This window comes from Ruegeria sp. AM4 (genome assembly GCF_056540665.1).
Map to the genome: position 1 here is coordinate 1 of NZ_JBQFXD010000014.1, position 113,844 is coordinate 113,844.

Annotated in this window: 100 protein-coding genes and 2 pseudogenes; 44 read left to right on the forward strand and 58 right to left on the reverse strand. The window is 56.0% G+C overall.

What is annotated here, in order from left to right:
* Both ACR0JA_RS19645 and ACR0JA_RS19650 read left to right on the forward strand, forming a co-directional pair.
* Nucleotides 1-194: hypothetical protein (locus ACR0JA_RS19645; RefSeq protein ID WP_480578705.1), on the forward strand; the 194-nt coding region annotated here is incomplete at its 5' end.
* A gap of 155 nt (nucleotides 195-349) precedes the next feature.
* Entirely contained in the window at nucleotides 350-3,427 is a 3,078-nt protein-coding gene (locus tag ACR0JA_RS19650; protein WP_480578707.1) for a DEAD/DEAH box helicase, read from the forward strand.
* 613 nt (nucleotides 3,428-4,040) lie between these two features.
* Here ACR0JA_RS19650 and ACR0JA_RS19655 read toward each other — a convergent pair.
* The 5 genes from ACR0JA_RS19655 to ACR0JA_RS19675 all read right to left on the reverse strand — a co-directional run bounded on the left by ACR0JA_RS19655 (nucleotide 4,041) and on the right by ACR0JA_RS19675 (nucleotide 11,217).
* Nucleotides 4,041-4,286 carry a MoaD/ThiS family protein gene (locus ACR0JA_RS19655; RefSeq protein WP_480578709.1) on the reverse strand — a complete coding sequence of 82 codons (246 nt, stop codon included), beginning with the start codon at nucleotides 4,284-4,286 and terminating at the stop codon, nucleotides 4,041-4,043.
* The gene (locus ACR0JA_RS19660) at nucleotides 4,279-6,534 is read right to left on the reverse strand and encodes a xanthine dehydrogenase family protein molybdopterin-binding subunit (RefSeq protein ID WP_480578711.1); all 2,256 of its coding nucleotides are present in this window, start codon (nucleotides 6,532-6,534) and stop codon (nucleotides 4,279-4,281) included. Before ACR0JA_RS19660 ends, ACR0JA_RS19655 begins: the two co-directional genes overlap by 8 nt.
* On the reverse strand, nucleotides 6,534-7,013 hold the full coding sequence (locus ACR0JA_RS19665; RefSeq protein WP_480578713.1) for a (2Fe-2S)-binding protein: 480 nt from the start codon (nucleotides 7,011-7,013) through the stop codon (nucleotides 6,534-6,536). The genes ACR0JA_RS19660 and ACR0JA_RS19665 overlap by 1 nt, the downstream gene beginning before the upstream one ends.
* Nucleotides 7,010-7,876: an FAD binding domain-containing protein gene (locus ACR0JA_RS19670; protein WP_480578715.1), complete on the reverse strand. Its 867-nt coding sequence runs from the start codon at nucleotides 7,874-7,876 to the stop codon at nucleotides 7,010-7,012. The genes ACR0JA_RS19665 and ACR0JA_RS19670 overlap by 4 nt, the downstream gene beginning before the upstream one ends.
* A 128-nt stretch (nucleotides 7,877-8,004) precedes the next feature.
* On the reverse strand, nucleotides 8,005-11,217 hold the full coding sequence (locus ACR0JA_RS19675) for a reductive dehalogenase (RefSeq protein ID WP_480578717.1): 3,213 nt from the start codon (nucleotides 11,215-11,217) through the stop codon (nucleotides 8,005-8,007).
* Between the two features lie 75 nt (nucleotides 11,218-11,292).
* On the opposite strand from ACR0JA_RS19675, the gene ACR0JA_RS19680 reads away from it, so the two are divergent.
* Nucleotides 11,293-12,189, forward strand: a complete 897-nt coding sequence (locus tag ACR0JA_RS19680) for a LysR family transcriptional regulator (RefSeq protein WP_480578719.1) — start codon at nucleotides 11,293-11,295, stop codon at nucleotides 12,187-12,189.
* Here the strand turns inward: ACR0JA_RS19680 and ACR0JA_RS19685 are convergent.
* Complete coding sequence (locus ACR0JA_RS19685; RefSeq protein WP_480578721.1) at nucleotides 12,186-13,037, reverse strand: LysR substrate-binding domain-containing protein; 852 nt, start codon at nucleotides 13,035-13,037, stop codon at nucleotides 12,186-12,188. The genes ACR0JA_RS19680 and ACR0JA_RS19685 overlap by 4 nt on opposite strands.
* Nucleotides 13,038-13,139: 102 nt before the next feature.
* On the opposite strand from ACR0JA_RS19685, the gene ACR0JA_RS19690 reads away from it, so the two are divergent.
* Complete coding sequence (locus ACR0JA_RS19690) at nucleotides 13,140-13,841, forward strand: SDR family oxidoreductase (protein ID WP_480578723.1); 702 nt, start codon at nucleotides 13,140-13,142, stop codon at nucleotides 13,839-13,841.
* A 4-nt stretch (nucleotides 13,842-13,845) separates the two neighbouring features.
* On the opposite strand, the gene ACR0JA_RS19695 is transcribed toward ACR0JA_RS19690, so the two are convergent.
* From ACR0JA_RS19695 to ACR0JA_RS19705, 3 genes are read right to left on the reverse strand one after another with little or no spacing between them, the layout of a single operon-like run.
* A complete protein-coding gene (locus ACR0JA_RS19695; RefSeq protein ID WP_480578725.1) occupies nucleotides 13,846-15,117 on the reverse strand; it encodes an NAD(P)/FAD-dependent oxidoreductase in 1,272 nt (423 codons plus the stop codon).
* A gap of 40 nt (nucleotides 15,118-15,157) precedes the next feature.
* Complete coding sequence (locus ACR0JA_RS19700; protein ID WP_480578727.1) at nucleotides 15,158-16,192, reverse strand: ACP S-malonyltransferase; 1,035 nt, start codon at nucleotides 16,190-16,192, stop codon at nucleotides 15,158-15,160.
* On the reverse strand, nucleotides 16,189-18,381 hold the full coding sequence (locus tag ACR0JA_RS19705) for a dehydrogenase E1 component subunit alpha/beta (protein WP_480578729.1): 2,193 nt from the start codon (nucleotides 18,379-18,381) through the stop codon (nucleotides 16,189-16,191). The genes ACR0JA_RS19700 and ACR0JA_RS19705 overlap by 4 nt, the downstream gene beginning before the upstream one ends.
* Before the next feature lie 183 nt (nucleotides 18,382-18,564).
* On the opposite strand from ACR0JA_RS19705, the gene ACR0JA_RS19710 reads away from it, so the two are divergent.
* The 5 genes from ACR0JA_RS19710 to ACR0JA_RS19730 all read left to right on the forward strand — a co-directional run bounded on the left by ACR0JA_RS19710 (nucleotide 18,565) and on the right by ACR0JA_RS19730 (nucleotide 26,548).
* Nucleotides 18,565-19,452, forward strand: coding sequence for a LysR family transcriptional regulator (locus ACR0JA_RS19710; protein WP_480578731.1), 888 nt, complete (start codon nucleotides 18,565-18,567; stop codon nucleotides 19,450-19,452).
* Between the two features lie 188 nt (nucleotides 19,453-19,640).
* Entirely contained in the window at nucleotides 19,641-22,121 is a 2,481-nt protein-coding gene (locus ACR0JA_RS19715; protein ID WP_480578733.1) for a heavy metal translocating P-type ATPase, read from the forward strand.
* Nucleotides 22,118-22,507: a Cu(I)-responsive transcriptional regulator gene (gene cueR / locus ACR0JA_RS19720; protein ID WP_480578735.1), complete on the forward strand. Its 390-nt coding sequence runs from the start codon at nucleotides 22,118-22,120 to the stop codon at nucleotides 22,505-22,507. The genes ACR0JA_RS19715 and cueR overlap by 4 nt, the downstream gene beginning before the upstream one ends.
* A 99-nt stretch (nucleotides 22,508-22,606) precedes the next feature.
* Nucleotides 22,607-23,479 carry an NAD(P)-dependent oxidoreductase gene (locus ACR0JA_RS19725; RefSeq protein WP_480578737.1) on the forward strand — a complete coding sequence of 291 codons (873 nt, stop codon included), beginning with the start codon at nucleotides 22,607-22,609 and terminating at the stop codon, nucleotides 23,477-23,479.
* A gap of 3 nt (nucleotides 23,480-23,482) precedes the next feature.
* Nucleotides 23,483-26,548, forward strand: a complete 3,066-nt coding sequence (locus tag ACR0JA_RS19730; protein ID WP_480578739.1) for an aminotransferase class III-fold pyridoxal phosphate-dependent enzyme — start codon at nucleotides 23,483-23,485, stop codon at nucleotides 26,546-26,548.
* A 62-nt stretch (nucleotides 26,549-26,610) separates the two neighbouring features.
* Here ACR0JA_RS19730 and ACR0JA_RS19735 read toward each other — a convergent pair whose 3' ends face one another.
* The 15 genes from ACR0JA_RS19735 to ACR0JA_RS19805 all read right to left on the reverse strand — a co-directional run bounded on the left by ACR0JA_RS19735 (nucleotide 26,611) and on the right by ACR0JA_RS19805 (nucleotide 40,729).
* A complete protein-coding gene (locus ACR0JA_RS19735; protein ID WP_480578741.1) occupies nucleotides 26,611-27,087 on the reverse strand; it encodes a hypothetical protein in 477 nt (158 codons plus the stop codon).
* Nucleotides 27,084-27,251, reverse strand: a complete 168-nt coding sequence (gene hemP / locus ACR0JA_RS19740) for a hemin uptake protein HemP (RefSeq protein ID WP_480578743.1) — start codon at nucleotides 27,249-27,251, stop codon at nucleotides 27,084-27,086. The genes ACR0JA_RS19735 and hemP overlap by 4 nt, the downstream gene beginning before the upstream one ends.
* Before the next feature lie 784 nt (nucleotides 27,252-28,035).
* Nucleotides 28,036-28,812, reverse strand: a complete 777-nt coding sequence (locus ACR0JA_RS19745; protein WP_480578745.1) for a maleate cis-trans isomerase family protein — start codon at nucleotides 28,810-28,812, stop codon at nucleotides 28,036-28,038.
* Nucleotides 28,812-29,891 (reverse strand): pyridoxal phosphate-dependent aminotransferase, encoded by a 1,080-nt coding sequence (locus ACR0JA_RS19750; protein WP_480578747.1) that lies wholly within the window; start codon nucleotides 29,889-29,891, stop codon nucleotides 28,812-28,814. Before ACR0JA_RS19750 ends, ACR0JA_RS19745 begins: the two co-directional genes overlap by 1 nt.
* Nucleotides 29,888-31,537 carry a hydantoinase B/oxoprolinase family protein gene (locus ACR0JA_RS19755; RefSeq protein ID WP_480578749.1) on the reverse strand — a complete coding sequence of 550 codons (1,650 nt, stop codon included), beginning with the start codon at nucleotides 31,535-31,537 and terminating at the stop codon, nucleotides 29,888-29,890. The genes ACR0JA_RS19750 and ACR0JA_RS19755 overlap by 4 nt, the downstream gene beginning before the upstream one ends.
* Nucleotides 31,534-33,633, reverse strand: a complete 2,100-nt coding sequence (locus ACR0JA_RS19760) for a hydantoinase/oxoprolinase family protein (protein ID WP_480578751.1) — start codon at nucleotides 33,631-33,633, stop codon at nucleotides 31,534-31,536. Before ACR0JA_RS19760 ends, ACR0JA_RS19755 begins: the two co-directional genes overlap by 4 nt.
* 321 nt (nucleotides 33,634-33,954) lie before the next feature.
* A complete protein-coding gene (locus ACR0JA_RS19765) occupies nucleotides 33,955-34,524 on the reverse strand; it encodes a carboxymuconolactone decarboxylase family protein (RefSeq protein WP_480578753.1) in 570 nt (189 codons plus the stop codon).
* Between the two features lie 74 nt (nucleotides 34,525-34,598).
* Nucleotides 34,599-35,102 carry a YHS domain-containing (seleno)protein gene (locus ACR0JA_RS19770; RefSeq protein ID WP_480578755.1) on the reverse strand — a complete coding sequence of 168 codons (504 nt, stop codon included), beginning with the start codon at nucleotides 35,100-35,102 and terminating at the stop codon, nucleotides 34,599-34,601.
* A gap of 39 nt (nucleotides 35,103-35,141) precedes the next feature.
* On the reverse strand, nucleotides 35,142-36,005 hold the full coding sequence (locus ACR0JA_RS19775) for a cysteine hydrolase family protein (RefSeq protein ID WP_480578757.1): 864 nt from the start codon (nucleotides 36,003-36,005) through the stop codon (nucleotides 35,142-35,144).
* 179 nt (nucleotides 36,006-36,184) lie between these two features.
* A complete protein-coding gene (locus ACR0JA_RS19780) occupies nucleotides 36,185-36,649 on the reverse strand; it encodes a nuclear transport factor 2 family protein (RefSeq protein ID WP_480578759.1) in 465 nt (154 codons plus the stop codon).
* 63 nt (nucleotides 36,650-36,712) lie between these two features.
* Nucleotides 36,713-36,973 (reverse strand): hypothetical protein, encoded by a 261-nt coding sequence (locus ACR0JA_RS19785; RefSeq protein WP_480578761.1) that lies wholly within the window; start codon nucleotides 36,971-36,973, stop codon nucleotides 36,713-36,715.
* 175 nt (nucleotides 36,974-37,148) lie between these two features.
* Complete coding sequence (locus tag ACR0JA_RS19790) at nucleotides 37,149-38,153, reverse strand: AraC family transcriptional regulator (RefSeq protein ID WP_480578763.1); 1,005 nt, start codon at nucleotides 38,151-38,153, stop codon at nucleotides 37,149-37,151.
* Nucleotides 38,154-38,202: 49 nt separating this feature from the next.
* A complete protein-coding gene (locus ACR0JA_RS19795) occupies nucleotides 38,203-39,054 on the reverse strand; it encodes a PhzF family phenazine biosynthesis protein (protein ID WP_480578765.1) in 852 nt (283 codons plus the stop codon).
* 56 nt (nucleotides 39,055-39,110) lie between these two features.
* Entirely contained in the window at nucleotides 39,111-40,073 is a 963-nt protein-coding gene (locus ACR0JA_RS19800) for an alpha/beta fold hydrolase (protein ID WP_480578767.1), read from the reverse strand.
* 59 nt (nucleotides 40,074-40,132) lie between these two features.
* The gene (locus ACR0JA_RS19805) at nucleotides 40,133-40,729 is read right to left on the reverse strand and encodes a pyridoxamine 5'-phosphate oxidase family protein (protein ID WP_480578769.1); all 597 of its coding nucleotides are present in this window, start codon (nucleotides 40,727-40,729) and stop codon (nucleotides 40,133-40,135) included.
* Between the two features lie 280 nt (nucleotides 40,730-41,009).
* Between ACR0JA_RS19805 and ACR0JA_RS19810 the strand changes: the two genes are divergently transcribed.
* Nucleotides 41,010-41,564 (forward strand): TetR/AcrR family transcriptional regulator, encoded by a 555-nt coding sequence (locus ACR0JA_RS19810; RefSeq protein ID WP_480578771.1) that lies wholly within the window; start codon nucleotides 41,010-41,012, stop codon nucleotides 41,562-41,564.
* 331 nt (nucleotides 41,565-41,895) lie between these two features.
* Here ACR0JA_RS19810 and ACR0JA_RS19815 read toward each other — a convergent pair whose 3' ends face one another.
* The 4 genes from ACR0JA_RS19815 to ACR0JA_RS19830 form a co-directional block, all read right to left on the reverse strand.
* Complete coding sequence (locus ACR0JA_RS19815) at nucleotides 41,896-42,120, reverse strand: hypothetical protein (RefSeq protein WP_480578773.1); 225 nt, start codon at nucleotides 42,118-42,120, stop codon at nucleotides 41,896-41,898.
* A 278-nt stretch (nucleotides 42,121-42,398) separates the two neighbouring features.
* A complete protein-coding gene (locus tag ACR0JA_RS19820; RefSeq protein ID WP_480578775.1) occupies nucleotides 42,399-43,181 on the reverse strand; it encodes an ATP-binding cassette domain-containing protein in 783 nt (260 codons plus the stop codon).
* Nucleotides 43,181-44,251 (reverse strand): ABC transporter permease, encoded by a 1,071-nt coding sequence (locus tag ACR0JA_RS19825; RefSeq protein ID WP_480578777.1) that lies wholly within the window; start codon nucleotides 44,249-44,251, stop codon nucleotides 43,181-43,183. The genes ACR0JA_RS19820 and ACR0JA_RS19825 overlap by 1 nt, the downstream gene beginning before the upstream one ends.
* 117 nt (nucleotides 44,252-44,368) lie before the next feature.
* On the reverse strand, nucleotides 44,369-45,388 hold the full coding sequence (locus tag ACR0JA_RS19830) for a substrate-binding domain-containing protein (RefSeq protein WP_480578779.1): 1,020 nt from the start codon (nucleotides 45,386-45,388) through the stop codon (nucleotides 44,369-44,371).
* A 186-nt stretch (nucleotides 45,389-45,574) separates the two neighbouring features.
* Between ACR0JA_RS19830 and ACR0JA_RS19835 the strand changes: the two genes are divergently transcribed.
* Nucleotides 45,575-46,774 carry an ROK family transcriptional regulator gene (locus tag ACR0JA_RS19835; protein ID WP_480578916.1) on the forward strand — a complete coding sequence of 400 codons (1,200 nt, stop codon included), beginning with the start codon at nucleotides 45,575-45,577 and terminating at the stop codon, nucleotides 46,772-46,774.
* A 483-nt stretch (nucleotides 46,775-47,257) separates the two neighbouring features.
* On the opposite strand, the gene ACR0JA_RS19840 is transcribed toward ACR0JA_RS19835, so the two are convergent.
* Both ACR0JA_RS19840 and ACR0JA_RS19845 read right to left on the reverse strand, forming a co-directional pair.
* Nucleotides 47,258-47,641, reverse strand: coding sequence for an ectoine synthase (locus ACR0JA_RS19840; protein ID WP_480578781.1), 384 nt, complete (start codon nucleotides 47,639-47,641; stop codon nucleotides 47,258-47,260).
* 19 nt (nucleotides 47,642-47,660) lie between these two features.
* Complete coding sequence (locus ACR0JA_RS19845; RefSeq protein WP_480578783.1) at nucleotides 47,661-48,410, reverse strand: SDR family oxidoreductase; 750 nt, start codon at nucleotides 48,408-48,410, stop codon at nucleotides 47,661-47,663.
* Nucleotides 48,411-48,528: 118 nt separating this feature from the next.
* Here ACR0JA_RS19845 and ACR0JA_RS19850 point away from each other — a divergent pair, with 118 nt between their 5' ends.
* From ACR0JA_RS19850 to ACR0JA_RS19885, 8 genes and pseudogenes are all read left to right on the forward strand, one after another.
* Nucleotides 48,529-49,407, forward strand: a complete 879-nt coding sequence (locus ACR0JA_RS19850) for a LysR substrate-binding domain-containing protein (protein WP_480578785.1) — start codon at nucleotides 48,529-48,531, stop codon at nucleotides 49,405-49,407.
* 446 nt (nucleotides 49,408-49,853) lie between these two features.
* The gene (locus ACR0JA_RS19855) at nucleotides 49,854-50,975 is read left to right on the forward strand and encodes an aromatic ring-hydroxylating oxygenase subunit alpha (RefSeq protein ID WP_480578787.1); all 1,122 of its coding nucleotides are present in this window, start codon (nucleotides 49,854-49,856) and stop codon (nucleotides 50,973-50,975) included.
* Nucleotides 50,972-52,498: a choline-sulfatase gene (gene betC / locus ACR0JA_RS19860; protein ID WP_480578789.1), complete on the forward strand. Its 1,527-nt coding sequence runs from the start codon at nucleotides 50,972-50,974 to the stop codon at nucleotides 52,496-52,498. Before ACR0JA_RS19855 ends, betC begins: the two co-directional genes overlap by 4 nt.
* 5 nt (nucleotides 52,499-52,503) lie before the next feature.
* Entirely contained in the window at nucleotides 52,504-53,298 is a 795-nt protein-coding gene (locus ACR0JA_RS19865; RefSeq protein WP_480578791.1) for an SDR family NAD(P)-dependent oxidoreductase, read from the forward strand.
* A pseudogene (gene kce / locus ACR0JA_RS19870) lies at nucleotides 53,298-54,229 on the forward strand (3,5-dioxohexanoate:acetyl-CoA acetone transferase). Before ACR0JA_RS19865 ends, kce begins: the two are co-directional and overlap by 1 nt.
* Nucleotides 54,230-54,239: 10 nt before the next feature.
* Nucleotides 54,240-55,658, forward strand: a complete 1,419-nt coding sequence (locus ACR0JA_RS19875) for an aminobutyraldehyde dehydrogenase (protein ID WP_480578793.1) — start codon at nucleotides 54,240-54,242, stop codon at nucleotides 55,656-55,658.
* A gap of 26 nt (nucleotides 55,659-55,684) precedes the next feature.
* The gene (locus ACR0JA_RS19880) at nucleotides 55,685-56,398 is read left to right on the forward strand and encodes an SDR family NAD(P)-dependent oxidoreductase (RefSeq protein WP_480578795.1); all 714 of its coding nucleotides are present in this window, start codon (nucleotides 55,685-55,687) and stop codon (nucleotides 56,396-56,398) included.
* A complete protein-coding gene (locus tag ACR0JA_RS19885) occupies nucleotides 56,398-57,330 on the forward strand; it encodes a 3-hydroxyacyl-CoA dehydrogenase NAD-binding domain-containing protein (protein ID WP_480578797.1) in 933 nt (310 codons plus the stop codon). The genes ACR0JA_RS19880 and ACR0JA_RS19885 overlap by 1 nt, the downstream gene beginning before the upstream one ends.
* Here the strand turns inward: ACR0JA_RS19885 and ACR0JA_RS19890 are convergent.
* The gene (locus ACR0JA_RS19890; protein ID WP_480578799.1) at nucleotides 57,308-58,468 is read right to left on the reverse strand and encodes a GlxA family transcriptional regulator; all 1,161 of its coding nucleotides are present in this window, start codon (nucleotides 58,466-58,468) and stop codon (nucleotides 57,308-57,310) included. The genes ACR0JA_RS19885 and ACR0JA_RS19890 overlap by 23 nt on opposite strands.
* A complete protein-coding gene (locus tag ACR0JA_RS19895; protein ID WP_480578801.1) occupies nucleotides 58,404-61,052 on the reverse strand; it encodes an AsmA family protein in 2,649 nt (882 codons plus the stop codon). The genes ACR0JA_RS19890 and ACR0JA_RS19895 overlap by 65 nt, the downstream gene beginning before the upstream one ends.
* A 422-nt stretch (nucleotides 61,053-61,474) precedes the next feature.
* On the opposite strand from ACR0JA_RS19895, the gene ACR0JA_RS19900 reads away from it, so the two are divergent.
* The 4 genes from ACR0JA_RS19900 (at nucleotide 61,475) to ACR0JA_RS19915 (ending at nucleotide 65,068) form a co-directional block, all read left to right on the forward strand.
* A complete protein-coding gene (locus tag ACR0JA_RS19900) occupies nucleotides 61,475-61,747 on the forward strand; it encodes a potassium channel family protein (protein WP_480578803.1) in 273 nt (90 codons plus the stop codon).
* A gap of 180 nt (nucleotides 61,748-61,927) precedes the next feature.
* Complete coding sequence (locus ACR0JA_RS19905) at nucleotides 61,928-63,007, forward strand: AI-2E family transporter (protein ID WP_480578805.1); 1,080 nt, start codon at nucleotides 61,928-61,930, stop codon at nucleotides 63,005-63,007.
* Nucleotides 63,004-64,068 carry an HlyD family secretion protein gene (locus ACR0JA_RS19910; RefSeq protein ID WP_480578807.1) on the forward strand — a complete coding sequence of 355 codons (1,065 nt, stop codon included), beginning with the start codon at nucleotides 63,004-63,006 and terminating at the stop codon, nucleotides 64,066-64,068. The genes ACR0JA_RS19905 and ACR0JA_RS19910 overlap by 4 nt, the downstream gene beginning before the upstream one ends.
* On the forward strand, nucleotides 64,058-65,068 hold the full coding sequence (locus ACR0JA_RS19915) for a DUF2955 domain-containing protein (RefSeq protein WP_480578809.1): 1,011 nt from the start codon (nucleotides 64,058-64,060) through the stop codon (nucleotides 65,066-65,068). Before ACR0JA_RS19910 ends, ACR0JA_RS19915 begins: the two co-directional genes overlap by 11 nt.
* A 274-nt stretch (nucleotides 65,069-65,342) precedes the next feature.
* Here the strand turns inward: ACR0JA_RS19915 and urtE are convergent, their stop codons facing one another.
* From urtE to urtA, 5 genes are read right to left on the reverse strand one after another with little or no spacing between them, the layout of a single operon-like run.
* Nucleotides 65,343-66,038: an urea ABC transporter ATP-binding subunit UrtE gene (urtE, locus tag ACR0JA_RS19920; RefSeq protein ID WP_480578811.1), complete on the reverse strand. Its 696-nt coding sequence runs from the start codon at nucleotides 66,036-66,038 to the stop codon at nucleotides 65,343-65,345.
* A gap of 3 nt (nucleotides 66,039-66,041) precedes the next feature.
* Nucleotides 66,042-66,782, reverse strand: coding sequence for an urea ABC transporter ATP-binding protein UrtD (gene urtD, locus ACR0JA_RS19925; protein ID WP_480578813.1), 741 nt, complete (start codon nucleotides 66,780-66,782; stop codon nucleotides 66,042-66,044).
* Complete coding sequence (gene urtC / locus ACR0JA_RS19930) at nucleotides 66,779-68,008, reverse strand: urea ABC transporter permease subunit UrtC (protein ID WP_480578815.1); 1,230 nt, start codon at nucleotides 68,006-68,008, stop codon at nucleotides 66,779-66,781. Before urtC ends, urtD begins: the two co-directional genes overlap by 4 nt.
* Nucleotides 68,009-68,011: 3 nt before the next feature.
* Nucleotides 68,012-69,964, reverse strand: coding sequence for an urea ABC transporter permease subunit UrtB (urtB, locus tag ACR0JA_RS19935; RefSeq protein ID WP_480578817.1), 1,953 nt, complete (start codon nucleotides 69,962-69,964; stop codon nucleotides 68,012-68,014).
* Between the two features lie 59 nt (nucleotides 69,965-70,023).
* Complete coding sequence (gene urtA / locus ACR0JA_RS19940) at nucleotides 70,024-71,304, reverse strand: urea ABC transporter substrate-binding protein (RefSeq protein ID WP_480578819.1); 1,281 nt, start codon at nucleotides 71,302-71,304, stop codon at nucleotides 70,024-70,026.
* Between the two features lie 476 nt (nucleotides 71,305-71,780).
* On the opposite strand from urtA, the gene ACR0JA_RS19945 reads away from it, so the two are divergent.
* The 9 genes from ACR0JA_RS19945 to ureG all read left to right on the forward strand — a co-directional run bounded on the left by ACR0JA_RS19945 (nucleotide 71,781) and on the right by ureG (nucleotide 77,154).
* Entirely contained in the window at nucleotides 71,781-72,518 is a 738-nt protein-coding gene (locus tag ACR0JA_RS19945; RefSeq protein WP_480578821.1) for an urease accessory protein UreD, read from the forward strand.
* 1 nt (nucleotide 72,519) lies between these two features.
* Nucleotides 72,520-72,822 (forward strand): urease subunit gamma, encoded by a 303-nt coding sequence (locus tag ACR0JA_RS19950; RefSeq protein ID WP_171095445.1) that lies wholly within the window; start codon nucleotides 72,520-72,522, stop codon nucleotides 72,820-72,822.
* 18 nt (nucleotides 72,823-72,840) lie between these two features.
* On the forward strand, nucleotides 72,841-73,002 hold the full coding sequence (locus ACR0JA_RS19955) for a hypothetical protein (protein WP_480578824.1): 162 nt from the start codon (nucleotides 72,841-72,843) through the stop codon (nucleotides 73,000-73,002).
* On the forward strand, nucleotides 72,999-73,331 hold the full coding sequence (locus tag ACR0JA_RS19960) for an urease subunit beta (protein WP_480578826.1): 333 nt from the start codon (nucleotides 72,999-73,001) through the stop codon (nucleotides 73,329-73,331). Before ACR0JA_RS19955 ends, ACR0JA_RS19960 begins: the two co-directional genes overlap by 4 nt.
* A complete protein-coding gene (gene ureC, locus ACR0JA_RS19965) occupies nucleotides 73,306-75,066 on the forward strand; it encodes an urease subunit alpha (RefSeq protein WP_480578828.1) in 1,761 nt (586 codons plus the stop codon). The genes ACR0JA_RS19960 and ureC overlap by 26 nt, the downstream gene beginning before the upstream one ends.
* A gap of 119 nt (nucleotides 75,067-75,185) precedes the next feature.
* A complete protein-coding gene (locus tag ACR0JA_RS19970; protein WP_480578830.1) occupies nucleotides 75,186-75,410 on the forward strand; it encodes a hypothetical protein in 225 nt (74 codons plus the stop codon).
* A gap of 28 nt (nucleotides 75,411-75,438) precedes the next feature.
* Nucleotides 75,439-75,891, forward strand: a complete 453-nt coding sequence (ureE, locus tag ACR0JA_RS19975) for an urease accessory protein UreE (RefSeq protein ID WP_480578832.1) — start codon at nucleotides 75,439-75,441, stop codon at nucleotides 75,889-75,891.
* Nucleotides 75,875-76,528, forward strand: a complete 654-nt coding sequence (locus tag ACR0JA_RS19980; RefSeq protein ID WP_480578834.1) for an urease accessory protein UreF — start codon at nucleotides 75,875-75,877, stop codon at nucleotides 76,526-76,528. Before ureE ends, ACR0JA_RS19980 begins: the two co-directional genes overlap by 17 nt.
* Complete coding sequence (gene ureG / locus ACR0JA_RS19985; RefSeq protein WP_480578836.1) at nucleotides 76,525-77,154, forward strand: urease accessory protein UreG; 630 nt, start codon at nucleotides 76,525-76,527, stop codon at nucleotides 77,152-77,154. The genes ACR0JA_RS19980 and ureG overlap by 4 nt, the downstream gene beginning before the upstream one ends.
* A 197-nt stretch (nucleotides 77,155-77,351) precedes the next feature.
* Here the strand turns inward: ureG and ACR0JA_RS19990 are convergent, their stop codons facing one another.
* Nucleotides 77,352-78,254, reverse strand: a complete 903-nt coding sequence (locus ACR0JA_RS19990) for a CobW family GTP-binding protein (RefSeq protein WP_480578838.1) — start codon at nucleotides 78,252-78,254, stop codon at nucleotides 77,352-77,354.
* Nucleotides 78,254-79,897: an amidohydrolase gene (locus ACR0JA_RS19995; RefSeq protein WP_480578840.1), complete on the reverse strand. Its 1,644-nt coding sequence runs from the start codon at nucleotides 79,895-79,897 to the stop codon at nucleotides 78,254-78,256. Before ACR0JA_RS19995 ends, ACR0JA_RS19990 begins: the two co-directional genes overlap by 1 nt.
* A gap of 108 nt (nucleotides 79,898-80,005) precedes the next feature.
* Here ACR0JA_RS19995 and ACR0JA_RS20000 point away from each other — a divergent pair, with 108 nt between their 5' ends.
* The 6 genes from ACR0JA_RS20000 to ACR0JA_RS20025 all read left to right on the forward strand — a co-directional run bounded on the left by ACR0JA_RS20000 (nucleotide 80,006) and on the right by ACR0JA_RS20025 (nucleotide 86,487).
* The gene (locus ACR0JA_RS20000) at nucleotides 80,006-80,935 is read left to right on the forward strand and encodes a LysR substrate-binding domain-containing protein (RefSeq protein ID WP_480578842.1); all 930 of its coding nucleotides are present in this window, start codon (nucleotides 80,006-80,008) and stop codon (nucleotides 80,933-80,935) included.
* A 106-nt stretch (nucleotides 80,936-81,041) separates the two neighbouring features.
* Nucleotides 81,042-82,619, forward strand: a complete 1,578-nt coding sequence (locus ACR0JA_RS20005; RefSeq protein ID WP_480578844.1) for an ABC transporter substrate-binding protein — start codon at nucleotides 81,042-81,044, stop codon at nucleotides 82,617-82,619.
* A 55-nt stretch (nucleotides 82,620-82,674) separates the two neighbouring features.
* The gene (locus tag ACR0JA_RS20010) at nucleotides 82,675-83,655 is read left to right on the forward strand and encodes an ABC transporter permease (RefSeq protein ID WP_480578846.1); all 981 of its coding nucleotides are present in this window, start codon (nucleotides 82,675-82,677) and stop codon (nucleotides 83,653-83,655) included.
* On the forward strand, nucleotides 83,652-84,527 hold the full coding sequence (locus ACR0JA_RS20015; RefSeq protein WP_480578848.1) for an ABC transporter permease: 876 nt from the start codon (nucleotides 83,652-83,654) through the stop codon (nucleotides 84,525-84,527). Before ACR0JA_RS20010 ends, ACR0JA_RS20015 begins: the two co-directional genes overlap by 4 nt.
* Complete coding sequence (locus ACR0JA_RS20020; protein ID WP_480578850.1) at nucleotides 84,527-85,513, forward strand: ABC transporter ATP-binding protein; 987 nt, start codon at nucleotides 84,527-84,529, stop codon at nucleotides 85,511-85,513. Before ACR0JA_RS20015 ends, ACR0JA_RS20020 begins: the two co-directional genes overlap by 1 nt.
* Nucleotides 85,513-86,487 (forward strand): ABC transporter ATP-binding protein, encoded by a 975-nt coding sequence (locus tag ACR0JA_RS20025; RefSeq protein ID WP_480578853.1) that lies wholly within the window; start codon nucleotides 85,513-85,515, stop codon nucleotides 86,485-86,487. The genes ACR0JA_RS20020 and ACR0JA_RS20025 overlap by 1 nt, the downstream gene beginning before the upstream one ends.
* Nucleotides 86,488-87,065: 578 nt before the next feature.
* On the opposite strand, the gene ACR0JA_RS20030 is transcribed toward ACR0JA_RS20025, so the two are convergent.
* The 6 genes from ACR0JA_RS20030 to ugpB form a co-directional block, all read right to left on the reverse strand.
* Nucleotides 87,066-87,980 carry an HAD-IIA family hydrolase gene (locus ACR0JA_RS20030; RefSeq protein ID WP_480578855.1) on the reverse strand — a complete coding sequence of 305 codons (915 nt, stop codon included), beginning with the start codon at nucleotides 87,978-87,980 and terminating at the stop codon, nucleotides 87,066-87,068.
* Nucleotides 87,981-88,013: 33 nt separating this feature from the next.
* Nucleotides 88,014-88,949 (reverse strand): glycerophosphodiester phosphodiesterase family protein, encoded by a 936-nt coding sequence (locus ACR0JA_RS20035; RefSeq protein WP_480578858.1) that lies wholly within the window; start codon nucleotides 88,947-88,949, stop codon nucleotides 88,014-88,016.
* Entirely contained in the window at nucleotides 88,946-90,001 is a 1,056-nt protein-coding gene (locus ACR0JA_RS20040; RefSeq protein WP_480578860.1) for a sn-glycerol-3-phosphate import ATP-binding protein UgpC, read from the reverse strand. The genes ACR0JA_RS20035 and ACR0JA_RS20040 overlap by 4 nt, the downstream gene beginning before the upstream one ends.
* A gap of 13 nt (nucleotides 90,002-90,014) precedes the next feature.
* Nucleotides 90,015-90,866: a sn-glycerol-3-phosphate ABC transporter permease UgpE gene (ugpE, locus tag ACR0JA_RS20045; protein WP_480578863.1), complete on the reverse strand. Its 852-nt coding sequence runs from the start codon at nucleotides 90,864-90,866 to the stop codon at nucleotides 90,015-90,017.
* On the reverse strand, nucleotides 90,866-91,747 hold the full coding sequence (gene ugpA, locus ACR0JA_RS20050; protein WP_480578866.1) for a sn-glycerol-3-phosphate ABC transporter permease UgpA: 882 nt from the start codon (nucleotides 91,745-91,747) through the stop codon (nucleotides 90,866-90,868). The genes ugpE and ugpA overlap by 1 nt, the downstream gene beginning before the upstream one ends.
* A gap of 76 nt (nucleotides 91,748-91,823) precedes the next feature.
* The gene (gene ugpB / locus ACR0JA_RS20055; protein WP_480578869.1) at nucleotides 91,824-93,128 is read right to left on the reverse strand and encodes a sn-glycerol-3-phosphate ABC transporter substrate-binding protein UgpB; all 1,305 of its coding nucleotides are present in this window, start codon (nucleotides 93,126-93,128) and stop codon (nucleotides 91,824-91,826) included.
* A gap of 157 nt (nucleotides 93,129-93,285) precedes the next feature.
* Between ugpB and ACR0JA_RS20060 the strand changes: the two genes are divergently transcribed.
* From ACR0JA_RS20060 to ACR0JA_RS20070, 3 genes and pseudogenes are all read left to right on the forward strand, one after another.
* Nucleotides 93,286-94,182 (forward strand): LysR substrate-binding domain-containing protein, encoded by an 897-nt coding sequence (locus ACR0JA_RS20060; protein WP_480578872.1) that lies wholly within the window; start codon nucleotides 93,286-93,288, stop codon nucleotides 94,180-94,182.
* A gap of 209 nt (nucleotides 94,183-94,391) precedes the next feature.
* Nucleotides 94,392-95,156, forward strand: a complete 765-nt coding sequence (locus ACR0JA_RS20065; protein WP_480578875.1) for an SDR family NAD(P)-dependent oxidoreductase — start codon at nucleotides 94,392-94,394, stop codon at nucleotides 95,154-95,156.
* Between the two features lie 158 nt (nucleotides 95,157-95,314).
* A pseudogene (locus tag ACR0JA_RS20070) lies at nucleotides 95,315-95,589 on the forward strand (transposase); the annotation flags it as partial.
* On the opposite strand, the gene ACR0JA_RS20075 reads toward ACR0JA_RS20070, so the two are convergent.
* From ACR0JA_RS20075 to ACR0JA_RS20125, 11 genes are all read right to left on the reverse strand, one after another.
* Nucleotides 95,589-96,116, reverse strand: coding sequence for an SDR family oxidoreductase (locus ACR0JA_RS20075; protein WP_480578919.1), 528 nt, complete (start codon nucleotides 96,114-96,116; stop codon nucleotides 95,589-95,591). The pseudogene ACR0JA_RS20070 and the gene ACR0JA_RS20075 overlap by 1 nt on opposite strands.
* Nucleotides 96,086-97,036, reverse strand: coding sequence for a phosphotransferase enzyme family protein (locus tag ACR0JA_RS20080; RefSeq protein ID WP_480578878.1), 951 nt, complete (start codon nucleotides 97,034-97,036; stop codon nucleotides 96,086-96,088). The genes ACR0JA_RS20075 and ACR0JA_RS20080 overlap by 31 nt, the downstream gene beginning before the upstream one ends.
* Nucleotides 97,033-98,328: an aspartate aminotransferase family protein gene (locus tag ACR0JA_RS20085; protein ID WP_480578881.1), complete on the reverse strand. Its 1,296-nt coding sequence runs from the start codon at nucleotides 98,326-98,328 to the stop codon at nucleotides 97,033-97,035. Before ACR0JA_RS20085 ends, ACR0JA_RS20080 begins: the two co-directional genes overlap by 4 nt.
* A gap of 93 nt (nucleotides 98,329-98,421) precedes the next feature.
* Nucleotides 98,422-99,948 (reverse strand): tripartite tricarboxylate transporter permease, encoded by a 1,527-nt coding sequence (locus ACR0JA_RS20090; RefSeq protein WP_480578883.1) that lies wholly within the window; start codon nucleotides 99,946-99,948, stop codon nucleotides 98,422-98,424.
* 7 nt (nucleotides 99,949-99,955) lie between these two features.
* The gene (locus ACR0JA_RS20095) at nucleotides 99,956-100,495 is read right to left on the reverse strand and encodes a tripartite tricarboxylate transporter TctB family protein (protein WP_480578886.1); all 540 of its coding nucleotides are present in this window, start codon (nucleotides 100,493-100,495) and stop codon (nucleotides 99,956-99,958) included.
* Nucleotides 100,496-100,574: 79 nt separating this feature from the next.
* A complete protein-coding gene (locus tag ACR0JA_RS20100; protein ID WP_480578889.1) occupies nucleotides 100,575-101,507 on the reverse strand; it encodes a tripartite tricarboxylate transporter substrate-binding protein in 933 nt (310 codons plus the stop codon).
* 40 nt (nucleotides 101,508-101,547) lie between these two features.
* Nucleotides 101,548-102,789: a Tm-1-like ATP-binding domain-containing protein gene (locus tag ACR0JA_RS20105; RefSeq protein ID WP_480578892.1), complete on the reverse strand. Its 1,242-nt coding sequence runs from the start codon at nucleotides 102,787-102,789 to the stop codon at nucleotides 101,548-101,550.
* A gap of 25 nt (nucleotides 102,790-102,814) precedes the next feature.
* Nucleotides 102,815-105,277, reverse strand: coding sequence for an FAD-dependent oxidoreductase (locus tag ACR0JA_RS20110; protein WP_480578894.1), 2,463 nt, complete (start codon nucleotides 105,275-105,277; stop codon nucleotides 102,815-102,817).
* 178 nt (nucleotides 105,278-105,455) lie between these two features.
* Nucleotides 105,456-106,211 (reverse strand): IclR family transcriptional regulator, encoded by a 756-nt coding sequence (locus tag ACR0JA_RS20115; RefSeq protein WP_480578921.1) that lies wholly within the window; start codon nucleotides 106,209-106,211, stop codon nucleotides 105,456-105,458.
* Between the two features lie 771 nt (nucleotides 106,212-106,982).
* The gene (locus ACR0JA_RS20120) at nucleotides 106,983-108,233 is read right to left on the reverse strand and encodes a transporter substrate-binding domain-containing protein (RefSeq protein ID WP_480578897.1); all 1,251 of its coding nucleotides are present in this window, start codon (nucleotides 108,231-108,233) and stop codon (nucleotides 106,983-106,985) included.
* Nucleotides 108,233-110,239, reverse strand: a complete 2,007-nt coding sequence (locus ACR0JA_RS20125; RefSeq protein WP_480578899.1) for a hypothetical protein — start codon at nucleotides 110,237-110,239, stop codon at nucleotides 108,233-108,235. The genes ACR0JA_RS20120 and ACR0JA_RS20125 overlap by 1 nt, the downstream gene beginning before the upstream one ends.
* A 343-nt stretch (nucleotides 110,240-110,582) precedes the next feature.
* On the opposite strand from ACR0JA_RS20125, the gene ACR0JA_RS20130 reads away from it, so the two are divergent.
* On the forward strand, nucleotides 110,583-110,993 hold the full coding sequence (locus ACR0JA_RS20130; protein WP_480578902.1) for a hypothetical protein: 411 nt from the start codon (nucleotides 110,583-110,585) through the stop codon (nucleotides 110,991-110,993).
* 656 nt (nucleotides 110,994-111,649) lie between these two features.
* Here ACR0JA_RS20130 and ACR0JA_RS20135 read toward each other — a convergent pair.
* Nucleotides 111,650-112,231: a TetR/AcrR family transcriptional regulator gene (locus ACR0JA_RS20135; RefSeq protein WP_480578905.1), complete on the reverse strand. Its 582-nt coding sequence runs from the start codon at nucleotides 112,229-112,231 to the stop codon at nucleotides 111,650-111,652.
* A 124-nt stretch (nucleotides 112,232-112,355) separates the two neighbouring features.
* On the opposite strand from ACR0JA_RS20135, the gene ACR0JA_RS20140 reads away from it, so the two are divergent.
* The gene (locus ACR0JA_RS20140) at nucleotides 112,356-112,946 is read left to right on the forward strand and encodes a YceI family protein (RefSeq protein ID WP_480578908.1); all 591 of its coding nucleotides are present in this window, start codon (nucleotides 112,356-112,358) and stop codon (nucleotides 112,944-112,946) included.
* A gap of 66 nt (nucleotides 112,947-113,012) precedes the next feature.
* Nucleotides 113,013-113,552, forward strand: a complete 540-nt coding sequence (locus ACR0JA_RS20145) for a luciferase domain-containing protein (RefSeq protein ID WP_480578911.1) — start codon at nucleotides 113,013-113,015, stop codon at nucleotides 113,550-113,552.
* 87 nt (nucleotides 113,553-113,639) lie between these two features.
* On the opposite strand, the gene ACR0JA_RS20150 is transcribed toward ACR0JA_RS20145, so the two are convergent.
* Nucleotides 113,640-113,844, reverse strand: a 205-nt coding sequence (locus ACR0JA_RS20150) for a hypothetical protein (RefSeq protein ID WP_480578913.1), incomplete at its 5' end; no start/stop codon positions are given.

Sequence of the window (113,844 nt, forward strand, 5' to 3'; positions counted from 1 at the left end):
ACGCGAAAAGTCTGATAAAAAGGCGCTCGCACTCTGTTCGGATGACCACTTTCTGCGTCAGCAAAACATTGTTTTTCAACGGAATCGGCGGGAAGCGGAAGTTCGCTGCGATTGCGACACAGGCTCTCGGCTATCCAAAAATCAGACATTACCTCTACGGTCTTGGTGTAAGCCATACTGCCAAGCTAGCATGAAGGTTAGCCCTCCGTGCTTGCCGAAATTTTTCCCAAAACACCTCTAGGTTGTTGCTTTCTAGTGTTTTAATGAAGGCTTGTGGAACCCAGTTCCATGAGATCGGCGACAGTGATAAGCGCGAGATTCATTTTTCAAATTTCTTGGGGAATACAAATTGGTTGGGAATGAGTTTTCAAGAGCGGCACTTGCGTTGTGGCCGCATCAGCATGCAGCGCTCGACACAGTCGACAACTATTTTGCTTCTGGCAGCGCCCGTGCTTGTCTTGTCAATATGCCCACAGGTACTGGAAAAACTGGAGTTATGGCGGCAATCTCATGCCAACGCGCCCACGAGCAAGCGGTACTCGTCGTCTGCCCCTCAGCGGCGTTGGTCGAGCAACTGTCATCGCAGCTCAAGGACCGCTTCTGGGACAAGATTGGTGCAGTCCCAGAATGGAAGCCTGACGAAGTTTGGACAATTTTACCAAGCAACATCGAGAAGCTCACGAAAGACCTAGACACCCATAACGGTAAACGGATCATTTTGGTCGGAACTGTTCAGGCCATCCAGCAGGTCTACGCCAACGGCCAGATAGGGCAACTACATGGCCGTGTCGGCACGATATTGTTTGACGAGGGGCATCGCGAACCAGCGCCTAGCTGGGCACGTGTCGTTCGCGGATTTTGTGTGCCGACGGTACTATTTAGTGCCACGCCTTTTCGAGGCGATCTGAAAATCTTCGATGTTGATGACGACCATATTCATTTTCTTAGCTTTTCCGACGCGGTTGATCAGGGTGTCATACGAGATGTCGAAATTGACGAACAGGAGTTGCCCGTTTCAATTGACGACTATGCTATTGAGCTAGTTGCAAGGGTCGATGCGCTTGTTGCCAATGGGCGCTTCTCAGCGGCGAACAAAGTAATAGTGCGATGTGATCGGGAGGAATCGGTTCGGGAAATGCATGAGGCACTAAATGTTGCGCTCGCAGGCCGCACCGACGGAGTCGTCGCGATCCACAACAACTTCCCCGATCGGCCTGATGATGGGATTCTCAAAAAAGTACCTCGGAATCTTTCAGAACAACCTGAACGCTTTCTTATTCACCAGTTTATGCTGATTGAAGGCATCGACGACCCACTTTGTACGGTCCTTGCGCTTTACGAGCCATTCACGAACACGCGCATGTTGGTCCAACAGATTGGAAGGCTAATCCGCCATCCAGGACCTATCGGCGGACCAATACCAAAGGCCTATGTTCTTGCGTCCAGCGGTCACAATGTGGCTGACGATTGGAATAGTTTTCTTTCTTTTGACAACGCTTCGAAAGAGAATGGAAATAAGCCATACGTGCGCAACGACGCAACGGTTTTGGAAAACCTGATTGCTGCCCTTCCTACTCTCGATTACGTGATGGGACGCTTCCGAGAAAGGCCTGACCTAGACGACCCGAATCTCCATGACGACCTGCGCTTCCCGAGCGCGGCAGTCGCATTTTCGATCGAACAAGACCTCAATTTGGATGACCTCCAAGCGGACATCCAAGCCGAATTGTCCAACAATGATCGATATCAGGTGTTAAACGGCCAAACCGCTGACGGTCTTTGCCGGTATCATGTCACGCTCCGACTAACTCCGTCACCTTTCTTGTCGGGAAGCCTTTTCCAATCACCCAGCCTTGAAGCGACGATCTATGCGAAAAAGAACGGCCGACTTTTCTTTTTCGACAGTGCCGGACTTTGGATAAATGAACTGGAAGGCATCGGCCCACGCATCAATGCAAAAGCCTTGCGCGCACTTTTGCCCGACGGTGAGTACAACAATATTTCGTTCATGAGCGTAAAAAATACAGATCTTGGGCCGCTGGCACTACGATCCCGCAGCCTGTCCGCACGCTCACTTGATCGATCGGGTGTGTTTATGGGAGAGCATCTCAATGTTGTGACACGTGCTAGCGGCTACATACACGCTGAAAACACCCAGGGCGGTATTCGTAGATCTGTTGGTTTTACCAGATCGCGTGTACGTGACGGCAAAGGAAATGACCTTACACCGCAGCAGTACTCGGATTGGTGTGATGTAGTTGCTTCGGAACTTGAAGCTGCCACACAAGCGGCTTCTATCTTCTCTCGGTTCGCGGCTCCCGACATGGTTCCCGCTGACCCGACGCCACTCAATATCCTTGTCGACATGGCTGAGCTAGACGATCAGTTCGTTGCAAAGGGACAGACCGCCGCTGTCACCATAGAGGATCTATGCGTTGAAGTTGAAGAAGACAAAGATCAAAAAGCGCCAGCGCCGTTCCGTTTCACCCTACGCATAGATGGAGAGGACCACTCTGTGTGGATAGGCTGGAACGCTAAAAAGGGAAAATACTGGCTCATTTCTCCAAGCCTCAGTCGAATCAAAACCAAAGACAACCCGAAGATCTCTCTAACCCGCCGCCTGAATCAGTTGCAGCCTTTTCGCATAATCACACGCGATTTAGTCCACACCTATGTTAGTGGCGACTTTTACAGAATTGATCTCGACCTACGTGACTCCAAAGGAGCGTCGAAGTTGGTGCTCGATCTAATCAAGACAATCCCTGGTCTTAACAAAGTGACTTCAGAAAAAGGCGAATTAACCAAAGGCCATGTCGATACTTGGAAAGAGGGCTCGCTATTCGAATTAATCGATAAGTCGCTTCGGCCCGATCGCGGACCTCATCTTTTCGGACGGAGTTTTCCGGACTTAGTGTGCGACGATCTGCAGGACGAAGTCGGCGATTTTCTTGGGTTGGACGAGATGTCCCCAATTCCTGCAGCGATTGTGGTCGCGGGGAAGTGGAAAAAGGGAAAACCAGGCGTGTCAGCTTCAGCCTTCTATGATGTTTGCGCCCAGGGCCTTAAGAATCTCGCATATATGAAAAGCGACGGGGCCGCACTTCCGGGGAGCGAGACGCGGTTTGACGGGCGTTGGAAACTGTCTAAGGCTAAATCAGACATTACCCAGACAGTCGATCGCAAGCGTCATGGTAGAGGATCGAAAGCCTTTCGTAAGGCATTCCAGCGGTTGCGTACGAGCCCAACCACGGACAGAGAGATTTGGCTGGTTTGTTCAGGCGGCATGCTTTCGCTCAAAAAGCTCGAAGAGGAGTTCAATAAGCCGCAACCTGAACCCCACGTGCTTCAATTCTATCACTTAGTTCTCTCTACATACTCCGCATGCCAGTCGGTTGGCGTCCGCCTCCGGATTTTTTGTGCTGAATAGCATCAGACTGCTTTGTGCAAATTTTCGTCAGCGTATTTGGAAAACGCATAGCGAACGGAATACCGTTTTGCCGCAAAGCCTCCAGCGGCAGCTTTTCTTGGCGCAACGCAGCATTCCAGGGATGTACCAATGACCTGTTTAGGCCGATTGTTTACGTTGAAGCCTGCGGCCCGTCTGTTTGGTTCGTCCGCAAAGCAGTTGTTCTAGGAACTGGAAGTTTGGGGCAGCTTTGATCTCCAACCGACGATTGGGTCAGCGGCTCTTAGGCGGCTGAAGCACAAACGGTTTAACCATACAGCTGGACGCATTCTCGAAAGAGATTGAAGCTTACTGGAAGACGTTTAACGGTTGGACTAGTCTACATTGAATAGGACAATAATGGACGCAAAAGGACGATTGGTGCGATTCCAAAACACGGAATCACATAGATAAATCAAATACTTGAAATGAAAAGAGAACTTCGTCGGGGGTAATAAAGGGCGTATTGAAGTAAGTGGGGTATGATTTTAGTGATTAAATTGAGATGCTTAACGTACTTTACCGATTCCGCCCCCGGCACCACTTTTTCAGAGCAACCATGTGGTCTTAGCCCGACGACAACCTCGGAAAGAACTCAACCACCTCGCAGGCGTTGCATCAGGTATACTTCGCTGCCTTCGGGGATCGGTTCGGTTAGGCCGGTGGCAATGACGCGGCCGTTTACTGCAATCGAAACGCCTGCATCAATTGGGGCTTTCAACCGGGGATGGGCACGCATCAGTTCGCTCAACAGCTCACCTGTTGTACGCGCCTGCACCTTGACCACGTCCTGACCCCCAGTCAGAGACCGGAGGCCGGACCAGAGGTGGACCTCAATCATTGTCCTTCAACGCAGCCAGAATGCGCGGCGGCGACATTGGCAACTGTCGCATCCGCACGCCCGCCGCATGCGAGACCGCGTTGGCGATGGCGGCCAAAGGCGGCACGATTCCGGTTTCGCCGACGCCGCGGACGCCAAACGGGTGACCTGGGTTGGGCACTTCGACGATCACCGTGTCGATCATCGGCAGATCGCTTGCAACCGGAACCCGGTAGTCGAGGAAAATCGAGTTCTGCAGGCGACCATCCTCGCCATAGATGTATTCCTCGTTCAGCGCCCAGCCAATCCCTTGCGCGGCCCCGCCCTGATACTGGCCTTCGACATAAGTCGGGTGAATCGCCTTTCCTGCGTCCTGGATAACCGTATAGCGGGTGATGCTGGTCTTACCGGTCTCGGGGTCGACCTCGGCATCGACGATATGGGTGCCAAAGGACACACCCGCGCCTTCCGGGGTGGCCTCGAAATGTCCCGAAATCGGACCACCGGTACGCCCCATGTCAGCTGTAATGTCAGCCAGCGGCAGTGGGTCAAAATCGCCCGCATTGGGGCCGGATGGAACGGCACAGCCGTTTTCCCATTTCACCGCATCCACGGGGATGCCCCACTTGGCCGCAGCGCGGTCACACAGACGTTCAACCGCGTGTTTGGCTGCTTTGATGGTTGCAAGCCCGCTGGCATAGGTCACGCGTGAGCCGTGGCTGACGTCGTTGTACCCCAGCGTTGCGGTGTCCGCGATGGTGACGCGAATGTTTTCGTAGGGAATACCCAGAATCTCGGCTGCCATCAGCGCCATTGATGCGCGCGAGCCCCCAATGTCGGGGGTTCCCACCATGACCTGCGCCGAGCCATCTTCGGACAAGGCCAGCGATACCGAGGTCTCGCCGCCATGGTTGAACCAGAACCCGCAGGAGATCCCACGCCCCTGCCCCGGTTTCAGTGGTGCCGAGTAATGCGGGTGTGCCTTGGCGGCCTCAAGCGTTTCTACAAGTCCGATACGGTCATATTTTGGGCCATAGCTGGCCTTCGTGCCCTCATGCGCGGCGTTCTTAAGACGCACCTCCACCGGATCGAGGCCCAGCTTCTTGCACAGCTCATCCAAAACGGATTCAACCGCAAAAGCCCCCATTGGCGCACCGGGCGCGCGGTAGGCCGCTTGTTTCGGACGGTTGGCCATGACGTCATAACCGATCTGCCGAACATTGGTCAGGTTATAGGGCGCAAAGGCGCACATGGCGGTCATGTCCCCAGGCGCACCCGGGAATGCCCCGCCTTGCAGGCGGAAGATCCCCTCTGCCGCAGTTATGGTCCCGTCCTTCTTCATCCCGATCTTGACATCCATCGAGGCCGAGGACGTAGGTCCTGTCGACCGGAACACCTCGGAACGGGACATGACGACCTTGACCGGGCGATTGGCCTTGCGGCTGAGCGCCAGAGCAACGGGTTCAATGAACACAGTGGTCTTGCCGCCGAAACCACCGCCGATCTCGGAAGCGGTCACGCGCAATTGCGAGGTCTCGATCCCCAGCAGCGCGGCACAGGTCTTTTGCGCGATCCAGTGGCCTTGCGTGGTGCACCACAGCTCACCCTTGCCATCATTGCCCAGCGTCGCCAGACAGGCATGCGGTTCGATATAGCCCTGATGCGTGGCTTCGGTCACAAAGCTGTCTTCGATGACCAGATCAGCCTCGGCAAAACCAGCCTCGACATCGCCGTGGCCGCTTTCGTGGTAGCGCACCACGTTGGGATGCATGCCTTCAGGCACGGAATAATCTGCCGCGCCCTCGCGGATAACCGGAGCGTCCGGCGCCATCGCTTTGTCCACATCGGTGACGTGGGGCAGTACCTCGTATTCAACCTCGATGAGCTTGAGCGCATCGCGCGCCGCCAGCGCCGAAGTTGCCGCCACCGCAGCCACCGCGTGACCGTCATAGAGGGCCTTGTCGCCCGCCATGACATTTTCGAGCACGTTCCAGAACTCGCCCTCAAGTCCGGGCGCGAACGGCACATCGGCAAAATCGGACCGGGTCACAACCGCTTTGACATCCTTGTGCGCCGCGGCCTTCGATGTGTCGATCCCGATGATCCGCGCATGGGCGTGAGGCGAGCGCAGAATTGCGCCATGCAACATCCCGGGCGCATAGGCATCTGCGCCGAATTTCGCCCGGCCCGTAACCTTGTCCAACCCGTCCGGACGATCAGGACGGGTGCCAACGAAAGTGAATTCGGATTTGCGATCGTCCAGAGCCATTATGACGCCTCCCGCATCTCTGCCGCCGTATCCATTACGGCGCGAATGATCTTGTCATAGCCGGTACAGCGGCACAGGTTACCTGCCAGCCAGTAACGGGTTTCTTCTTCGGTCGGGTTTGGGTTCTTTTCCAGCAGCGACTTGGCCGCCACAAGTATACCCGGGGTGCAGATGCCGCATTGCAGGGCGGCATATTCGATCATCTTTTTTTGCAGCGGATGCAGGACGTCCCCGTCCGCGATCCCTTCGACCGTTTCGATCTGCTTGCCCTCGGCCTCGACCCCCAGCATCAGGCAGGAACAGACCAGCCGACCGTCCACTGTCACTGAACAGGCACCGCAATCACCGGTGCCGCATCCCTCTTTCGCGCCGGTCAGGTTCAGCTTGTCACGCAGGCAGTCCAGCAGGGTCTCGCGCGGATCGCACAGGTACTCGACTGCGTCGCCGTTTATAGTGGTGGATACGTGGAGCTTGCTCATGAGGTTTCTCCCTTGGCACGGGCATAGGCGATTATCGCGGCGCGTTTGGCCAATACACCGGCAACTTCGGTGCGGAATGCGATGGTGCCGCGTTTGTCGTCGATCGGGTTGCATGCGGCCGAGGCCGCAGCGGCCAGCGCATCCAGCGCGGCGTCATCCAATGCGCTGCCAATGATCGCTTTAGCACAATCCTCGACCAGCAACACGGTCGGGGCCACCGCGCCCAGCGATACGCGAGCCTCGGTGATGGTTTCGCCGTCCAGACGCAGGCTGACCCCGACGCCAACCACGGCAATGTCCATCTCGGTCCGCGGAATAAAACGCAGGTAGGCGTCTCCACCGTTCTCCCCGCGCGCGGGGATGTTAACGGACGAGACCAATTCTCCCTTGCCCAGCGACGTCCGACCGGGGCCGGTTGGGATATCCTCGACGGCAACTTCGCGCGTACCGTTTGGGCCGGTTACGGTTACGGTCACGCCTGCGGCAACCATTGCCGGCACCGAATCCGCGGCCGGAGAGCCGTTGCACAGATTGCCCGTCAGCGTTGCCCGACCCTGCACCTGTGTCGATCCGATCAGGTCCATCGCCTCGACCACGCCGGGCCAATCGCGGCCAAGCTCGGGATGCTCGCTCATCTCTGCGCCGGTTGCCGCGACGCCCAGCGTCCAACTGCCATCGGCGTTTCGGGTAATGTCACGAACGCCGTCGATCTTCTTGATGTCGATCAGCGTATCCGGCGTCACGAGATCCGAGCGCAGCTGAACCAGAACGTCCGTCCCACCTGCCAGAAACCGTGTGACGCCCGTCGCATTTGCAGCCAGTCCCGACGCTTCGGAAAAACTGGTTGGGCTGTGATATTCCATGAATCTACCTCGCTCCTGTTGATCAGGATTCACTGGGGTTCGAAGGGGACGTTAGTGCAGCAACCCTCCGGCGTCCATGGCAGGAACGACCTAATTTAGAACACGCGCATGTCGGTTTTGGAACACGCTTAAAGATCGATCTCGATCACGCCTTCCTTTTCCGCAGCGCGGCTCTGGCATAGGATAATAGCGCTTTCGCGTTGTTTGTTCGACAAGACAAAGTCGCGGTGTTCGATATCGCCCGAAACAACGCCGCATTTGCAGACACCGCAGATACCGTCGGAGCATTTCACATCTACGTGAATCCCGGCCTCGTTCAACACCTGGGCCGCGTCCTTGTCAGCCGGAACCGGCAAGTCCCGACCCGACCGCGCCAGACGCAAGGTAAAAGGGTGATTTTCATAATCCGGCTGTTCGGGGACCGAGAAATATTCCAGATGCCGTGCCTCTTCCGGAAAGCCCTGACGCTCTGCCGCCTGTATCACGCCATCCATATATCGATCCGGCCCACAGGTATAAACGTGCCAGCCGTCCTGATACCCCGCCAGAATCACATCCAGTTCTGAGCGGCTGCCCTCATCTGAAAAGTGATAGTGCACGTGATCCGCCCAGGGCATCGCGGCCAGATCGTCCAGATACCCGGCCCCGGCCCGGGTGCTGGCTGAATAGTGCAGCGCAAACGGTTTGCCCAGATTGTACAACCGATGGGCAAAGGCGATCATCGGAGTGATCCCGATCCCGCCACCCATCAAAAAGGTTTTTGATGCCGTCTCGTCCAGTTCGAAATGGTTGATGGGTTTTGAGATGAAAACCTTGCGCCCTTCGTTGAAAATACGGTGCAGCAAGGCCGAGCCACCACGCCCTTCATCCTCGCGCAGTACGCCGATCTGATAGGCGCTGCGATCAGATGGATCACCGGACATGGAATACTGGCGCAGAAATTCCGGTGCGACCAGCACATCCAGATGCGCGCCGGCAGTCCATTCCGGCAAAGGTGCGCCATCGAGGGCCGAGAACTCATACTTGGTCACATCCGCCGTCATCTTGTCGGCCTTGGTCAATTCGACCCGCATAACCGGTGCGTCACCGGCAATGGTATAGCGGTGGGTCACCGAGTCATCGCCCGCGACCTTGCGCGCCTTGTAATCCTCGGCAGTGACCATGGCTTCATAAGCCGCAATCCCCGCCTCGCGATCCATCGCAAACGGATAGGGCCAGGGGTGCGGCGCAAGATAGGCGGGATATACCGCCAATGTCTGATCCTCGTATTTCAGGTCCAGGTCCGTTTGCAGATCACGCCGGTTCAAAGGATGCTTCGACGGATGATAGGACCCGTCGGCCTGCAACTCGATATCCCACCACCATTTCTTGACATCATTCAGACCGCCATTCCCGACGGCGTCGTCCAGCTTTGCCAGCGCGGGCGCCGCTTGTGGAATATTCATTGCCGCCCAGCGGAAGGGCCGTTCCTTGAAGATGCCCTCCAGATTCCACGGGCAGGTCTTCATGCACCGCCCACACATCGCCCCGCCGGGTGTGGTGATCCGGTAGGTGGCGCATTTCTGGCTGTCGGATTTCCAGATTTCATAGCCGTTGAACATCAGCTTTGGCCCGGCTGTGATCGCACCCGAGGGACACTCGCGCGCGCATTTGTTGCAGGATTCGCAAAATCGTTGCAGACCAAAGTCGATGGGCTTGTCATGGCTCATCGGCATATCTGTCGTGACAACCCCGGATTTCAGGCGCGGCCCCAAATAGGGGTTCAATATGACCTCACCGATCCGGCTGACCTCACCCAGCCCGGACAGCAGCAACAACGGAGGTTGCAAGACTTCACCATCCATCACCGTATGCGCCTTGGCCTTGTAGCCGAGACTGCGGATTTGCTGCGCAATGACGCCGCCGAGCAAGGAAAACCGCAGATAGGCCCGCATCGACTGGGCAACGCTGATCCAGTCATCGCCGCTGGCCCCTTCCATCGTCTCATAGCCCTGATCGATGATCATGCTGACGGCCTGATCATGAGGCGGAACGATTTCCTCGCCGGTCGCGTCGTGGGAATACCAGGCCCATTCCGGGCATCGGCTCAGGCCCACCGCATCAACCCCAAGGAAATAGCTGGCAGCTTTGAGATTGGCGGCGTTACGATCCGCATCCGTGGGTTTCGCGCCGTCGGCACTGTCCCCATCCTGTAAAAGCACAAAGGCCCCCAACGCTCGGCGTTGCGCGAAACTGGGCGCGGATTTGCGGACGTAATACCCGCCCTTGGCACTGTCTTGCAGGGTTTTGCCCATATCGCCAAACTGCGCACGGGCAAACATGTCGGCGCGCTTGGGCACACGTGCAACGTTTTCCTCGTCGATATAGGTTGTTGGCGTGTCCACACGCTTGAGGTTCTCGAACGGATGCGCGCCGTCCACATAGCGCCGCTTGGCATAGGAGTCCCGGTTCAGCGCATTCTTGGCGAACCCTGTTCCCAACCACCAGGCCGGGCCTTGCGTGCGAAACCACGGCTGCTGCGCCATCGGTTGCAGAGGTTGGTCATGGGCCAGTTCCATCTCGGTGGTGACAACCGCCAGCCCAAAGCCACGGCCCAGCCAAGGCGCGACCAATTCTCCATCCTCGACCGTGGCCAGGCCCGCCGCAACCGCAAGCTTGCCCAGATCAACATCAGTCGACATCGCGGTATGCGCCCGGGCGTCGAACCCGAGCAAGCGGATATAGTTCGCAATCACCACCGCATTTTCCGCCGCCAACAGGCAGGCGCGATGATCCTGCGCATCGATGATCCAGTCAGAGCCGGACTCAGCGGGGTCCGGGTCACGGTTATGCTCATAAAGGAAAACGATTGCATTACGGTGGCTGTCGATCGAGCCAGGCGTCGCTTCCATACTATCCTTCAGATCGGCCATGATCACGTCAATGCCCGAGGCCAGTGTCTTGGTCTGGCGCGTGCGCAGCGCGTGGGCCAGACGGTCAATGTCCGGGTTGCGCCGCGACTGGGCAAGCACCGCTTCGGACGGTAGCGGGCCGCATCCCATCATCGAAGCGTCATTGAAATAGCCAAACGCTTTTAAGTGGTTGGCACGCTCAACCGGGTCCGTGGGGATGTCAGATGGCACGCGGTTCACCAAACCATCGCGGATCGCATCCAGCATGGCCTGAAATTCTCCCATCGCGTTGACGATGCTTTCTGGCCGATCCGGTCGACGAAAACTAAGCGATTTCATCGGCGGGACAAGCGACAGATCGGGCATCTGCGCCTGCCGGGCCAGCCGCTCGAGCGGATAGGACCCCATATGTACGGGGCGACTCTTGTCCGAGAAAAGGCGGATACCCATCGCATGCCTCCTGTCTGCAAGGGTCAGGTAGCGGGTTATGGACAGTAAAACCATTCATGGATAATCATAAATGGTATGAGCAAAACTGATTTTACCGAACTGGACGGCAAGGTGCTGCGCGTCTTCCTGACCATCTTGCAGGAAAGTTCGGTCTCAAAAGCCGCCGACAGGCTTGGCGTGACGCAATCGGCCATCAGCCACACGCTGGCGAAGCTGCGACAGGTGCTCGGCGATCCCTTGTTCGTACGGTCCGGTCAGGGGCTGACACCGACCGAGCGGGCGCTTTCGTTGAAAGACCCGGTTCAGGCAGTGCTGGACGGCATGCGCGCCTTAACCCTGGACCGTCCGTTTGACCCCATGTCCGAGCGGATCGATATCCGGATCGCGGCCAATGACCTGCAGCGCGAGCTGATCTTTCCGGAACTGCTGCGCTCGACGCGCGCCGATGGCATCCGTCTGCGATTGGAATTTATCCCCTCCGGCGTGCCGGACCCCGACCTGCTGCGCAGCGACAGGTGTCAGTTGATGCTGACGCCGCTGCCGCCTGATGGGCCGGACATCATTCAAAAGAGCCTATTGAGCAGTCCGCTGATGGTGTTCTACGACGCCAGCCGACGCGAACCGCCTGACAGTTGGGACAGCTATTGCCAAAGCGAACATGTGGATGTGAGGTTTGCCGACGGACGCAGCGCGCGCTCGGTTATGCGCGGCGTGGATCAAAGCCAGATCAACCCTCCCACTGTGACCCTGCCCCATTTCAACGCGATACCGTCTTTTGTCAAAGACAGCGATCTGATCTCGACAGATACTGAACTGATGAAAACCGGTCCGCTGGCGGGGCTGGATTGCGCGCCACTACCGTTCGCGTGCGACCCGGTGACGATCTACATGGTCTGGCACCAAAGATCGGCCAATGATCCCGCCCATAAGTGGTTGCGCGCCCGGATCGAAGACTTCGCAGCGGCGCTTTAGATCTGAGACAACAGCCAGTCTCGCATCAATGCCACCAACTCGGGTTGGCGCGGGCGCACAGGTGCGACAATTGCAAAGCTCAGATCATCAACCAGAACGTCCGGCAAAGGTTGCACAAGCTGGCCCGAGTCTAGTTCGGCCGCCACCAAAGTCGCATGCGCCAGCGCAATCCCCTGACCGGTAACAGCCGCGTCGATTGCGAGGCTGGTCTGGCTGAAGCTCATCGTCTTGGGGCGGCCCTCGACCCCAACGCTTTCGAGGAACAAAGGCCAAAGACCGTGCGTATCGCTCAGCAGAACATGGTTCATCAGATCCGCAGGCGTCGACACCTTCGCGCCCAGCGCGGAGCTGCACACCACGACAAACGCACTCGAAAACAGCGGCGTAGCGGTCAACCCGGCGCCCGCCGGTGAGCGGCATTGACGTACCGCAAGATCAACACCGTCGGTTTGAAAATCTGCCAGACGTTCGCGCGCGTCCACCTGCACCGCAACGTCTGGGTGCCGCTCCATAAAGTCACTCAAACGCGGAACCAGCCACTTTGATGCGAAACTGGGCGTGACCGAGATGGTAACCTGCCGCTGCCCCGACAAGTCGTCCACCGCCTCTTCAATCAACCGAAACGCCCTCCGCAGCGGCGATTGAAAGCGGCGGCCTGCTTCGGTCAGGCGTAACCCGCGTGGCAATCGGTCAAAAAGCGATTGTCCCAGGCGCGCCTCAAGCCCGCGAACCTGCTGCGCAACCGCGCCTTGCGTGACACCAAGTTCTTCCGCCGCCAGTCGGAAGTTCAGGTGTCGCGCGGAAGCCTCAAAAGCTCTGAGCGCGTTGAGTGGAGGAAGGGCTGTCATCATTGTACTCAGTAGTTTTCCTACAGTATAATGTCAGAAGAACTGATTGGCGAAGCGTTTCTGCACGAGGCAAAATAGCCGTGAAACCAATTGGAGAAACAGATGACAAAAGTAGCTTTGGTATCGGCCGGGGGCAGCGGCATGGGGGCCGACGCAGCGCGGCGTCTGGCGGCGGACGGGTTCAAGGTGGGTATCCTGTCATCCTCGGGCAAGGGCGAGGCGCTTGCGGCAGAGCTGGGCGGCGTCGGCGTGACAGGATCGAACCAGTCCAATGACGACCTGCAAAAGCTGGTTGATGCAGCGATGGCCCATTGGGGACGTGTCGACGTCTTGGTCAATTCCGCGGGCCACGGTCCGCGCGCACCGGTTCTCGAATTGTCGGATGAGGACTGGCACACCGGGATGGACGTGTATTTCCTGAACGCCGTCCGGCCGACCCGGATCGTGACGCCGATCATGCAGGCGCAGGGTGGCGGTGCGATCATCAACATCTCAACCTTTGCCGCGTTCGAGCCGGACCCTGTCTTTCCAACGTCCGGCGTGTTCCGTGCGGGGCTTGCCGCATTTACAAAATTGTTTGCCGACAAATACGCGTCCGACAACATTCGCATGAACAATGTTCTTCCCGGCTTCATCGACAGCCTACAGGAAAAGGAAGAGTTCCGCGCCCGCATCCCGATGGGACGCTATGGTCGCAGTTATGACGAGGTCGCCTCGACCATCTCATTTCTGGCATCCGACGGCGGCGGCTATATCACCGGTCAGAATATTCGCGTGGATGGGGGGATCACGCGCTCGGTGTGATCGCTCAGAACCGCGCCTTGACCAGATGGGTAAGCGCCGCGCCGGTTTCGAAAAAGGCGCGGCGCGGTCCTGTCCAACTCTCGCGGTAATCCGGCAAAGCGGGAACCGGCAAGCGGTCCGGATCACCCGTCAGCAGGCTTTCGGCAATCAACCGGCCAAAAACGGTGCCTGGGCCTATGCCTCGGCCCGAAAATCCGTGAACGGACAACGCATTGGGCCCAAGCGAAACGATCTTGGGAAGATGGTCCGAGGTCATGGCGATCCGCCCATGCCAGCCTTCGGCCAAGGGCTGATCCGCAAGCTGCGGGTATAGCTCCGCCATCTTGCGCCGGACCCAACCGCGATGGGCGGACTGACCAAGGCCGCTGAGTTCGCCCATGCCCCCGATAATGAACCGACCCTGATGATCCATGCGAAAAGACGTCATGATCAACCCGGTATCCCAGCACCCTTCGCCTGCGGGCAGGATACTGGCGCGCAGGTTGTCGCTGAGCGGGGCGGTCGCATATTGAAAATAGAACACCGGCACATAGGCTGGCGCAGTTGTGGCCAGCGCTTGGTGATATGCATTTGTCGCCTGTATCACCGCTTTCGCGCGCACTGTTCCGGCAGCAGTGCGCAAAAGCCACTGGCCGTCGAGGGGTTCCAGCGATTGCACCGGGCTGTTTTCGCAGATCTGTGCGCCAGCCAGCTCCGCCGCGCGGGCAAGGCCGACGCAATAGGCCAGGGGCTGTATCGTCCCTGCGCGCGGGTCGAATAGCGCACCGTGAAATCCGGTGCTACCGGTTCTGGCCGCAGCTTCAGAAGCCGAAAGCAGCTGTACCGCAGCCCCCGCCTCGGTCAACTGCGCGTGGCGGGTCTTGAGGGTACGCAAACCTGCCTGCGAATGGGCGCAATGCAAAGTCCCGTTGTGGATCGGCGCGCAGTCGATGACGTGCTTTTCGATCCGATCGAAAACCTCAGCGGGTGCGGCCGACAGAAGCTGACTCAGCCGATCCCCGACCTCCTGTCCGAGATGGTCGCGGATCTGCTGCGGTGATAACCACAGGCCAGCATTCACCAGCCCAACATTGCGCCCGGACCCCCCATGCCCGATCTCATGCGCCTCGAGCAAACAGACAGAGGCACCGGCCTCTGCCGCCGTCAGGGCTGCGGAACAACCGGTATAGCCACCCCCGATTACGGCCAGGTCAACCGACGCATCGCCGGTCAAGGCCTTCGCCTCCAGCCGGTTCGGGCAAGTCTTTTGCCACAGTGAAGTTTCTACGGACGCCAATATTGTCTCTTTCTTTGGGCCAAGGAATGTTGGAAGAAACTTAGCCGGTTGCAAGCGCCCTCTGATCGTCGCGGCCCATAGCAAGCAATAGAGGCTGAGCCTTCTGCAACGCCTGAAATGCGGACTTATCCGTCATTCCGCGCCACTCGGCCAGGACCAGGGATTGTGCAACCGCACCGCCCAACGTCTCACCCGGTCCGGTCACAATGAACAAATCCGGCGCAAATTCGCGCGCGGCGGTCTGGACTGCGCGCGTAAAGTCATAAGGCTCGGTTACCTGATGACCTAGCGTGTAATCCCAAAGTGCATGCGTATCCGTTGCCCCCGGCCACCAGATCTTGCCGCGCCCATCGATGAGAGGTCGGTCAGGTTGATGGAACATGTCCGGGCCCAGACGCGCACGTCCCTGCCCTGCGACCGGAGCCTGCAAATGCGTGTGGAATGCGGCGTGGTTTGGCAACCGCATCGGAAACCGCCCGTCCACCACAGGTTGCGACGCTTCAAAAGCCGTCAGACCCGCTTCGTTTCCAGCCAGAACCAGCAGACCACCCAGATCGATGGACAGGGCAAGATCATGACCCGCCAGCGCGTCAATCCGCGTAACCTCGGCCAACAGGTCCGCTTTGCGCGCCGGATCGTCCGTCCAGTCTGGACCGCCGAAAGGATAAACCAGCTGACCACCGATCAGATGCTGCTGCATCAGCGTGCCCATGGTGTTGACCACATCAAAACCGTTCACCGGGCTCAACGCGCCTGCGACCGCCAGTGCAATGTACCATCCCATCGAGTTTCCGGTGACCGCGACAACCTCGATATCCGGTGCCAGACTTTGCGCGTCCGCCAACGACGCCGCATAGATCAGCGGAGAGGCCACGTCGCCGCGTGAATACCGCGCAACCGAGTATCGCGCTGCCCCGTCCAATTCCGTCACCGACTCCTGCCCCAGCCCCGTACGGATGGCATCGAACTGGCGGAACATATCCGTTCGGTTGCCATGATGGCGATGCAGATAGCCCAATTCCGGCTTGTTATAGGTCCCGCGCCCGGGGCAGATCACAACCGCAGTTCTGGTCATTTGGACGTCCCCGTCAAATTCAGTGCTGCCGCGACAATGTCATCGTCCGACGGCAATGGGGCCGCATAGGCAGGGCCGGTCGCAATGAAACTGTCCTCGGCGACAACGCGGGCGATTGGTGTCCTTGCCCTTTGTTCGCGGAAAAACGTCATGAGCCCTTCGGATTGGCTGCCGGTCCGGCGGCATTCGTCGACGATCAGCACGCGCTTGCAGCCCTCAGTTGCGCGCAGCAGCGCCTCGGTCGGCAACGGTGCCAGCCATCGCAGATCTATGATCCGCACACCGATCCCTGCCGCTTCGAGCTTGGGCATTGCCTGCCGCGACAGGTAATGCCCGTTTCCATAGGTCACAATGGCCAGATCCTTGCCGTCACCGTGTTGTCCGACTTCACCGATCGCAACCTTCTGGTCCGGCGCGGGATAGGTTGTGATCCATCCACCATCCTGCGGTTCGTGCAGGTCGCGCATCGGATACAGCGCGATGGGTTCCAGGAACACCACCACGCGCTGCTCTTCGCGGGCCAGCCGCACGCATTCTCGCAGCATCTTCGCTGCGTCAGCGCCTGTCGAGGGGCACGCGATGATCACGCCGGGAATGTCCCGCAGAACCGCCAGAGAATTGTCGTTGTGGAAATGCCCACCGAACCCTTTCTGATAGCCCAGACCCGCGATCCGCAGGACCATCGGGTTGGTGAACTGCCCGTTTGAGAAAAACGGCAGGGTTGCCGCCTCGCCGCGGATTTGATCCTCGGCATTGTGCAGATAGGCCAGAAACTGGATTTCAGGGATTGGTACAAATCCGTTATGACCCATGCCGATGGCCAGCCCCAAAATGGATTGTTCATCCAGTAAGGTATCGATCACCCGGTCGGCGCCAAATCTCTGCTGAAGCTTTTGCGTGACACCATAGACGCCCCCCTTGCGACCCACATCCTCGCCCATGCAGACGATCTCACCATGTTCCAGCATCAGATCGGTCAGCGCCCAGTTGATCATGCGGCTCATGGGTTGCGGCTCGGACATGGCACGCTGATCCCCGCCAAAGGCAGCGGTGCGGGCCTCGGTGGTCGGCCCGTTCGTGGGTCTGCACCTGCGCTTGGGCGGGATCAGACTGGCCATGACCTCTTGCGCGTTGGCCAGATGAGGACGCGTCGCCGCCTCTGCCGCAATCCGGTCGGTGCGGTCGCAGGTATTGGTGTAGATGTCCAACGCCGCCTCGGGCGTCAATGCACCGGCCTGATTAAGCAACCGGACGGAATGCAACAGCGGATCGTTGGCCTCATCGCCCTCAACCTCGGATTTGCTCAGATAGGTGGTCGGCACGTCCGCCCCGGCGTGGCCATAGAGGCGGACGGTTTTTAGGTGTAGGAACGCCGGTTTGCGGCGGGTGCGGACATAGTCGGCTGCCTCTTTTGCAACCGCAAACGTCTCGAATATGTCCAGGCCATTGGCCTGAAAATACTTGATCCCAGGACGATGCGCCATCGAGGTTTCGATCCAACCCGACGGCGTTTTGACCGAAATGCCGATGCCGTTGTCCTCGCAGATGAACAGCAACGGCAGTGGCGTTGATTGTACGCTGGTCCAACCAGCGGTGTTGATGGCCCCCTGCGCAGTGGAATGATTGGCCGAGGCGTCCCCAAAGGAACAGACCGCAATCCCGTCTTCGGGCAATTCCCGATGCTCGGGACCATGACGACGGGCCGCGCCAAGGGAATAGGCCGCGCCAACCGCCTTGGGCAAATGACTTGCAATGGTCGAGGTTTGCGGTGGGATCATCAAAGCCTTGGACCCCAGCACCTTGTGGCGCCCACCCGATGTCGGGTCCTCACGCGAACAGGCGAAGCTCAACAACATGTCCCAGGCGATCTGCTGACCCGGCACCTGCTCGGCCCGAGCGATCTGAAAGGCGGCGTCCCGATAATGCAGAAAGGCGATGTCTGTGGGGCGAAGCGCATGGGCGACGGCCGCCATGCCCTCGTGGCCGGACGATCCGATTGTATAGAACCCTCTGCCCTGTTGCTGCATGTCGCGGCTGGTCCGATCCAACGCGCGGCTCAGTACCTGTGACCGGAAGACCGAGACCGCCTCGGTTCTGGTCAGACCCGCGCAAGGCGCGCGGCCTTGCGGAAAGTCGCGACGCGCGACACGGTCCAGGAAATTGTCATGTACGATCCGGGCGCGATCCATGGCACTCCTCAATCTTGCAGGCGGCGGGGCCTTCTTTGAAAATGTTGTCGGTTTCGGTCGGGCTGTCCATGGGTTTCCCGAATTTCAGCCGCATTGCTTCGAACCGCGATACCCGATTGTGATGAGGCTGGCACCCGGCAAAATCCAGTGATATTGCGGTCGAAAGGTATGAGGATTTGTCATATGATCGCCCCCCGCCGATTTCTTCCGTCGATTTCATCACTTCTCGCACTTGAGGCGGTCGACCGTTTGGGCAGCGCGTCCGCTGCGGCCGAAGAGCTGTCCCTGACACAAAGCGCCATCAGCCGGCAATTGAAAACCGCCGAGGATCAGTTGGGAATCCGGTTGATCGAGCGCAGTCAGATGCGTCTGCACCTGACCCCGGCTGCGAAAGATTATGTGCAAACAGCAAGAGCGTCCCTGACTGATCTGGCGCAGGCTGCGCTCAGGCTCAAGGCGAACCCGGAAGGCGGGTCGCTGAACCTGTCGATCCTGCCTACCTTCGGCATGCACTGGCTTGCGCCGCGCCTCAATGACTTTGCCCGGCGTCACCCCGAAGTGACCGTCAACCTGGGCACGCGCCTGCGACGCTTCGATTTCGCAAATGAACAGTTCCACGCCGCGATACATTTCGGACAACGCGACTGGACAGGGGTCGATTACCAGAAAATCATGCGCGAAGAGATTGTGCCCGTATGCGCCCCGGATCTGGCACCAAAAGGCTTTGACACGCTGGAGGCGCTGCGCAACAGCCCGCTTCTGCATATAGAAACACGCCCGGATGCCTGGGAGCAGTGGTTTCACACGCAGGGCCACCCGGTCTCGGGTCTAAAGGGCATGTTGTTCGATCAGTTCTCGACCATGATACAGGCAACGATTCACGGGTTGGGCGTTGCCCTTCTGCCCGCATTTCTGATCGAAGACGATCTGCGCAACGGGCGACTGGTCGAGGCCTGGAATGCCCCACGTATCAGTCTTGGCAGCTATTACCTGGTCTGGCCGAACACCCGGGCAACATCAAATCCGCTGAAATCCTTTCAGAATTGGCTGGCCGACCAGCTGGGCGATTGATCCGAACGTCGAAACACTGCGCGGCCTTTGGCTTTGCGTCCTGCGGACGGCAGGCGGACTGAGCAATCGCGTACTCCGAACGGACCGACTGGTGCGCTTCGGCGCATAGAAAAAACACCCAAACCCCTTGACCTTCCCGTCACTGGAACCCCCAAATGAGGCCTGAGAACATTGTCGGGACGACTCGGATGACCCATCCAAACCAAACTCAATTCAAGATCGAAGGAATGAGCTGTGCCTCATGCGTTTCCCGGGTTGAATCCGCGCTTCAACATGCGCCTGGGGTCAGTGATGCCTCGGTCAATCTGGCGACCGAGACGGCACAAGTCAGCTATGACGGGACGTTCAACGACATCGCCGAAGCTCTTGCAAAAGCGGGTTACCCGGTTGCCGAACAGCAGATCAGCTTGACGGTCGACGGCATGAACTGCGCCTCATGTGTCGGGCGGATCGAAAGAGGCTTACGCGACAGCCCCGGCGTTCTGGACGCAAGCGTGAACCTGGCCACAGGGCAGGCGAATGTCACCTATGCCCAAGGCGCTGCTGACCCCGCAGGGTTGGCGCAAATCGTGACCGCGATTGGCTATCCCGCCCATCTGGCTGAAACGACCGCCACGGCAGCGCTTGTTACAACAAAGGCCGACGAGCTCCAGTCACTCAAGCGGGCAACTGTCATTGCTGCTGCTTTGGCTCTACCTGTGTTTATACTTGAGATGGGCGGGCATCTGATCCCGGCTTTTCATCACTGGGTTCAAGCCACGATCGGTACTCAGACCAGTCATCTGATTCAGTTTGCGCTGACCAGCTTACTAATGATCGGTCCGGGTCGGGTTTTCTATGCCAAGGGGGTGCCTTCGCTGCTGCGCGGTGCGCCGGATATGAACGCGCTGGTGGCGCTGGGAACCAGTGCCGCTTACGTCTTTTCGATCACCGCCACCTTTGCCCCGGGGCTGCTGCCTCAGGGAACGGCAAATGTCTATTTCGAGGCTGTGGCGGTCATCATAGTTCTGATCCTGTTGGGGCGGCTGCTGGAGGCGCGCGCCAAAGGCCGAACTGGCGCCGCCATTCGCAAACTAGTCGGTCTTCAGCCCAGTACTGCGCGAGTTCTGCGGGATGGATCTTGGCAGGACGTGGCGCTGGCCAGCGTCGTTGTCGATGACGAGGTGGCGATCCGCCCCGGTGAGCGCATCCCCGTGGATGGCGCGGTTCTGGACGGCATATCCTATGTTGACGAAAGCATGATCACGGGCGAGCCGATCCCGATCGGCAAATCCTCGGGCGATCAAGTCGTCGGCGGAACCGTAAACGGGACCGGAGCGTTGCGCATCCGTGCCACCCGCGTGGGCGCCGACACGGTACTGGCGCAAGTCATTCGGATGGTCGAGCAAGCACAGGGTGCAAAACTGCCAATTCAGGGGCTGGTCGACCGGGTAACGCACTACTTCGTACCGGTCGTGATTGCCATCGCGGTGCTGACCGTATTTGCATGGTTGATCTTTGGCCCCGCGCCCGCGCTGCCTCTGGCACTGGTTGCGGGTGTTTCGGTGCTGATCATTGCCTGCCCCTGCGCGATGGGCCTTGCGACACCAACCTCGATCATGGTCGGAACGGGACGCGCGGCGGAACTTGGTGTGCTGTTCCGAAAGGGCGATGCGCTGCAACTTTTGCAACAGGCGCAGGTCGTGGCTTTGGACAAGACCGGGACGCTGACACAGGGACGGCCTGAACTCACCGACGTGACCCTTGCAAGCGGCTTTGACCGCGCCCAGGTTCTGCGTCTAGCCGCTGCGGTCGAGGCGCAGTCGGAACACCCCATTGCCAGTGCAATCACCCGTGCCGGGCCTGCGGACCTTCCGAATGTGGCCAAGTTCAGGTCTCACACTGGTCAGGGCGTCAGCGCCGAGGTTGACGGACAATCCATTCTTGTCGGCTCTGCTCGATTTATGGCCGAACACGGCATCGCGCTATCCGGGCTTGCCGACGCCGCCGAGCGCCACGCACAAGCAGGCGCGACCCCCCTCTTTGTGGCGATCGACAATCGGGCCGCCGCTGCGCTGGCAGTATCGGACCCGATCAAGCCTGATACGCTTGCCGCTTTGGAATTGCTTCGCGCAGAGGGTGTGACGCTTGCGATGATCACAGGCGACAATGCGAAAACAGCCGCTGCATTGGCGGAACGGCTGACTATCGATCTGGTGACCGCCGAGGTTCTGCCCGACGGCAAACAGGCGGCCATCGCCGAGCTGCAAAACCGCTACGGCACCGTCGCGTTTGTGGGTGACGGCATCAATGACGCGCCCGCGCTGGCGGCAGCCGATGTCGGAATCGCGATTGGCACCGGGACGGACGTCGCGATTGAAACGGCGGATGTCGTGCTGATGTCGGGCGACCTGACCGGCGTTGCCCGGGCTCTGGAGATCAGCCACCGCACAATGCGGAACATTCGCCAGAACCTTGGCTGGGCATTTGGCTACAACATCCTGCTGATCCCGGTTGCCGCAGGGGTTCTGTACCCGTTTGGCGGCTATCTGCTGTCTCCGGCACTGGCTGCAGGGGCCATGGCCTTGTCCAGCGTCTTTGTCGTCACGAACGCGCTGCGTTTACGTCGGGTTCATGCATCGTCTCGGGACCATAAAGTTGAAACAACCACACGCGAGGTCGCGCCATGAACATCGGAGATGTCGCCCGCAGTACCGGTCTGCCCGCAAAAACGATCCGCTATTACGAAGATATCGGCCTGATCAAGCCGATGCGCGATGACAACGGCTATCGCCGGTTCCGCGATCAGGACGTTCACAAGTTGACCTTTCTGGGACGCGCCCGTGCGTTGGGCTTCACCATCGAAGATTGCCGCGCCCTTCTGGCGCTCTACGAAGATGAAAGCCGCGCCAGCGCCGACGTGAAACGCATTGCCAGACAACACCTGACCCAGATCGAGGCCAAAATCGCCGACCTGAACGCGATGCGCGGGACGCTGAGCCATCTGATCGAGGCCTGCGCCGGGGACGGTCGCCCGGATTGTCCGATCCTGAAGGACTTGGGTGGCAAACCCTGACGCGGGGTTGCCCTTTGGCCCGTCCTTTGCTTTGTCAGGTCCAAACACGCCGCGCGGTAGGTCTCGGACCCAGCGCCGGTTAACCAAAGGGATCAAACGATGGCAAAAATCGCGTTTTTGGGTCTTGGGGTCATGGGATTTCCCATGGCCGGACATCTTCAGGCAGCGGGTCACGACGTTACGGTCTATAACCGAACATCCGCCAAAGCAGACAAGTGGGTCGCGCAACACGGCGGCGCTGCGGCTGCAACCCCAAAGGAAGCGGCAGCGAGTGCCGACTTTGTCATGTCCTGCGTTGGAAATGACGACGATCTGCGCATGGTATGCACCGATGACGACGGTGCGTTTCAAGGGATGTCCGAAGGGGCAATCTTTGTAGATCACACGACCGTCTCGGCCAAAGTGACACGCGAGTTGAACGCAGCCGCCGCAGCCAAAGGGATCGCCTTTGTCGACGCCCCAATCTCGGGCGGTCAGGCCGGTGCCGAAAACGGAGCGCTGTCAATCATGTGCGGTGGGGATCAGGCCGCCTATGATGCGGCGGAACCGATCATGCAGGTCTATGCCAAAATCTGCCGGCGCATCGGTGATTGCGGTGCCGGTCAGATGACCAAGATGTGCAACCAGATCGCCATCGCCGGTCTGGTTCAGGGGCTGAGCGAGGCGTTGCACTTCGCGGAAAAAGCCGGGTTGGACGGACGCGCGGTCGTTGAGGTGATCAGCCAGGGCGCGGCAGGCAGCTGGCAGATGGCCAATCGCTATGAAACCATGCTGGACGATCATTTCGATCACGGCTTCGCCGTGGACTGGATGCGCAAGGATCTTGGCATCTGTCTGGATACCGCCAATGAGACGGGCGCGTCGCTGCCTGTGACGGCTCTGGTCGATCAGTTTTACAAGGACGTTCAGAAACTCGGCGGCGGGCGTTGGGATACATCGTCGCTGATCAAGCGGCTTCGGGCATTGGACTGACACATGACCAGCATGACGGAACACTGGACAACCGCCCTGCGCACTCATTGGGGTTTTGAAGCCCAACTATCCCGGCTGGACGGCGAATATGACCTGAACTTTCTGGTGCGGGCGACAAACGGGCAGGACTATGTCCTAAAGATCATGCGCCCGGGGTGCGAAGCAGCACTTGTCGAATTGCAGATCAAGGCGCTCGATCACATCGCCAGAACCGCGCCGGGCCTGCCGTTTCCCAAAGTCATCGCCGCGCTGGATGGTGCAGAACTGCCCGAGATCGCAGACGAAAGCGGTCAGCCGCGCCCAGCCTGGCTGCTCGAACGTTTGCCGGGTCGCTGCTATGCCGAGACCGCGCCGAAATCCGAGGACCTGATCCTGAAACTGGGCCGCGTTCTGGGTGCAACAGATCGCGCGCTGGAACAGTTTTCGCATCCCGGTCTGACCCGGAAGGGTTTCAAATGGGACCTGACCCAAGCAGGATGGGTCGCCGACCAATTGCACGCCATCACGGATCCGGAAAGGCGCGCCGTTCTGGCCGAGATCGTACAGCAATTCGACGCCGTATCGGGCCAACTTGCGACATTGCCGAAACAGGCAATCCACAATGACGCCAACGACTACAATATTCTGGTCGAGGGTGAATTGTCCGAGCGTCGCACCGTCTCGGGGCTGATTGATCTGGGTGACATGTGCGCTGCGCCCCGTGTCTGCAATCTGGCGATTGCAGGCGCCTATGTGGTTCTGGACCATCCCAAGCCGGAACGCGCGCTTGCCGCTCTGGTTCGGGGCTATCACGCCGCGAACCGTCTGCGCCCGGAAGAGGTCGATCTGATCTGGCCCTTGCTGCGTATGCGTCTTGCGGTTTCCGTCGTGAACTCGACCCTGATGGCAATCGAAAACCCCGACGATCCCTATGTCACGATCAGCCAGGCCCCTGCCTGGCGATCCCTGACGCGGAGCGATGTGAATGGCGGCCTGATGCCCGCCCGGCTGCGCGCGGCCTGTGGCTTGCCGGTTGTCGACGGGGCCGAACGAATTCACGCCTATCTGGCCGAACATCGCGGACAGTTCGCGCCGATGTTTGACACAGATCTGTCCGATGCGCCAATGGGGTCGCTTTCCGTCGAAAATTCCACCTGGCCGCAAAACCCGTTCCACATGCCGTTGGCCGAGGCCGCCCGCGTCGGCGAGGAATTCGGTCAGGGTATCTGGCTGGGCTATTACAACGAACCCCGTCTGATCTATGCCGAGCCGGGGTTCCGTAAAGGCCCGTGGAAAGCGTCGGATCGGCGCACCGTTCATCTGGCGGTCGATGTGTTCGCCCCTGACGAGACAGTCCTGCATGCGCCGATGAGCGGGCGCGTCGAGGCGGTCGAAAACCGGACCGCCCATCTCGATTACGGGGGCGTCGTGATCCTGCACCACGAAACGCCCGAGGGGGATCCGTTCTATACTCTGTATGGGCATCTTGATCCCGAAGTCTGTGAAAGGCTGAAGCCAGGCGATCCGGTCGCTCAGGGCGCGGCATTTGCGCGGCTGGGTGATGCCACTCAGAACGGTGGCTGGGCCCCGCATGTGCATTTCCAGCTGGCCCTGACCACGGACGGCATGCAGGCCGACTGGCCCGGCGTCGGCGACCCGGACGATATGGAAATCTGGAACGTCCTCTGCCCGAACCCGGCCGCCCTGCTGAACCTGCCAGACGAGAAAGTGTTCTATCGCCCGACCGACAAGCAGGCGATCCTTGGCGGTCGCCGCCAGCATTTCGGTGGCAACCTGTCGCTGACCTATGACGACCCGGTCATGCTGGTCCGCGGGTGGAAACATCACCTGTTCGATGAATGGGGCCGTCCCTATCTGGACGCCTACAACAACGTCCCTCACGTGGGTCACGCCCACCCACGCATTCAGGCTGTGGCTGCGGATCAGCTAAAGCGGATGAATTCGAACACGCGCTATCTGCACCCTGCCCAGACTGCCTTTGCCGACAAAATTCTGTCTAAACTGCCGGATCACTTTGAGGTCTGTTTTTTCGTCAATTCGGGCACCGAAGCGAATGAGTTGGCGCTGCGGTTGGCCCGTGCCCATACCGGTGCCAAGGGGATCGTCACGCCTGATCACGGCTATCACGGCAATACCAACGCGGCGGTGGCGATCTCGGCCTATAAGTTCAACAAACCCGGCGGCGTTGGTCAGGCGGATTGGGTCGAGCTGGTCGATGTCGCAGATGACTATCGCGGCGCGTACAAGCGCGACGACGCAGACCGCGCCCAGAAATATGCCGATCTGGTCGATCCGGCGATTGCGGCGTTGCAGGACAAAGGACACGGTGTGGCTGGTTTCATCGCCGAAACCTTCCCCTCAGTCGGTGGTCAGATCATCCCGCCCAAGGGCTATCTGACTGCGGTTTACGAAAAAATTCGCGCTGCGGGCGGTGTTTGCATCGCAGACGAAGTGCAAACGGGCCTTGGACGGCTGGGCGAGTACTACTTTGGCTTCGAACATCAGGGCGCGCTGCCGGATATCGTTGTGATGGGCAAACCCATCGGCAACGGCCACCCCCTGGGCGTTCTGGTCACCACCAAGGACATCGCGCAGAGCTTTGACAACGGGATCGAGTTCTTCTCGACCTTCGGCGGCTCGACCCTGTCATGTCGCATCGGCAAAGAGGTTCTGGACATCGTCGATGACGAAAGGTTGCAGGGCAATGCCCGCGAAATGGGCGCGAGGCTGATGGCAGGGCTGCGCCAGATCGAAGCTGACTTTGCCTGTATCGGGGACGTGCGCGGAATGGGCCTGTTTCTGGGGGTCGAATTGATCAATTCGGATGGGTCCGAAGGCACCGAGATTTGCAGCTATGTCAAAAACCGGATGCGCGACCACCGCATTCTGATCGGCAGCGAGGGGCCCAGGGACAATATCCTGAAAATCCGCCCGCCGCTGACCATCGAGGCCGAAGACGTCGACATGATCCTTTGGGCGCTGAGGGGAGTTTTGTCCGAGGTTGGCGACTATCAACCCGTCCCCGAATGCGGTCACGATCATCACCATTCCGGCTGCGGTTGCTGCTAGAGCGCGCGCGGCAGCGGGTACAACAAAACCCCGGCGAGGGTGCCGGGGTTTTGCTGGGCCGATCAGTGCAGCACAACAGGGGATGCGTGATGCCCGGTCTTCGGCACGGGGGTATGGGTGGTCATCCGGCGCAGGGCGATGCCAAGCTCTTCTGACAGGGACGCCAGAGCAGGGGCATAGTCCGGCCGGACAATCAGCGATGCCATCATCATGGCGTCTTCGCGATCGCCATCCGCTGCAGCTGCGATCATCTGGGCAAAGCAATTCTCGTCTGCACCCAGACAACTGCACCCCAACCCGTGCCGGACCAGCGGCCTGCGACCGTGATGGGCGCATAAGGAACACAAGCGATCCAGCGTCAGCATGACGGCCTTGCCCTGATCGGCGCCCAGCGCGATGTCAAAATCACTGGCGGCGTCTGCGCGGCCGCGCGGCCCATCGCCCCACAAGCGCATGTACATGACCGCGCCAGCCTCGATCGGGGTGAGGTCGGCCAAGCGTCCGACTGCGGCACCGCCACGCACGGAATTAGCGCTCATTTTGTCAGGATCAGTTTTCCTGCGCGAGTGATGCGCAGCGTGTAAAGCTGATCACCCAGCTCGATATGAGCCAGATTGCCGCCTTTCGTCAGGTCCTCGGCCTTGTGGGCCGGCAGCATCGAAACAGCATAGCTTTGGGTTGGGTTGGGGGTCTGCGCATTCATGGGTCACATCTCCAGAACTTGGGCGGTCCATTTGTTTTCCTGATCTGGCTGACCCTGGAACCGGGCTGGCTTTCTGTTCTTGTTCGATATTCTGATAAAAATGGTAAGGTATGTCAAGCGCCGGTTTTTCATCGCGAATACCGGGTCTCATCCTGCTCGCTTTCGCCACCCTATTCAGGCGCATTCGACGCAATCAGCACAGGCAGGAGCGTTCACGTTTGCGGTGGTATTAGTCGCTCTGAGAGGCTCGCTGGTTGGCGGCCGCGCCAATCTGGCCGCTACAGAGAATAGGATATTGGCAGATCAGGTGAGTGAACTGCCAACTCAGGCAACGGTTCGCGAATCGCGAGCAACGGGCGTCCCAAACCGGTATATCGGGTCATCGTACATGGTGGCCTGCCCGCCAGCCAATCGACCGACGTAACGTGGCGAACACAGGGCAGTCGCAAGTCCCCAATCATGGCGATACCACATGACGTTGCCTACAACGATAGCACGGATTTCTCTACGCCGGTTCGGCAGATCGCGGACGAGAAATGGACCCCCAAAAAGGGGTGAGGGGCCGGCCAAGGGGGTTAGAGCCAGCCCCTCATCGGGGGAATTTTAGTGAAAGTGGTAAGGCCGGTCTGGCCCGTGATTAATAAAAAGTTAACGCATCCCGCTGCGGCGCGAAATTGGGGGATTCCCGTAGTCCCCCCACTTTTTTCTGAATCGTCCAATTTTTATTGGGTTTTCACGCAGCGCAGAAGCATAGAAATCGTTCGGTTTTCGTCCACCGAATCGCTCACACAACCTGATCGGTTTGACCCGGCGCAGAGTACCCCTGTGGGTGGGTCAACATTTGGCCAAACCCCTGGATAGGCTCGGAAATGTTCAAAACCTGCAAGACCTGGAACAACATCGCCTGATTCGAACTGATCACAGGTTTTCCCAGTTCCCTCTCGAGTCTAGCCAGGATCTCGACGCTGCGCATGTCCGTACAGGACAGAACCACAGCCTCGGCGTCGGGGTGATCTGCGCCCAGGCCGAGATCGTACACACGTTCGGGTGGCAAAGCGCCCTGCCCTTCGTTATCGAGCGTTTCGGCCATTTCGGAACGCTTGACGGTTTCGAATCCCATCGCGCCCAGAAATCCGATCGCGCTGTCGTTGATCGCCGGCACGTAGGGTGAGGCAAAGCCGATCCGACACACACCCAAAACCTTAAGCGCGTTGGTAAGCGCACCCGCGGCCGTAACAGTCTCGGCCCCGCTTGTGGCCTTGATCCGGGCCGCCAATGCACGGTCGAACTCCGGACCGTGGGTCAGCGTGGCAGACGTGCAACCATACATAACCACGTCCGGTCGGACACCCATAAGCAACTCAAGCGGGTGATCCAGATCAGCGGCACCCAAGCCATGCATCTGCGCCTCGTCAGGTATCTCGTCGGCGTCATACCCGCCCATGCGCGCGAAATGCAGCGACACGCCCTTGGGACGCATCATCATCATGTCGGGCTCAAGATTGGTGTTGGTAAACGGCACCAGAATACCCAAACGTGCGCGGCCTCTTGAACCGGTCATCAGGGGTGCTCCTTCTTCCATTGGATCAGTGTTGAGATTGCAAAATTGTTGTCAGGTTCCGAACCTATGGTCATGCGCAACATCTGAGGCAGTCCCGCACCGACCTGTGGGCGCAGAAACACGCCTTTTGCCTGCAGCGCCAAATCCGCCTGTCGCGCAGCCTGCGGGTCGCCCATGTCGATCAAAAGGAAATTTGTAAAACTTGCTGCCACACTGAATCCTGCATCTTGCAATGATGCAGTCGCTTGACGACGCAAAGTGGCAGTGAGCTGACAGGTTTCGCGCATATAGTCGTGATCCAATACGGCGGCGACAGCCGCGGCCTGCGCAGGCGCGCTGATGTTATTCGGGTTCATAACCTTTCGCAGTTCAACAGCGATGGGCAGTGGGAACAAACCCCAGCCAACGCGAAATCCGGCCATTCCATAAGCCTTGGAAAAGGTACGTAGGACAACGGTATTGCCCTCTTGCACCATATCGAAACTGGCCTCGTTCAGGTGATCGGCAAATTCGCCATAGGCTTCATCAATCACCAACAGGATATCCGGACGTAGCTCAGCGCGCAGTTTTCGCAATTCCGCACCAGAGATTCGGGTACCGGTCGGGTTGCCGGGATTGGCGACAAAGACGATGCCGGTATCGGCCTTTACCGTGTCCAACAGAGCCTCAATGCTGACCGTAAGGTCGATCTCGGGCGCGGTGTCAAAACGCGCACCCGACATTTGCGCTGCCGATCGGAAGAACGGATAGGCATGCACCGGTGCGAGGACCGAGCGAAGCGGCCCGGAATAGACCCGCGCGATGCAACCGATCAAATCAAGAGAGCCGTTGCCGCACAGAATACCTTCGGCCTTTAGCCCGTGATGTTGGGCTAACACTTCGAGCAAAAGGGTCCAGTCCGGGTCGGGGTACAGCATGCCGTTCGCCAAAGCGGTTGTCGCCGCAGCAACGGCCGAGGGGCTTGGCGGGCGCAGGCTTTCGTTCTGGGACAGCGAGATCAACCGTCCATCTTCCGACGCGTCCAGTTTGACCATCGAATACGGAGCCATCTGCGCGACATGGGGCATGGGCAAAGTCATTTCTCGCCTCCGTAACTGGCACTGGCGGCATCGGCACTAACCAGACCAGCCTCGACATCTCGCGCCAAGGCATCCGGGCATCGCTCGGGCGGTGGCCCGTAGCCGCCACCGCCGGGGGTTTCAAACACCAGCGTCTCGCCAGCCTTGACCCGCAGTTCGCCTTTGCCCGGCAGGTCTGGTCCGTCTTCGCCAATCCGAATGCGCCCGGGTGCCCCGTCCTGACCGCCAAACCGCCCCTTGGCCGGGTTCTGAATGCGTTCGACTGACAGGAAAACCATGAAATCCCGATCCGCAGCCGCGCTGACCTCGATCCGTTGCCCAAGCCCGCCGCGATACTGACCTGCGCCGCCGGAATCTGTCCTGAGTTCTCGGCGATGAAACAGCACGGGCGCGGTGGCTTCGGTGGTCTCGACTTGGCTGCCCCAGACCCCGCTAGGGAATGCGGTTGCCGAAAGGCCATCCAGCGTCGGGCGCGCGCCGGTGCCGCCGTTGAACACCAGTTCCAGTGCAAATGGCTCTTCACCGCGATCAATCGCCTCGGGGACATGGCGCAGGGGCAGATCGTACATGCACGAGGCGCCCTCGGCCGGGACCAGATCGGGCAGTGCCTGAGATAGGCAACCATAGACAAGATCCGGTGTCATCTGCCCGAGCGCATGCCGCATGGCCACCGGAGCGGGCGGTTGCGCGTTGAGAATACATCCTTTCGGGCCGGTCACGCGAAACGGGTCCAAAGACCCTGCGTTGTTGGGTATGTCCGCGCCGATGATGCAGCGCAGCGCAAACACCGAATAGGCAGCGGCATAGTTCAGCGGAACGTTGATCCCCTTGTTTGCGCATCCCGCCGTTCCCGCAAAATCCAGCAGCAGATGGTCTGGCGCAATCGTCAGGGCGGCATGCAGGTCGATCTCGGCCCCATATCCATCAACTGTCAGCACGTGTTGCCAGGTGCCCTTGGGCAGTTCGGCGATGGCTTCCAACGTGCCCTTGCGAGAGGTTTCGATGATGTAATCCGACAGGTCGATCAGGTCCTGCAATCCGAACTCGGCCATCATCTGCGACAGCCGCGCGGCACCGCTCTCGCAACAGGCGATCAACGCATAGATGTCGCCCTCATTCGCAATCGGCTCACGAGAGTTGGCCTTGACGATGTCCAGCAGCAGAGCATTGACCTCACCCTGATCCACCAGCTTGCAGGGCGGGATCAGCAGGCCCTCGTCGTAGATATCCGCGCCTTCGGGACCCATGCCAAGACCGCCCAGATCAACCAGATGAGAGGTACAGGACGTGAATCCGACGACCTTGCCGTCGTAAAACACCGGCATCATCAGCAGAAAATCGTTCAAATGACCCGACGCGATCCAGGGATCGTTCGTCATGTAGATGTCACCGGGCTTCATCTGTTGCATCGGGAAATGACCGCGCAGCGTCTTGACCGCCTCAGCCATCGTGTTGATGTGTCCCGGCGTGCCGGTAACGGCCTGCGCGATCATCCGACCCTGAACGTCGAAGATCCCCGCCGAGATATCGCCGCATTCCCGCACAATCGGACTGAAGGCGGCGCGGACAAGGGCTTGCCCCTGTTCCTCGACCACGGCCAACAAACGGTTCCACATAACCTGTAAACGCGTGTTTGGGATCGTCATGTGTCAACCTCCTGCAATTTTGTCAGCCAAATGTTACCGGCCTCATCCGTCTGCGCGACAAAATCCGCGCTGACATAAGTGGTCGTTTGCGGCTCGACGATCAGCGCCGGGCCTTCGACAAGATCGCCTGCGCGTAGTGCCGACCGTTCGAACAGGCCCGCTTTGCGCCACTCGCCTGTAATGTCGCACAGGATGTCACGGGTTTCTTTCGCCGCGAGGGGGTAGCCATCGACCTGATTCACCTTTGTCGACGGCGCCAGAACAGGTGCCGAAACCGTCAGCCCCCAGTTCAGAATCTCGATGGTCATGCCCGGCACCGTGCGGTTGAATTGCCGCCTGTATTCGGCTTCGAAATCGCGGCGCAGTTTGGGAATGTCCTGCGTCGTCACCCCCCCGTCCGGCAGCTCAACCTCGATCTCATGACCTTGACCGTGATAACGCATGAACGCCACGCGGCGTGATTGAAACGGCCCGTCTGGCGCGCCAGCGCGAACGACGGTTTCAGCCTCTTCTGCCATATTGTAGAAAAACGCGTTCAACCCGTCGACGTCCAGCGTTTCCAAAGTGGCATAGCGGGATCGGATGACCTCGAACGACACCGGGGCGAACAGGAAACCCACGGCGGAACCAACACCGGGATCGCGCGGAATCAGAATGCGCCCCACCTGACAGCGCCGGGCGACGCGCGTAGCGTGCAGCGGGCCATTGCCGCCAAACGCAATCATCAGGCGCGCGCGCAGGTCTTTGCCCGATTCAACGGCATGCATACGGCCGGCGCTGGCCATGTTCTCATCGACGATTTCGCTGATTGCAAACGCCGCCTGACTGGACTCAAACGCGAGTTTCTGGCCGATGTGTTCTTTCAGCGCCTTCTCTGAGGCATCCCGATCAATCTGCAACCTGCCCTCGGCGAACCGGGAAGGGTCGATCAGGCCTTGTGCGATGTCCGCATCGGTCACTGTGGGTTCGGTTCCTCCCTTGGCGAACCCTGCCGGGCCGGGATCGGCACCCGCGCTATGGGGGCCGACACTGATCCGGCCAAGGCGATCAACGGATGCGATGGATCCACCGCCCGAGCCGATTTCGATCATTTCAATCACCGGAATACGCACGGGCATGCCCGAGCCTTTGATAAACCGCTCGGCGCGCGAGATTTCGAATTTGCGTGCTGTCTGCGGTCGGTAGTCATCGATAAGGCACAGTTTGGCGGTCGTGCCGCCCATATCGAAGGACAGTACCTCGGTTGCACCTGCTTCGCGCGCGATACGGGCGGCTAAGATAGCGCCGCCCGCCGGGCCGGACTCGACCAGACGCACCGGCAGCTTTGCGGCAGTCTGCACCGTCGTCATCCCGCCACCTGCGGTCATCATCAGTATAGGGCCGGCCATCCCCTCGGCCGCAAAACGCGATTGGAAATCCGAAAGGTAAGTGGCCATCAATGGCTGAATATAAGCGTTTGCGATGGTGGTGCAGAGCCGGTCAAACTCGCGCGCTTCAGGGCTGACCTCATGGCTGAGCGAGATGACCAGCCCCGGCAGCCGCTGCAACAGCAGATCGCGCAATCGCACCTCGTGTGCCGGGTTTGCGTAGGCGTGCATCAGGCAGATCGCAACGGCATCGCAGCCCAGCCTTTCGATATCCGCAACCAGCCCTGCAACCGCAGCTTCGTCCAGCGGCATACGCTCATGCCCCTGCATATCCATGCGCCCGCCGATTGTAAGTGCATGCGTGCGCGGCACCAGCAGGTCCGGTTTAACCAGATTGATCGCGTATTGGGCATAGCGCCGCTCGTATGCGATTTCTAGAATGTCGCGAAAACCCTCGGTCGTGATCGATGCGACGCGCGCGCCGCGGCGTTCGATCAGCGCATTGGTTGCCAGTGTCGTTCCGTGGATCATGCCGTCGACCTGCCCCCATTGGCGCCCAGCCTGAGCGAGCACGCGCCGGGCCCCCTCCAGCGCGCCCAATGCCGGTTGATTGGGGGTCGTGGCTGTCTTGTTTGTTGCCAAAATCTGCGACGCGCCTTCGACAAGCACCGTGTCGGTAAACGTGCCACCGATATCGATTGCCATACGCAATCCAAGTTCTTTCTGCATGGACAAAACTGTTGATTGAAGTGGTAAGGCGACCCGGAGGCCGATCGTCAGACGGGGGACAGCGATCCCCGCTTAAGCGACGAGATCCGCACCAGTCGAACGGCGCATCATCGGATTGGAAAGAACGATCGCCATGATCCATTTCCTTTGCCTTACTGCGGCAAGCATTGCACGAGACCAAGCGCGCGCGTCAACAGATTCGTGTTTGGGAACAGGCGTAGGTGCTACCCATACGTGCTCCATCCAGCTGTTGACGGATCAGTTACAGAACCGGCCATGGGCAGTTTGACACCCTGTGGCCGTCCAATCCCGCTGAACCGGTTATTCTGCAGCAGCTGAATTTGCGAGATCCCAAGCGTTTTCCTTGAACGCGTCATCGAGGTCTGTTTCGGCGACGTGATTGGTGTAGTTCGACAGAACCTTGAGCGCAGTGCCCACGATCACCTCCAACACGGTTTGCCGCGTATAGCCCGCCGCAATGAAAGCTTCCATCTGCGCGTCGCTGGGCCAACCCCGGCTTTCGTTGACAGCGATAGCGAATTGACGCAATGCCTCAAGCTTGGCGTCTTCGATTGTTGTGTTACTGCGTAGTGCCTCAATGATGTCAGCCTTTACACCGGCCATCTGAGAAAGCGTGGAATGGGCCGCAATGCAATACTCGCATCCGTTCAGCCGATTGTTGGTCATCAGGATGATCTGCCGTTCGGTCTCGGAAAGATCCGACTTTCCGAAGATCGCTGAAAGGCTCATGTACCCTTCCAGAATTGTTGGGGCTTCGGCCATCGCCGCATAGAGGTTCGGGACGAAACCGTACCCCTTCAGCGCAGATTGCAAGATCGGTTTGGCAGCGTTGGGTGCGGTTTCGATTGTGTGTGTTTCAAAGGTGATCATCAGAGGTTCCTTGAATGTGTGGTGTCGCGGCTGCGCCTTCATCGGCAAGCGCAGCCGCGTTGAGAGCAGCGAATTCAAAGATCGCTGACCGGTATGCTCTTGATCCCCGGCCATTTGGCATGGGCGCCGTCGATGATTGCTGTTTTGTCCTCGAGGTACTTTTCGAAGATCGCCCTGTTCACGAAGAGATAGAGTTTGCCATCGACAACATCGGCAAAACGAACATCACCGTCGAGCTTCTTGCCGACGAAGACGCCAAATGCGCAGAAGTCACCGAACTGCGGCAGATACGCTGCCGGGTCGGCATCAAATTCGGCTTGCGTGGCGGCAGAGGCAAAATAGTAATCCACGCCTTCATGGCGAGAGGTGAATTCCGCGTTGCCCTGCGCGGGGCTTTCGCTTTGCAACATCGATACAGGGTCAACTCCGTGCAACCCCAGCGGCTGGCCTGCCAAGGTCAGGCTGTTGGTGACATTGTATTCGTCTGCAGCCATGGCGCAGGTCACGATCGACAGCGTGACGGCAGAGGACAAAGCAAATGCGGTGGCCCAATGACGGGCAGTTTTTATGGTATTCATGATCGTTTCTCCAGGGATTGAGTTGATTGAGGGCGGGCGTCACGCTCCGGTGGTGATCCGCTGAACGGCTTCGTCGGTCCACCAGACGGCGTTCGCGATCATGCGAAAGTTGATCAGCGCGGCGAGATATCCGTCGCCTTCGGGAACCTTCGCACCCGCCGTTGCATCGCGCACCACGGCGACCTCGAACCCGGTTTCCAACAGTTCGCGCATGTGGCTTTCGACACAGAGGTTGGCGGACATTCCCGCAAGGATCACTTTGTCGATGCCGATCTTCCGAAGTTGCAGCACCAGATCGTTCTGCTCGGGGCCATAGACTTTGTGCGGCGAGCAGACGATGGTATTTCCGTCTTCGATGTATTTCTTGTATTGCGGCATCCAGTCGGCGCCCGAACCTTCAAAGCCTTCCAGATTCAGCGGATCGGTCCGGTCGAACATATTGATGTTATGCATGACCCGTTCGAGCGTGCCCTCGAACTTCCACTTATGGTCCTGCGGATAGTAGTAATGCGGTGAGACAACCACCGGCATGTCCACCGATTTCGCCGCGATGAACAGACGTTCGAGATTGTCCACCACGCCTTGCTCAGAGACGCTCTCGCCGACAACACCCCAGGCAACGCCGTTGGGATCGAGAAAATCAACCTGCGGGTCGACGACCACCAGAGCGGTGCGTTTTGGATCAATCGACATGTCCATGTCAGGCAGGCCTGGATTTTCCGGATCGGCATATTGCACGCGCGCCGCTTCAGTGGCCGCTGCGGCGCTTTGACCGACGATTGCAACTGCGCTGGCCGCTGCTGCGCCTGCGGCGCTGGTCAGGACACGACGCCTGTCAAAATTCACCTTTTCAGGCAAGTGTGCGTCCTCGGTGTTCTGGCCAGGTTCATGATCGGATTTCATATTTGTTCTCCTTGGTTGAGGTTGAGCAGAGCGCTGTGACGCTGCAGAGAGATCGCGGTCAGGCGGACAAAGCTTCTCTGTTCGCAGCCAGTGAGGCTGCGTTGCCGGTGTTGAATATCTGCGCTGATCGCTGGGCCGACGACGAAAGGAGCGTCGGCCGTGTCAGGTCTTTAGATTGCTTAAAGACCCAATTCAGTCAGGCCCTTGTGATCCAGGGGCCGTGTCGCGCCTGTCCAGTGGAACAGACGTTGTGCCTCGTCGATGGGTAGGTCGTTGATCGATGCGATGCGCCACCTCATCAGCCCGTCTTCGGCGAATTCCCAGTTTTCATTGCCATAGGACCGGAACCACTGGTCGCTGTCATTACGCCATTCGTAGGCGAACCGCACCGCAATGCGATTGTCGGTATAGGCCCAAAGTTCCTTGATCAGCCGATAGTCCAGTTCGCGCACCCACTTGGCGGTCAAGAAGTCCACTATGGCGGATCGCCCGGTGAGGAAGGTCGCCCGATTTCGCCAAACGCTGTCGACGGTATAGGCCAGAGCAACTTTTACTGGGTTCTTGGAGTTCCAGCCGTTCTCGGCCATGCGAACCTTTTCTATTGCGGTTTCACGGGTGAATGGCGGCAAAGGTGGTCGGGTCATTTCAGTGTCCTTCAGATTGGAAGCGGGAAATCGGGGATGATGGATGATTGAATTCGTTCGGGTTCAGAACGCACCGCTGATTTTTGCGGCAAGCCGGACGGCCTCGACCACGGATGCGATGGTGCCCCAGACAGCGCAAGTCAGCACCAGAGCAAGCGTTCTTTCCTTGGGAATGGCTCTGCGCCAATTGCCGACTGCGGGGGCGAGAAACCGGGGATAGGCAGGAATGGACCCAGATCGGCTGGGTTCGCTGTGGCCGGGAGGAGAAACCACTTTTGGCCGGGGATGCCGGTCCATGCGTGCAGTCTGCTCTGGGTGTCTCATTCCTGCTTCTCCGGTCTAAGGGCGGCCGTCGTGTCGTCAGAAACGGTTCTGACCTTTACGCTTGCGCCTCCCTTGGGGCTGATGAGTCCAATCTAGGCAAACGGGGTCCTGCGGTATTGGCCGGTTCCGCCAAGGTTTTGGCAGTACCTGCCAATCCCCGGCTGCGTCTGGTACGTTAAGGTGACACCTGCCGGTATTGTGCAGGCGCCTCGCCGACCCAGCGCTTGAACGCCCTGCTGAACGTGCTTTGTTCGGAAAAACCGGTCAGAAATGCCACTTCTGCGATCGAGCAATCACTGTCGCTCAGCAAGTCTTGCACAAGCGACAGTTGCGCGTCCCGCAGCACCTCTCGGTAGGACAGGTTTTCATCTGCGAGACGGCGATAGAATGTGCGCTCGCTCATACCCATATGGGTTGCTACGTCAGCAGCCTGCGGTGCTCCGTCGCTAAGCCGTGAGGCCAGGTGTTCCAGCACCTCGCCCCTCAGCGAGCACGGTTCGGGCAGTTTCCGGATTTCTGCATCAAGGTGTTGGGTGAGGAAGTCGGAAATGCCTTGATCGCCCAGTTTGTTTCGCCGGTTCAGAATGTCTGGTGCGAATGCGATGGCGTTGTGCCTGGCTCTGAAGCGGACCTCGCACCCAAAGAAGGTCTCGAACGGCGTTGGATCTCCGCGACAGGCGTGCTGGAACTGAATGTGATCCAAAGCAATCTCGTCGCTGACAAAGCCTTTGATGTTTTCGGCAACAGCAGCCAGCGCACATTCATCACGGAGTTGAAGCGCCGGGTGATCCGGCGTGCGCGCCTCGAGCACAAATAACGCGGGTTCGCATTCTTCCCTGAGGCTGTACACGGCGGTATCGGTCAGCAGGCGGAAATACCGCGCGAGCCGCAGCAGGCTGTCCCTAAGGGTTGGGGCCGACTTTGCCGCAAGCCCCAGGGCGCCAAGATCGTTGCTACTTATTTCACGTGCATAACTGAAGACCAGTTGGGGATCATTCTGTCTGAATTGCCGTAGCCATTCGATCAACTCGAAATAAGCGCTGTCGGGAACCGTTTGCGTGGTGTGGCATTTCAGGTGAAAAAGTGTTTTCCCGTTTTGCTGGACCTCCCCACCAGCGGTCAGGCTAAGCCCGGCCGCTCGGGTTAAAGTGGATGCAAAGATGGCTGCAACAGACGCCATATCGGTTCCCCCCTTTTCAAGTCATTTGCGCGTTGCCTTTCAGCTGGCCCTATTCGATTGCGCGAGTTGCACCAGACACCTGAACCGGAGCTCGGGGTTGGTCCGGAATGACGACATTCAGCTTGGAAGGCATACCCATGTCGGCACCTTGCGTGATCACGATACCGCCGCCATGGGGCCAGCCAAGATCGCGCAGATATCCGGCAAGTGCTGCCGCGGCCGCGCCGGTGGCCGGGTCCTCGGCCACGCCACCGACCGCGAAAGCGTTCCGGGAATGGAACCATCGCGGACCTTCGGCCCAGATCAGGTTTATGGTGGTCAGCCCGTACTGCTCCATCACGCGCCGACCCTCGTCCAGATCGTAATCCATGTCCGCCAGCCGCGCGCGGTCGCGCAGCGCCAGCACAAGATGATCATTGCCCGCATTTGCAATCGCAGCCGGTATACCGGGGTCGAGGTCGCTGGCCACAAGCCCAAAGAGCGCCAGAGCCCTTTCGAGCAATGCGCTATCAACGGGATCACTGCGGGTCGGCGGCGACGTCAGTTCGATCTGAAACCGACCAGCTTCGTCCAGACGCCCCGCGACGCTGATGTCGCCTGCATTGATCCGCAGTGGGTAGGTGCCCGGCCCATTGCGTTCCGTCAAAACGGCCCCGAGCGCGATCGTGGCGTGACCGCAAAAATCAACCTCGCAATCTGGGGCAAAATAACGGACCCGCCAGTGATCTTCCTCGGGGGCGGCAAACACGGTTTCTGAGTATCCGACTTCTCCCGCTATGGCTTGCATCTCAGCCTCACTGGGTAAGCGGTCGCCGACAACGACACCCGCCGGGTTGCCACCGTCACCGTCTTCGGAAAAGGCGGCGATCCTGCGTACGTCAATCTTATCCATAATGGTCATGGTGCTATTCCTTGTGGGATCCGGACCTGCCCGGTCGGAACCGGGCAGGTCGTCGTTTACTTTTGTGTGCGCGGAAGAAAGTCGCGGATTTCGACGGATATGAGTTCGCCATATTCCTCAAGCGCAAAGTGACCGGTATCCAGCAAGTGGAACTCCACATCATCGAGATCCTTCAGATAGGGGTGCGCGCCTTCTGCCGGGAATATGTGGTCGTTCTTACCCCAGACGATCAGCGTTGGCGGCTGATGCTGGCGGAACAGGGCCTGCCAATTGGCGTATTCGTCCACGTTGGTGCCATAGTCGAGGAACATCTCAAGTTGCACCTCCTGATTGCCGGGGCGATCCAGCAGATATTGAACGTGCCAGAAATTGTCTGGGCTGACGGTCGAAACGTCTCCGACACCATGGGTGAACTGCCAGACGGTCGCATCCATGGTCAGGAAACCTCGCAAGGCATCACCATTTTCACGCGATGGATCGGCCCAATAAGCCTTGATCGGGTCCCAGAAATCGCGCAGCCCCTCTTCGTAGGCATTGCCGTTCTGGATGATGAATCCTGTGACACGTTCGGGGTGATCGGCAAACATGCGGTAACCGACCGGCGCGCCATAATCCATCAGATAGACCGCATAGTCATCCACCCCCTTGGCGTCTATCAGCTGCGTCACGATCTCGGCCGCGTTTGCAAAACTGTAATCATAGTGCGCTGCATCCGGCATGTCGGACGCGCCAAAACCCGGGTAGTCGGGGGCGATCACGTGATAATCCACCGCCAGGTCCGGGATCAGGTCGCGGAACATATGGGACGAGGTCGGAAAACCGTGAAGCAACAGAACCGTCGGATTGTCGGGGTTGCCCGCTTCGCGGTAGGCGATGTCCACCCCGTCGATTTCCATCTTTTTCATCGAAACCGAAAAAGGGCTTTCCGCTGCCTCAGAGGCGGGTGTTACCACGCCCGTCAACAGAGCGGTTCCAACCAAAACTGTCGCCAGAATGCTGCTGAGGAAATTCCGTTTCATTGTATAACTCCTTTGTTGATATTTTGAGGTGCCGCAGGTCGCGGCAAAGTGCAGGCGGCTCAGCCGAAACGCGCCTGAATCTCTTTGAGCTTGACGCGCAGGCGTTCGTTCTCAGCGCGTAGCAGGGTCAATTCGTCGCCGAATTCTTTTTCGGTCAGGCGTCTGGGGATATGTCGCGGACAATTCCAGTCAAAGGCTTCGATCGCTATTCGGATGCGACGCTCGGCCTGGTCGGGCCAACCTTCGGTGGGTTCTGTCGGACGCTCCTCGACTTCGACCCGGCCCCAGATTTTCAAACGCTCGGCGCGGGCGTAATTCATGATGATCAGTGCGATACGGTTGTCCGCCGCCAAATTGCCAAGGCTGATGTACTGGCGGTTGCCCTTTAGATCGGCATAGGTGATCGCATTCTCGCCATCGGCCTGCAAAAAACCGGGGGGCCCGCCGCGAAACTGAACATAAGGCCAGCCTGTTTCCGAAACGGTCGCCTGATAGAACCCGTCACATTCCTTGATAAAGGCGCGCTCGTGGTCCGACAGGATGTCACCGCCTGACCGTGCGTCAGTCAGGAAGTTGGCATAAGCGCCTGATCCGTTTCTGTCCTGCTGGTCCCGAACAGTGGGCGTGAAGGCGATCTTGGCAAAGGCATAGGCCATGTTGGTTCTCCGAGGGTCGCGATGACCGGGGTGTTTCGATCCTGTTCAGGCCGGGAGAGATGGGTTTGAGTATCCAACAGCCCCAAGGTAAACAGATCGGTTAATGTGTGCCCAAGGTGTACCGATCGGTTAATCTTATCAAGTAATAATATTTGATGGCCCTCATCACATCTCCTGTTCACGCCGAGTTGATTCGAGGTAACCATATATATTTTAGTTATTTTCTTGACAGATTTGACGCTCGGACTTATTTACCGATCAGTAAATGTGAGATGTGAATATGAGCCAAAACAAACGCGCAGAGCTGATTCGAAAAGCGCTTCTTCTGTTTTATCGAAACGGCTTTCATGCGACCGGTATGGACCTTGTGGCACGAGAAACCGGGGTGTCGAAAACATCGATCTACAAACACTTTCGCACCAAGGACGAATTGATCCTTGCAGTGCTCCGCCTACGGGATGAAAACTTCCGGAATTGGTTGTTCAGACGGATGGAAGAGTTGTCGGACACCCCACAAGGCCAGCTGCTGGCAATGTTCGACGCGCTTGAGGAATGGTTTCTCGAGGACGGCTTCAAGGGCTGCATGTTCATCAAAGCAAGCGCGGAATTTCAGGACCCAGAGAATGCAATCAATGTACAGGCCTATGCACACAAACGCATGTTGTTGGACCATTTCGCAGATTTGGCCAAAAGGGCTGGAGTCGAGAACCCGAAATTGATGGCCCGGCAACTCCTGCTGCTGAAGGAAGGGGCCATCGTCATTGCCGCGATGTCACATTCGGAAACTGCAGCGCGCGAAGCAAAGGTCGTCGCGGAAGTCTTGTTGGCCGGCTGATCGATTGTGCGCGACAGAACGGCTTAGTCCAAATTTGGTGCCGTAAGTCGCATGCGCTTTTGGTGAGCAATCGTAAAAATGTTTGAGTGCTGATTTCGCCTCAGGTTAGACGCGAAAACACGGCAACCGGCGAATTCAGGACTGCACTCACGACAATGACGCGTCCCAAGTCGATACCTATCTGTGCACCACTTACGCAAGTAAGAACCTTGCGGCGCAAAAGCCGGGCTTCATATGCCAACAACAGGCGGCTGGCAGCGCCTAATCCGAGTACGGTCGCGCGGTACAGAGGAGGTTGGTCATGCCATCGCCTCCTCTGTAGCAGCGAAGATCAGAACCAGATTGAGTCTGCAAATACCCGATGTACGATCCGCTCGCGCGTCAGGCCGCGGTTTTTAAGTTCTTCGTCGCTGAGCGATTGCAGGAACTCGACCTGCCGAACACGCGATTGGGCTTCCGCCACGCTGATGAGTACCGAGTAGATCGACGACCCGATAGACGCTATCAAACCGGGCAGCGACAAACGCGCCTGTGTGGTTGTTGCTGAGTGTGCCATTTGGACCCTCGTAAACGTTGGTCCTCCCTTGGCGTTCAATATTTGTCATCGGAACCTTGCTGAGTAGTGTATGTTTGCTCATAGCTCCATTGCGCGTGCTGCAATGCAGCGCAGGCTTGGGTCGCAGCAAGACGTACTTCTGCGGCGTCGATAGGACTTCGACAGGTTCGTAAGCTAGAAACGCGTCAACTGCCCGATGCAAATTGACAGATTTTAAGGCCCCAATTTGCCTTCTTGGGGAAAGATCAGAACGTACCCGCCCTTTGCACCCTGCTTGATCAGGCGGCGTCCTCTTTCGGGGGTTCCTTTGCCCCCGTCATGAAGGCCACGGCGTCGGACATCGTGTAATCCTTGGGATCGATAGTGCAGAGCCTTTTGCCCAGCCTATGCACGTGGATGCGGTCCGCGACTTCGAAGACATGTGGCATGTTGTGGCTGATCAGGATGATCGGAATGCCGCGCGATCTCACGTCCTGGATCAGTTCAAGCACTTTGCGGCTTTCTTTCACCCCTAACGCGGCAGTTGGTTCGTCCATGATGATGAATTTGGTTGCAAAGGCGGCGGCACGGGCAACGGCGACGCCCTGACGCTGACCGCCAGAAAGCGTCTCGACCGCCTGATTGATGGATTGTACCGTCATCAAGCCAAGTTCGGTCAGTTTTTCGCGCGCGAATTTCTCCATTGCCGGGCGATCGAGTTGGCGCAGGTATTGCCCCATGAAGCCCTGTTTGCGAATTTCGCGGCCCATGAACATGTTGTCGGCAATTGACAATGCGGGCGACATGGCAAGCTGCTGATAAACGATTTCGATCCCCATGTTTCGGGCATCAATCGGAGAGGTGAAGTTGACCTTCTTTCCTTCGATCAGAATTTCGCCCTCGTCCGGGATTGTCGCACCGCAAATCGCTTTGACGATCGAGGATTTTCCCGCGCCATTGTCTCCGATGACCGCAAGGATTTCCCCCTGACGCAGTTCAAAATCTGAATGGTCGATGGCGGTGACGTGGCCATAGCGCTTCACGATCCCGCGCCCTTGGACGACTGGAGTTGTGTCTGACATTAGCCCGATACCTTTCTGATCCACTGATCAACAGCGACCGCCGCGATGATGAGAAGGCCGATGAGCAAGAAGGTCCACTGCGCATCTGCGCCCAACAGCCTCAGCCCAAGAGTAAACACACCGACGATCAACGCTCCGAACAAGGATCCCAAAATGGAACCCCGTCCGCCAAACAGAGAGATACCTCCGATCACGACAGCGGTGATGCTTTCAATATTGGCCAATTGGCCGGATGTCGGCGAGACCGATCCGATGCGTCCTATCAAAGCCCAGCCCGCGAATGCACAGATCAGACCCGACAACATGTAGACGGACATCAGCGTTCGATGGACGTTGACCCCGGACAATTCTGCCGCTTCAGGATCATCGCCGACCGCGTAGACATGACGCCCCCAGGCAGTGTGTTTCAGCGCATAGGCCAACACGAAGATCAGAGCGAGCATGAATATCACGCCGACCGTAAAGGTCGCACCACCGATACTAAACTTGGTGCCAAAAAACTGAAGGAACGGAGCGTTGGCTTCGATGTCCTGGCTGCGAATGGTCTCGTTCGCGGAATACAGAAAGTTGGTCGCAAGAATGATCTGCCACATCCCGAGCGTGACAATAAACGGGGGAAGCTTAACGCGGCTGACAAGCCAACCATTCAGCGCCCCGATCATCGTTCCGACGGCCAGTCCGCACATCACTGCGATTGGCACCGGAATGCCATATCGGAACGTGAATTGCCCCATAATGACAGAAGAAAACACCATGATCGCGCCGACGCTCAGATCAATGCCTGCGGTCAGAATGACAAGGCTTTGAGCCGCAGCAACGATGCCAACAATCTGAACCTGTTGAAGGATCAGCGTCATTGCAAAGGGTGAGAAGAATTTCGAGCCCAGAAGCAGGCCAAAGATCAAAATTGCACCGACCAGCACGATTAGCGGCACAAAAGATGGATTAACATGGAGAAGATGCTGCAACTTCCCCAGAACGCCACGCCGATTGTCTTCGAACTCCGCGACAGTTTCTGTCCTGCTGGCAGCGGATTCAAATTCCTGGGTGCCTTGGTTTGCTTCAGACATATCTCCCCCTCTTTCGTGGCTGACAGTGCGACCACGAGGCTAGTTTACAGGAAGTTTTGGTTTGCTGTGAAAGGAATGATGAGGCGCAGATGCGCGCCTCATCCAACTGGTCTTTGATTAGCCCCAGCAGAGCTCCAGACCTTCGGCGACCGAGATCGACTCCACACCATCAACAGGTTGGTCGGTAATCAGCGCAACGCCGGTATCGTAGAAGTCTTTTCCGGGCGTGTTTTCAGGCTTCACGCCCTCGTCTGCCCATTTCTTTACGGCCTCGACACCCAGCGATGCCATCAACAGCGGATATTGCTGGCTGGTGGCACCGATAACTCCAGCTTCCACATTCTGCACGCCGGGGCAACCGCCATCAACGGACACGATCAGCACGTCGTTCTCGCGACCGATTGATTTCAGAGCTTCGTACGCGCCCGCTGCGGCCGGTTCATTGATCGTGTGAACAACGTTGATCGCTGAATCTTTGGCCAGAAGGTTCTCCATGGCACGGCGGCCGCCTTCTTCGTTGCCGTCAGTCACGTCGCTTCCGACCAGACGAGCATCCGTTTCGTCGCCGATCACATTCGGGTCGGCGAGGTCGACGCCGAAGCCATCCAAAAAGCCCTGGTTGCGTAGAACATCCACGGTCGGCTGACTGACATTCAGATCAAGCGTCGCGATCTTGGCATCGGCTGCCGCATCGCCCATCTTGGCCTTCGCCCATTGTCCGATCAGCAGACCAGCTTTGTAATTGTCCGTCGCAAACGTTGCATCGGCCGAGTCGATCGGGCTCAGCGGTGTGTCCAGTGCGATAACGAGAAGACCTGCATCGCGCGCCTGCTGAACAGCCGGGACAATCGAGCTTGTGTCAGATGCCGTCAGCAGAATTCCCTTTGCTCCGTCCAGAATGCAGGTTTCTATGGCTTGGACCTGAGTTTCATGGTCGCCGTCAATCTTGCCGGCAAACGCTTTTAGCGTCATGCCCAGCTCTTCGGCCTTCGCCGTCGCACCTTCTTTCATTTTCACGAAGAATGGATTGGTGTCCGTCTTGGTGATCAGGCAGACGGTTTCTCCGGCCGCTTGGGCAGATGCGGCAGCCATCGTAAGCGCGGCTGCGGAGGCGGCAAGCTTGAGTAAATTTTTCATATTATCCTCCCAGAAAATTGTTGTCGTCCCGCGCGGCAAGCCTGCGAGACCCACCTCCATCCTCCAATGCAGGTCATACGTATAGAAATGCGATTCTTGCCTTGCTGTCAATAAATAAATAAAGTTTATTTATTAATTTGCCGCGGCATCTTTTCATAAGGAAACGAGGTGGTTATGTTCAGAGCTATGGAGAAAGAGACGCTCAGACTACTGACTGGCGGCGTAAGTCAAAGCGGCGTTCGCGACCACAACGAGCGGCTGATTTTGACGGTTTTACAACGGCATGGGCCAACAGCCGGGGCCGATGTCGCGCGGCTTACGGGTCTCTCGCCTCAGACTGTGTCCATCATTATGCGCAAGCTCGAGAAGGACGAGATTCTCAAGCGCGGCACCCCTTTGCGCGGGAAAGTTGGAAAGCCGTCAATTCCGATGGAACTAAATCCTGAAGGCATCTTGTCTGTCGGAATGAAGATCGGGCGACGAAGTGCCGACCTGCTATTGATCGATTTTACCGGCAAACCGCGCCGCCAGCTTTCCACCACCTATGACTACCCGCTACCAGAGGCCGTCTTCGGTTTCCTGGAGTCAGGCCTGGAAACGCTTCTTTCTCGCGAACCTCAACGGCTTCGTGATCGCGTATGCGGGATCGGTATTGGCACGCCGTTCGAACTGTGGAAATGGCACGACCTGACCGGGCTTGCAGCCAGGAAGTTCAGCTCGTGGAAGAACGTGAACTTTTTCTCCGAGGTGGCCAAGTTCAGCGATCTGCCGGTGTTTGTGGTCAATGACGCGACCGCAGCGTGTCACGCCGAGCATCTCTATGGTCGTGGGGCCGAGTATCGCGACTACTTCTATTTCTTCATCGGTTCGATGATCGGTGGTGGGGTCGCACTGAATGGCACCGTGTTCGAAGGCAATCAGGGCAATGCCGGCGCCTTGGGCGCGATGCGCACGACGGGCCCTTTGGGTGAAAGCCAGCAACTGATTGATACCGCATCGCTGTTTTTGCTCGAGGACAGGCTGATCGAAGCGGGTGTCGATCCCGGTATTCTTTGGAAAAAGCCGCAGGATTGGAGCAGCATTGCAAGATATGTCGAACCGTGGATCGGCACGACGGCGCAGGAACTGGCCAAGGCCGCGCTTTCAATTTGCGCTGTTATCGACTTTGAGGCCATCTTTATCGACGGTGCCTTCCCGCCAGAAGTTCGCGAAGAACTGGTCTCAAGAGTACGCCGCTACCTGGTCAATCAGGACAAACGCGGCTTGATACCTCCGGTGGTCGAAGCAGCTGCGGTTGGCGAAAACGCCCGCTGCATCGGCGCGGCAAGCAGCCCGATTTTCCGCCAGTTTCTGTTGAACACCAACGCAGGGCTTTCCGGAATGTAGCGGTGGTTTGTTGTTGTCAGTTTACCAACGACGAAAGTATCGCAGGCCCCAGCACCGCGAACTGCACCAAATTCCAAGACCAGATCCTTCAAATCGGCTTCGCCACGCGGCATCTTTGGGCCAGATCGTTGTTACAATGGAATCTATGCCCTGCTGGAAGCAACCAGTCAGACAGTCGCAAAACCTTTAGAAATTATTGTTCGGGGCGGATTGAGCGAAGCGATCCTCAATTCAAAGAGTGTCTCTATCTGGTACGCCATTCGTGTTGAGGCCAGAAACAGAGCCGCAATCGAACCCTTTCAGTTAACTGCAATGCGAAGCTTTGGAACCTGGCCTTCAACGTGTTCGTACTGCTTCGAACGTTGTGTTTCGCGGTAAAAAATATCTCCTCCAACGTGCGCCCCGTGGCATTGCCAACCTAAAGTGACGAAAAAATTAAATCCGATAGCCGAAATCGCAAACCGGCCCAACCGTTTACCACAATCAAGAAAGCGCGTAACTTCCATCTTCGCGGTGAACTTCGCGCCCACTTAGCGGTGGTGTAAAAACACAGACAAGCCGCAAGTTCGCATCCGTGGCGCGGACTACGTGCCGATCATGCTGATCCAATGCGTAGAGAGTAAATGGCTCAAGGGAATGCCAGGTTTCATCGTCGGCTGCCCTGATCTGACCTGTGCCCTGGATACAATAACACGCCTCTAAATGGTGGGTGTATTCAAGCTCAAGTTCTGCGCCTTTTTCGATGATCGTATCCGTCAGCGAAAATCCCATGCCATCATAAGCCAGCAATAGCCGCCTGCTGTTCCAGCCCGGTCCATACACATCCCGATCTGAGCCAAGGATATCTTTGAGTGCCGTTACAATCATTCTTCACCGCCTTTTGTTACTATCTCACGCCGCGGTTCATCCCACCGTCGGACAGAATACTCTGACCGTTGATATATCGGGCACCATCGCTGGCAAGAAAGACGCATGCCTGTCCAATTTCTTCGAATGTTGCCGGCCGTTGCGCCGGGATCTCCCGTCGAGCCTGTTCAGACAGGTTTACGTTCTCGCAGAACCCGGGAAGCAGGTTGTTCATGCGTATGTTGTGCCGCGCATACCGATCTCCGTAAAGCTTTGAGAAACTGTGCAGCGCGCCACGCAGCGTGCTCATCGGATAGGGTGCGCGTGGTTCTATCGTGTTCATGGAAGAGATGTTTACGAAAGCACCTCCACCTTGTTCGATCAGCAAAGGCGTGACGATGCGGGCGATCTTCACGACGTTCAGCACGTACATATCCAAACTCTCGTGCCACAAAGCATCGCTGAGTTCCAAAAGCGGCCCGTCAAAGTCAGGATCGAAACCGACTGTTTTGATCGCTTCAGGTACCGTTCCGCCATGCCCCATATTGCTGACAATCGCATCAATTCGACCATACTTGCTCATGGTGGCATCAACCATCGCCTGCAAATCCTCGACATCCAGGACCGAGCCGCGGCGGCCAATGCCCCCAAGTTCCTCAGCCAGTTCAACCGATCGATTGGACGGAGACATAAGCGAGACTTTATAGCCCGCCTTTGCCATTTCGATGGCGCAGCCGCGGCCAATGCCTTGTCCTGTTCCCGTCATCAGTGCGACTTTGGTATCTGGCATGATATTCCCCTTTTTCAGGTTCATTGTGTGTGAGGTTCTTTGAACTGATCTCAGTGTAACGCCGAAGAATGATCAGTTGATATCGAGTTTATTGAAGATTGCTGTTAAGTTTTCTCACATGGCAGAAAACCTTAGACACCTTCGAGCCCTGCAAGCTTTTGACGAAACCGCAACCCACTCCAGCCTGACCAAAGCCGCGGATGCACTGAACGTCACCCACGGTGCGATCAGCCGACAAATCAAGTTGCTGGAGCTCCATCTTGGCGCGACACTCTTTTACCGCCGCCCCAAGGGCGTAGAACTGACAAAGGCCGGAGAGCGCCTGTATAGATCAACACGTTCGGCGTTTTCGGCGTTGCAACTTGGCGTATCGGAAGTGAAGCGATTGCATCACCGCCAGTCGATCACAGTCTCTTTGTCCACATCGCTGGCACTAAAATGGCTTGTGCCGTTACTTAGCTCGTTTCAGAAAGAACATCCGGGCATCGCATTGTTGCTGGACACAAACGATGCGTTTGCCGATTTTGATTCTTCCGAAGTCGATGTAGCCCTGCGGTTTGGTGAACCTGGTTGGGAAGGGTTACATCATGAGCAAATTAGACAAGAGGAACTGGTAGTTGTGGCCGCGCCGTCCATTGTCGAGAATGCAAACCAGCCGATGCAGGCTGAGGACATCGCCGATCTCCCATTGCTGCACGACGCCTTCAACGTCGGTTGGGACAGCTGGGCTGCGCAAGTCGGGCTAAGCGCTGATCGGATCAATTCGCAGAGTATCAAATACGTGGATAGCGCCGTTCTGTTAGAGGCGGCGATTGACGGGCAAGGTGTGGCATTGGCAAGGCATCTGTTGGTCGAGAGGGACCTAGAACTTGGCCGTTTGATCCGCCTCGACCAAAGCAGCGTTCCTTTGGATCGAGGCCTATACTTCGTCTGCCGACCAGGCGAGCAAGAGCGGGTCACCGTAAGAATTTTCAAGAAATGGCTCATGTCGATTTGAGCTCTGGGTATTATTCGCCCCAACCGGAACGATCTTTCATTCACTTTTTCAAAGGTGGAATTTGTCGGGCATTTGGTGCGGTCACTCGTCAATAAACTCGGTTTAGACGCGAATGTCCTGAATACTGACTTTTAGGGCGATGATTGCCCGGTTCTTGTGCTCATCAAAGTTTGTCGTCTCAGGTTCTGCCATGGTGCCTTCGCCAGCGACAAAGTTCCAAAAGATGACAATTGACCTGTCGACGCAATGTGCACGAAAGACCTCAAAATAATTGCTGGCAAGCAAGGACCCAGCATTCGCTAATCAACTAGATCCAGCGCTCTAAAAGTTAGTACGGCGCTCGCTAGAAAGCAGGACACTTGGCGAAAATAGTCAAAGTGGCGACCGATTAAGCATATCATCAAATCCCATTTGCAATAAGTTTTTCCTTACTCAGGAGGAGCAGAATGACCGATTCAGATACTATTTCCTTGGGCTATCACGTTGATCCATCGCGCTCTAGCTCATTGCAGGCTGCGGCATATACCGAGGACAAGTGGTTTGACGCTGACCTCCGCTCCATTCTCTCCAAGACTTGGCAATGGGTGTGCCATGTCGAGAAAACACGTGAGCCGGGATCTTTTGTAACGGTGAATATTGCCGGGCAACCTATTGCGGTGGTGCGTGACAAAGAGGGTACGCTTCGCGCCTTTTACAACGTTTGCAAACACCGTGCGCACGAACTGCTATCAGGCGAAGGCAATACCACGCGGATCATGTGCCCCTATCATGCCTGGGTCTATAAGCTTGACGGGCAATTGGCGCGTGCGCCACATACCGAAAACCTTGAAGACTTCAACAAGGACGAGATTTGTCTCGACGAAGTGCAGGTCGAGGAGTTTTGCGGATTTGTATTTGTCAATCTGGATCCAACCGCAGCTTCTTTGTCAGAGCAATCCGGAAACTTGGAAACCGAGGTACGCCACTGGGCGCCGGATGTGGATCAACTCACTTTTGGCCACCGTCTTACCTATGACATCAAATCGAACTGGAAGAACGTCGTGGACAACTTTCTGGAATGCTACCACTGTCCTACGGCCCACAAGGATTTTTGCGACCTAGTGGATATGGACACATATAAGGTCACAACCTACGGCATCTACTCGAGCCACATGGCTGACGCGGGAAACAGTCCAAATACCGCCTATGACGTGTCGAATGCCACGATAAAGACCCACGCAGTTTGGTGGCTTTACCCGACCACCTGCCTGATGCGGTACCCGGGACGCTCAAGTATGATCGTGTTGAACATCATCCCAGCCGGACCAGACCGAACACTTGAAACCTATGACTTCTTCCTTGAGACGCCGGAACCCGACGCGATGGAGCTGGATGCAATTCGCTATCTGGATGAAGTTTTGCAGGTCGAAGATATCAGCCTCGTCGAAAGTGTGCAGCGCGGGATGAATACGCCCGCGTTCACTCAGGGCCGGATCGTCAATGATCCGGATGGGTCCGGCAAGTCCGAACACGCCGTGCATCACTTCCATGGCCTGGTTCTGGACGCTTATGCAAAAGGTGCTGCGTGACGCGGCCAAATATCCTTGTGATCATGGCGGACCAGTTGGCTCCGCATTTCACGGGGGCCTATGGGCACAAGGTCGCCAAGACGCCACACCTTGATGCGTTGGCCGCTCGCGGCATGCGCTTCGACGCAGCTTATTGCAATTCCCCCCTGTGCGCGCCGTCACGGTTTGCCTTTATGTCTGGTCAGCACATCAGCCGCATTGCGGCTTATGACAATGCATCCGAGTTCAAGGCCTCTGTTCCTACTTTTGCGCATTATCTCAAATCGCTGGGATACCGGACCTGCCTGTCAGGAAAGATGCATTTCATTGGCCCAGATCAGATGCATGGTTTCGAAGATAGGGTGACGACAGATATTTACCCCGCAGATTTTGCGTGGACACCAGATTGGGAGGCCCCGGACGAGCGGATCGACAAGTGGTATCACAATATGCAGACGGTCAAGGAGAGCGGCTTGGCCCATACGACATTCCAGATCGATTACGACGACGAGGTTGGATTTGCCGCCAAACGTTGGCTGTTCGATGCGGCCCGCGACAAAGCGCTTGGCAACGACGCGCCATTCGCGATGGTTGCAAGCTTCATTCATCCTCATGATCCTTACGTGGCACGACCAGAGTGGTGGAATCTGTACGCGGACGATGACATTGAAATGCCCGCTTTTGTGCCCGCGCTCGAGGATCAAGACCCGTTCTCCCGTCGTTTGATGGATGGGATCGAAGCGTCTGTTGTGCCACTGACCGAAGAAGAAATTCGGCGCGCTCGGCGTGCTTATCTGGCAAACGTCAGCTACTTCGACAGCAAAATCGGCGAGCTGGTCCAAACGCTCGAAGAAACAGGTGAGCTGGAAAATACTATTGTGATGGTCACAGCCGACCACGGCGACATGCTGGGTGAACGCGGGCTATGGTACAAAATGAACTTCTTCGAGCATTCGGCACGCGTTCCTTTGGTCATGGCCGGGCCGGGCATTGCAGTTGGGGCCGCTCAAAACGCCGTATCGCTCGTCGATCTATTGCCGACATTTATCGACATCGGTGGCGGAGAAAAGACGATGATCGGAGAGCCGATCGATGGCCGCAGTCTAATGCCATTGGCCCGAGGCGAAGGAGACCCAGTTGATGAGGCTATCGGTGAGTACTGTGCCGAGATGACAGGCTACCCGGTGATCATGATCCGGCGCGGACCCCTGAAATACATACATTGTGATAGCGATCCAGCTCAACTCTACGACCTAAGCATTGATCCTTTAGAGACGAAGAACCTTGCCAGGGATCCGGACTATGCCGAAGCGGTAGCTGGTTTTTCGACCGAAGTGTCGTTGCGTTGGGACGGCAGCGAATTGCGAAGGCAGATAATCGCCACGCAAAAATCGCGGCGCGCGTTGCATGCCGCCATGGAAGCAGGGGCAAGCGCGCCCTGGGATTACAACCCGCCGTCTGACGCAAGTCAGCAGTTTGTACGCAACAATATGGATTGGACGGTGGCCGCACGCCGCTATCGCTATCCGCCCGTGAAGGATTGAAAGCGATGATGTTGAACCGGAAAATTGCCCTTGTGACTGGTGCGCGCGGCGGGATCGGGCGCGCGATTGTCGCCCGGTTCATAAGAGAAGGTGCAACAGTTTTTGCCGCTGACCTCACGCCGGAAGGGTCACTTGAAAAGCACAACGACGATGGTAGTCATTTTGTTAGATTGGATGTGACGCAAGAGGCAAATGTGATCGCCGCGATGGATCATGTGCGTGCGGCACATGGTAAATTGGACATCCTCGTGAACGCGGCCGGAATCGAGATTGAGAAGACGGTAGAAGAAACCACTCTGGAGGAATGGAACCAAAGCTTCGCAGTCAATTCCACTGGCACTTTCTTGACCTCGAAATACGCTATCCCATTAATGCGCGAAGCGGCGAGAACGGGGAACAGCGCGAGCCTTATTAACTTCGGATCTTACGACGGCTTCATAGCGGATCCCGGGCTTGCGGCTTATTGCGCAACCAAGGGTGCTGTACACGCTTTGACCCGTGCGATGGCTTGCGATCATGGCCCTGATGGTATCCGGGTGAACGCCATCTGCCCAGGCTATATCGACACCCCGATGTTGCAAAGCTTCTTCAACGGCGACGGATCCGGCGGCGGCGGTGGCAACATTGAAACGCTGCAAAAAGCCGTGCGCGATGTTCACCCGATGCGCACCTACGGGACGCCCGAGGATATCGCAAACCTGGTCAACTGGCTGGCTTCGGACGAAGCGCGCTATGCCTCTGGTCAATTGTGGGTTCTGGACGGGGGGCTGTCTGCACAGGTGCAGCAGATGAAGCTCTGATGCCCAAATCCGTCATTGTCACCTGCGCTCCTACAGGGGGCATCCATACGCCGTCGATGTCGCCGCATCTACCTATTTCGCCCGCCGAGATTGCGGCGGCAAGTATTGAAGCGGCGCAAGCTGGTGCTTCGATCATTCACCTTCACGCGCGGCATCCCGAAACTGGAAAACCCGATCCGCGACCCGAGCTGTTCAAGCAGTTTCTACCTGTTATCAAACAGTCTGCCGATGTGGTGATGAACGTGTCCACCGGCGGCGGCTTGGGGATGTCGATGGATGAGCGGCTGTTGGCGGCGGCCTCGACCAGTCCAGAGATGGCATCGCTTAACATGGGGTCGATGAACTTTGGCATCTTTCCGATGCTGCAAAAATACACCGAATTTCAGCACGATTGGGAACGGCCATTCCTGGAGATGACGGAAGATTTCATCTTTCCCAACACCTTCAAATCCATTCGTTACGCAATCGAAAAACTTGGTGGTGATCACGGCACCAAGTTCGAGTTCGAATGCTATGATCTTGGACATCTCTACAACGTCAAATGGTTCGTGGATCAGGGTCTGATCAAACCGCCATTTTTCATTCAGATGGTATTTGGCATCTTGGGTGGCGTTGGGGCCGATGCCGACCATCTGACCCACATGCACAACACAGCCGATAAGCTGTTCGGGGCACAGAATTACGAATGGTCTGTTCTTGCCGCCGGTCGTCACCGTTGCCTTTTGCAACCCAAAGTGCACTGCGGGGTGGCAACATTAGGGTTGGCCTCGAAGACAGCCTGTTCATCGGCAAAGGTGAGTTGGCAAAATCCCATGCGGAACAGGTCACACGCATCCGATCAATCGTTGAAAACCTTGGCCTTACGGTCGCGACCCCGACCGAAGTGCGCGCGCGGCTCGCGCTTAAGGGTGGCGATCAGGTTGGTTTCTAGGGAGTGGTAAATGCAGACAAAAATGTTGATCAACGGCGAAATGGTCGAAGGTACCGGTGAGGCTTTGGATGTCCTGAACCCTGCAACGGGCGAGATTATATGCAAAATAAAGGAAGCCAGCGATGCGCAGATTGAGGCCGCCGTACGCAGCTCAAACGAGGCATTTGAGATCTTTTCGGCTACGACCCCTGCGGAGCGTGCCGCGATTTTGCTTCACATAGCTGATGTTGTCGAGGCGAATAGCCATGAGTTAGCGGAGCTTGAAAGCCTTGATGTCGGAAAACCCTGGCCGTCAGCCCATGATGACGAGATGCCACTGACGATCGATGTCTTTCGCTTTTTCGCGGGCGCTGCGCGCACAATGATGGGTTCCGCTGCTGGAGAGTATGTCGCGGGTCACACCTCGATGATCCGACGTGATCCAATTGGTCCCGTCGCGGCCATTGCCCCCTGGAATTACCCACTGATGATGGCGTCCTGGAAGATTGCTGCACCAATAGCGGCAGGATGTTCGGTGGTGTTGAAACCCTCCGAAATCACGCCGCTATCTACTCTGCGACTGGCTGAATTGCTTCAAGATGTTCTGCCAAAAGGCGTGCTAAACGTGATCCATGGTCGCGGGCCCGGCGTGGGGAATACCTTGATGAACAGCCCACAGATGGAAGGGATCAGTGTTACGGGCGCTCCGGCGACTGGCATGGCTGCAATGCGGGCTGCTTCCCAGCAAATCAAACACGTACATCTGGAATTGGGCGGCAAGGCACCGGTCATCGTATTTGAGGATGCTGATCTCGATGCTGTGGCCGAGACGATCCGATATGGCAGCTTCTTCAACGCCGGACAGGATTGCGCACAGCCTTGCCGCGTGATGGCTGCAGACAAGGTGTACGACAAGCTTGTTGCCGCCCTTGCAGATCAGGTCGTTCAGATTCAGGTCGGCGAGCCAAAGGCCGAGGGAACCGAAATGGGCCCGCTTGTCTCTGCCACTCAGCGGGATCGTGTCGCGGGATTTGTAGATCGTGCACGCAGCAGTTCTGAAATTGTATCCGGAGGGACGTTTGGCGAAGAGAACGGTTTTTTCTACCAGCCGACTGTCGTCGCCAATGTCGACAACAATGCAGAAATTGCCTGCAATGAGGTCTTTGGCCCAGTCGTAACCGTATCTCGTTTTTCCGACGCCGAAGAAGCGCTGAAGATCGCAAACAACGGGCTATACGGGCTGGCCTCGTCAGTCTGGACGCGCGACGTCGGGAGCGCGATGAAAATGGCGTCCAAGCTGCGCTATGGTTTCACGTGGGTAAACACGCATGGGGTCGCAACCCCTGAGATGCCTTGGGCCGCGATGAAAGGTTCGGGCACAGGCAGTGATATGTCGGTCTATGCGCTGGACGCCTACACCGCCATCCGTCACGTCATGGTGGCACACTGATGCGGTTGACTAGCAAAAGAGCCTTTGTGACAGGCGGAAAGCAGGGCATTGGGCGCAGCATTGTTGAGGCTTTCGTCGCCGAAGGGGCCATTGTCACCACCTCTGGGCGTGGCCCGCGACCAGATGATCTGCCGGAAAACGTGGGTTGGTATACATTGGATGTGTCCGACGCCGAAGCGGTTGCGCAAATCGCCCGGACCGTCGGAGCGACAGATATCCTCGTAAACAACGCTGGCGTCCAGGTTGAAAAAACAGTGACCGAAAGCACAGACGCGGATTGGGATCTCGTGATGGGAGTAAACGCGCAAGGCGTTTTTAACTGTTGCCGGGCCTTCATACCGAAAATGTCGCAAGGTGGTTCAATCATCAACATCGGTTCGACCTCGGGCAATGTCGCGGACCCATCAATGGCGCTCTACAATGCGTCAAAGGCGTTTGTCCATGGGCTCACGCGTTCCATCGCGGTCGACCATGGACCTGCGGTGCGCTGTAATGCGATCTGCCCGGGATGGATTGAGACGGGTATGCTGGACGCAGCATTCGAACTTTCACAGGACCCGGAAGAGGCCAAAACTGATGCGCTGGCTCGCCACGCGGTCAAACGGTTTGGCAAGCCCGCCGACATTGCCGCGATGGCACTTTGGTTGGCCTCTGACGACGCGTCATTTGCGACCGGACAGTTGTTCACTGTGGACGGCGGTATGACGGCGGCCTCACCCCTTAATCCGGGACTGTTCTGATGTCAGAAATCGAAAGAACCGCCATTCTTGGAGCCGGTGTCATAGGGGCAAGCTGGGCGGCGCTGTTCCTCGCTTCGGGCCGCAGAGTAACTGTCTTTGATCCTGATCCGAATGCAGAAGAATCCGTTCGCGCTTATATCGAAAAAGCGTGGCCTGCGTTGAATGAGTTGGACCTCACAAAAACGGCTGGACCTGACGCCGTTTCCTTCGTTTCAACCGCAGAAGCTGCGGTGCAAGGCGCACAATTCATACAGGAGAACGTGCCAGAAAGGCTCCCGATCAAGCACTCGATCTATGCCGCGATTGAACCAGAATTGAAGGCTGACGCGATTGTCTCCAGCTCAACATCAGGCCTGACACTCGAAGCTTTGCAACAAGGGTGGCGCGATCCCAGCAATCTGATTTTAGGTCATCCGTTTAACCCGCCACATCTGATCCCACTGGTAGAGTTGACCGCGAACGACGCCACCGGCCCGGATGTATTGGACCGCACCGAGGCGTTCTACAAAAACATTGGCAAAGTCACGATCCGGATCAAGAAGGGTATGCCCGGGCATGTCGCGAACCGGTTGCAAGCCGCAGTTTGGCGCGAAGCCGTTCATATGGCGATTGAAGGTGTAGCCAGTGTCGAAGACATCGACAAAGCGATGTGGGCTGGCCCGGGGCTACGGTGGGCTGCGATGGGTCCGACGACCCTTTTCCATCTGGGAGCAGGTGACGGCGGGCTGCAGGCCTTTTGCGACCATTTCAAGGACACTTTCAACAATTGGTGGGATGACTTGGGCGATCCCCGTCTTGATGACGGTGTAATCAAAAAGCTGGTCGACGGTATTGCTGCACAAGCGCAAGGCCAAAGCACCGAAGAGTTATCAGCGCAACGGGACAAGATGCTTACAGCGATGCAAAGAGCTACTCGACACCTACGGATTTGATGTCAGGTTTAAACATCGGCCAAGCGCGAAACTCAAATGGCGTACGGCCTTCAACACGGTCGGCGCTTGGTGTCAGACCAAAGCGTTTGCGATATGCCCGGCTGAAGTGAACCTGCCCGTTAAACCCTGATGCTTCTGCAATCTCACTGAACTTCAACTCGGTTTGCGTCACCAAACCACGCGCGCGATCAAGGCGTATGTCACGGTAGTACTCAACCGGCGACTTTTGGACATATTGTTGAAACAATCTGCTTAGCTGTCGTTGCGAGATCTTCAGCTGCGCAGAAATTTCCGGGATCGATAAAGTGGATTCTAAATGCGCCTCCATCAGGTCGATCGCGTCCTTCACGACACCCGAGGTCACATACCCGAGTGGCTCTGAATCTTTGGGGTTTTGTGATTGACCTTCACCGCGGACGTTGTGATGAAAAAGATATCGCGCAGATGCATTGGCAACACTTTCACCAGCGACAGAATGGACCAACCGCAGACCGAGATCGGTTGCTGCAGAGCCCCCGCAACACGTAAACACCTTGCCATCCATAACGATCATGTTTTCTGACACGATAGTATCATGGGCCAATTCGTCGAAGGCATCGATGTGTTCGTAGTGAACCGTTGCGGTCTTGCCTTTGAGTAACCCAGTAGTCGCAAGAACAATCGCACCGGTATCCAGGCCACCAATAATGGCTCCGCACGCCTCCCATTTCTGCAGGGCCACCTTGAACTGGGGGGTTCCGTGACGCTCAGGCGACCAACTTGTACTCACCAGAACCAGCCAAGGCTTGCGCCCTGTCACGTCCGCCAATCGGGCGGTGTCCACGGCCAACCCGCTACTGGACTCAATTGGGCCACCAGGGTCTGACACATAGGTCCAGGAAAATCGCGCAGAACCTGTCAGGTAATTTGCCACTCTGAACGGATCAACGAAAGAAGTCGTTGCCGAAACGTTGAAATGCGGGCTCACCAATACAACGATGTCCAGCTTGCGGTCTTTTGGCAGCATCATGGCCAATTTTGTAAAATAGCGTCCAATATTGTCAATTATGTTCTGGAAACGACCGCCTCTACCACTATTGCAGTTGTAGTATATCCGGAACGCATAGCTTTCTTTTTGCCGGCATTTTGTCCGCACCATCCGATCGTTTCAGTCGTCGCGGACCGTCTTTGACCTTTATCTTCGGCTTAGCTAGCGGGCCCTTTAAGGTCACTGGCCAGGGGCTTTTCGAAAGAGGTTCGCCAATCTTGCGGGGCTGTAGATTCAAATCCAAAACCTTGCCCGCCACATTGACACCGCCGAATACGACAACTTGGACATGATCTGTTTCCAATGTGGTTTGTTTCGTCGAAATGCTCCCATTGGAAATACTGATCGGCGCGCGCAAACACACGATTGGTGCAACCTTTTGTTTCTTCTTGGTAAATACCCAAGGTAGCACCCCTAACCCTGCCAGATCCAAAAGCTGGGTCTCGATCGAGCCATCACGCATTGAAACCGTGGCATTGCCGTTCATGCTGTTGGCAAAATGCTTGGCTGAATCTGTTCCTCCGGTCACAGAAAAATCTGCATAGATCGTACCGCTTGCGCCCTTTTTGAAGTTCAGGCTGTGAAGAATTTCATCCAGCTGCCAGCCTCCTGCTTTGCCGGTCAACGTGAGTAGATGCGCGTCATTCGATAGATCCATTTGCCCGCTGACGTCGAAATGAGCACCTCCGTATTCGAACTTCAAAGGTCCTGCCCTGAGTTCGTTTTCGTCGAGCGTCAGTTCACTTTGCAAACTGCTGATACCTTTGGCCCCCTCGATATGTCGAAGATCAATATCAACATCCATATCCATCCCGGACAGAAGAATTGAACGCCCGATAGGTTTCAGTGTCACATCTCTTAGAGGACCAGTTGCATCGGCTTCTTGAGTGACGTCTTCCTCGTCGGAATCGGAACCGCCTATCTTTCGCAATTGTGCGGCGGCCTGAACGATGGTCCGGATCTGATCTATCTTTATCAGATCACTCTCTATCGAGCCCCGCAGCACAGGAGCATCAGTCGCATCATCGAGATCGGCCACAATTTGCAGGGCAGAGTCGGCGACTTCGACATTGGCGCTTGCGTTCCAATCCGTGCCCTCGCTAATGAGGTCGATTTCAAAGCGCGCCTGCCCGGTTTCCACACGTTCAAGCAATAGGGCTTCTAGCAAATCCGCTCCGGATGGGACTTCGACATCAATTGCCAAATTCAAGTTCTCGAATTTGAGTACATCTTTGACAGTGCCATGAACCTTGAGGTTCCAAAGTTTCGTATCGCTTGTCTGGCCATCCAGATTCGTCAGCGTCAGCTGATTGATGTCGCCGTTCAATTGAAAGTCGCCGGAAAACCTGCCGAGTTGATCATCCGGTCCCAGCAGCTCTGGCGAGATCAAGCTGCTTGCTGGAATATCCATCAACCCTTCGGCCGATATGCCTTGCAATTGCAACGCATCTTCGACCGAACCATTTAAAACGATAAATGGATCTGCCGGGTTCCCAATTCTCAAGTTGATGTTCCCAACTCGCAACGCGCCTTGGGGTGTTCTGGAAAGCTCGGAAAACTTGATCGGGGGCGGCCCTTCACCAGAGGTGTCCAATGTGAACCCGTTGGTTTTGATGACCATTTGCCGCTGCGGAATCTGCCCGGGCACGCTGTCGATAACCATATCAACTGCGATAAGCTTTAGATCATACCGCGATGCGGCTGGGGCCGGTTCAGCATCTTCTGGGTACAACCGAATGCGGGTTGTGAGCGATACGTCTTCCGGGTTTCCCAACTCTCCGATTTGCCCCGTCAACGAAAGACTTTGCCCGCCTTCCAATTCAGTCAATACCGCCAGGTCATCAATTCGGGCTACGCCGTCGACCGATTTGAATGTTGCACCAATACTCCCTGACCCCTCGAGAACTCGGTTGAGCTTCAGGATATCAAGAAGCTGGCCAAGTTCGGAAACCTCTAGGGTTGTCTTCACTTGTAGCCCGTTCTCTTGAGGGATTTCCTCTGCGGCAATCGCGATCTGTTGAAAGTTCACCGCTACCTGGAACGGGTCTTCCGAAGGGAAGCTTGCGCTCAGATCAAACGTCTCTCCGTTTAGCGAACCGGTCCCAGCCGCGGTTGCAATATCGGTTTCGGTGTCGCGTTTCAAAAGCAGCTCAGCAAGCTGCAAATCCAACACAAGCCCGTTTAGATCATTTTGGTAAAGAACCGAGATATCGGTCAGGTCAATTTTGTGATCCGTCAGAATTCCAGGCACATGCAGATTTGGAGATTTAGCGGAATTCCCGGCTTTAGCCCCCGTCGGGGAAATGGACTGCCAGTTTCCGACGCCGTCCTTGTCCGTAATCAGGTTGAGATGAACACCCGAGAGAGAAAGGTCACTCAGCGACAGTTTACTGTTCCAGAGGTCACGGGCAGAAATTTTAAACTCAAGTTCGTCGATTGCCGCCAGATCCGCGTTATCACTCTGCGAACCGGGCAGTACCAGCCCTGCCGCAGTTACCTGCAATTGCCGGCCAAGGCCCAGTCGTACTTCATTTTCTATAACGACGTCCTGTCCAAGTTTCTTGGAGATCAGGTTTTCGACGAAATTGGTCCTTAATGAGGAGAACAACGCAGAGGACAAAAAGAGCCAAGCCGCAATGGCAGCGACAATCGCGACAGCGCAACAGACCACTAGACCTCTTGTTAGGTATCGCACGCTTTACTCCTTAAGTTCAGATTCAATTCTTAGTCAGCCTAATCCATTAAAGCATTATGTTAGTCGAATATATGCCCCGTTGTTTTCCTGAACTTGAACCATCTCGGCAGTACAACTGATGCCCCTCGCTGATTGGGTCGAAATGCGAAGAAACGGAAAGGACAACCTTTCGCTTTATGCTGTCGTCCCCCGTTTCAAGACAGCTGACCATAAGCAAGTGTTGCTAACCGAAGACGTAAGCACTGTTTGAGCTTTGAGGGCCGCGAAACGACGCGTCGTCGGAACCAATCGCCGCGACGTTCGTTCGATTTCACACAACAATCCAATTACTGTTATATATGAATTCTTCGAAAGATGAGGACACGATGAACTCGCTAACCAGAATAACACGCGGGATAGGCGTCGCTTTCAAGGACGCCAGAGTGAAAGGCCTTCTTGCTTTTACGGTCGGAATGATATTTTGGGCCTCGGTCTTTTATCACTTTGTCGAAGGTTGGAGTTGGCTCGACTCAATCTACTTTTCTGTGGTGACAATTTCGACAGTTGGCTTTGGCGACTTCTCACCTGAAACGGCGGCAGGGAAGATCTTTACAATGGTATACATCATCGTAGGCCTCGGCGTCTTCGTGACTGCGGCGACGACTGTGGCAGACACAATCTTGTCGCAAGATGACGACAAAAAAGCGGACAAGTAGATTGCGCCCAATTTTGCCGTTCGGCGTGAATGTGCGGGCATCAACTTGACCGGAACCTCAAGAAAAGGTCCGGATTTAATTGTGTCTTCAAGCTGATAGATGGTCGTTCGCAGTTCAAAAATATATACATATTACGTTTCTTGAGTGTAATGTTCAGAAAACGAATGGTGGAGGGATAGAATGGAAAAGACCCAGGACGCGAAGATTGTCGATCTCGCGATACGATTGCTCTTTCTCGGATTATTCCTCTACAGCGCCCTGGTCATGGTGGCCCCGCTTGCAAGCGTCGTCATCTGGGCAACGATCCTTTGCGTCGCGCTCTACCCGGCATTTGATTGGTTGCAATCCAAGCTCGGAGGACGAAAGAAGCTTGCGGCGACAATCTTGGTATTGTTGGGCCTTGTGCTGACGCTTGGGCCAGTCGCAACCGCAGTGTCTGGTGCTGCCGAACTCGGGTCCGAATTTGCGGAACAGGCGGACAAGGGCGAGCTGAAAATTCCACCCGCACCCGAGGGTATCAAGGAATTGCCACTGATCGGAAGCAAGATTGCCGATGTGTGGGGCTTGTTTGAGCGGAATCTGGATGGTGCGCTTGCAAAATATGGCGCGCAAATCCTGGAGATTACAAAGTCGCTTTTCGGCAAAGTGCTAGGGATTGGTATTGGACTACTGGGTCTTGCGCTTTCAGTCTTGATAATGGGTGCATTGTTCAGCCCCGGGCCAAACCTGGTCCAAGGCCTCCAGCGCTTTGCCAACCGTGTTTTCGCACCCCGAGGCGGCGAGTTTGTAACTCTGGCCGGTGCCACGATCCGCAATGTGACAAAAGGCGTGATCGGGGTGGCTGCCATTCAGGCGGTCGTCGTCTGGCTCTTGTTGGTGCTGTTCGGGATCAACTCGGCCGCCACGCTCGCTTTCATCTGTCTGATCCTTTCAATTATCCAAATCGGACCCGGCTTGGTTCTTTTGCCCGTGATCATCTACGCCTGGAGCTCAATGTCCGGCGGAACTGCGTTGATCTTCACCATACTGGCTGTCCCGGTCACGATAATGGACAGCTTCTTGCGGCCTGTGTTCATCTCAAAAGGACTTGAGACGCCCATGCTTGTGATCCTCATCGGGGTTCTTGGAGGCATGATGGCCTACGGATTGATCGGAATTTTCATGGGGCCGGTTTTGTTCGCCGTCTTCTATGAATTGTTCAAGGTCTGGATTGACGTTTCACCAGACGCCGAAGGCACCGCTGAAGGAGCGGTAGAATGAGGAAAACGATTTGGTCGACACTGGCCGTCATTCTCATCTTTCTGATCTGGTATTTGGTTGCGGATCGAAAAACGCCGTTTACTGGAAACGCCAGAGTGAAGGCCGTGGCGACCCAGATCGTCCCCCAGGTGACCGGCACTGTGACCGAAGTTCTGGTCGAGAATGGTCAGGTCGTTTCCGCCGGAGATGTCCTTGTCCGGATCGATGCGCGCCCCTACGAGATTCAGCGCGACAAGGCAGAAGCTGACCTCGAAGCTGCCACTCAAGAAGTGGGTGCATCCTCGGCAGAGGTAAGAGCGGCACAAGCCAAATTAGCAAGGGCCGAGAGCGATCTTGATACGATGCGCATCCAGACTGAACGCGTTTTTGCGCTGGAAAAGAAAGGGCTGATTGCCGTCTCAAAGGCCGATGATGCCAGAGGGCAACTGGCAGAGTCTGAGGCAAACTATGAGAACGCAAAAGCGGATCTGGAAAAAGCAAAGCAGCGGCTTGGTGAAGATGGGATTGAAAACCCGAAGATCCAGCGCGCGTTGGCGGCCTTGGCGGATGCGGAACTGAACCTTGAATGGACCGAACTGCGTGCCCCGGCGACAGGTGTGATCTCAAATCTGTTGATAGCCCCCGGAACGTATGCGCGATCCGGCCAGGATCTGTTGACGTTTCTGGATGCAACCGACGTCTGGATCGAGGCGTATTTTACAGAAAACAACCTGGGACGAGCCTCGGTGGGGTCTCCGGTAGATGTGGTGTTGGATATGCATCCCGGTCAGATCATTCCGGGTGTTATTGAGAGCTTTAGCGCTGCCGTGTCTTTGAGCGGCGGTGATGAGCCAGGGCAATTGGCGAGCCCACCAAGCACCAAGGGATTTTTGCGCGAGCCGGAAAGGTTTCCGGTCAGGATTGTTCTACCCGGCTATGAAGCGGGAAGTACCGAAGATGATCTTCGCTTTCAACTGAACGGGCAGGCAGATGTGATTATGTATCTAAGTGACAATTCGCTGCTGAATCTTGTCGGCCGCACTTACATCCGGGTGGTTTCAATTCTGTCCTATGCGTACTGACGACAAACATTCGATCACCCGGCTTGCGCTGGGTGTCACTGGCGTCTTTTCCTTGGGTTTGTTTCTTGGGTGGCCGCTTGCTGTCGTCGGGGCGGTGTTCACTGCTCTTTTTCTTCAGGCGCCTGCAGCATTGCCTTTGGCGGCATTTGGTAAGCTGTTTGTCTTCTCAATTGGATTGATGTTCATTTCATTCCTGGTGTCGTCAATCTTCTCACCCTATCCTCTTGTGTTCCTCATCCTCGTGGCCATTGGAATAATCCTCTCTTTCATGTGGTCAGTTTCCGGTGCCGGAGTATTGCCGGGTGTCATCGCCCTAATGGGGGCGTTGATGATTCCGAACCTAGTTCTGCAATCACAGGATCTGGCTCTGTTGCTCGTGTATTGGATACCGTTGAACCTGCTTTTCGCCGGGTTCGTCTCGACACTGATGTTCATGCTGATACCTGCTGAACCTCAGTCGGCAGCCCAGCAGAAGGCCGCAACGTCGCCGGATTTCGACCCACATCGCCGCATAGTCAGAATGTCCCTTGTCACAGTTCCGTTTGCTATCGCATTCTTTGTTTCCGGCGCGTCTGCGTTACTGGTTCTGTTCTTTGTCGCACTACTGAGTCAGCAGCTTGCGGCGATGCCCGCTGCGGGTAAGACGGTTGCCAAAGCCATGCTGACGGCAAACCTCCTCGGGGCGGCAGTTTCTATCATATGCTATGAAATAAACGTCATAGCTCCGGTTGTTCTGACGCCCATTCTGCTGTGTTTTTTCTTTTGTCTTGCACTTGGCGTGCTTGGGAAATCTCAAGTCCCGCTCGCCGCTGCCGCCGGCTCTGCCATTACAACGGCATTGATCGTATATGGCGGGTCGGTTGCGCCATTTTCAGACGAAGCTGACGTCAAGAGCATCACTCGAGTATTGCAAGTTGCCAGCGCCGCTTTCTTTGTAATCATCGCATATGTCGTGGTGGACGAATTCTGGCCGGAAAAAAAGCGCAACGCGACTCTATGAAATTTTCTGCGACAAGTCTTGGCACGGAAACCAATACAAATCCCAGTTTGAGCACTTCAATTTAGACTAACTGAGCCGAGGAAGCGCAATTTGCAACGTCAGCGCCTTCCCCTTAGACGCGCGTCATATTGGGGTATTGCGATGTCTCGCTCATCTCTCCGGCTGTCAATAAGCTCGGGCTTTCTCTCAACGCTATTAGACAAAACCCTGCCGACGGCCGCGTTACCGGTGGTCAAGCCGAGCCCATACCAACAGCCAATTCCAGGTATCAGCGCTAGACTGTTACGGCCTGCATTAGCTGGTCACGCGACACGTCTTCCCTAGTGCCGTTGATCAGGACTTCCCCGCGTCGCAGCGCGATAAATCTGTCCGCAAGATCATAAGCGAAATCGAAGTATTGCTCGACCAGGATGATTGCCATTCCGCTGGTCGTTCTGAGGTGTCGGATGACTTCGCCTATTTGTTGGATGATGTTGGGCTGAATGCCTTCGGTCGGCTCGTCCAACAGCAGCAGGCGTGGCCGCGTGATCAATGCCCGCGCGATTGCCAGCTGCTGTTGCTGACCACCAGAAAGGTCTCCTCCGCGCCGGTGTTGCATTTGTTTAAGAACCGGGAACATATCAAAAATTTCATCTGTCACGAAACGTTCGCTGGCGGGCAGGCAGGAGAAACCTGTTTCAAGATTTTCGCGGACCGAGAGCAAAGGGAAAATCTCGCGGCCCTGAGGGACATAGGCCACGCCTTTCCAGGCCATCAGATGAGCAGGCAAAACACCCAGTTTCTTGCCGTCGAGTTCCATATTGCCACCCGAACGCGGATGCGTACCTGATATTGCTTTCATCAGGCTGGTTTTCCCGACACCGTTGGTCCCCATCACGCAGGTTACTTCACCTTGTCTGGCTTCCATGGAAATCCCGTTGAGGATTTGCGAATGCCCATAATGTAGAGTCAGATCGGTCAGCTTCAGCATTGTTTAACGCCCCAGATATACGTCAATAACGTCCTGATTAGATGTCACATGATCAAGACTGCCCTCGGCCAGGACAGACCCTTCGTGCAGAACCGTGACTTTGCAATTCAAACGCCGGACAAACTCCATATCATGTTCCACCACGACAACGGCGCGGGTTCTGGCAGCCTGAACCAGCAAGTCGGTTGTGTGTTCGCGCTCGAGCGGGGTCATGCCGGCGGCAGGTTCGTCCACCAACAAGAGACGTGGCTCCTGGGCCAGCAGCATGCCGATTTCCAGCCACTGCTTTTGACCGTGGCTCAGTTCGCCAGCTTTGCGGCTTAAGTCCTGTTGCAGGCCGATTTCGGCGGCCAGATCTTCAACTTTCTGCAAATCGCCTGCGGAGGTTCGATAAAAGAGCACGTGCAGCCAGCCACGTTTGTCCTTAAGTGCCATCAGCAGGTTGTCGTGCACAGTTTGGTCTTCAAAAACCGTTGGTTTTTGAAATTTCCGTCCGATCCCGGCCTGCGCAATCTTTGCTTCCGACATTCCCAACAAAGGTACGGATTTCTTTCCCCAGATGACGCGTCCCTCATCGGGCCGGGTCTTGCCTGTGATGATGTCCATGAACGTGGTCTTTCCTGCCCCGTTTGGACCGATCACGGCGCGAAGCTCGGTCTCGCCGATCCGGAACGACAAGTTGTTGATGGCTCGGAAACCGTCGAAAGTGACCGAAACACCGCTAACCTCAAGCAGAGTATTCATTCGATTGCCTCCTTTTCACGCAGCGCGCCGTCATCAGGGCCTAAGTTGGCACCGTGGCGATCAGGGTGTCGCCGGTTGCTCCAGATATCGAATAAGCCGCCTATTCCCTGGGGGGCAAACAGGGTAACCAGAACGAAGGATACGCCCAGCAGCACCTGCCACCAGTCGACCCATTTGATCGTGTAGAAACCCAGTGGGATATCCGGGGCCTGCCCGCCCGTGAACCATGTGCTGAGCAGGCTGACGAACGCCGCGCCGATGACCGCTCCATACAGGCGGCCCCGCCCGCCGATGGCGACCCATACGGCCAGATAGATAGACGCGATCGGGGCCATTTCCTCGGGATTGATGATGCCCGCCTGCGGGTAATAGAGCGCGCCCGCGATGGCCGCGATGCAAGCGGTCAGGGTGAACACGGTCAGTTTGTAGACTTCGACGGAATAGCCAAGGAACCGCACGCGTGCCTCGTTGTCGCGGATGCCCCGTATGACTGAGCCAAACTTGCCTGAGACGATCCAAGCCGCCAAGATGTAGCCCAGCCCCAAAACCAGAGCGGAGGCCCAGAGGAACCAGATAGACACCACGTCTTGCGAAGCGGTGACATTCGGCAGGTTCTGCAGACCGGACAGGCCGTTGTTGCCGCGCAAGCCGCTGTCGTTCTGAAACAGATACAGGGCCAGCGCCAAGGTCATTGCTTGGGTCAGGATCGACAGATACACGCCAGTAACGCGGCTGCGGAAGGCGAGCCAACCGAAGATCAACGCCAATAGCCCGGGCACCAGAACGACCATCGCCAATTGCAATGCCAGACTGCCCGAAAAGGCCCAGATCAGCGGAAATTCTGACGATCCGACCACGCCAAAGATTTGTGTGCCGATGGCGTCCACGACCTCGGCAGGTGTCGGCGGGATTTCGGATTGTGAGAGCGACTCGACCACGATCAAACGCGTACGCTCGTACATCAGCCACATGCCGATCATGTAGCCGCCCAGCCCGAAAAAAGCGAAATGGCCAAGCGAGAGGATGCCCGCGAAGCCCCAGACCAGATCCATCGCCACAGCGATCAGGCACAGGCACAGGGTCTTGCCCAGCGTCTTGACGAAACTGGTCGAGATCACGCCGATCCCAAACCCTTCGGAAAGGACGGTCACCCCGAGGGTGAACAACGACAGGATGGCGAGAAAGACCAGAACGGATGGGTTCTTGGCGACAAAGCTGCGTTCCATGGATCAGTCCCCCGCCGCGCGGCCTTTGAGGGCGATGATGCCCCTTGGCCTGAACTGGATGAAAATGATGATGAAGACGATCATGTAGGTTTGCGCGGCAAGGGTGTTCGATGGGTTTGTCCACTCGATTCCTTTCTGCAAGAAGCCGATCATCCCAGCCCCCGCCAGCGCACCCCAGATATTGCCGACGCCGCCGACTACCACGGTCATGAAGCTTTGCACGATATAGTCGCTGCCCAGATCGGACGTGACTTTGGCGAATAGGCCAATCGCGACCCCGGCAATCCCGGCGATACCGGACCCAAGTCCAAAGGTCAGCATGTTCACGCGCCCGGGATTGATCCCCATCGACGCCGCCATGCGCGGGTTCTGCGTCACCGCGCGCATCTCAAGCCCCAGCCTTGTCCGTTTCATGATGTAGAGGAACAGCCCCAAGAAGATCATCGCCAACACAAAGATCGCTATGCGGATGTAGCTGATCGAGACCACGTCGTTCAGCACCCATGCCCCGTCCAGCCAGCCGGGCGCGGTCAGCGGCCGGGCCTGCGTGCCAAAGATGTTCTTGGCCAGTTGTTGCAGGGCAATCGAGATACCAAACGTCGCCAGAAGTGTCTCCAGCGGGCGGGCATAAAGCCAGCGGATCACCAGCCGCTCCATCGCGACGCCCATGGCAAATGTCACTGCAAAGGCCATGGGGATTGCCACGATGATCGAGAATGTGTGGTCAGGGATGATCTGTTGCACCACATATCCGGTATAGGCGCCCATCATGATGAACTCACCATGTGCCATGTTGATCACACCCATCACGCCGAAAGTAATGGCCAAACCGATTGCCGCGAGGAAATAGATCGAAGCCAGAGAAATCGCGTCCAGCGTCAGGTCGAGCGTTTGGTTCACGCCAACTTTCAGCTCGATCTGTTCCAGAGCCCTCTCGGCTGCTTCGGTAACCTCGAAGGGCGGCTCGCTGTAGGTTTCGTAGAAAACATGCGTGTCAATTGCGGTGGCGACATCTGCGCTGGTTACTAAGTCTGGAACAAGCCCCGCATCAGCCAGAGAGGCATATGCACGCGCTCGCATTTCATCTGAATTCAGCTGAGCGACGGGAATACCACCTGCGCGACCCCCATCGATATTGGCTGCCAGTGCCGCTCTGATGTCGTCCGCTGAAACACGCGGTGCGGCAAGGTTTCTTGCGACGAGCAAGTCATACGCTTGGTCAGACGTTAGACCGTGTGAGCCCGGTTCAAGAATAGCGGCGACGTTCAGGTCCGTGGGCAATTCGGCTGCCGCGTGCCGGGAGGTGACAACCAAAGGGTTCAGAGCCGCACGCACATCAACGCTCAGATCGCCGGACATTTCTTCGATCGCGGCCACGCGGGTTGCGGTATCGTCGTCAAATCCAATCGTCAGCAATCGTTCAAGCCGCTGTTTCTGAGCCTTCAGATCTGCATCAGGTTCATTGGAAATCGACGCACGTAGGGGCTCCAGTAAGGCTCCTTGGGGATCACGCTGGATCGACTGCAATGCGGCCAGACGCTTCGCGCGATCCGGGTCCGTCAGCTGGAACTGGACCAGGGCTGTTCTGATCATAGCGCGGATACCACTGTTGGGTTTCAGCTGCTTCAACTCGGATTTCTCGAACGTGCCGACGACGTCACCTGTATCGAAGTCGGTCAGTTCATACGACCGCCCCTCACCTTTCTGGCCAGAAAAGAACAGACCGTCAGACTTGCGTATCCACATGTCCTTGGCGGCCCATGTCTCAAGCATCACCTGCGCCTGAGGCAATCCGCTGGATGCAATCGCATCGATCGCCGGCTTGATGGTTTTGCGCGAGCTTTTGGCGATGATCTCACGATGTTCCTGAAGGATCGGTTGCAGACCGGTGTCTTGCGCGTTGGCGGTCAGGCAGGTGCAAAGAATTGCGAGTCCCGCGAGGTAAAGTCTTAACATGTAGGGAAACCTGGTTGTCTTGAAACAAGGCGGGTGGTGACACCCGCCTTTCAGGAGGCTTAGTAGTTCGACAGGGTCTGAACGCAGGTCTTGGTCTCGGTGTTGTACATACCGCAACCCAGTTCTTTCCAATCCGATACCAGAACCGCCGATTCCGGAAGGAAATCAGTCCACGCGTCACCCGGCACAACGTCGGTCTCGCTGATGATGTCGAATTGCCCATCGTCCTGGATCTCACCAATCAGAACCGGCTTGGCCAGGTGGTGGTTCGGCAGCATCACAGCGGTGCCACCGGTCAGGTTCGGGAACTCCTGCCCGTACATTGCGGCGCGCACGGCATCGACTTCTGTCGAGCCGGCTTCGGTCGCGGCGTTCAGCCACATGTTGAAACCGATGTAGTGCGCCTCCATCGGGTCGTTGGTCACGCGGTCTTTGCCCATGGTGGCTTTCCAGGTCTCAACGAACTCGGCGTTGGCGTCCGTGTCAGCCGACTGAAAGTAGTTCCATGCGGCCAGATGACCCACAAGGTTGGTGGTATCCAAGCCCGACAGTTCCTCTTCCCCGACCGAGAATGCCACGACCGGAATGTCATCTGCCGACACGCCAGCCGCCGCCAATTCCTTATAGAAGCCGATATTGGCGTCACCATTGATGGTCGAGATCACACCGACCTTCTTACCATCTGCGCCCAGCGCGACCACATCAGCCACAATCTTGGACCAGTCGGAATGGCCAAAGGGGGTGTAATTGACGAAGATGTCGTCATCCGCGACGCCCTTCTGCTTCAGATAGCTTTCAAGGATATTATTGGTCGTCCTGGGATAGACGTAGTCTGTTCCAAGCAACGCAAATTTCTCGACCCCGAGTTCCTCAAGGAAGTAATCGGTTGCAGGGATCGCCTGCTGGTTCGGGGCAGCACCGGTATAGAAGACGTTTTTCGAGCTTTCTTCGCCCTCATACTGAACAGGATAGAACAGCAGACCGTTCAGTTCTTCGATCACAGGCAGAACCGATTTGCGGCTCACCGATGTCCAGTTGCCAAAGATCACATCCACCTCGTGTACCGTCAGCAGCTCGCGCGCTTTTTCGGCAAACAGGGGCCAGTCCGAGGCCGGATCAACGACAACCGCCTCAAGCTGTTTACCCAACAGCCCGCCCTTGGCGTTTTGCTGGTCGATCAGCATCAGCATGGTGTCTTTTAGCGTCGTCTCCGAGATTGCCATCGTGCCTGAAAGCGAATGCAGCACGCCAACCTTGATCGTGTCTTCGTCCGACAAGGCTGCGGTGGCCATGACAGCAAATACAGCCGATCCGGCGAGCGTGGATTTGAGCGATTTCATGTAATCCTCCTGGCGGGGCCGGGAGAGAGGGCTTGCACAAAGGCACACTCTTCTTCTACCTGATCCCCGCAACTGTTGTTGCGTTTACGTGTGGCGGTTGTGTTCGAGGTCCAATTCGCGCAGCCGTCACACACCCTGCGAACTCTCTCCGCTTTGGGCACCCATACGGTTTCTGCATTGCAGCGAAGTTAGCAATATGCCTGCGGGGTATATTCGGAATTTGGCAGTCAGTGCCTAATTTTTTGGCTACCGGGCGCGACGCCGTCCAAAATTTGAGCGGATGACGTGGAATATGACCGTTTACTGCACTGTAAATTAGTCTTCCGACGCGTCAGCAGAGAAATAGAGAGCGCCAAACGACAGTCAAAAGGTGCCCTATTTCCCAAGCAGCAGCCATATTGCCTTTCCAGGACACAACGCCACCGCGCGCCATAGGTTCTGTTAGCTTACGCACCAAGCCGCTGGCCAATAGGAGTGTGATCGACAGGTTTCACCAGTCCGGCTCATTCAGGTGCCTGTTTCCCAGAGCCACGACACCTGATCTGGATGCGGTTCTTCTGAATACGGCCGGTGGTGTGACCGGAGGCGATTCATTCCGGTTTTCCGGGACAGCCGCCGAGAGCACCGCACTGACGCTAACAACACAAGCCTGCGAGCGCGTCTACAAGGCACGACCTGACGAGTTTGGACGGATAGCCAGTCACGTGACAGTCGAGACAGGAGCGCGTCTGAACTGGTTGCCGCAAGAGACGATACTGTTCAATGGCAGTGCCCTGGACCGACGCCTCAGGATCGATCTGGCCCCGAATTCCGAGGCGCTGATGGTTGAACCTTTGGTGTTCGGGCGCTCGGCCATGGGCGAAATGCTGACCGGCATCCGTCTGCGTGATCAGGTCGAAATTAGGCGCGACGGAATTCCGGTGTTTCTGGATGCGCTGCGGTTTTCCGGTGATTGGCACGCGCACCTGTCCAAGCCGCATATTGCCAGTGGCGCAAAGGCCATGGCGCTGATCGTCTTGGCGTCCGGGTCCGCCGAAGCTCATCTGGAGCCCATCCGTCAAATGTTGCCCGACACTGCAGGCGCGACCCTGATCCGCAATGATCTGCTGGTCATTCGTGTACTCGCCGAAAACAGCTTTACCCTGCGCCAAACGCTGATGCCAGTCTTGCGCAGGTTGAACAACGACACGCTGCCCCGATGCTGGATGCTCTGACATGAACCTGACACCTCGTGAAAAAGACAAACTGCTGGTCGCCATGGCCGCCGAGGTCGCCCGCAAACGGCTGGCTCGCGGCGTCAAACTGAACCACCCCGAGGCCATCGCCCTGATCACCGACGCAGTGGTCGAGGGCGCGCGCGATGGCCGCTCGGTCGCCGACATGATGCAAGCTGGGGCCGAAGTGATCACCCGAGATCAGTGCATGGAAGGCGTGCCCGAGATGATCCACGAGGTGCAGGTCGAGGCCACTTTTCCGGATGGCACCAAGCTGGTGACTGTCCATAACCCGATCCGCTAATTTTCCAAGGAGTTCCCGATGTACCGCATGCTGTTTCCCGCTCTTGTTCTGGCCGGCCCAGCCATGGCCCATACGGATACCCATTTTCATGCCCATGGCAGTGATTACGCGATGTTTGCATCTGGGCTGGCATTGATCGCGGTCATTGCCATTACAGTGATGATGAAGCGGCCGAAATGATCCCGGGTGAGGTCATACCTGCCGAAGGTTCACTGACGCTCAACGCAGGACGCAGCAGTCGTTTGGTAATCGTCGCCAATACCGGTGACCGGCCAGTGCAGGTCGGCAGCCACTACCATTTTGCCGAAGCAAACTCCGCCCTGGATTTTGATCGCTACGCGGCCTTGGGGATGCGATTGGACATCCCGGCAGGAACAGCTGTGCGATTTGAGCCGGGCCAGGCTCGCGAGGTTATGCTGGTCCCTTATGACGGGCGCCGGCACATCTATGGATTCAATATGCACATCATGGGGGCTTTGAAAGATGCCGGGCAAGATCAGCCGGAGTGACTATGCCTCGATGTTCGGCCCCACGGTCGGCGACAAAGTAAGATTGGCAGATACCGATCTATTTATCGAGGTCGAAAGAGACCTGATCGTTGAACGGGCAACGGCAGCGCGTTTCAGCGAGACCGGGCACCGCCAAGACGTCTATGGCGAAGAGGTCAAGTTCGGCGGTGGCAAGGTCATTCGCGATGGGATGGGGCAATCTCAGGTCACGCGAGCCGAAGGGGCGGTGGATACGGTAATCACCAATGCGCTGATCGTCGATCACTCCGGTATCTTCAAAGCGGATGTCGGGCTGAAAGACGGGCGCATCGCCAAGATCGGCAAAGCCGGAAACCCCGATACCCAACCGGGCGTCGACATCATCATCGGTCCAGGCACCGAGGCCATCGCTGGCGAAGGTCGCATCCTGACAGCAGGCGGGTTTGACAGCCACATCCACTTCATCTGCCCGCAGCAGATCGAAGACGCGCTGCATTCCGGCCTGACAACTATGTTGGGTGGCGGCACTGGCCCCGCGCATGGCACGCTGGCAACCACTTGCACACCCGGACCCTGGCATATCGGGCGGATGCTGCAGGCGGCCGATGCTTTCCCGATGAACCTTGCCTTTGCGGGCAAGGGAAATGCCTCGCTTCCTGCTGGGCTGGAGGAACAGATCAAGGCCGGGGCCTGTGCCCTGAAGCTGCACGAAGACTGGGGCACCACCCCTGCGGCCATCGACTGCTGCCTGTCGGTCGCCGACGCAATGGACGTTCAGGTGATGATCCACACCGACACACTGAACGAATCCGGGTTTGTGGAAAACACCGTGGCCGCCATGAAAGGCCGCACGATCCATGCCTTCCACACCGAAGGCGCAGGTGGCGGCCATGCACCCGACATCATCAAGATTTGTGGCGAGAACCACGTTCTGCCCTCGTCAACCAATCCAACGCGGCCCTTCACCGTGAACACGGTCGAAGAGCATCTGGATATGCTGATGGTCTGCCATCACCTCGACAAATCCATTCCAGAAGACGTGGCCTTTGCCGAAAGCCGCATTCGGCGCGAGACGATTGCGGCCGAGGATATCCTGCACGACATGGGGGCTTTCTCGATCATCGCCTCCGACAGCCAGGCCATGGGCCGGGTCGGAGAGGTCTTGATCCGAACGTGGCAGACCGCTGACAAGATGAAGAAACAGCGTGGTCGCCTGCCCGAGGAAACCGGTGAGAACGACAATTTCCGCGTTCGCCGCTACATCGCGAAATACACCATCAACCCGGCCATTGCCCATGGTCTGAGCCACGAAATCGGAAGTATCGAAGAAGGCAAACGTGCTGACCTCGTGCTGTGGAACCCGGCCTTTTTTGGGGTGAAGCCCGAGATGGTTTTGCTGGGTGGCACTATCGCCTGCGCGCAGATGGGTGATCCCAACGCGTCGATCCCCACACCGCAGCCGGTCTATAGCCGCCCGATGTTTGGCGCTTACGGGCGGTCGGTTGAAAACTCAGCGATCACATTTGTTTCGCAGGCCGCACAGGCGGAGGGGATCGGGGATACGCTCGGATTGGCGAAACAGACGGTTGCTGTCGAAAACACACGTAAGATCGGCAAGCAGGATCTTCTGCTGAACAACGCAACCCCACAGGTCGAAGTCGACCCGGAAACCTATGAGGTCCGGGCAGACGGCGAATTGCTGACCTGCCAACCCGCCGAAACGCTGCCGATGGCACAACGATACTTTTTGTTCTGATCAAAAAATGCGCCGCGCCGCGGCACGTTCAACGCAGAATTGACCAGACACACTCATGAGCGAGGCCAATATGACAAATATCAAATCCCACGGGGGGACCAACGATCGCGAGGGTCCAAATGGCACACGCAGCAACCCATCTAAACGCAGGCTTTACGCTGCCCGGTATGATCACATACATCGGGTCGTCAATTTACTCGGCCCTGATCAGCTTGGCCGATGCTCAATCTCGCGTCCGGCACGTCGCATTCCTAAAATCGCTCGGCAACGAAGAGTCGAAGAACCATGGCCCGACACGCGAACGAGTCGTTCATCTGGTATTTTCGGACACAATCTGGCCCTGACCATTCCCGCTAACAAGGAGGTGATGGCATGACCGCCCTGCTCTGTACTGCGCGCCAGTATTCGGATCACACGCACAGCGATCCGGCAGACTGCCTCTCACTGACCTATGATGACCGCTTTTTGCGGCGCAAGGTTCTGACATGCGAGAGTGGCGAACAGATTCTCATCGATCTCGCACAAACCACCTCGTTGAACCACGGCGGCGCGTTGGTTCTGGACGACGGTCGCGAAGTGGAAATACAGGCCGCGCCCGAAGCTCTGCTGCAGGTAACGGCACCGGACCTGACGCGCATCGCATGGCATATCGGCAATCGCCACACGCCATGTCAGATCGAAGAGGATCGCCTGTTGATCCAGGTCGATCACGTTATCCGAGACATGCTTCTGAAAATCGGGGCTACGGTGCGAGAGGTGCAGGAACCGTTCACCCCGGAAGGCGGAGCTTATGGCCACGGCAGGACCCATGGCCACGCCCACTGACGCCGATATCCTGACGCTGACCCAATGGTTGTCTCCTGCCTATCCCGTTGGCGGCTTTGCCTATTCCCACGGGCTGGAGGCTGCAATCGAAGATGGAACCGTCAACAGTTCACCAGACACAGAAGCCTGGATTTCAGATGTGCTGGCGCATGGTTCCGGGTGGAATGATGCATTGTTCGTTGTGGCGGGCTTCCATGCGCAAGACAAAGATGAATTGTTCGATATCGATGCCATCGCTCGGGCCTTTTGCGCATCATCCGAACGGCTCATGGAGACCGAGCTGCTGGGGCAGGCATTTGGATCAGTTACCCGAGACGTCTGGGAGTTGGACCTAGCTCAATTCACCTACCCGGTCGCTGTGGGTCGGGCCGCAAGACTGCAAAATCTTCCTGTGCTGCTGACAACCAAAATATTCTTACAAGCATTTGCAAGCAACCTTGTCGCATGTGGAACACGCCTTGTGCCGTTTGGGCAGACGGATGCTCAGAAATTGATCCGCCAACTGACCCCGCTCTGCGCTCAGATCGCCGAACGAGCACAAAAAGCATGTCTGGACGAGTTAAGCTCGACCGCGTTCTTAACGGACATCGCGTCGATGAAACACGAAACACAATATTCGAGGATATTCCGCACATGACGAGTATGAACGGCCCCCTTCGCGTGGGCATTGGTGGCCCGGTCGGAGCTGGCAAGACCACGCTAACCGCCGCCTTGTCCGAAGCCTTGCGCGACGTTTGTTCGCTGGGCGTCATCACCAATGACATTTATACGCAAGAAGATGCCGAAGCACTGATGCGTATGCAGGTCCTGTCGCGTGACAGGATCATCGGCGTCGAAACCGGCGGTTGCCCACACACAGCAATTCGCGAGGACGCCTCGATCAATTTAGCGGCCGTCGCCGAAATGCAGCAACGCCATCCTGATCTCGACCTGGTGTTGATTGAAAGCGGTGGCGACAATCTATCGGCCACATTCAGCCCGGAATTGGCGGATATGACGATCTACGTGATCGATGTCGCGGCAGGCGAGGAAATCCCCAGGAAAGGTGGGCCCGCAATTACGAAATCAGACATCCTTGTAATCAACAAAACCGACCTGGCGCCGCATGTTGGCGCTTCGTTGGAGGTTATGGAACGTGATGCAAAAAAAATGCGCAAAGGGCGACCCTTTTTGTTTTCGTCACTTCGTCACAGAAATGGGGTCGATGCAATTGTGAAGCTGCTTGTCGATGGAGGGGGTCTGAGGATTTCGGAAGCGAGCTAGTTCCGCCGACAAAGCCAAATCATTAGCACCCAATGCCGATTGTGGAGACCGAAAAGGCAATCAACAATATCCCTTCCCAAAATGCTTGAGCGATCCAACTGCAACAACATCGAGTCTCCGACCTGCCAGTTTGCGACTTCGGCGCTGTCTGCACACGTGTCGCGGATCGGACAGACATGGCTTCATGCATGGAGATATCACCCCACAACTGCCAGGCTTGCCAAATGCTTGTTCAACTCCTCAATCTTCAGTCCTTGCCTTGTACCAATGCAGACAACGCCTAATTCCTGATCTTCTTTTGCCAAAGAAACCTGCGCGCGCTGGCCGACAATTTGAATTAGCATCTTTTGCCCCGAATGGTCCGCAACGCAGCCCTTGGCTCGAATAACGCCGAAATCCCCTTTCGATAGTCGTTCGGCGAACGCTGCGGCATTGACCCCGTGTTCGGGAATAATCGTTGTGCTTTTGAAGAATGCGTCGTGATGCTGAGTGAATTTGCTATTCTGCTGCCTTTGGAATGTGCCCAACAACACTGAGCCGGGAACGCTTCCAAAATTCGATTGGATCACCGCAGCTTTGTGGTTTAGCGAAGCAATCCAGTTGTGTACTTCGCTGGCCTGATCCCCGGAAATCAGATCGCATTTGGTGATCACGGTCAAATCCGCATCGATTAGCTGCCGTAGGATTGTGTCGCCCATGTATTTGTCCGTCGAACGGTTCCTTACGGTTTCAGCATCGGCCAGTACAACGACACCGTTAAGCTCTACCCCAGACAAAAGTCCCACACTCGCCGCGATTGAAGATGGGATTGCGACGCCAGAGGTTTCGATCACGATATGGTCGGGTTGCGGTGAATACGACGAAAGGTCCATCAACGCACCCACAAGGTTGTCGCCGAAGGCACAGCAGATACAGCCACCAGTGATGGAAATCAGTTTGTCATCGCGAGCTTCGATCAGGTCTTCATCAACAGCAAGTTCGCCGAATTCGTTGACCAGTACGGCAATCCTTACACCGTTCGCCTGACGCAACATTTCGTTGATCAACGTTGTTTTGCCTGAGCCCAGAAAGCCACCAATTATCGTTACCGGAAGTCCCATCACAGCTCGGCGGCCGCGTGTTTTTCGCCGCCAACAACCGTACCCCAAACCGGCACATCTTTTAGTGCCTCTGCGGGTAACTTAGTTGGGTCTGCATCAAGTACGGCAAAATCTGCGCGCTTTCCCGCTTCGATCGAGCCAATTTCATCATCCATATGAAGTGTGTACGCAGCACCAATCGTTATGGCATGAAGCGCTTCTTCGACGCTGATCTTTTCGCTTTCGCCCTGCACCCTTCCGCTGGCGGTGATGCGATTTACGGCGCACCAGGCCGTGAACAATGGGGCGAGTGGCGTGACTGGGGCGTCTGAATGGATGGCCATCGGCACGCCGCTGTCCAGTGCCGTGCGGCAGGCATTCATACGCTCCGCCCTTTCAGGCCCAACGGTCAGTCGATAGTGTTCGTCGCCCCAATAGAAATGGTGATTGGCAAACAGATTCACGCACATTCCCAGGGCATTCATCCGCCGAAACTGCGCGGCATCAGCCAATTGGCAATGTTGGAGTGTGAAGCGGTGGTCGCGACGGGGGTGTTTCTCTAGCGCTGGTCCAAGGGTGTCGAGAACCAGTTCTGTCGCCTCATCACCATTGGTGTGGGTGTGTACGGGGATGTTGTTGGCCAGCGCCCCCTCATAAATTTCGCTCAACTGCTGCGGCGAGACATACCAAAGACCGTTTGGCGCACCATTGAAATATCCCGGCCATCGCAAGCGAGCAGAGAACCCCTGAATTGAGCCATCTGCGATTACCTTGATCCGCCCTAAACGCAGATTGTCTGTGCTTTTCTCGCGAAGTTTCAAACTGCGGTCAATCAGCTCTTTTGGCGTGTGACCCATGAAAAATTTGAGCGGCACGACACGGGCGGGAAAACCGGCCTCACCTGTGACCCGCAGCATCATATCAACCGCGTCGTCTTCCAGAGCCGCTGCAAGATCGGTCACCGTTGTGGTGCCGGTCCGCACGCAAAGCTTGGCGAAGTTTCTAAGCCCCATTTCATCTGTATCGGTCACCGAGTTGTTCAGGCCCACATGCGGGCCAACCGGCATATACACCTCGGGGCTTTTCAGGACCCCGATCGACAGTCCATCGTCTCCCAACTCTATGCCTGGATGATTGATCCCGTCGCGCAGCAAGTTCGCCAGTTCCAACGCCTTTGTGTTGACGTTCATGATGTGGCCCGAGGCGTGGAGGACGCCGATTGGACGGGTAGAGGAGACACGATCGAGATCATGCCGGGTGACCGTAATGTTGCCCATGTAGATCGGGTCAAGCTGAAATCCGGCCAGCGGCGCACTGGGGTCCTCAAGATGCCTCTCGGCTTCAGAGAGCCGTTCCAGGACCGAATCAAGCGTCTTTAATCCGCGCCAGGTTTTGCCATCGGGGTCAGTTCGGTCGAAATATCCGCAATAGACATAACGCCAAAGCGCGCCTTCCATCGCATGGGCGTGCCCTTCAACAAAGCCTGGCATCAAAACTTTGTCTGCAAAGCTCGTGTCGAGCCTATAGTCGCCCCAGCCCATTAGCTCTTCCAATGAGCCAGTACCCAAAATACGGCCATCCCGCACCGCAACGTGGGTGGTACGGGGGCGGCCGGTGTTCATTGTCAGGATCGTGTCCGCTTGAAAAATCGTAGTCTCGGCCATTCGGCAGACGCCTTTCTTGTGCGCTTTGCTCGAAAATAGGTTGCTTTATTTGGCAGGCAAAATAGATTTTATTGGCCAATAACCTCGGAAATTTGTTGGAATGGCCAAGTGCACTTTACCTTGAAGCAACTTCGATATGTGGAAGCTGCCGGTCGTTTGGGTTCGATTGCCAAGGCCGCAAATGAAATGACGATTTCCCAAAGTTCGATCACTGCGGCGATAGATGCGCTTGAAACGTCGCTGGCTTACGATCTGTTTGTTCGAACTCCGGCAAAAGGAATACAGGCAACACCTGCGGGTGAAGACGCGTTATTCTTGATCCGGTCGTTCATTCACCAAGCGCGTCATTTTCAGACCGAGTTGCAGTCGGTCGGAGGTGACGCGTCAGGGCACGTACGGATCGCCTGTTACGCCACCGCGGCACCTGCATTTCTGCCGCCAGTCCTGAAAAATATCACCGAAAACTTTCCCGGCATGTCCGTGCAAGTGATGGAAGGGGATATGGATACAATCACCGGCTTTCTGGACGATGGCAAAGTTGATCTTGTGTTCACCTATAGTGACGGAATGCCTGGGAACCACAATTTTCTGCCTCTTTTCAAGGCGCCACCTTATGCGCTTATCAACCCTGACGATCCGCTTTCGCAGGAATCCAGTATCACTTTCTCAGAATTGGCTGATCGACCGATGGTCCTGTTGGATTTGCCCAAAGCGCGTGACTACTTTGTCGGATTGTTCGAACGGCGCGGGCTACGACCCATCGTTGCTCATACCACGAGGTCTGTCGAAATTGCCCGTGCTTTGGTCGCTGGAGGGTTCGGATATACGATCTTGAATATCCGCCCCCCCGACTATGACATGCAATCCTCAAAGTATAAGGCCGTAACGATCAGAGACGCCCCCTTGGCGCAAAGCTTTGGGATAGTGACATTGGCGGGAACACGAGAGCCAAAGATTGTGCGGTCTTTCATCCAAAGCTGCAAAAGACTTCAGGAGGAAGGCGCATTCGATGCACTGGCAGTTGGAGGCCACGATTAGAAAGACTACAAAATAGCTTATTGAGCCACATAAAATCTGTTTTTTGATGGATAACCTCTAAGCTAGGTTTTTTTGAAAAATACCAAAGCTACCAGGGAGGATTATTATGAAACACGTGGTGAAAGGCGTGGTCGCGTCGGCTGCGTTGGCTGCAGTGGTTCTTGGAAGCCACGCTGCTGCTGAAGAGCCGGTACGCGGCGGAACATTGGTGACTGTGCTGTCATCCAACGTTCGCAACCTCAACTCGTCGGTCCAATCGGGTATCGTAACGGGCTATCCAGGAGCCCAGCTTTTTGCCGCGCCTCTGCGCTATGACGATAGCTGGACCCCGCAACCGTATCTGGCTGAAAGTTGGGAAGTAAGCGAGGACGGCTTGAGCGTTACGCTGAACCTCGCGAAGAACGCCAAGTTCCATGATGGTGAGCCAATAACATCTTCAGACGTAGCGTTTTCGGTTGAAGTCATCAAAGCCAATCACCCGTTCAAGTCTATGTTCGCTCCGGTCGAAACGGTGGAAACACCAGATGATCACACGGCAGTTTTGAAGCTATCCAAACCACACCCGGCGTTGATGCTGGCGATGTCGGGGCAGCTAATGTCGATCATTCCCGAGCACGTATATGGTGATGTGCCGATCGAGGAGGTGAAAACTCACCCGCGCAACAACGAAAACACTGTTGGGTCTGGCCCGTTCAAACTGGTCGAATACAAATCGGGCGAACATGTGATCCTAGAACGCTTTGATGATTTTTTCATCGATGGTCGACCCTATCTCGACAAGATCGTGATGCGGATCATCACCGATCCATCCGCGCGCGCAATCGCCTATGAAAATGGCGAAGTGCATATGGGTGCATTTGAATCCGTGCCACAGATCGTGAACCGTTTGAAGAAAGCCGAAGGATTGACAGTAACGCCCGTAGGGTACGGCGGTATCGGTCCGCTTGACTGGCTGGCGATGAACACAACCAAAGGGCCACTTGCTGATGTTCGTGTGCGTAAGGCGATTGCCTATGCGTTGGACAAGAACTTTATTCAAAACGCTTTGATGCTGGGAACCGCCGCTGACAGCAAAACCGGCATTCACCCTGACAGCCCGTACTATAACGCCGGTGTCGAAGGCTATGACGTTGATCTGGAAAAATCAGCCGCGCTTCTTGATGAAGCTGGCTACCCGATGAATGGCGATAGCCGCTTCAGTGTTACCATCGACTATGGTTGGGCTGAAATGAAACCCAACGCCGAATATGTGAAGGCAGCGTTGAAAAAAGTTGGGATCGATGTAGTGGTCCGCGCCAGCGCCGACTTCCCCACCTGGGCCAAGCGGATGGGCGATATGGACTTTGAGATGTCGTGGGACACGGTGTTTAACTGGGGCGACCCGGTGATCGGGGTGCATCGGACCTATGACTCGACCAACATCGCAAAAGGCGTGTGGTCGAATACTCAGGGCTATGCAAATGACCGCGTTGACGAACTAATGTCGATGGCTGCGGTCGAGAATGATCCGGAAAAGCGAAAGGCGCTTTATGCCGAGTTCCAGTCGATCATCGCCGACGAGCTTCCGGTTTATCATACCAATACGCTGCCCTATCACACGGTGTATTCTGACAAGGTAGGCAACCCACCATTGGGCATCTGGGCGACATCATCGCCTATTGATATGACCTATCTGAAAGAGTGATCTGACACTCGCCGCGGCGGGCAGGTCCGCCGCGGCAAATACTGGGGCATCAGCCGTGCAACTTGTTCAATCCATACTTATCCGGACCCTCTATGCCATCGTGTTGCTAATTGCGGTCTTGGTGCTGAATTTCTCGCTGATGCATCTGGCCCCCGGCGACGTAGCCGACACCATCAGCCAATCCATGGGCGGCGCAGACAAGGAATTGCTGGACCAAATTCGGGCCGATTATGGTTTGGATCAGCCTTTCATTGTTCAGCTTGGCCGGTATGTAGGTGGGGTTTTGCAAGGTGATCTTGGATATTCCTTTTTCTACAACCAACCCGTCACACAGTTAATTTTGGAAAGGCTGCCTGCCACGTTGCTGCTGGTCTTCAGTGCTCAGCTTCTTGCATTGGGTGTCGGCGTTGTCCTCGGAGTGATTTCGGCACGGAAACCTAATGGCATCGCCAGCCATTTCGTGACGCTGCTTGCTCTTTTCGGATATTCTGCGCCGGTGTTTTGGACCGGCATCCTTCTGTTGATTGCATTCTCGCTGAAAATCCACTGGTTCCCGGTGGCCGGAATGCGGGACGTCACCATTGCAGGCGGCTTTTGGGTGCATTTCTGGGATGTCGCACGCCATCTGGTCTTGCCCTGCATAACGCTTTCGTCGATCTTCCTGGCGCTTTACTCGCGCCTTTGTCGGGCCACTATGATGGAAGTGCTGGGTTCCGACTATATACGCACCGCCAAGGCCAAAGGGCTGAGTGAGCGGCAAGTCGTTTACAAACATGCCTTGAAAAATTCACTGTCGCCGGTCATCACTTTGGCCGGTCTGCAATTGTCAGCTGTTGTATCTGGTGCCGTGCTGGTCGAGGCGGTTTTTAGTTGGCCGGGCCTTGGAACGCTGGCGTTCCAGTCGATCATTGCACGCGACACGCCGACCATCTTGGGTATCCTATTCTTTTCCGCTTTGGTGGTGATCGTCGGCAACTTGCTGACCGATCTGGCCCTGAAACTCGTTGACCCAAGATTGCGTGGGAGAGGCGCATGACTGATCTGCCGGAACCGAACGTCATCAAGGCCCGCTCACCGCTTGCCGAAGCCTGGAGCATGTTCCTACGCAACCATGCAGCCGTTGCTGCGCTGGGAGTGTTGATCCTGATTGTGCTGGTCTCTGTATTCGGCCCGTTTGTTTATCCAACTGACCCGTTTGACATGGTCTGGGCACCGTTTTCGCCGCCCGGCGAACAAGGATTTCTACTGGGCACCGACTATCTGGGACGCGATCTTCTTGCCATGCTGATCCACGGCGCGCGCGTGTCGCTTTTGATCGGTCTTGCTGCGGCTGTTGTATCAATCTTTATCGGCGTGACAGTGGGAGCGCTTGCCGGTTTTTATCGCGGCTGGGTCGAAGAACTGCTGATGCGGATCACGGAATTCTTCCAAGTTCTACCGACGCTCTTGTTCTCGATGGTGCTGGTTGCGTTGTTCGGGGCCTCACTGCCCATGATCACGTTCGCAATCGGGGTTGTAAGTTGGACGGCAGTAGCCCGGATCACCCGTTCTGAATTTCTGCGCATCCGAGAACTTGAGTATGTGACCGCATCTCGCGCCAGCGGCGCCAGCGGACGCAAGCTGATATTCCAGGTCATCCTGCCAAACGCGATGCCACCGATCATTGTGCAATCTGCACTGATGGTTGGCTCAGCGATCCTTTTTGAAGCTGGGCTTTCATTTTTAGGCCTAACCGATCCCAATGTTGTCAGTTGGGGGCAGATCATCGGGTCCAACCGGCAATATATTCTGGACGCCAGTTACATCGTAACGATCCCGGGATTGGCGATTTTCGTAACAGTTCTCGTTATCTCACTGGTCGGAGATGGGTTGAACGATGCGCTTAATCCGAAGTTGAGGCAGCGCTGATGGAACCGCTTCTGAAAATAGAAAACCTGCGCATCGAGTTGAAAACGCGCGATGGCATTGCCCCGGTGATCGACGATCTGTCGTTTGAGTTGAAAGAGGGTGAATCGATCAGTTTCGTTGGCGAGTCCGGTTGCGGAAAATCCATGACAGCCTTGGGCATCATGGGCCTGCTGCCGGATCGAATAGGGCGCATAGCGGGAGGCTCGATATCATTCGCAGGCGAAGAGCTCACAACGGCCAGCGACGCGCGCCTGCGGCAGATACGCGGCAATGACATTTCGATGATCTTTCAGGAGCCCATGACGTCGCTCAATCCTGTTTACACGGTAGGGGAACAGATTGCCGAGGTTTTGCGCGCCCATCAGGGATTGTCACGCAAAGCCGCGTGGGACATGGCAACGGATCTTCTGGATGCGGTGCGGATTCCGAACCCGAAAGGGCGCGTCGATGCCTACCCGTTCCAAATGTCGGGCGGACAGAGGCAACGGGTGATGATTGCGATGGCATTGGCCTGCAAGCCGAAGATCCTGATTGCGGATGAGCCGACCACGGCATTAGACGTCACGGTTCAGGCGCAGATCTTTGATCTTTTGCGCGATCTTCGAAAAGACATAGGCACATCTATCATCCTGATTACGCACGATATGGGCGCCGTCGCCGAAATGGCAGACCGGGTCATTGTTATGTATGCAGGACGAAAGGCTGAAATCGGGCCGGTTGATCAAATCATCGCCGATCCACGGCATCCTTACACCAAGGGTCTGATCTCTTGCGTGCCACATATCCAGACACCACTGACCGAAGATCGCGCTGACCTCACCGAAGTGGCCGGTATAGTCCCCTCTCTAAACGAGTTTGGGGCTGATGCCTGCCTTTTCGCCTCGCGCTGCAACATACGCAGTGACGAATGCTTATCCGCCCGTCCGAAACCAAGAACCATTTCGGACGGACATATTGCTGATTGCTGGCATGCGGAGGCCAACTGATGACTGATCCGCTACTTAAGGTCGAAAACCTTAGTGTCCATTTTTTAATGCGCCGCAGATCTTTTCTTGGCTCAAAACCAGTCCTGAAAGCTGTCGATGACATTACCTTCGAACTTGGTGAGGGCGAGACGCTAGCGATCGTTGGCGAAAGTGGTTCAGGCAAGACAACGGCGGCCCTTGCGGTTGCCCGGTTGGTTCGAGCCGCGTCCGGTTCAGTCAAACTTGAAGGGGAAGAACTACTAACTTTGGAAGGCTCCGAGCTTCGAGGGATGCGTGAAAAGGTGCAGTTTATCTTCCAGGATCCATATTCAAGCCTGAACCCCAGAAAGCGTGCCGAAGATCTTGTGCGCGAGCCTTTGGACAGTCTGACCGAAAAATCAGCGACTGAAAAGCAAGAGATCGTAGACGAATTGTTCGCAGCCGTCGGTTTGCGAAAAGAACAGCAACGCCTGTTCCCGCATCAGTTTTCCGGCGGGCAGCGACAACGCATCGGCATCGCAAGAGCGCTTGCAACACGACCTAAACTGATCATCTGCGATGAGCCGGTATCGGCATTGGACGTTGCCGTTCAGGCGCAGATTCTAAACCTTTTGAGAAAGCTGCAAGCCGAGTTTGGCCTGACCTATCTTTTCATCAGTCACGACCTGGGGGTTGTACAGCATGTCAGCGACAAGGTTGCAGTCATGTATATGGGCAAAGTCGTCGAATTCGGTGACCGACTGAGTTTGTTCAACTCTCCAAAGCACCCTTATACCAAAGCTTTGCTGGCCGCCGTTCCCTCGGTTAAGCCCAAGGGCACTCAGGAGACGAAAGAGTCCGCCCTGATCTCAGGCGACCCACCCGATCCCGCAGCGCTTCCAAAAGGATGCCGTTTTGTTAACCGCTGCCCGTTGGCTGGAGACAAATGCTCCAATGTGGAGCCTGAGCTGGTTGCGATATCGGCGCAACACAAGTCTGCGTGCCATATGATCTGAGTCCAGCTGCCCGCAGTATTCAGAATGAGCGTGTGATCACTTTTTTAACCAACAAACTAAGCGGCCCATATTTAGTCGAGGACAATGCGGTTTTTTGAGCCAATGCCTTTCTGCTTGTACCAAACAACGCCGCGAATTCGGACCAAAACGAACCGGCGGCAAACAGCCCAGAATGCGCAAATTAGTTGGTAATGCGGATCCGATTGATAACCGCTTATCTAACCAAGGCTACCCCATTTGCCTTGTGCAAGAATTTTGGGGATATGGCTGCATATGCTCGTTGCCTGATCGGCTTGAATCGCTGTGATGATCCGCCGACGTTTGCGGCGCAGGGCTGTTTTATCGGCCCAGACCGGGCATAGGTCAGGGAAAGCGACCTCTTCAACGACATGCACCAGATCACCGAGGAAGAAAAATACCTCGCACCTCGACCCGACACGAACCACGCGGTGGCCCGCTGTTTCAGCGAGACTGCGGCGCGTGCGATATTGGTCCGCATTTCGACCAAATTTGTTAAAGCCTCCACTTGCGTTCGCGTATCCGTTCGCAAATGCACGGACATTGGTTTCGGAAGAGGTTTACGTCGACGGAATAACCCAAGTCGGCCGAATTCCCGACTTTTCAATATATTGCCGTACGTCCAGTCCGCGAAAAAGTCCGTGGTCCGTTATGAGGACAGTGCCGATACCGGAAGCAGCACCGCCAAGAATGTCCGTGTGCAAGGTGTCGCCAACCATAGCTATGCGTTGGCGCGGAACATCCGGCATTTTGGCAATCGCGGCTTCGAATGCGTCACCGTATGGCTTGCCAAAAAAGAGAGGCGATACTGACGCCGCGTCCATCAACGCGTGCGCAAATGCACCGGGTTCAATGGTCAGGCCTTCTTCGCGCGGGGCGACGAGGTCCGGATTGGCAATGACGACGGGCCTTGGATTTGCGCGCAAGGCAGCAATCAGCCGTTGGGTGTCCTGATCCGTCCAGCGGATGCTGGACATTAGCAGAAAGCCGCCAGCGCTATCATAAAGCTCGGGATTGTCCTGCAATTGACCAAATGCAAGAGACGTATCGTCGAACTTGTCGTCAACAGCTGCCCCGGCGGCCCAATGTTTACCCGGAGCCAAAGGCGGCAAGTTCGCAAGAGCGAGATCCCTGCTCGATATGACTTCTTCAGGATCAAAATCGAACCCTAACCGGTGATACTTGGCAAGGATTTGGGAACGGGTATAGCTGGCTGCATTTGTCAGAACGATCAGTTTTTTGCCCATAGCACGCAGTTCAGCCATGCGTTCCACGGCTCCGGCGATGGCAGTTTCTCCACGATTAAGCACACCGAAAGCATCCAGTATGAACCCATCGAAATGTGCCGCAACTTCTGCCAGGTTTTTGGCGCGTCTTGGGGTCCCCTGGAAGACGGCCTGTGGCAATCTTGGACGGATCGCCTCATAACGCTCAAATGCCCATTCCGGCCCTATTTGCGCGTCATAAGAGTACATGTTGTTTTTCGCTCCTCAAAGGGACGAACGCCCCTACCAAGTGAGCCCCCGCGACAGCAGTATCCGCTGAGCCCGACCTGGATAGTCTGTGATGATTCCATCCACACCAGCATCGATCATGGCGTTGATGTCGTCTGTTTCATTAGCCGTCCAAGCAGACACCAAAAGCCCCAGTTCATGAGCTTCGGCCACGAGATCACCCGTGACATCCATATAATATGGACACCAAAGGCTGCCACCCGCGCCAGCGACTGCTCGGGGGATAGAAACACCAAGCGCATCAAAGTCCGGAGCAACGGATTTTTGCGAGTCTTCGCCCGGATCATCGTCGTTCTCAGGCAACTGCGACAGGTACGATCGCGGGATTTCAGGTGCGACGCGGGCACATTCTTCAAGAATTGACCAGTCAAAGCTATGCAGAATGGTGCGCTGCTCCAATTCTCTGGAGCGTACTTCCTCAATGACTTCGTGCACTATCGCAAGGGTGCTGTTGCGCTGATCCGGCATGGCTGGTTCCGATTTCATTTCAAGCAACAACAACAGATCCTTGCCTTCCGGTTGAAGTGCAAAATCCAGCAGCTCGGACAGGCAGGGGACACGCACCCCTGACATGAAGACCTGATCCGGAAAACGTTTGCCGTAGACCGTGCGCCCATCTAACCCACCAACGTCGAACTGCTTGACTTCGTTGAGGGAAAGTTCCGAGACCTTCAATTCGTCACCGGTCAGCCAACTGCCATCGGAACCTCGTGTTGCAGCGTTCAGAAGATGGTGATTATGCGTAATGACCGGGGTTCGGTCGCGTGTCAGCACCACATCGAATTCCATCGCCCTCACACCAGCTTTCAGGGTAAAGGCAAAACCCTCCATCGTGTTTTCCGGCATCACGCCACGAGCCCCCCGGTGACCAATCAGACGAACGACGCCCGGAGCGCCGCGAAACCCGTCCAGTTGAGGGAAGCCCGTCATTCTTCGATCCGTTTACCCGAGGTGGTGTCGAAAATGTGCAGGTCGCTCGCAGAAGCCGAGAAACTCATGACGGAACCTACTCCAGCGGTGACATGACCGGGCATGCTGGCGACAACATCGGTATCTGTCCCTTCCAGGACACCATGCATGAGCGTGTTGGCTCCTAGCTGCTCAAACATCTGAACCGAGATTCGGATCGGCCCGTTTTCATCGTGTACCAGATGCTCGGGACGAATGCCGAGAGTCACCGACCCGCTGGAGTGGTCCGCTCCGGATACCGTTGCACCATTGCCAAGTGTCAGCGTTCCGCCATTAGCGGTCGCTGGCAAGAAGTTCATCGAAGGACTGCCAATAAACCCGGCCACAAACAGCGTAGCAGGACGGTCGTAAAGCTCGATTGGGGTGCCGAACTGTTCGACATAGCCACCGTTCAGCACCATCAACCGATCGCCCAGGGTCATCGCCTCGACCTGATCGTGAGTCACATAGATCGAGGTAACACCCAGTCGCTTCTGCAACTTGCGAATTTCAAGGCGCATTTGTACACGCAGCTTGGCGTCAAGGTTCGACAGCGGTTCGTCAAACAGGAAGACCTGCGGGTTGCGCACGATCGCGCGCCCCATGGCGACACGCTGCCGTTGACCACCCGAAAGCTGACGCGGCTTGCGGTCCAGATACTGTCCGATCTCGAGGATATCGGCCGCTTCCTGTACACGCCGGTCAATCTCATCCTTTGCGATCTTCCGAATCTTCAGGCCATACGCCATGTTTTCACGCACAGACATATGAGGGTAGAGCGCGTAGTTCTGGAACACCATCGCGATATCCCGATCAGCGGGTTCCAGATCGTTAACCACCTTATCGGCAATGCTGATTTCACCCGATGTGACCGTTTCCAACCCCGCTACCATGCGTAAAAGGGTGGATTTACCACAGCCCGACGGCCCGACGATGACAATGAACTCGCCATCTTCGATATCGCCTTCGATGTGGTGCAGAACCTCGACATCGCCATAGGCTTTTACGAGGTCTTTCATTGTAATGGATGCCATTTTGTGCGCCCCGTTATTTATCTGTTTCAGTCAGGCCCTGCACAAAGAGCCGTTGCATTGCGACCACTACAAAGACCGGCGGGATCATGGCCAGAAGTGCGGTCATCATGATGATGTTCCACTGTGGCGATTGTTCCGCCGCCTCGAGCATTTGCTTGATGCTCATGACGATGGTGGTCATATCGGTTTCGGTCGTGATCAGAAGCGGCCAGAGATACTGGTTCCAGCCATAGATAAAGAGGATCACGAAGAGAGCCGCAATATTGGTTCGGCTGAGCGGGATCAGGATGTCCCAAAAGAACCGCAGCGGCCCAGCACCGTCGATGCGCGCGCTTTCCAGCATTTCATCCGGAATGGTCAAAAACACTTGGCGGAACATGAAGGTTGCAGTGGCCGATGCAATCAGCGGGATCGAAAGCCCCCAATAGCTGTTGAGCATGCCGAGATCCGCCACAACTTCGAACGTTGGCAGAATCCGCACTTCAACCGGCAGCATCAGGGTAATGAAGATCAGCCAGAAAAAACCCATGCGGAACGGAAATTTGAAATAGACAATGGCAAAGGCCGAAAGCAGCGAAATTGCAATTTTGCCGAAAGAGATCAGCAGCGCCATCATCAGTGAGTTCAAAAGCATCCGCCAGACAGGTGCGCTTTCAGTCCCCGACAGGCCGCCTCCAAAAAGGGTCTGTTTGAAGTTCTCCCAGAAATAGCCGCCGGGCAGCATCGGGATAGGCGCCTGTGTCATGCGAACAGGATCATGTGTCGATGCGACAAATGTAATCCAAATCGGAAGAGCGACAATAATGATGCCGAAGATCAGAACAGCGTGGCTGACCATATTGAGGATTGGACGGTTCTCGATCATCAGTATTCCACCTTTCTTTCAACATAGCGGAATTGGATGACAGTCATCGCAATGACGAGGATCATCAGGATCACAGACTGTGCCGCCGACCCACCAAGGTCGAGACCGACAAAGCCATCGTTGTAGACCTTGTAGACAAGGATCGTCGTCGCATTGGACGGACCACCCTGCGTGACCGCATGAATGATGCCGAACGTGTCAAAAAAGGCGTAGACCGCATTGATGACCAAAAGGAAAAAGGTTGTGGGCGACACCAACGGGAAAATGTGATCCCTGAAACGCCGTACCGGGCCCGCCCCGTCTATGGCGGCGGCCTCGATCAGCGAGCGAGGAATGGACTGCATCGCGGCAAGGTAGAACAAGAAGTTGTAAGCAATCTGCTTCCACGCGGCAGCAAAAATCACCAGCGCCATTGCTTGCGAACCGTTGAGATAGTGGTTCCAGTCGACGCCGACAAACTCCAGAATATATGGAAATATCCCAAGCGTTGGATTGAACATAAAGACCCAGAGCGCTCCGGCCAGAACAGGCGCTACGGCGTAAGGCCAGATGAGCAAAGTGCGATACGTTGTTGCACCTCGAACGATGCGGTCCGCAAACCCCGCCAAGATCAGCGCCGTGGACATCGACAAGACGGCAACACAGACTGAAAAGAATATCGTGCGCCCGAAGGTTCCAAGATATTGCTCATCACTGGCAAGGTAGGTGAAGTTTTCGAACCAGACAAATTCGGTCGAAGTGCCAAATGCGTCTTCGATCAAAAAGGACTGGTACACTGCCTGGCTGGCGGGCCAGACAAAGAACACTAGGGTAATGATCACCTGCGGTGCCACCAAAAGATAGGGCAGCAGTGACGTCGGAAAATGGACGCGCTTTAGCATTGGGGCATCACAATCTGATTAGAAGAACTGCAGCGAACCGGCAGCCCCGCGTACAGGACTGCCGGCGCGTGAGAGGTTAGTTTGCAGAGCGTTCGAACTTGCGCAGCAGGGCATTGCCGCGTTCAGCTGCATTGTTCAGCGCTTCTTCGGCAGAGATGTTGCCTGCCCACAGCGCTTCCATCTCTTCGTTGATCACGTCACGGATCTGAACGAAGTTTCCAAAGCGAAGACCGCGGGAATTTGCTGTCGGAGTATTGAGGCTCAACTGCTTGATCGCAGTATCAGTGCCAGGGTTTGTTTCATAGAAACCCTGTTCGGCGCTCAACTCAGCGGCGGCCGTGGTGATCGGAACATAGCCCGTCTCCTGGTGCCACCATGCCTGCACCTCGGGCGAGGATAGATAGGTCATGAACTTGGCAAGACCCTTGTATTCATCATCTTCGTGACCCTGAAGGGCCCAGAGGGTTGCACCCCCGATGATTGAATTCTGAGGCGCATCGGCCAGGGACGTGTCGAGCGGCAGCATAGTCTGAGCAAACTCAAATTCAGCCTGCGAGACCATTGAGCCATAGTAGGCAGATGAGTTCATCCACATACCGCATTCACCGTTGGTGAACATCGGAAGCGAGTCGCCACGACGACCACCATAAACAAAAAGCTTGTCTTCCTGCATGTCCGCAATTTCCTGCAGGCGCGCAGCTACTTGTTCGTTGTTGAACGTGAATTCGGTGTCAAACCCGGTAAAACCGTTCTCCTGCGTACCGAGTGGCAAATCGTGCCACGCCGAGAAGTTTTCGATCATTACCCAGCTTTGCCACCCAAACGAGAAACCGCAATCCATGCCATTGTCGACAAGGGCCTGCGCGGCGGCTTTCACCTCGTCCCATGTTTCAGGAACCTTGGCCCCGGCAGCTTCCAGCGCATCCGCATTATACCACAACACCGGGGTCGAGCTGTTGAATGGCATCGACAGTAGCTCGCCCTCAGGCGTCTGATAATAGGAAACCACAGCCGGCAGGTAGTCGGAACCGTCAAACGGCTCGCCGGCATCTGCCATCATCTGTTCGATCGGGTAAATTGCACCCTTGGCGGCCATCATCGTGGCTGTGCCCACTTCGAACACCTGAACCAGATGCGGCTGTTCACCCGCGCGGAACGCGGCGACGGCCGCAGTCATGGTTTCAGTGTAGTTGCCTTTGTAGGTCGGCACGACGACATACTCGTCCTGGCTCGCATTAAAGTCGGCCGCGATCTTATTGACGCGCTCGCCGTTCGTTCCGCCCATTGCGTGCCACCAGCTGATCTCGGTTTGAGCTGCTGCTGCGGTCGCGCAAACGGCGAGCACCGCAGTGCCCGTAAGAAGAGTCTTCGAAAGTGTCATCCCTTCCTCCCTGTTAGGATTTTTCCACTATGGCTCGCAGCATTTGGGAAAACAAAAAATAATTCAAGATAATTCGTTTTGACTTTGTTCATAACACATTATTATATTCCGGATAATGCGCGCCGGCGTTGCAAGCTGGAATGGAAGGCCTAAACCATTGAAGTTTCAACTCAGACAGCTGGAAGCATTTCGCGCTACCGCAGAAACCGGAAGTGTCACTAAGGCAGCTGAAAAGCTGGGCGTGTCACAACCCGCAGTCAGCCGTTTGCTGTCGGACTTTTCCGCTTCGGTCGGCTTCGAGCTTTTTACCCGCAGCCGCGGCGGCCTCGAACCAACCAGCGATTCGCGGTATCTGCTGGAAGAGGTTCGGCGCATCCTTGAACGGCTTGACCACCTTGATGATCTGCGGCGAGACCTTACCGAACGCAAACGCGGCCATATTCGCATCGCTTGCCTGCCCGGTTTTGCCACCAGCCACCTTCCGGGAGTGTTGGTGCGGTTTTTAAAGGCGAGGCCAGGTGTGACGGTGTCCTTAGAGCCCGACCGCCCGGAACGAATTCTGGAGTGGATTATCGGCGAACAATACGAATGTGGTCTCACTGACGGTTTTCTGGGCCACCCGGCGACACACAGTCAGGATCTTTTTGTCAAAGCGGTCTGCATCCTGCCCAAGGGTCATCCCCTTGGTGAAAAAAACGAAATATTGCCGAGCGATCTTGCGACTGAACGGATGATCCACACGCGGCGTGATAGCCAGTTTTACCAGCATCTTTCGCGCGCCTTTACGGAACACGGTGAAGAAATAAACAGCTTGGTCGAGGTCAGACAGTTCACCACTGCCTGTACGATGGTTAGCCAAGGCTTAGGGGCGGCCGTCGTCAGCTCCATTGATGCTGAGGCATTCCGCCCCTCTGGCATCGTCATCCGCCCATTTCGCCCGAAAATATTCCACCGCCTGTCAATCCTTCAACCCGCATCAGGCCCAAGCTCGCCCATTGTACTGGATTTCATTGACGAGTTCGTTGAGAGCCTTCAGCCATTCCTCGCCGAATAATCGCAGTGACCAAATATCGATGCGCCCAAAAGTTCGTCATTCTGTTTTTGGACATTGCTCAGAGACCACCTGGCTCAGAAGAACAGAACCGCGGGCGGATCGATCTTTTGAATGTTTAAAATCAATTGGGCAACGATGTTTTGCGCGGATGCGCGAACTCAACAAAACCCGCAACATGGGCCAAACGCTGCGCCCTAAGGAATGAATGCATGACCGACCTACCGCACACACCTTCTTTTGACCTCTCAGGCAAAAAGGTTTTGGTCACTGGCGCATCTTCAGGCATCGGACTAGGCTGTGCTGTGGCCGTCGCCGAAGCGGGCGCTGAAACATATTGTGCTGCACGTGGTGTGGATCGGCTGAATGATGCTGTCACCGCAATTCAAGGCGAGGGCTTTATCGCCATGGCCCTCCCATTGGATCAGGGAGACATCCCCACGCTTTCAGAAATTATGGCGGAACACGTGTTTGACATCGTCGTGAACTCGGCAGGTATCGCCCGACTCAGCGCTGCGGTCGAAACGACCGAAGCGGATTATCACGCTCTGATGCATGTGAACCTGCGGTCTGCATATTTCCTTTCTGCACATGCAGCCAAAGCAATGCTAAAGGCGGGCAAACCTGGTTCAATCATCCATATATCCAGTCAAATGGGCCACACAGGCGGCCCTGATCGGTCACTTTACTGCGCCGGCAAACATGGACTGGAAGGCATGATCAAGGCCATGTCCATCGAATGGGGCAAGCAGCGAATTCGGATCAACTCGATCTGCCCAACATTCATAAAGACTCCGTTCACACAGGCCACTCTTTCCGATCCGGAGCGGGTGGCTTGGATCATGAGTAAAATCAAGCTCGACCGCGTCGGCGAAGTCGAGGATATTATGGGCGCGGTGCAATACTTGGCATCGGACGCCTCCGCCATGGTAACTGGAACCTCTTTGTTCATCGACGGAGGTTGGACCGCAGGTTAAAGGGCGACAAGGTCACTTCACTTTCAGCCGGCTAATCTAACTGGTACTTTCTAATTGTTTGTGCATTATCCGAGACGCCCCAACCAAATAGGCCCGGCTTTGTTGCACAAACCGATCGCTGGATTCACTGTGTGAATCCAGCGTGATAGCCGGGTTTCATAAGCCGTTGGGTCCCTACGAAGTACAAGTTCAAGAACTGGTCGTCGTATAATGCAGCGCTGAAGCAACGTGGATCGTTGTCGATCTGGATTGATCCCGTGTTGGTGCGGGTGCCGCCACCGAGTCGTAAGCGCGATCGGCAACAGAATTTCAGCGACGCAGCCCTCCAGGCGTGCCTGACCTTGAAAGTTCTGTTCGGAATGCCGCTTCGCCAGACGACGGGTTCATCGAAAACCTGTTGCGTCTTGTAGGGCTGGAATGGTCGTCGCCCGATTAGTCCCGTGCGATAGATTGGGATCGCCCCCAAAGCCCGTGTTTCATCGCAACATAGCCACAGGCTTCGGCATCCGCAGCAAAAGAGGTGATCGAAGCCATTATCAGGACGTTACCTCTCTGATCGACAAGCGAAGGCATTGCCGAACGGGTAGTGACCATTGCAGTGTTCAGATGGGCCTGCGCAGCCTTCGCCCAATCCTCATCGGTAATATCTGTCAAGGTCCCAAATCCAAACCACCCGGCATTGCAGATCATCACGTTCAGCCCGACAAATTTGGTGCCGGACAAGTCGACTAGGTACTCCGCGTGATCAGCCGGGGATGCATCTCGAGCAACGGCAATGCCTCCACCCTGGTTGGCTATTGCCGCAAGGGGGCCAGCTCTGCGCCCGGTCAGGATCACCTTGCCATCTTCGGGCGCAACTCGACGGGCTGTCGCCGCTCCTATCCCTGTCCCTGCACCCGTAATGATCGCGGTCTTCCGATCAAACCGTGTCAGTGTCGGCCCTCCGATTTTGCCAAATATTCCTGCGCCAGCATTCTTGTCTTTTGAACAAAGCGCGCATTGCGGATTTCCGAGCTGTCTTCGTCCATGCGCTCAATGATCCACCCGACATAGGTCGCGGACCTGAGCACGATGAACAGATCCAGGGCCAAATGGTCGATTTCGCGGACCGAGAGGTACCCATCCAATAGCGCGGCTCGTAACTCTGGGTAATCGGGCTCGTCCAGGTTCTTGAAAAGGGTGGTTGCGAGGTCGAATAGTCGAAAACCAAAACCGCCATCGTCGAAGTCAATCAATTGCAACCGACCGTTGTCCACCAAAACATTCTCTCGGACCAGATCGGCGTGAATCAGACCAAAATCGAGGCTTCCATCGATCTGCTTAAGTTCGAGATCCAATTGCCGCCGCAACCGCTGAAACAATTCACGGTCCGCGTCGGACAATGTGGGGTTTTCCCAGAACCGCCCCCATAGCGGCGTCTCACCAAGCAACCCTGCCCGATCCCACGTGCATCGGGTAAACCCATCCGGAGGCTCCCACGCATCAGAAATCTCGTGCAAGCGAGCCATTTGTCGACCGATCTCACGGAAAAGGCCCGTGCGGTCTGATGCTTGCAAATCTTCACCGGTCTTGCCGATTGGGCTCCCTTCAAGCCAGCTCAGTATATCTACCTGCAAGTCTTCCACTATTTGAAGAAAGTCGCCGTTTTGCGAAAGGATCGGTATGGGCACATGCACACCGCCCTGAGCGACGACATCCATCCACTGTAGTTCCGATCGCAGCTCGGCATTGCTTCGATAACCTTTCCGGTGCAGGCGCAGCGCATAGGTGCCCGAACCTGTTTCAACCCGAAATACCTGATTTTCACGAGCCGCGATCAGTTGGTACGAGGCACCCTCCATGCCCCATAACACCAGTGCTTTTTCTACGGCAGCATTCATGAGTCTAATGGTGTGTTCGCCAGGACCTCGTCCAGCGTGTCAAATAATTGGTCTGCGTTTTCGATTGAAAACGGCATCGGCGGGCGGATTTTCAACGTGTTCTTGTAACGACCAAGTTTGGAGTGAACGATACCTCGCTGCCGCATCGCGTTAATAATCCGATCCGTAAACGCGCTGGCGGGTTTCTTGCTTTCACTGTCCGATACCATTTCAGCGCCGAAAATTAGGCCCGAGCCGCGCACATCACCGATGAATTCGTACTTCATTTTCAGCTTGGCCATTCTGTTTTGAGCATGATCGCCGACGGCTACAGCATTCGCTAGCAGGTTCCTTTCTTCGATTTCCTCCAATACAGCCATGGCCGCTGCGCAGGACACCGGGTTTCCCCCGAAAGTGTTGAAGTACCGGTACCCTGACCGAAACTTGGACAGTATTTCGGATCGGGTGACGACACCGCCAACCGGGTGTCCATTGGCCATTGGTTTTCCCAATGTCATGACATCCGGCACTACGCCCATTTTCTGATGCGCCCACATATGGGTGCCGATGCGGCCGAACCCCGATTGCACTTCGTCGCAGATCAACAGACCGCCGGCCTTTTGCACCACATCGGCGACTGGCTTCAGCCACCCGTCGGCGTGGTTGGGAAAACCTTCGTTTAGGAAGAAGGGGCAGACGATCAGCGCAGCAAACCCTGCTCCGGATTTTTCATGCTCGGCAATTTGTTCGCTTACGGTATCCGCGAATTTACGGCCGTCTGGGTCCGGAATGCGATAGCTATCCGGGGCGTCGACGAACCTGACAAACTGCTCCAGCCCGAAACCAACAGCAGGTACATTGGATTTACCGAGTTGGCTGACCAGCGCCGTATTGCCGTGATAGGTGGCATCGGTGGCGATGATACCGCGTTTACCGGTCATAGCTTCGGCCATACGCAAGGCTATATCGTTGGCCTCGGAACCGGTGCATGTCAGTATTGCTGTGTCGAGCGATGCGTCCATGGTCGACGTCAGTTTTTCGACATAGTCGAGAACACCATCATGCAAGTAGCGCGTATGAGTGTTCAGCGTACTGGCTTGACGGCATATCGCGTCGACTACTCGCGGGTTACAATGCCCGACATGCGGTACGTTGTTGTAGCAATCCAGATATTTGCGCCCGTCAGCGTCCCACAACCAAACACCTTCCCCCTTCACGATGTGAACAGGTTCGTCGTAAAAGGTCGACACATTTGGCCCGAGCAACCGTTTGCGGCGCTGCATTATTTCCGTCGATCTCATTGATAGTGCCATGCCGATTATCCTGGTTAAGTGTTGAATACACGCGGATTTAAGGTCGAAGTATTCCTTGGTCGCGTGCAGTGATTTGACGTGGCCAACGTCGTGTCATCCCTGTTGGCTCGAGTGTTCATAGTCCGGACCGAGTGGTTCGGGTTTGCGTTTGGCTATCTGTTCTCGGACCAAGGTGCGGACATGCAGTATCAGGATACCGATTATCATAACGAAAATGATTGCCGCGATCGGTCGGTTGATGAAATCGAGCGGCGCTTTGACTGCAGCCATAGCGCTGCGCAATTTCACTTCCATTATTCCGCCAAGAACCATGCCCAGAATGATCGGAACAATCGGTAGATTTAGTCGTTTCAGGATCAGGCCAAATACGCCGAAACCGGAAGCGACCGCGCAGTCGGTAATCGAATTGCGAAGTGAATAGACCCCGATGAAGGATAGCGTCAGGATCATGATCCCTAAGAATCGCGTCGGAATCTGTATGATCTTGAGGAGCAGGTTTGTTGAGAACAGCAGAAAGGTCAGCACGATCACATTCAACAGGATCAACGCCACATACAGCGCCATGACAAAGTCGAGCTGGTTTTCAAACAATTGTGGACCGGGGATCACGTTGTGAACATAGAAGACCGACAACATCATCGCGGTTAGCGCCTCGCCCGGTATGCCAAGCGCCAGTAAAGGTATCATCGCCGCACCCGGGACCGCGTTGTTGGCGGCCTCGGATGCGACAAGACCTTCGGGAGAGCCGTTACCGAAGGTATCCGGCGATTTCGAGCTTTTCTGCGCGTATGTGTAGGACAGAAACTGTGCCGTAAACTCTCCGACTCCGGGGATCATACCCATCAGTACACCGAGGGAAGAGGAGACGGTCGCGATGCGTTTGATCCCCAATAGCTCTTTAACCCCGGCAAAAATGTTTCCCTCGACATGCGTGTCTTCCGGCGCGTGATCCTTTTCGATCAGCAGTAAAAACGCCTGACTGATTGCGAACAATCCAAGCACCACAACGATCAGATCAAAACCGGAGGTCAACCAGCTTTGCTCGAACGTGAAACGGCGAGTGTATTTGACTGGTTCCAGTCCAACCGTGTTGAGAAAAATTCCCAAACAGGCCAGCATGCCCGCAGCAAACGTCTGCCCTCGATGAGCCACCACAACCAGAAGAATGCCCATGAAAGCGGCTAAAAATATCTCACGGCTGCCGAAATGCGGTGCGATCAACGCCAGCAAAGGTGACAGCACGATCAGGCAGACAACCGAGAAAATACCACCGAAGAAGGAGGCAGTGTAAGCCAGTGACAGAGCCCGATGGCCTTGCCCGCGTTTGGTCATGGGATAACCGTCATAGGTGGTCAGCGCGTTAACGGGTGTGCCCGGGGTGTTAATCAGGATTGCGGGGATAGCGCCGCCGTACATGGAACTACCATAAATCCCCAATAGTAGTGTTAGACCGACGATTGGTTCGAAGGCGAAGGTCGCTGGCAAAAGTATGGCTATGGCGACCGCAGGGCCGACACCCGGCAGCGCGCCGATTACGACCCCGCCGATAGACCCAATGATCAGTGCAACAATGACATCCCATTGGGCGAGAAGAGAAATTCCTGAAAAAAAGGCTTCCATTTCAGCCTCACAGATAGGTCAGCGCAAAGGCGCGGAACGCGTCAGGAAGAACTTCATAGATTTGTCCGGCTGGGATTTTGACCTGAAGAAAACCGCGAAAAAGAACGGCGACGCAAAACCCAAAGAGAACCGACAACCCCAACGCTTGTCTGGTGCGGAAACCAGAACGCAAAGCCAGGAAGAGCACAAATATCATGGTCGTTGGCAAATAGCCGCATAGCGGAACCAGCACGACGTAAACCAAAAAATAGAGAACATATTCAAATGATCGAAGCCAGAACACGACCTCTTTCCAGCGCCCCGGAATGCGTGGGGATACAAACGTACCCAGCGCATGAAAACCGCCAAAGATGACCATCCCCCAGACAGCGATGCTGGGCCACAAAGAGGGTTGAGCGAACCACTTTGTCCGCTTGACCCACTGGGTCTGTTCACTCAGCTGGGTTAGCAGGAACAGGGCAAGCAGCAAAAAGACAACGGCAAACACTTTGTCACCGGGACGTCGGTATCTTTGGAACAGATCCTGGAAAACCTTGATACGTGTCATGATGGCCTCTGGTTCTCGGAACGGAAGTTTCGACGCGGCTTTGCTGCGAGGGGCATCCAAGCCCCTCACTGTTCAGTCATCACTCGAGCAGGTCCCCAATCTCGCCATTGACCTTGATATCCGCTTCGATTTGCGCGGCAGACTCGGTTGCGTCTTTCCAGTAGATCAATACGCCGGTCTCCTGAGAAAGGTTCTGTGCGGCTTCCGTTTCCAGAGCAGTCTTGGCGGCTGCTTCAATTTTGGCGCGTACATCTTCTGGGGTTCCCTTGGGAACGAAGAGGCCATTCCAAAGCGAAAGCGGAAGCTCAGGAACGATTTCGCCAACAGTTCGCGTGTCTGGAGTGAGCGGTGTTCGATCTTGCCCGATGCTGGCAAGAATGGTCAGGTCATCAATGCACGGCAACAGCGTTTGGATAGTGGCGTTGACGACATCCACATCGCCCGATGCCAAAACATTGCAGTCAAGCAGATCAAAAGCAGCTTCGGATGCGAAATCCCAACCCGTTTTATTGGCCAGTGCGAATGTGACCTGAGTGGGTGCCAGGAATGATCCGTAATGCCCAAGCGCCACATCATTCTCTTTGCCGAAGGACGCCAGTTCCTCCCAACTACCATAGGGCTGGCTTTTCAGTGTGGCGATCACGAACGGATAAGTCATGAAGATGCCAATCGGTTCGAATGGATTTGGGTTCAGTTCCGGCACTCCAATCTCGGGACCAACAACAGGGACGTCGATCACAAAAGACCCAATCGTGTACCCGTTAGCAGGGGCGCCCGCGACCTCTACGGCGCCGGGAAATGGACCTCCGCCGCCACCGGGTTTGTTCACAACGGCGGCAGGCACGCCATACATCTCCTGAAAGGTGTCAGCGATTAGGCGGGTCAGCACATCTTCGAGGTCACCCGGCGGGAACGGCACGACAAATGAGACCGGTTTTTCAGGATACTCAGCGAATGCCGCTGATGTGCTTAGCAAGGCGGCTGTTACGGCAAGTTTGATTATCTTCGTCATGGTTTCCTCCCTGTAAACGAATAAGAATGTTGAGCGAGCTTCAACGTTTGCCGACAGGCACAACTCCCTCTTCGACCCACCTATCAAAGACCTCCAAAGCGGCTTCGCTGAATTCGGGATCATTGATGTGAGCATCCAGTTCCGTGGATTGAACCGTCGGCGCAATGCTGCTGCTTAGCTCGTTGGTGAATGCATCCAACCCTTCAGGATCATGACAATCTCCGCCGGGTCGGTCCCATTCTTCGATACCTGCGCGTGGGATGATAAGATGTGTTGGGGCGCTGCTTTCGCCCAGCCGTTTGTTCAGCTCGCGCGCGATCTCGCGACGTTCATCTGCGTTATAAAAGGTGTTTTTGACCAGTTTGTTATGCGTGTGAACCGGACGGCCTTCGAATTTCGCCGGGATATCCTGCCATCCCGCAAAGTCGATGAGATCCATGCAACCCGGCGCTACGATTTGCGGTATACCGGCGCGACCAACACCACGATGCCTGTCGCGTCCCGCATTCACAACGGACCCAGCAAGCAAGTTGCCAAGTTCACAACCTGCAAAATCCATTACGCAAACAAATCCCCTTTGCCCTGCAATCTGTTCAAACGCCATGCCGCCCATGCCCATCGCGTGGAAGACAGCGACTTCGTATCCGCGGTCCTCAAGCGCGGGTTTGAGGGTTTTGATGTAACTCAAGCAGGACGTTCCAAGTGATGTGATCCCGACCACAGGACGGCCGCTGACAGCGGGTTCGGCGGCGCGTGCGGCACCCAGTACCGCCCCTGCGGCTTGCGCCAGAGACGACTTGCAAATCGCGTTTAGGCCGTACAATCCCCCTGCCCACAAGATCATTTGAATATCGGGCGACAGCCGTTCTGCCGGGATCAAAGCCGAGAAGGACACAGTAGAAACGACGTATTTTGGAACCCCGATTGGCAAAGATTGACAAACGTCGAGCGCCAGGTCGGTTCCCATGGTGCCGCCCAAAATGATCACCCCATTAATACGGCTGTCGTCGTGCAGCTTGCGGGCGAGCTCACAAGCACCAGCCGACATGATATTCATCGCCACATGTTCGCTTCCGCTGTCGATGGCTGCCGGAATCGAGCTACCGCCCGCCTGTGCGACATCATGTTTCGAGAAATCGGTGGGTTGGATCGGGTCGCCCAATACGCTGACGTCCAAAGTCAAGACCGCACCGTCCAACGCTCGGATCTTGTTGGATATAAACTCCAATTCGTCATTTTTGGTATCAAAGGTCCCGATGACCAGAATGGTTTTATCCGCCATGTCTTCCTCCTCAATACCGTTCGGCTTAACCGCGCATCAAAGCGCCTTTTGGGTCGTAAAAAGGGGCCAGCTGAACCCGGATCGGATACATCATTCCGGCGATTTGCACCTCGAACTCACCTTCATCAATCCAGGATTTGCTAACACCTTCGTCGCGTTGAAGACTGGCCAACCCGACCATCGCCTCCAAGCGGAATCCCCAGTCGCCCGACGTGACATGGCCGACGATTTCCCCACCTTTCCAGATTGGTTCGTTGTGGATCAGGTAAGGGCCATTTTTAGCTCCAACGCCCTCAACGATGCAGGATACGGTGCGGGACTTTGTTGCGGGACCACCTGCTTTCTGTTCAGCAAGAATGGATTTGCCAAGAAAGCTGTCTCGTTTGTCCAAAGCCACCGCGAAACCGAGACCCGTTTCATAAGGTGTGTCATCTTCGGCTATGTCATGACCGAAATGGCGAAACCCTTTTTCCAATCTGCAGGCGTTCATGGCGAACATGCCCATATGGCGTAGACCATAGGGCAGACCGACTTGCATCAGCGCCTCGTAGACCCCGACAACGAATTCGGTGGGGATCATCAACTCATATCCCAGCTCACCCAGAAAAGACCGACGGATAGCCCAGCCGCGTGCATAGGCCATGTCAATTTCGCGGGCTGCGCCAAAAGGAAAGGCTTCGTTCGACAGATCATCGCCAGAAATAGCCGTCAAAATTGCCCGAGATTTGGGTCCGTGGATGGTGATCAACCCATATCCTGAGGTGGCATCGAAGATTTCGAACCGCCAGTCTGGGTCCGCGTGATCCCTGACCCAGCCCTGATCGCGCATCTGGCTGGGATGGCCAGTGATAACCATGAACCACTCGGGCGCGATGCGTGTGACGGTTACGTCTGCCTCGATTCCTCCACGCGCGTTCAAGAACTGAGTATAGACCGAAGTGCCGACGTCCACGTCCATTTCGGCTCCGCAGACCCGGTTAAGCGCCTGTACCGCGTCCGGCCCCTGCACTTGAATCTTGGAATACATCGACTGGTCAATCAAAACGGCAGCATCGCGTGCCGCCAGGCACTCGGCCCGCACGTGGGGGGACCAGTCTTTCCACCACAAGTTGGGTTCTTCGTTCCAGTCTTTCTGCGCAGGGTCAAAATACATTGGCATTTCCCAGCCAATCCGCTCGGCGAATGTTGCCCCGGCTTCTTTCAAACGATCATGAAGCGGGATCCGGCGCACGCCCCGTGCCGTGTGGATCTGACGTCCCACCCACGACACGCCGTAGTGGAAGCCAACCGATTCAGCGCTGCGGTCATGGTTGTATTTTGTGTTGCGTTGGAAAGGGTGGGCACGACGCGCTAGCATGGGACCCATACCGCGTGATGGCGCGCCATCCGTTAGCCACTCCGCCATCGTCAACCCGACACCACCCGAATTCAAGATCCCGTTCGAGTTCATACCGGTGGCAACATAAAGTCCGTCAATTTCACTGGTCGGGCCCAAATAAGGGCGCCCATCCGGAGTAAAGCTCTCCGGTCCATTGAAGAAGGTCTGAATGCCCATCTCGCCCAAAGCGGGCATACGTCCGAACATTTTCTCAAGGCAGGGTTCGACATGGTCCATGTCGAAGGGCAACTCATCGAACTCAAAATCGTCGGGAATACCTTCCCTGCCATAGGGTTTTCCGTGCTTTTCAAATGACCCAATCAAGAGTTTACCGGTATCCTCTTTCCAATAGGTCCGCTCTTCAGCGATGTTGAGGATCGGCTGCGTCTTTGGCAGGCCATCAATCGGTTCGGTGACAATATAGAAATGCTCGGTCGCATGCAGAGGCACCGTGACGCCGTGGGCTTTGGCGAAATGATGGCTCCACATGCCGCCCGCCAACAGCACTTTGCCGGTTGAGATCACGCCTTGATCGGTCTCAACGCCGGTGATTTTTCCCTTGCTGACGATCAGTTCATTGACCTTGGTATCCTCAAACACCTGTGCGCCCAGAGAACGCGCACCTTTTGTCATGGCCACGGTTACGTCCAATGGGTTCACCTGACCGTTGGACGGTACGAAGAAGGCCGATTTCACGTCCTCCGTTTCGATCCACGGCCACTTTTCATTCAATTCCCCAGGCGAAAGCATGAACGTTTCGATCCCCATTCGAAATGCGTGATCGTGGCTGCGTAGAAGCTGCTCATGCCGGACGCTGCCGAGTGCCAGATTGATCGTCCCGTTGGGCTTATAGCCTGTGGCTTGTCCAGTTTCCGTTTCCAGCTCTCGAAAAAGCCGAGCTGTGTATTTGCCCAATTCGGTTTGGGCCGTGCTATCGCGGAGTTGCCCAACGATCCCAGCCGCGTGCCATGTTGTTCCGCTGGCAATCTTCCGACGCTCTACGAGGACGGCCGCCACACCTCTCTTTGCCAGATGATAAAGCGTCGAAACACCAATGATGCCGCCGCCAATAATCACGACTGGGGCTTGTTCAGGAAGAGGGTGAGCCATCAAACATTCTTTCAGCCTGCATTGCAGGCGATCCGCAGGTTCAAACTGGGCGTGATGAGGTGCCTTTCGGCATAGGTTCATCAACTCAACTGCGTGTTTTGTGGCAGAGAGAATCGATATTTCATAATTTTTCGCACTCTTGGTGCGATTATAGCACCTATAAACCTAATGCCGCGAGCTAAGCAGGTGATCTGTGCAACGGTGCGCCGGTCAGAGCAGTCTCAAGCTTTTCGACAGCGGTTCTTAAAAGCGCGGCTAATTCTTCTCGGCGCGCGTCGTCCATGTTCAGGTCGGGGACAGCAATCGCAATGGTTCCTGCAGGGTCATTGCCATCGGTAAAAAATGGTATTGCTACGCTGGCCACACCTTCTTCGACAGTATTGCGGCTGAAAGCATAGCCCCGGTCACGGGTTTCCCCGATGAGTTCCATCAGTTTTGCCGGATCTGTGACGGTGAACCGCGTCAATTTTTCGCGCTCCAACTTCATCAGCCGCCTAAGGGTTTCTGCTGAACAGAAGGACATGAATGCAAGGCCAGAGGAGGAGGAATGGAACGGGTAAGATTCCGCTGGCCGCAAATTGATCACGTTGCCCCGCGAGGGCAGTGTGTATGAGGCGGTCGACATACCCGTCTCTCCTGGAATACCCACGTGAACGGTTTCATTTGCATGTGCGGAAAGCCATTGCGAGACAACTTGGGTTGCTTTGATCATTGGAACAGTGGCTTCTCTCAACCGCGCAAGCGACAGAAAGCCGTGTCCAAGCCGGTATTTCCGGTTTTCCGCGTTTTGCTCAATAAAACCATGCTTCGTGAGAGATAGCAGTAGCCTTCGGGTCACGGCCTTGTCCTCGCCAGTGGCGCGGGCAAGGTCATTCAGGCCGATTTCCAAAGATTCTAATGAAAACTGACGCAGTAGCACCATTGCCTTGTCCACAGTTTTCAATGCCCATCTCCTTGTTTTCCTTTGTGGGAGCAACACAGGACGCCTTCAAAAACGCGTCGCCCAATTCGAAGTCACAGCGTCCACATGCGATGCAAGCGACTCGAAGCATCTCATAAATCGCATCGTCGGTGCCATAATCGCACCACTGAAGCAATTAGCACAACAGGCGAATTCGGAGACAAGTTCACCAAATTACCCAAATACCTAGGAGGGTGGCTGCGGATCAAAGCGAAAGTGAGCTTGCACGGCAGGTTTGAGCCGATTGTTACAGTACCCAATTTCGATTTTGCGCACTTCACGGCCATTCATACAAGCTTCAGCATCTGGCGTTCAGGGCTCCAAGCGGTAGTTCGGCACAAGGCTCATGAAAGACTGGCTAGGGCTGAACTTACTAGTTGAGGTAGGGCGATCGACCATCGACCTTTTTACAAGTCAACGGGATTTGGGCAAGCCAACGCCCCTGAACGCCGGGGTGACGGCGTTGCCCTCGACCTCGTGCAAACCTAATAGACAATGTCGTGACTTCAGCTGCGCCTGCGGGTCGCACGATGAATGTCCTTTATGGCCTTCTCACCTTGGCGCTGCAAGGTTCCGCGCTTCCTTCTCATCTCCATTCTTTGGGGGTTGCGATGAGCCAGCAACCCTCTTATCGGATCGGCCTAAACTCTCCCATCGGTGCTGAAGTCAGACATCCTAGGGTTCGTTTTTCTTCTTTCGTTCCTGCAATTCAGCCAAAGCTGTCGCTTTCGGATCAAACGGCTGTCAGGGATCAATGCCACTGGGAAGGCTATTAATCCGGAACAGAGTCTCAAGATACTGAGATCGCCGTTGATAGCCAAAACGACCATCAAAAAACTGAGCGATCGTACCATCCGAGAACATTGAATAAAGCGCCATGTTGAAGCGTTCGGGAAAGTGATCGTGCCGGTGCGATAGCACCAACGCATAGGGTTCATAAGTCCCTTTTACAGATGGAGTTTCATCGGCTTCGCAGGCGACATCTTTGTCAGCCCTGTAGTTTGCCACTCGTGCTCGCACCAGATCGACATCGCCAAAATAACGGTAGATTCTCTTTGAACAAAAGGCTTCCGTGGCTTCGGTGTGAGAGTCGAACGGTTGAGGACAAATTCCAACAGAACTGGGCGCGCGTTTTGCGGCCTCGAGAATCGCAGCCTCTATGGTTGCGCCACGCACATACCCCCAGATTTCGAACTGAGGCTTCTCAGGCACGGGCTCCGGCCAAATTACGGGCGGCCATTTCTGCGGTGTCGTATCGTCTTCGCTCGTGGCTATTGTAGATCCATCGGCCTCAAGCGCTTTAATGATATCGACACATGCCTGCTTCCAGTCGATCTTTGCCGGTTTTTTGGTGTCTCGCAGGCTTGGCGGAACGATCCAGTCGAAGCGTTTTCGCTCGACCTTTCCCGGGCAAAAGACCGCATGAATTTGGTCACTTTCGTCGCAATGTGCCGCAAGTTCCTTTTCCAGGTTTTTACGAAAAATCGATCGTTCAATAACTTGTTGGATGTAGGATCCGTTCGCCAGGAAGAGGATGGGGGAAAACACAAAGTCCGACGCATTGACTGTTGCAGAGGGTTCTTTGTTTACTCCAGCGGAATTTGAATCTCCTTCAGCAAAAGTTCGCATGCGGTTAAGCGTAATCGTAGTTGGATCACAAAGCAGATCAACCGTGCGCTCTCTTTCCGGTTTACACCGCTGCCCATCTTTGAGGTCATCAACGCAATAGGCCCCTTTTCCCAGCAAGGCAGTGCGCTGACGCGCGTCGATTAGGGCGGGTTCAAACATATAGCCTGCCCTCGCTAAGGCTGCTGTACATATGTCCCAGAAAAATCCACTGAATTCCTCGGTTTCGTCATTGCGCCAAACGAACGGGGGTACGTCAGCGCGTATACCCATTGTGATCGTCGCCCAGCGATGATCCTGCTCCTGCGTTGCGGCAAATCCTGGAAGGCACATCAGAACTGCAGCCAGCGTAAGGGTACACGATCTCATTAGGCTGGCCTCGATGTTATGCCCTGATCCGCTTCTGCATTGCCCTCTGCTGGTTTGCGGAAAGCACGCTTTGTCAGAACCTCGGAAAGGCAAAACATAATCAAAGAGGTCAAAAGCACGGCGTTAAGCACCGCCCAAATCAACAGACCAGTATCGATGGCGTCAAACTTTCGATCACCTGCTGCGGCAAGAAATGTCAAATACCGAGTCAAGATTGTTGTGAAGAACATAACCAACGCGCCGAACCCGGCCCATTTAAGGCTGTCTCGCCAGGAAAGACTGTCCCACAGCGCTTTGTTTGTTTTCAGTTGTTTGGCATATGGTACGTTATTGTATTCCGGTCTGCCAAACCTCCCTGCATCGCGCCAAAGCCTCTCGCGGGCATCCAGCACCAAAAGCACCAACAACGCCAATACAGCACCACGCAGTGCAATCGGGCCATTATACTCGAACCTGGCTTTGACAGAGTTTAAGAACGCTTCTAACGTCCTTTCGCTTGGGGGCAGGTCCATAAAGCCTGATTGCCACATCTGAATTGCAATGATTAATGTCGTGGAAATCACCCAAGCAATAAGCACGACCATGATCGCTTGCGGTACCCAGCGGGTCCAATGAGAGGGATAGCGCAGATTCTCCCATTGCCGTTGACCATCCTCACCGACATTTGTCATTCGAACCCACCGCAAAGTGATAGCTGCAACCGTTGCAACGCAAGAGGTATTCAACGCGGTAATCATGTAAATCTGAAGCCGTTGATATGGGTCGCTTTGTGTTATGCCACGGGACAGGTTGTGTTCTGCGGCGCCAGGCCAGAGCAATGACCAGAGCGCTACCCATCCCACGATGAGTGACAATGTCCAGATCAATGTCAGATTCGACCCGCGCCGCTGCATCATCGGTTCAGTTTTGTTAATGTAGAGAACATTGATAAATTTTTTCAGTCGGTCGCGTGCGCGACGCTGGGCGTTTGTCGGCGCCGATTGGTCGCTGAAAGGTTGAATGATGTCCTGCTCGTCATAAAGCGCGATCAGCACACAAAAGTCAGCCGCAAGCGCATCGGCGTCGGCCGCCAGCAATTCCCATTCTTCATGAGAGAGATTGTCGGAACTTGCTGTGCGAAGAAACTCCGTTTTACGTCGCCGCAACTCGGCCTCGACTTCCTCGAAACGCAATTTGTCACCGGTGCCAGGGACGCGCAATTTTCCGTCCAAAAACCAGGCGGACGCCACCAGAATAACTTCAATATCAAGCGAGAAGTCCTCGACCAGCCTTCCGAGATGCGGCTCGGCACGCTCTCGCAGTTCTTTCACGCGTTCGATATCTGAAGCATAGATCAGGTAGTCCTCAGTCGATCCGGTCCTGTCACCGGTTCGTTCAGACGAAAACCGCAGCGCCCGGGCATTCGACCGAAGCGCATCTGCCGCCTCAATTGCCCATGTTGGAATACCTGCAACACGATGCGCAAACATGCGCAACCAGGCATCAACGCGTACCAGAGGCTTGATGGCTGGCGCGAGACCGACAAACACCAGAGCAAGCCCCAAAGACACTTCCGCATCTATGCTGATGTCCTTGCTGGTCGGACTGGTTACAACGACCTTCGATGGCTTCAATCCTTCGGTCCAGAACTCGGCAGGTGATTTGTTCAAAGGAGAAAACCCAGTTGTCACAGGAGAGGTCTCAACCGCCGCAGCTTGTGCTGCGGTCGCCTGGTTCGCGTCAGGAAGTGCCGCGGCACCAACACTAGGCAAAAGAGATTGACCGCCGATCAGTGGCAAAAGAACCTCTGAATAAGCACATAATATGAGGTACAGCAACAACAGCGATAGAGTGTATATCGTATAGGCGTATGTCACTTGCCGACGCGCGCGCAGCTTGTCGGGGGTCAGGAAGGATACAAGCCTTTCGAGTCTTCGGCTTGTCTCATACGAAATCCGGTTGAAGCGCTCGTACGAGAACGCCACGATGATGAACATGCCGAAAAACAGTGCGGCGATGTTCGACATGCCGCCAGCTGTGAGTTCCATTTTTGTTCGAAGTCAGCGGCAGCTTTGAACAGAAGGGTCGCACCCTCCTTGAGCAATGCTGGCGACTGGCGCGCTAACAAAGAGAACTGCTGTGATAGTGACAATTACAAACTTCAAGATTCAAGCCCTCTCAGTTCAATACGATTCTTTAACCAATGGTATAAATTAACATAAGCAGCCGAATTTTCAAAATTCGGCGAAAATGGTGCTGTCAGACGAATTCGAACCAGTCTCAGTTTGCCGCGAAAACCGCGAACCTATCCGGAACAAAGTCGACGCCACTCGGTGAGAGCGGTGGAGCGCGCCTGCTTGAAGGTACGGAATGTCAAAGCTGTTCTGTGAACGGACAGGGGCATACTTCGCCAAACATCACGGACTGTCGGTCATCTGCTTGCGCATCGGCTGGACGCAATGGACTCATGGCAACCAACCCGGCACACACATGGCGATGGGCCGGTGGGGTCAGGAAATGTGGTTGAGTGATCGGGACTTTCTAAGCGGAATGCGCGCCGCAATAGACGCCAAGGGTATTTCCTTCGCAGCCCTGAACCTAATGTCAGATAACCCGGGGATGCGCTGGAATATCACCGAAACACGGCAAGCGATTGGCTACTCTCCAATGGATGGAAGCCCCGCGAAAATAACAGTGGGCATTTCCTTGAGATCCATTCTGCAGCGGCTGTTTACAGTCCGACTCCCCAGCTATTTCACGACACGTTTTCCGGATTGGTAGAATATAAGGCCCGGACATTGTTGCGTCTCGCAATCAGTTTCCGAAACTTAGCTTTGAAGTAAGCGCTGAAATAGTCTTCCGAGTTCGCCACGTGGCAGATCAGCAGGAACAGGCGGCTTCGCCGTCTGATCTGCAAATCAGCCCTGATTTCCGGGACGGAAGTCAGATCAAACGAAACAGTCTGCGGGAATACGAAAAGGGGGGGTGTTGGGTCAGATTGTGACGCAAAGGTCAAATTCGTCTGACGTCCAACAGGAAATGTGGAACGTCACTGATCTTTGACTCAATCAAATGCCAAAACCTCAATAAATCGGTCAATCACGTCATTCAATTCTGACCCAAATGTCAAGCATTTCTGACCCAATACCGGTAGCCGCCATTCATTGACGCAGCGGCCTAGGTCGGTTGAGAGCCCTAAGTTCAAATTTCCGCACCGTGCATCAATGCCGGAAGTGCAGACGAAAGCTGCCGTCGAGTGTTCTGTGTAGAAAGCTGACTTTTCAAACCTCGGCGGACGATCATAGCAAACGTTTGCTAAGACCATTTGGAGCAGCCTCTATGAGGAACTGGCTGGACAGGCTATTGATCATGATTTGATGCTCTGCCGTAATCTCGCGTCCGTTGCTGGTCGCTTTGATTGCGAAGAAAGGCGATGGTCACTGTCCCGAATAAGTTTTCGCGATACTGCAAAGCAGATCAACATGTTGATCCAACCAATCTTCGTTCAGCGCTTCGTGACGTATAAGCTTGCGGAAATAAGGTGCCGAGACTGCTAGTTCTATAAGCTGTTCAACCGGAACATCCGCGGCGATCTCACCGCGGTCTATTGCGGCTGCAAATACTGCATCAACACTTGCGAACCTGTCTTTCATGAATTCCGTTATCACTAACCTTGCTTCTTCGTCGGTGGACGCAGCAGCGACAACCTGAGGCGCGATTTGGCCCCACGGTGTGTCATTCAAGGCTCCCATCAGTACACCGAGTAACCAGCGCAGGTCAGATCGTAGCGGGCCATCGGTTTTGGGCGGTATGTTTGGCGGGGTTGCGATGCGCCGGAATGCTGCATCACGCAGACTGCGCGCATCTGGCCAGTGCCTGTAAAGTGTACTGCGCGAAATGCCCGTTGCCTTTGAAACTGCGCCATGAGTTACGTGCAGCACGCCTTCATCCATCAGTATCTTTTGCGCAGCATCAAGCGCAGTCTGTCGTGTGGCGATCAGCCTGGGATCTTCTTTCAATCACTCCTCCTATAGAACATTTTGTTGCATAGTAGAACATTTTGTCCTAAAAGTATTGTCAGCCAAAACCTAAATCCCAAAACTCAATTCCACAAACACGTCTTGTCAAAATGGGAGCGTATCAATGTTCAAAGTGGCAGCAACCCCGCTGGCGGTACTCTTATCGATGGGCGCGACAACCGCATTGTCCGAGAGTGGCACCTACGAGCTGGATCCTGGGCACAGCCAGGTATTGTTCAGCTACGACCACATCGGGTTCTCAGAAACGTTTGGAATGTTCTCAGGTTTTAGCGGCGAGATAGAGTTCAGCGAAGATGATCCGTCTGCGTCATCTGTCACGGTGTCTATGCCTGTAAAATCCATGATCACGGGCTGGGATGCCCGTCTGCAACACTTCATGTCCGATGACTTTTTCAGCGCGAGTGACGGTGATGTGGTCACATTCGCCTCAACCATCATTGAAGTGACCGGGGACAATACCGCAAATATTTCTGGCGACCTGACCATGAATGGCGTCACCAAACCTGTTGTTCTGGAAACAACGCTCAACAAGTCTGCGCCTTACCCTTTTGGTGAAAAGGAAGGCACGCCGACCTTGGGGCTGGCAGCCACGGCGACCATCGTGCGGTCTGAATTCGGACTTGGGGCTTTTGCACCTGCGGTGAGCGACGAGATAGAGCTCTTGATCAATATCGAAGCTTTAAAGGCTGAATGATGCGGTGCAAGGGAGCTGATGCTGCGCCGAGCTCTCTCTCTTAACTTTTGACGGGCTGACAACAAAATGAATGTATTCCTGAGACAACTGGCGGTTGCTACGACAGCAGTAGCATTGACGTGCCCCTTGGCATTCGCACAAGAGCGCTCCTTACCAGAGCGCACCTCACCCCGTCCTGATACGACAAGCGGCGTACCGCATACTCAGATCGGTGTCGAAATTAATGCCGAAATGGCCCAGCTATTGCTGGAGCGTGTTGCGCAATTCCCGGGGGTCACACTTGGTCCAACACGCATATCGCTTCCTGGCGCAATTGGTTTTCAGCTTGATCCCGATATGCTGCTGTCTCAACCGAGCTCTATCGTCGGTGGGTTTGAATTTGCGCATATGCATCCTGATGGCAGCTTGCATGCTTCGCTGCATCCGGCAATGGCGCGACGGGCGATTGAGGCTGGCTGGGCCGTAGCTCACCCTTGGGCCAATCAACGTCCCGGATGGAGTGGCTTTGTCATGATATATACTCCGACTACACCAGAAGAGCTGGATGTCGTCATTGATCTGGTGGAAAGTTCGTACACCTTCATCACCGGCAAAACCTTGGGCTAAGCTCGAATTACGCGAAAGTGTGCGGTGACGCTTGTTTCCTGTCAGAGAGCAGTTTCAGCCACCTTGTTTCTCGCGGTCAATTTTTTCTCAAATTGTCGCCATGGCGAAGCGCTCGATACCTTCAAGCCTTTCACACCAATGGTAGCTGCCGTCCGCTTGTTGGATTTTGCAGAGCTCAGATTCGAATGTCCGCTTTGGGCTTATTTTGTTGAAAAACTCATCCTTGATCGCCGCATGAACTGCTGATTCAATTCTTCCAATGGGCTGGAGGATTGGCGATGATGGGACCGAG

Bases quoted from the DNA above. Each gene is read 5' to 3' on its own strand.
- ACR0JA_RS19655 (WP_480578709.1), bottom strand. From the start codon at position 4,286: ATGATTGAGGTCCACCTCTGGTCCGGCCTCCGGTCTCTGACTGGGGGT.
- ACR0JA_RS19660 (WP_480578711.1), bottom strand. From the start codon at position 6,534: ATGGCTCTGGACGATCGCAAATCCGAATTCACTTTCGTTGGCACCCGT.
- ACR0JA_RS19665 (WP_480578713.1), bottom strand. From the start codon at position 7,013: ATGAGCAAGCTCCACGTATCCACCACTATAAACGGCGACGCAGTCGAG.
- ACR0JA_RS19670 (WP_480578715.1), bottom strand. From the start codon at position 7,876: ATGGAATATCACAGCCCAACCAGTTTTTCCGAAGCGTCGGGACTGGCT.
- ACR0JA_RS19675 (WP_480578717.1), bottom strand. From the start codon at position 11,217: ATGGGTATCCGCCTTTTCTCGGACAAGAGTCGCCCCGTACATATGGGG.
- ACR0JA_RS19680 (WP_480578719.1), top strand. From the start codon at position 11,293: ATGAGCAAAACTGATTTTACCGAACTGGACGGCAAGGTGCTGCGCGTC.
- ACR0JA_RS19685 (WP_480578721.1), bottom strand. From the start codon at position 13,037: ATGACAGCCCTTCCTCCACTCAACGCGCTCAGAGCTTTTGAGGCTTCC.
- ACR0JA_RS19690 (WP_480578723.1), top strand. From the start codon at position 13,140: ATGACAAAAGTAGCTTTGGTATCGGCCGGGGGCAGCGGCATGGGGGCC.
- ACR0JA_RS19700 (WP_480578727.1), bottom strand. From the start codon at position 16,192: ATGACCAGAACTGCGGTTGTGATCTGCCCCGGGCGCGGGACCTATAAC.
- ACR0JA_RS19705 (WP_480578729.1), bottom strand. From the start codon at position 18,381: ATGGATCGCGCCCGGATCGTACATGACAATTTCCTGGACCGTGTCGCG.
- ACR0JA_RS19710 (WP_480578731.1), top strand. From the start codon at position 18,565: ATGATCGCCCCCCGCCGATTTCTTCCGTCGATTTCATCACTTCTCGCA.
- ACR0JA_RS19715 (WP_480578733.1), top strand. From the start codon at position 19,641: ATGACCCATCCAAACCAAACTCAATTCAAGATCGAAGGAATGAGCTGT.
- cueR (WP_480578735.1), top strand. From the start codon at position 22,118: ATGAACATCGGAGATGTCGCCCGCAGTACCGGTCTGCCCGCAAAAACG.
- ACR0JA_RS19725 (WP_480578737.1), top strand. From the start codon at position 22,607: ATGGCAAAAATCGCGTTTTTGGGTCTTGGGGTCATGGGATTTCCCATG.
- ACR0JA_RS19730 (WP_480578739.1), top strand. From the start codon at position 23,483: ATGACCAGCATGACGGAACACTGGACAACCGCCCTGCGCACTCATTGG.
- ACR0JA_RS19735 (WP_480578741.1), bottom strand. From the start codon at position 27,087: ATGAGCGCTAATTCCGTGCGTGGCGGTGCCGCAGTCGGACGCTTGGCC.
- hemP (WP_480578743.1), bottom strand. From the start codon at position 27,251: ATGAATGCGCAGACCCCCAACCCAACCCAAAGCTATGCTGTTTCGATG.
- ACR0JA_RS19745 (WP_480578745.1), bottom strand. From the start codon at position 28,812: ATGACCGGTTCAAGAGGCCGCGCACGTTTGGGTATTCTGGTGCCGTTT.
- ACR0JA_RS19750 (WP_480578747.1), bottom strand. From the start codon at position 29,891: ATGACTTTGCCCATGCCCCATGTCGCGCAGATGGCTCCGTATTCGATG.
- ACR0JA_RS19755 (WP_480578749.1), bottom strand. From the start codon at position 31,537: ATGACGATCCCAAACACGCGTTTACAGGTTATGTGGAACCGTTTGTTG.
- ACR0JA_RS19760 (WP_480578751.1), bottom strand. From the start codon at position 33,633: ATGCAGAAAGAACTTGGATTGCGTATGGCAATCGATATCGGTGGCACG.
- ACR0JA_RS19765 (WP_480578753.1), bottom strand. From the start codon at position 34,524: ATGATCACCTTTGAAACACACACAATCGAAACCGCACCCAACGCTGCC.
- ACR0JA_RS19770 (WP_480578755.1), bottom strand. From the start codon at position 35,102: ATGAATACCATAAAAACTGCCCGTCATTGGGCCACCGCATTTGCTTTG.
- ACR0JA_RS19775 (WP_480578757.1), bottom strand. From the start codon at position 36,005: ATGAAATCCGATCATGAACCTGGCCAGAACACCGAGGACGCACACTTG.
- ACR0JA_RS19780 (WP_480578759.1), bottom strand. From the start codon at position 36,649: ATGACCCGACCACCTTTGCCGCCATTCACCCGTGAAACCGCAATAGAA.
- ACR0JA_RS19785 (WP_480578761.1), bottom strand. From the start codon at position 36,973: ATGAGACACCCAGAGCAGACTGCACGCATGGACCGGCATCCCCGGCCA.
- ACR0JA_RS19790 (WP_480578763.1), bottom strand. From the start codon at position 38,153: ATGGCGTCTGTTGCAGCCATCTTTGCATCCACTTTAACCCGAGCGGCC.
- ACR0JA_RS19795 (WP_480578765.1), bottom strand. From the start codon at position 39,054: ATGACCATTATGGATAAGATTGACGTACGCAGGATCGCCGCCTTTTCC.
- ACR0JA_RS19800 (WP_480578767.1), bottom strand. From the start codon at position 40,073: ATGAAACGGAATTTCCTCAGCAGCATTCTGGCGACAGTTTTGGTTGGA.
- ACR0JA_RS19805 (WP_480578769.1), bottom strand. From the start codon at position 40,729: ATGGCCTATGCCTTTGCCAAGATCGCCTTCACGCCCACTGTTCGGGAC.
- ACR0JA_RS19810 (WP_480578771.1), top strand. From the start codon at position 41,010: ATGAGCCAAAACAAACGCGCAGAGCTGATTCGAAAAGCGCTTCTTCTG.
- ACR0JA_RS19815 (WP_480578773.1), bottom strand. From the start codon at position 42,120: ATGGCACACTCAGCAACAACCACACAGGCGCGTTTGTCGCTGCCCGGT.
- ACR0JA_RS19820 (WP_480578775.1), bottom strand. From the start codon at position 43,181: ATGTCAGACACAACTCCAGTCGTCCAAGGGCGCGGGATCGTGAAGCGC.
- ACR0JA_RS19825 (WP_480578777.1), bottom strand. From the start codon at position 44,251: ATGTCTGAAGCAAACCAAGGCACCCAGGAATTTGAATCCGCTGCCAGC.
- ACR0JA_RS19830 (WP_480578779.1), bottom strand. From the start codon at position 45,388: ATGAAAAATTTACTCAAGCTTGCCGCCTCCGCAGCCGCGCTTACGATG.
- ACR0JA_RS19835 (WP_480578916.1), top strand. From the start codon at position 45,575: ATGGAGAAAGAGACGCTCAGACTACTGACTGGCGGCGTAAGTCAAAGC.
- ACR0JA_RS19840 (WP_480578781.1), bottom strand. From the start codon at position 47,641: ATGATTGTAACGGCACTCAAAGATATCCTTGGCTCAGATCGGGATGTG.
- ACR0JA_RS19845 (WP_480578783.1), bottom strand. From the start codon at position 48,410: ATGCCAGATACCAAAGTCGCACTGATGACGGGAACAGGACAAGGCATT.
- ACR0JA_RS19850 (WP_480578785.1), top strand. From the start codon at position 48,529: ATGGCAGAAAACCTTAGACACCTTCGAGCCCTGCAAGCTTTTGACGAA.
- ACR0JA_RS19855 (WP_480578787.1), top strand. From the start codon at position 49,854: ATGACCGATTCAGATACTATTTCCTTGGGCTATCACGTTGATCCATCG.
- ACR0JA_RS19865 (WP_480578791.1), top strand. From the start codon at position 52,504: ATGATGTTGAACCGGAAAATTGCCCTTGTGACTGGTGCGCGCGGCGGG.
- ACR0JA_RS19875 (WP_480578793.1), top strand. From the start codon at position 54,240: ATGCAGACAAAAATGTTGATCAACGGCGAAATGGTCGAAGGTACCGGT.
- ACR0JA_RS19885 (WP_480578797.1), top strand. From the start codon at position 56,398: ATGTCAGAAATCGAAAGAACCGCCATTCTTGGAGCCGGTGTCATAGGG.
- ACR0JA_RS19890 (WP_480578799.1), bottom strand. From the start codon at position 58,468: ATGGTGCGGACAAAATGCCGGCAAAAAGAAAGCTATGCGTTCCGGATA.
- ACR0JA_RS19905 (WP_480578805.1), top strand. From the start codon at position 61,928: ATGGAAAAGACCCAGGACGCGAAGATTGTCGATCTCGCGATACGATTG.
- ACR0JA_RS19910 (WP_480578807.1), top strand. From the start codon at position 63,004: ATGAGGAAAACGATTTGGTCGACACTGGCCGTCATTCTCATCTTTCTG.
- ACR0JA_RS19915 (WP_480578809.1), top strand. From the start codon at position 64,058: ATGCGTACTGACGACAAACATTCGATCACCCGGCTTGCGCTGGGTGTC.
- urtE (WP_480578811.1), bottom strand. From the start codon at position 66,038: ATGCTGAAGCTGACCGATCTGACTCTACATTATGGGCATTCGCAAATC.
- urtD (WP_480578813.1), bottom strand. From the start codon at position 66,782: ATGAATACTCTGCTTGAGGTTAGCGGTGTTTCGGTCACTTTCGACGGT.
- urtC (WP_480578815.1), bottom strand. From the start codon at position 68,008: ATGGAACGCAGCTTTGTCGCCAAGAACCCATCCGTTCTGGTCTTTCTC.
- urtB (WP_480578817.1), bottom strand. From the start codon at position 69,964: ATGTTAAGACTTTACCTCGCGGGACTCGCAATTCTTTGCACCTGCCTG.
- urtA (WP_480578819.1), bottom strand. From the start codon at position 71,304: ATGAAATCGCTCAAATCCACGCTCGCCGGATCGGCTGTATTTGCTGTC.
- ACR0JA_RS19950 (WP_171095445.1), top strand. From the start codon at position 72,520: ATGAACCTGACACCTCGTGAAAAAGACAAACTGCTGGTCGCCATGGCC.
- ACR0JA_RS19955 (WP_480578824.1), top strand. From the start codon at position 72,841: ATGTACCGCATGCTGTTTCCCGCTCTTGTTCTGGCCGGCCCAGCCATG.
- ACR0JA_RS19960 (WP_480578826.1), top strand. From the start codon at position 72,999: ATGATCCCGGGTGAGGTCATACCTGCCGAAGGTTCACTGACGCTCAAC.
- ureC (WP_480578828.1), top strand. From the start codon at position 73,306: ATGCCGGGCAAGATCAGCCGGAGTGACTATGCCTCGATGTTCGGCCCC.
- ACR0JA_RS19970 (WP_480578830.1), top strand. From the start codon at position 75,186: ATGGCACACGCAGCAACCCATCTAAACGCAGGCTTTACGCTGCCCGGT.
- ureE (WP_480578832.1), top strand. From the start codon at position 75,439: ATGACCGCCCTGCTCTGTACTGCGCGCCAGTATTCGGATCACACGCAC.
- ACR0JA_RS19980 (WP_480578834.1), top strand. From the start codon at position 75,875: ATGGCCACGCCCACTGACGCCGATATCCTGACGCTGACCCAATGGTTG.
- ureG (WP_480578836.1), top strand. From the start codon at position 76,525: ATGACGAGTATGAACGGCCCCCTTCGCGTGGGCATTGGTGGCCCGGTC.
- ACR0JA_RS19990 (WP_480578838.1), bottom strand. From the start codon at position 78,254: ATGGGACTTCCGGTAACGATAATTGGTGGCTTTCTGGGCTCAGGCAAA.
- ACR0JA_RS19995 (WP_480578840.1), bottom strand. From the start codon at position 79,897: ATGGCCGAGACTACGATTTTTCAAGCGGACACGATCCTGACAATGAAC.
- ACR0JA_RS20005 (WP_480578844.1), top strand. From the start codon at position 81,042: ATGAAACACGTGGTGAAAGGCGTGGTCGCGTCGGCTGCGTTGGCTGCA.
- ACR0JA_RS20015 (WP_480578848.1), top strand. From the start codon at position 83,652: ATGACTGATCTGCCGGAACCGAACGTCATCAAGGCCCGCTCACCGCTT.
- ACR0JA_RS20020 (WP_480578850.1), top strand. From the start codon at position 84,527: ATGGAACCGCTTCTGAAAATAGAAAACCTGCGCATCGAGTTGAAAACG.
- ACR0JA_RS20025 (WP_480578853.1), top strand. From the start codon at position 85,513: ATGACTGATCCGCTACTTAAGGTCGAAAACCTTAGTGTCCATTTTTTA.
- ACR0JA_RS20030 (WP_480578855.1), bottom strand. From the start codon at position 87,980: ATGTACTCTTATGACGCGCAAATAGGGCCGGAATGGGCATTTGAGCGT.
- ACR0JA_RS20035 (WP_480578858.1), bottom strand. From the start codon at position 88,949: ATGACGGGCTTCCCTCAACTGGACGGGTTTCGCGGCGCTCCGGGCGTC.
- ACR0JA_RS20040 (WP_480578860.1), bottom strand. From the start codon at position 90,001: ATGGCATCCATTACAATGAAAGACCTCGTAAAAGCCTATGGCGATGTC.
- ugpE (WP_480578863.1), bottom strand. From the start codon at position 90,866: ATGATCGAGAACCGTCCAATCCTCAATATGGTCAGCCACGCTGTTCTG.
- ugpA (WP_480578866.1), bottom strand. From the start codon at position 91,747: ATGCTAAAGCGCGTCCATTTTCCGACGTCACTGCTGCCCTATCTTTTG.
- ugpB (WP_480578869.1), bottom strand. From the start codon at position 93,128: ATGACACTTTCGAAGACTCTTCTTACGGGCACTGCGGTGCTCGCCGTT.
- ACR0JA_RS20065 (WP_480578875.1), top strand. From the start codon at position 94,392: ATGACCGACCTACCGCACACACCTTCTTTTGACCTCTCAGGCAAAAAG.
- ACR0JA_RS20080 (WP_480578878.1), bottom strand. From the start codon at position 97,036: ATGAATGCTGCCGTAGAAAAAGCACTGGTGTTATGGGGCATGGAGGGT.
- ACR0JA_RS20085 (WP_480578881.1), bottom strand. From the start codon at position 98,328: ATGGCACTATCAATGAGATCGACGGAAATAATGCAGCGCCGCAAACGG.
- ACR0JA_RS20090 (WP_480578883.1), bottom strand. From the start codon at position 99,948: ATGGAAGCCTTTTTTTCAGGAATTTCTCTTCTCGCCCAATGGGATGTC.
- ACR0JA_RS20095 (WP_480578886.1), bottom strand. From the start codon at position 100,495: ATGACACGTATCAAGGTTTTCCAGGATCTGTTCCAAAGATACCGACGT.
- ACR0JA_RS20100 (WP_480578889.1), bottom strand. From the start codon at position 101,507: ATGACGAAGATAATCAAACTTGCCGTAACAGCCGCCTTGCTAAGCACA.
- ACR0JA_RS20105 (WP_480578892.1), bottom strand. From the start codon at position 102,789: ATGGCGGATAAAACCATTCTGGTCATCGGGACCTTTGATACCAAAAAT.
- ACR0JA_RS20110 (WP_480578894.1), bottom strand. From the start codon at position 105,277: ATGGCTCACCCTCTTCCTGAACAAGCCCCAGTCGTGATTATTGGCGGC.
- ACR0JA_RS20120 (WP_480578897.1), bottom strand. From the start codon at position 108,233: ATGAGATCGTGTACCCTTACGCTGGCTGCAGTTCTGATGTGCCTTCCA.
- ACR0JA_RS20125 (WP_480578899.1), bottom strand. From the start codon at position 110,239: ATGTCGAACATCGCCGCACTGTTTTTCGGCATGTTCATCATCGTGGCG.
- ACR0JA_RS20130 (WP_480578902.1), top strand. From the start codon at position 110,583: ATGTCAAAGCTGTTCTGTGAACGGACAGGGGCATACTTCGCCAAACAT.
- ACR0JA_RS20140 (WP_480578908.1), top strand. From the start codon at position 112,356: ATGTTCAAAGTGGCAGCAACCCCGCTGGCGGTACTCTTATCGATGGGC.
- ACR0JA_RS20145 (WP_480578911.1), top strand. From the start codon at position 113,013: ATGAATGTATTCCTGAGACAACTGGCGGTTGCTACGACAGCAGTAGCA.